114 protein-coding genes, 2 pseudogenes and 1 riboswitch (1 of these 117 running past the window's edge) are annotated in these 110,311 nt (G+C 73.4%); of the genes and pseudogenes, 47 read left to right on the forward strand and 69 right to left on the reverse strand.

The window, feature by feature from the left end:
- Positions 1 to 348, forward strand: the 3' portion of a protein-coding gene (locus O7619_RS00525) for an NAD(P)H-dependent oxidoreductase (protein ID WP_282284981.1). The gene continues 243 nt to the left of window position 1, outside the view; only the last 348 of its 591 coding nucleotides appear in the window; the start codon falls outside the window, past its left edge; the stop codon is at positions 346 to 348.
- On the opposite strand, the gene hemB is transcribed toward O7619_RS00525, so the two are convergent.
- The 5 genes from hemB to O7619_RS00550 are packed head-to-tail and all read right to left on the reverse strand — an operon-like array spanning position 342 to position 6,007.
- Entirely contained in the window at positions 342 to 1,325 is a 984-nt protein-coding gene (gene hemB / locus O7619_RS00530; protein ID WP_282284984.1) for a porphobilinogen synthase, read from the reverse strand. The genes O7619_RS00525 and hemB overlap by 7 nt on opposite strands.
- 14 nt (positions 1,326 to 1,339) lie before the next feature.
- Entirely contained in the window at positions 1,340 to 2,920 is a 1,581-nt protein-coding gene (locus tag O7619_RS00535) for a uroporphyrinogen-III synthase (RefSeq protein ID WP_282284985.1), read from the reverse strand.
- Complete coding sequence (gene hemC, locus O7619_RS00540) at positions 2,917 to 3,885, reverse strand: hydroxymethylbilane synthase (protein ID WP_282284986.1); 969 nt, start codon at positions 3,883 to 3,885, stop codon at positions 2,917 to 2,919. Before hemC ends, O7619_RS00535 begins: the two co-directional genes overlap by 4 nt.
- A complete protein-coding gene (locus tag O7619_RS00545) occupies positions 3,882 to 5,255 on the reverse strand; it encodes a glutamyl-tRNA reductase (protein WP_282284987.1) in 1,374 nt (457 codons plus the stop codon). The genes hemC and O7619_RS00545 overlap by 4 nt, the downstream gene beginning before the upstream one ends.
- Positions 5,252 to 6,007 carry a redox-sensing transcriptional repressor Rex gene (locus O7619_RS00550; RefSeq protein WP_282284988.1) on the reverse strand — a complete coding sequence of 252 codons (756 nt, stop codon included), beginning with the start codon at positions 6,005 to 6,007 and terminating at the stop codon, positions 5,252 to 5,254. The genes O7619_RS00545 and O7619_RS00550 overlap by 4 nt, the downstream gene beginning before the upstream one ends.
- 390 nt (positions 6,008 to 6,397) lie before the next feature.
- Between O7619_RS00550 and O7619_RS00555 the strand changes: the two genes are divergently transcribed.
- Positions 6,398 to 7,702 carry a sensor histidine kinase gene (locus O7619_RS00555; RefSeq protein WP_282284989.1) on the forward strand — a complete coding sequence of 435 codons (1,305 nt, stop codon included), beginning with the start codon at positions 6,398 to 6,400 and terminating at the stop codon, positions 7,700 to 7,702.
- A gap of 50 nt (positions 7,703 to 7,752) precedes the next feature.
- The gene (locus O7619_RS00560) at positions 7,753 to 8,409 is read left to right on the forward strand and encodes a response regulator transcription factor (protein WP_282284990.1); all 657 of its coding nucleotides are present in this window, start codon (positions 7,753 to 7,755) and stop codon (positions 8,407 to 8,409) included.
- 6 nt (positions 8,410 to 8,415) lie between these two features.
- Here the strand turns inward: O7619_RS00560 and O7619_RS00565 are convergent, their stop codons facing one another.
- Positions 8,416 to 9,066, reverse strand: coding sequence for an HAD hydrolase-like protein (locus O7619_RS00565; protein ID WP_282284991.1), 651 nt, complete (start codon positions 9,064 to 9,066; stop codon positions 8,416 to 8,418).
- Between the two features lie 14 nt (positions 9,067 to 9,080).
- The gene (locus O7619_RS00570; protein WP_282284992.1) at positions 9,081 to 9,335 is read right to left on the reverse strand and encodes a glutaredoxin family protein; all 255 of its coding nucleotides are present in this window, start codon (positions 9,333 to 9,335) and stop codon (positions 9,081 to 9,083) included.
- 587 nt (positions 9,336 to 9,922) lie between these two features.
- Here O7619_RS00570 and O7619_RS00575 point away from each other — a divergent pair.
- The 3 genes from O7619_RS00575 to O7619_RS00585 all read left to right on the forward strand — a co-directional run bounded on the left by O7619_RS00575 (position 9,923) and on the right by O7619_RS00585 (position 13,011).
- Entirely contained in the window at positions 9,923 to 10,891 is a 969-nt protein-coding gene (locus tag O7619_RS00575) for an ECF subfamily RNA polymerase sigma factor, BldN family (RefSeq protein ID WP_282284993.1), read from the forward strand.
- Between the two features lie 291 nt (positions 10,892 to 11,182).
- Entirely contained in the window at positions 11,183 to 12,037 is an 855-nt protein-coding gene (locus O7619_RS00580) for a DUF5667 domain-containing protein (protein ID WP_282284994.1), read from the forward strand.
- A 98-nt stretch (positions 12,038 to 12,135) separates the two neighbouring features.
- The gene (locus O7619_RS00585; RefSeq protein WP_282284996.1) at positions 12,136 to 13,011 is read left to right on the forward strand and encodes an HAD-IB family hydrolase; all 876 of its coding nucleotides are present in this window, start codon (positions 12,136 to 12,138) and stop codon (positions 13,009 to 13,011) included.
- Between the two features lie 26 nt (positions 13,012 to 13,037).
- On the opposite strand, the gene O7619_RS00590 is transcribed toward O7619_RS00585, so the two are convergent.
- From O7619_RS00590 to O7619_RS00640, 11 genes are all read right to left on the reverse strand, one after another.
- Positions 13,038 to 13,895, reverse strand: a complete 858-nt coding sequence (locus O7619_RS00590; RefSeq protein WP_282288997.1) for a lysophospholipid acyltransferase family protein — start codon at positions 13,893 to 13,895, stop codon at positions 13,038 to 13,040.
- Between the two features lie 131 nt (positions 13,896 to 14,026).
- Positions 14,027 to 15,100, reverse strand: coding sequence for an NAD-dependent epimerase/dehydratase family protein (locus O7619_RS00595; RefSeq protein ID WP_282284997.1), 1,074 nt, complete (start codon positions 15,098 to 15,100; stop codon positions 14,027 to 14,029).
- A gap of 119 nt (positions 15,101 to 15,219) precedes the next feature.
- Positions 15,220 to 15,321, reverse strand: coding sequence for an AURKAIP1/COX24 domain-containing protein (locus tag O7619_RS00600; RefSeq protein WP_007465623.1), 102 nt, complete (start codon positions 15,319 to 15,321; stop codon positions 15,220 to 15,222).
- A 219-nt stretch (positions 15,322 to 15,540) separates the two neighbouring features.
- Positions 15,541 to 15,750 carry a helix-turn-helix domain-containing protein gene (locus O7619_RS00605; protein ID WP_013288759.1) on the reverse strand — a complete coding sequence of 70 codons (210 nt, stop codon included), beginning with the start codon at positions 15,748 to 15,750 and terminating at the stop codon, positions 15,541 to 15,543.
- A 192-nt stretch (positions 15,751 to 15,942) separates the two neighbouring features.
- Positions 15,943 to 17,127, reverse strand: a complete 1,185-nt coding sequence (locus tag O7619_RS00610; RefSeq protein WP_282284999.1) for an ABC transporter permease — start codon at positions 17,125 to 17,127, stop codon at positions 15,943 to 15,945.
- Positions 17,124 to 17,978 carry an ABC transporter ATP-binding protein gene (locus O7619_RS00615; protein ID WP_282285001.1) on the reverse strand — a complete coding sequence of 285 codons (855 nt, stop codon included), beginning with the start codon at positions 17,976 to 17,978 and terminating at the stop codon, positions 17,124 to 17,126. Before O7619_RS00615 ends, O7619_RS00610 begins: the two co-directional genes overlap by 4 nt.
- Entirely contained in the window at positions 17,975 to 19,372 is a 1,398-nt protein-coding gene (locus tag O7619_RS00620) for an efflux RND transporter periplasmic adaptor subunit (RefSeq protein WP_282285002.1), read from the reverse strand. Before O7619_RS00620 ends, O7619_RS00615 begins: the two co-directional genes overlap by 4 nt.
- A 24-nt stretch (positions 19,373 to 19,396) precedes the next feature.
- Positions 19,397 to 20,782 (reverse strand): hypothetical protein, encoded by a 1,386-nt coding sequence (locus O7619_RS00625; RefSeq protein WP_282285004.1) that lies wholly within the window; start codon positions 20,780 to 20,782, stop codon positions 19,397 to 19,399.
- A 1,037-nt stretch (positions 20,783 to 21,819) separates the two neighbouring features.
- Positions 21,820 to 22,140 carry a YrdB family protein gene (locus O7619_RS00630; protein ID WP_282285005.1) on the reverse strand — a complete coding sequence of 107 codons (321 nt, stop codon included), beginning with the start codon at positions 22,138 to 22,140 and terminating at the stop codon, positions 21,820 to 21,822.
- Between the two features lie 44 nt (positions 22,141 to 22,184).
- Positions 22,185 to 22,730 carry a TetR/AcrR family transcriptional regulator gene (locus tag O7619_RS00635; RefSeq protein ID WP_282285006.1) on the reverse strand — a complete coding sequence of 182 codons (546 nt, stop codon included), beginning with the start codon at positions 22,728 to 22,730 and terminating at the stop codon, positions 22,185 to 22,187.
- Positions 22,731 to 22,746: 16 nt separating this feature from the next.
- On the reverse strand, positions 22,747 to 23,541 hold the full coding sequence (locus tag O7619_RS00640) for an alpha/beta hydrolase (protein ID WP_282285008.1): 795 nt from the start codon (positions 23,539 to 23,541) through the stop codon (positions 22,747 to 22,749).
- Between the two features lie 50 nt (positions 23,542 to 23,591).
- Between O7619_RS00640 and O7619_RS00645 the strand changes: the two are divergent.
- A pseudogene (locus tag O7619_RS00645) lies at positions 23,592 to 23,773 on the forward strand (VOC family protein); the annotation flags it as partial.
- Position 23,774: 1 nt separating this feature from the next.
- Here the strand turns inward: O7619_RS00645 and O7619_RS00650 are convergent.
- A complete protein-coding gene (locus tag O7619_RS00650) occupies positions 23,775 to 24,695 on the reverse strand; it encodes a proline dehydrogenase family protein (protein ID WP_282285009.1) in 921 nt (306 codons plus the stop codon).
- Between the two features lie 105 nt (positions 24,696 to 24,800).
- Here O7619_RS00650 and O7619_RS00655 point away from each other — a divergent pair, with 105 nt between their 5' ends.
- Positions 24,801 to 25,367 carry a CGNR zinc finger domain-containing protein gene (locus O7619_RS00655; RefSeq protein WP_282285011.1) on the forward strand — a complete coding sequence of 189 codons (567 nt, stop codon included), beginning with the start codon at positions 24,801 to 24,803 and terminating at the stop codon, positions 25,365 to 25,367.
- A gap of 35 nt (positions 25,368 to 25,402) precedes the next feature.
- Here O7619_RS00655 and O7619_RS00660 read toward each other — a convergent pair whose 3' ends face one another.
- Positions 25,403 to 26,209, reverse strand: coding sequence for a sugar phosphate isomerase/epimerase (locus O7619_RS00660; RefSeq protein ID WP_282285013.1), 807 nt, complete (start codon positions 26,207 to 26,209; stop codon positions 25,403 to 25,405).
- 76 nt (positions 26,210 to 26,285) lie between these two features.
- Entirely contained in the window at positions 26,286 to 27,230 is a 945-nt protein-coding gene (locus O7619_RS00665; protein WP_282285015.1) for a Ppx/GppA phosphatase family protein, read from the reverse strand.
- Positions 27,231 to 27,302: 72 nt separating this feature from the next.
- Between O7619_RS00665 and O7619_RS00670 the strand changes: the two genes are divergently transcribed.
- Positions 27,303 to 28,109 (forward strand): hypothetical protein, encoded by an 807-nt coding sequence (locus O7619_RS00670; RefSeq protein ID WP_282285017.1) that lies wholly within the window; start codon positions 27,303 to 27,305, stop codon positions 28,107 to 28,109.
- A gap of 45 nt (positions 28,110 to 28,154) precedes the next feature.
- Here O7619_RS00670 and O7619_RS00675 read toward each other — a convergent pair whose 3' ends face one another.
- Positions 28,155 to 28,733: a TetR/AcrR family transcriptional regulator gene (locus tag O7619_RS00675; RefSeq protein ID WP_282285019.1), complete on the reverse strand. Its 579-nt coding sequence runs from the start codon at positions 28,731 to 28,733 to the stop codon at positions 28,155 to 28,157.
- Between the two features lie 126 nt (positions 28,734 to 28,859).
- On the opposite strand from O7619_RS00675, the gene O7619_RS00680 reads away from it, so the two are divergent.
- Positions 28,860 to 29,513, forward strand: a complete 654-nt coding sequence (locus tag O7619_RS00680) for an NAD(P)-binding domain-containing protein (protein ID WP_282285020.1) — start codon at positions 28,860 to 28,862, stop codon at positions 29,511 to 29,513.
- Between the two features lie 48 nt (positions 29,514 to 29,561).
- On the opposite strand, the pseudogene O7619_RS00685 reads toward O7619_RS00680, so the two are convergent.
- The 3 genes and pseudogenes from O7619_RS00685 to O7619_RS00695 all read right to left on the reverse strand — a co-directional run bounded on the left by O7619_RS00685 (position 29,562) and on the right by O7619_RS00695 (position 32,740).
- A pseudogene (locus tag O7619_RS00685) lies at positions 29,562 to 30,112 on the reverse strand (hypothetical protein).
- A 709-nt stretch (positions 30,113 to 30,821) separates the two neighbouring features.
- Positions 30,822 to 31,505 carry a response regulator transcription factor gene (locus O7619_RS00690; protein ID WP_282285021.1) on the reverse strand — a complete coding sequence of 228 codons (684 nt, stop codon included), beginning with the start codon at positions 31,503 to 31,505 and terminating at the stop codon, positions 30,822 to 30,824.
- A gap of 20 nt (positions 31,506 to 31,525) precedes the next feature.
- Complete coding sequence (locus O7619_RS00695; RefSeq protein WP_282288998.1) at positions 31,526 to 32,740, reverse strand: ATP-binding protein; 1,215 nt, start codon at positions 32,738 to 32,740, stop codon at positions 31,526 to 31,528.
- A gap of 279 nt (positions 32,741 to 33,019) precedes the next feature.
- On the opposite strand from O7619_RS00695, the gene phoU reads away from it, so the two are divergent.
- Positions 33,020 to 33,664 carry a phosphate signaling complex protein PhoU gene (gene phoU, locus O7619_RS00700; RefSeq protein ID WP_282285023.1) on the forward strand — a complete coding sequence of 215 codons (645 nt, stop codon included), beginning with the start codon at positions 33,020 to 33,022 and terminating at the stop codon, positions 33,662 to 33,664.
- A gap of 96 nt (positions 33,665 to 33,760) precedes the next feature.
- On the opposite strand, the gene O7619_RS00705 is transcribed toward phoU, so the two are convergent.
- On the reverse strand, positions 33,761 to 34,528 hold the full coding sequence (locus tag O7619_RS00705) for a phosphoglyceromutase (protein WP_282285025.1): 768 nt from the start codon (positions 34,526 to 34,528) through the stop codon (positions 33,761 to 33,763).
- Between the two features lie 150 nt (positions 34,529 to 34,678).
- Here O7619_RS00705 and O7619_RS00710 point away from each other — a divergent pair, with 150 nt between their 5' ends.
- Both O7619_RS00710 and O7619_RS00715 read left to right on the forward strand, forming a co-directional pair.
- Entirely contained in the window at positions 34,679 to 36,004 is a 1,326-nt protein-coding gene (locus O7619_RS00710; protein WP_348774346.1) for an MFS transporter, read from the forward strand.
- Positions 36,005 to 36,062: 58 nt separating this feature from the next.
- Complete coding sequence (locus tag O7619_RS00715) at positions 36,063 to 37,307, forward strand: MFS transporter (RefSeq protein ID WP_282285027.1); 1,245 nt, start codon at positions 36,063 to 36,065, stop codon at positions 37,305 to 37,307.
- Positions 37,308 to 37,678: 371 nt separating this feature from the next.
- Here the strand turns inward: O7619_RS00715 and O7619_RS30115 are convergent, their stop codons facing one another.
- From O7619_RS30115 to mshA, 3 genes are all read right to left on the reverse strand, one after another.
- On the reverse strand, positions 37,679 to 38,725 hold the full coding sequence (locus O7619_RS30115; protein WP_348774347.1) for a hypothetical protein: 1,047 nt from the start codon (positions 38,723 to 38,725) through the stop codon (positions 37,679 to 37,681).
- Positions 38,726 to 38,802: 77 nt separating this feature from the next.
- Complete coding sequence (locus tag O7619_RS00730; protein WP_281586463.1) at positions 38,803 to 39,336, reverse strand: YbjN domain-containing protein; 534 nt, start codon at positions 39,334 to 39,336, stop codon at positions 38,803 to 38,805.
- Positions 39,337 to 39,385: 49 nt separating this feature from the next.
- Positions 39,386 to 40,747, reverse strand: coding sequence for a D-inositol-3-phosphate glycosyltransferase (mshA, locus tag O7619_RS00735; protein WP_282285031.1), 1,362 nt, complete (start codon positions 40,745 to 40,747; stop codon positions 39,386 to 39,388).
- A gap of 171 nt (positions 40,748 to 40,918) precedes the next feature.
- Here mshA and O7619_RS00740 point away from each other — a divergent pair, with 171 nt between their 5' ends.
- On the forward strand, positions 40,919 to 41,683 hold the full coding sequence (locus O7619_RS00740) for an SDR family oxidoreductase (protein WP_282285032.1): 765 nt from the start codon (positions 40,919 to 40,921) through the stop codon (positions 41,681 to 41,683).
- Positions 41,683 to 42,465 carry a class I SAM-dependent methyltransferase gene (locus O7619_RS00745; RefSeq protein WP_282285033.1) on the forward strand — a complete coding sequence of 261 codons (783 nt, stop codon included), beginning with the start codon at positions 41,683 to 41,685 and terminating at the stop codon, positions 42,463 to 42,465. The genes O7619_RS00740 and O7619_RS00745 overlap by 1 nt, the downstream gene beginning before the upstream one ends.
- Positions 42,466 to 42,610: 145 nt before the next feature.
- Here the strand turns inward: O7619_RS00745 and O7619_RS00750 are convergent, their stop codons facing one another.
- Positions 42,611 to 43,645 carry a UDP-N-acetylmuramate dehydrogenase gene (locus O7619_RS00750; protein WP_282289000.1) on the reverse strand — a complete coding sequence of 345 codons (1,035 nt, stop codon included), beginning with the start codon at positions 43,643 to 43,645 and terminating at the stop codon, positions 42,611 to 42,613.
- Between the two features lie 127 nt (positions 43,646 to 43,772).
- Between O7619_RS00750 and O7619_RS00755 the strand changes: the two genes are divergently transcribed.
- The 7 genes from O7619_RS00755 (at position 43,773) to O7619_RS00785 (ending at position 51,291) form a co-directional block, all read left to right on the forward strand.
- Positions 43,773 to 44,528 carry a maleylpyruvate isomerase family mycothiol-dependent enzyme gene (locus O7619_RS00755; RefSeq protein WP_282285034.1) on the forward strand — a complete coding sequence of 252 codons (756 nt, stop codon included), beginning with the start codon at positions 43,773 to 43,775 and terminating at the stop codon, positions 44,526 to 44,528.
- Positions 44,529 to 44,704: 176 nt separating this feature from the next.
- The gene (locus tag O7619_RS00760; RefSeq protein WP_282285035.1) at positions 44,705 to 46,012 is read left to right on the forward strand and encodes an extracellular solute-binding protein; all 1,308 of its coding nucleotides are present in this window, start codon (positions 44,705 to 44,707) and stop codon (positions 46,010 to 46,012) included.
- Between the two features lie 69 nt (positions 46,013 to 46,081).
- Positions 46,082 to 47,071 (forward strand): sugar ABC transporter permease, encoded by a 990-nt coding sequence (locus O7619_RS00765; protein WP_282285037.1) that lies wholly within the window; start codon positions 46,082 to 46,084, stop codon positions 47,069 to 47,071.
- Complete coding sequence (locus O7619_RS00770; RefSeq protein WP_282285038.1) at positions 47,068 to 47,901, forward strand: carbohydrate ABC transporter permease; 834 nt, start codon at positions 47,068 to 47,070, stop codon at positions 47,899 to 47,901. Before O7619_RS00765 ends, O7619_RS00770 begins: the two co-directional genes overlap by 4 nt.
- Complete coding sequence (locus O7619_RS00775; protein WP_282285039.1) at positions 47,898 to 49,265, forward strand: GH1 family beta-glucosidase; 1,368 nt, start codon at positions 47,898 to 47,900, stop codon at positions 49,263 to 49,265. Before O7619_RS00770 ends, O7619_RS00775 begins: the two co-directional genes overlap by 4 nt.
- Positions 49,266 to 49,284: 19 nt before the next feature.
- Positions 49,285 to 50,292: a LacI family DNA-binding transcriptional regulator gene (locus O7619_RS00780; RefSeq protein WP_282285040.1), complete on the forward strand. Its 1,008-nt coding sequence runs from the start codon at positions 49,285 to 49,287 to the stop codon at positions 50,290 to 50,292.
- Positions 50,293 to 50,385: 93 nt separating this feature from the next.
- Positions 50,386 to 51,291, forward strand: coding sequence for a GNAT family N-acetyltransferase (locus tag O7619_RS00785; RefSeq protein ID WP_282285041.1), 906 nt, complete (start codon positions 50,386 to 50,388; stop codon positions 51,289 to 51,291).
- Here O7619_RS00785 and O7619_RS00790 read toward each other — a convergent pair.
- On the reverse strand, positions 51,284 to 51,802 hold the full coding sequence (locus O7619_RS00790; protein ID WP_282285042.1) for an O-acetyl-ADP-ribose deacetylase: 519 nt from the start codon (positions 51,800 to 51,802) through the stop codon (positions 51,284 to 51,286). The two genes, O7619_RS00785 and O7619_RS00790, sit on opposite strands and share 8 nt — an antisense overlap.
- 1 nt (position 51,803) lies before the next feature.
- Positions 51,804 to 52,595 (reverse strand): EI24 domain-containing protein, encoded by a 792-nt coding sequence (locus tag O7619_RS00795; protein ID WP_282285043.1) that lies wholly within the window; start codon positions 52,593 to 52,595, stop codon positions 51,804 to 51,806.
- 108 nt (positions 52,596 to 52,703) lie between these two features.
- On the opposite strand from O7619_RS00795, the gene O7619_RS00800 reads away from it, so the two are divergent.
- Positions 52,704 to 53,699, forward strand: coding sequence for a WYL domain-containing protein (locus tag O7619_RS00800; protein WP_282285044.1), 996 nt, complete (start codon positions 52,704 to 52,706; stop codon positions 53,697 to 53,699).
- Here the strand turns inward: O7619_RS00800 and O7619_RS00805 are convergent.
- The 6 genes from O7619_RS00805 to O7619_RS00830 form a co-directional block, all read right to left on the reverse strand.
- The gene (locus O7619_RS00805) at positions 53,690 to 54,604 is read right to left on the reverse strand and encodes an SDR family oxidoreductase (protein ID WP_282285046.1); all 915 of its coding nucleotides are present in this window, start codon (positions 54,602 to 54,604) and stop codon (positions 53,690 to 53,692) included. The two genes, O7619_RS00800 and O7619_RS00805, sit on opposite strands and share 10 nt — an antisense overlap.
- A gap of 58 nt (positions 54,605 to 54,662) precedes the next feature.
- Positions 54,663 to 55,400: an alanyl-tRNA editing protein gene (locus O7619_RS00810; RefSeq protein ID WP_282285047.1), complete on the reverse strand. Its 738-nt coding sequence runs from the start codon at positions 55,398 to 55,400 to the stop codon at positions 54,663 to 54,665.
- Positions 55,401 to 55,411: 11 nt separating this feature from the next.
- Positions 55,412 to 56,299, reverse strand: coding sequence for an alpha/beta hydrolase (locus tag O7619_RS00815; RefSeq protein ID WP_282285048.1), 888 nt, complete (start codon positions 56,297 to 56,299; stop codon positions 55,412 to 55,414).
- Positions 56,296 to 56,610, reverse strand: coding sequence for a DUF2516 family protein (locus tag O7619_RS00820; protein ID WP_282285049.1), 315 nt, complete (start codon positions 56,608 to 56,610; stop codon positions 56,296 to 56,298). The genes O7619_RS00815 and O7619_RS00820 overlap by 4 nt, the downstream gene beginning before the upstream one ends.
- 72 nt (positions 56,611 to 56,682) lie before the next feature.
- Positions 56,683 to 57,327: a hypothetical protein gene (locus tag O7619_RS00825; RefSeq protein ID WP_282285050.1), complete on the reverse strand. Its 645-nt coding sequence runs from the start codon at positions 57,325 to 57,327 to the stop codon at positions 56,683 to 56,685.
- Positions 57,324 to 57,923 carry a helix-turn-helix transcriptional regulator gene (locus tag O7619_RS00830; protein WP_282285051.1) on the reverse strand — a complete coding sequence of 200 codons (600 nt, stop codon included), beginning with the start codon at positions 57,921 to 57,923 and terminating at the stop codon, positions 57,324 to 57,326. The genes O7619_RS00825 and O7619_RS00830 overlap by 4 nt, the downstream gene beginning before the upstream one ends.
- Before the next feature lie 113 nt (positions 57,924 to 58,036).
- Here O7619_RS00830 and O7619_RS00835 point away from each other — a divergent pair, with 113 nt between their 5' ends.
- Entirely contained in the window at positions 58,037 to 58,834 is a 798-nt protein-coding gene (locus tag O7619_RS00835; protein ID WP_282285052.1) for an alpha/beta hydrolase, read from the forward strand.
- Between the two features lie 51 nt (positions 58,835 to 58,885).
- Here the strand turns inward: O7619_RS00835 and O7619_RS00840 are convergent, their stop codons facing one another.
- The 6 genes from O7619_RS00840 to mtfM form a co-directional block, all read right to left on the reverse strand.
- Positions 58,886 to 59,845 (reverse strand): asparaginase, encoded by a 960-nt coding sequence (locus O7619_RS00840; protein WP_282285053.1) that lies wholly within the window; start codon positions 59,843 to 59,845, stop codon positions 58,886 to 58,888.
- Positions 59,846 to 59,939: 94 nt separating this feature from the next.
- The gene (locus O7619_RS00845) at positions 59,940 to 60,767 is read right to left on the reverse strand and encodes a 3-keto-5-aminohexanoate cleavage protein (RefSeq protein ID WP_282285054.1); all 828 of its coding nucleotides are present in this window, start codon (positions 60,765 to 60,767) and stop codon (positions 59,940 to 59,942) included.
- A gap of 92 nt (positions 60,768 to 60,859) precedes the next feature.
- The gene (locus tag O7619_RS00850; protein ID WP_282285055.1) at positions 60,860 to 61,969 is read right to left on the reverse strand and encodes a folate-binding protein; all 1,110 of its coding nucleotides are present in this window, start codon (positions 61,967 to 61,969) and stop codon (positions 60,860 to 60,862) included.
- Positions 61,966 to 62,397, reverse strand: a complete 432-nt coding sequence (locus O7619_RS00855) for a Fur family transcriptional regulator (protein WP_282285056.1) — start codon at positions 62,395 to 62,397, stop codon at positions 61,966 to 61,968. Before O7619_RS00855 ends, O7619_RS00850 begins: the two co-directional genes overlap by 4 nt.
- 72 nt (positions 62,398 to 62,469) lie before the next feature.
- Positions 62,470 to 63,057 (reverse strand): FABP family protein, encoded by a 588-nt coding sequence (locus tag O7619_RS00860; protein ID WP_282285057.1) that lies wholly within the window; start codon positions 63,055 to 63,057, stop codon positions 62,470 to 62,472.
- A 3-nt stretch (positions 63,058 to 63,060) separates the two neighbouring features.
- Complete coding sequence (gene mtfM / locus O7619_RS00865; RefSeq protein ID WP_281586437.1) at positions 63,061 to 63,165, reverse strand: small membrane protein MtfM; 105 nt, start codon at positions 63,163 to 63,165, stop codon at positions 63,061 to 63,063.
- A gap of 12 nt (positions 63,166 to 63,177) precedes the next feature.
- Between mtfM and O7619_RS00870 the strand changes: the two genes are divergently transcribed.
- The 3 genes from O7619_RS00870 to O7619_RS00880 all read left to right on the forward strand — a co-directional run bounded on the left by O7619_RS00870 (position 63,178) and on the right by O7619_RS00880 (position 66,063).
- Entirely contained in the window at positions 63,178 to 63,552 is a 375-nt protein-coding gene (locus O7619_RS00870) for a DsrE family protein (RefSeq protein ID WP_282285058.1), read from the forward strand.
- 76 nt (positions 63,553 to 63,628) lie between these two features.
- Complete coding sequence (locus O7619_RS00875) at positions 63,629 to 64,012, forward strand: SCP2 sterol-binding domain-containing protein (RefSeq protein WP_282285060.1); 384 nt, start codon at positions 63,629 to 63,631, stop codon at positions 64,010 to 64,012.
- A complete protein-coding gene (locus tag O7619_RS00880; protein ID WP_282285061.1) occupies positions 64,009 to 66,063 on the forward strand; it encodes a glycogen debranching N-terminal domain-containing protein in 2,055 nt (684 codons plus the stop codon). Before O7619_RS00875 ends, O7619_RS00880 begins: the two co-directional genes overlap by 4 nt.
- Positions 66,064 to 66,073: 10 nt before the next feature.
- On the opposite strand, the gene O7619_RS00885 is transcribed toward O7619_RS00880, so the two are convergent.
- From O7619_RS00885 to O7619_RS00905, 6 genes are all read right to left on the reverse strand, one after another.
- The gene (locus tag O7619_RS00885; protein ID WP_282285062.1) at positions 66,074 to 66,925 is read right to left on the reverse strand and encodes a hypothetical protein; all 852 of its coding nucleotides are present in this window, start codon (positions 66,923 to 66,925) and stop codon (positions 66,074 to 66,076) included.
- A gap of 330 nt (positions 66,926 to 67,255) precedes the next feature.
- Complete coding sequence (locus O7619_RS00890) at positions 67,256 to 67,591, reverse strand: DUF1416 domain-containing protein (RefSeq protein ID WP_282285063.1); 336 nt, start codon at positions 67,589 to 67,591, stop codon at positions 67,256 to 67,258.
- A gap of 2 nt (positions 67,592 to 67,593) precedes the next feature.
- Complete coding sequence (locus O7619_RS00895; protein WP_282285064.1) at positions 67,594 to 68,442, reverse strand: sulfurtransferase; 849 nt, start codon at positions 68,440 to 68,442, stop codon at positions 67,594 to 67,596.
- A gap of 194 nt (positions 68,443 to 68,636) precedes the next feature.
- A complete protein-coding gene (locus tag O7619_RS30120) occupies positions 68,637 to 68,714 on the reverse strand; it encodes an Ms5788A family Cys-rich leader peptide (RefSeq protein ID WP_348774384.1) in 78 nt (25 codons plus the stop codon).
- A 103-nt stretch (positions 68,715 to 68,817) separates the two neighbouring features.
- Positions 68,818 to 69,600, reverse strand: a complete 783-nt coding sequence (locus tag O7619_RS00900; protein WP_282285065.1) for a DUF2993 domain-containing protein — start codon at positions 69,598 to 69,600, stop codon at positions 68,818 to 68,820.
- 83 nt (positions 69,601 to 69,683) lie between these two features.
- A complete protein-coding gene (locus tag O7619_RS00905) occupies positions 69,684 to 70,733 on the reverse strand; it encodes a hypothetical protein (RefSeq protein WP_282285066.1) in 1,050 nt (349 codons plus the stop codon).
- A 245-nt stretch (positions 70,734 to 70,978) separates the two neighbouring features.
- Between O7619_RS00905 and O7619_RS00910 the strand changes: the two genes are divergently transcribed.
- The 7 genes from O7619_RS00910 to pstB all read left to right on the forward strand — a co-directional run bounded on the left by O7619_RS00910 (position 70,979) and on the right by pstB (position 78,135).
- Entirely contained in the window at positions 70,979 to 71,698 is a 720-nt protein-coding gene (locus O7619_RS00910; protein ID WP_281586426.1) for a response regulator transcription factor, read from the forward strand.
- Positions 71,699 to 71,851: 153 nt separating this feature from the next.
- Positions 71,852 to 72,706, forward strand: a complete 855-nt coding sequence (locus O7619_RS00915; RefSeq protein WP_282285067.1) for a polysaccharide deacetylase family protein — start codon at positions 71,852 to 71,854, stop codon at positions 72,704 to 72,706.
- Between the two features lie 67 nt (positions 72,707 to 72,773).
- On the forward strand, positions 72,774 to 73,730 hold the full coding sequence (gene mshD / locus O7619_RS00920; protein ID WP_282285068.1) for a mycothiol synthase: 957 nt from the start codon (positions 72,774 to 72,776) through the stop codon (positions 73,728 to 73,730).
- 247 nt (positions 73,731 to 73,977) lie between these two features.
- Positions 73,978 to 75,075 carry a phosphate ABC transporter substrate-binding protein PstS gene (pstS, locus tag O7619_RS00925; protein ID WP_282285069.1) on the forward strand — a complete coding sequence of 366 codons (1,098 nt, stop codon included), beginning with the start codon at positions 73,978 to 73,980 and terminating at the stop codon, positions 75,073 to 75,075.
- Positions 75,076 to 75,116: 41 nt separating this feature from the next.
- Positions 75,117 to 76,253, forward strand: a complete 1,137-nt coding sequence (pstC, locus tag O7619_RS00930) for a phosphate ABC transporter permease subunit PstC (RefSeq protein WP_282285070.1) — start codon at positions 75,117 to 75,119, stop codon at positions 76,251 to 76,253.
- A complete protein-coding gene (gene pstA, locus O7619_RS00935) occupies positions 76,250 to 77,338 on the forward strand; it encodes a phosphate ABC transporter permease PstA (RefSeq protein WP_282285071.1) in 1,089 nt (362 codons plus the stop codon). Before pstC ends, pstA begins: the two co-directional genes overlap by 4 nt.
- 20 nt (positions 77,339 to 77,358) lie before the next feature.
- On the forward strand, positions 77,359 to 78,135 hold the full coding sequence (gene pstB / locus O7619_RS00940) for a phosphate ABC transporter ATP-binding protein PstB (RefSeq protein WP_107160589.1): 777 nt from the start codon (positions 77,359 to 77,361) through the stop codon (positions 78,133 to 78,135).
- A 111-nt stretch (positions 78,136 to 78,246) separates the two neighbouring features.
- Here pstB and O7619_RS00945 read toward each other — a convergent pair whose 3' ends face one another.
- From O7619_RS00945 to O7619_RS00955, 3 genes are read right to left on the reverse strand one after another with little or no spacing between them, the layout of a single operon-like run.
- A complete protein-coding gene (locus O7619_RS00945; RefSeq protein ID WP_282285072.1) occupies positions 78,247 to 79,074 on the reverse strand; it encodes an NUDIX domain-containing protein in 828 nt (275 codons plus the stop codon).
- Positions 79,071 to 79,322 carry a flavin reductase gene (locus tag O7619_RS00950; protein ID WP_282285073.1) on the reverse strand — a complete coding sequence of 84 codons (252 nt, stop codon included), beginning with the start codon at positions 79,320 to 79,322 and terminating at the stop codon, positions 79,071 to 79,073. The genes O7619_RS00945 and O7619_RS00950 overlap by 4 nt, the downstream gene beginning before the upstream one ends.
- Complete coding sequence (locus O7619_RS00955; protein WP_282285075.1) at positions 79,319 to 79,708, reverse strand: hypothetical protein; 390 nt, start codon at positions 79,706 to 79,708, stop codon at positions 79,319 to 79,321. The genes O7619_RS00950 and O7619_RS00955 overlap by 4 nt, the downstream gene beginning before the upstream one ends.
- Positions 79,709 to 79,946: 238 nt before the next feature.
- Between O7619_RS00955 and O7619_RS00960 the strand changes: the two genes are divergently transcribed.
- Genes O7619_RS00960 through O7619_RS00975 form a run of 4 tightly spaced genes read left to right on the forward strand, consistent with a single transcriptional unit; the run spans position 79,947 to position 82,164 of the window.
- Positions 79,947 to 80,753, forward strand: coding sequence for a helix-turn-helix transcriptional regulator (locus tag O7619_RS00960; RefSeq protein ID WP_282285076.1), 807 nt, complete (start codon positions 79,947 to 79,949; stop codon positions 80,751 to 80,753).
- Positions 80,740 to 80,931: a DUF397 domain-containing protein gene (locus tag O7619_RS00965; RefSeq protein WP_282285077.1), complete on the forward strand. Its 192-nt coding sequence runs from the start codon at positions 80,740 to 80,742 to the stop codon at positions 80,929 to 80,931. Before O7619_RS00960 ends, O7619_RS00965 begins: the two co-directional genes overlap by 14 nt.
- Positions 80,932 to 80,945: 14 nt before the next feature.
- Positions 80,946 to 81,137 carry a DUF397 domain-containing protein gene (locus tag O7619_RS00970; RefSeq protein ID WP_282285078.1) on the forward strand — a complete coding sequence of 64 codons (192 nt, stop codon included), beginning with the start codon at positions 80,946 to 80,948 and terminating at the stop codon, positions 81,135 to 81,137.
- Between the two features lie 58 nt (positions 81,138 to 81,195).
- Positions 81,196 to 82,164, forward strand: a complete 969-nt coding sequence (locus O7619_RS00975) for a Gfo/Idh/MocA family oxidoreductase (RefSeq protein WP_282285079.1) — start codon at positions 81,196 to 81,198, stop codon at positions 82,162 to 82,164.
- A 78-nt stretch (positions 82,165 to 82,242) separates the two neighbouring features.
- Here O7619_RS00975 and O7619_RS00980 read toward each other — a convergent pair whose 3' ends face one another.
- From O7619_RS00980 to O7619_RS00990, 3 genes are all read right to left on the reverse strand, one after another.
- On the reverse strand, positions 82,243 to 83,247 hold the full coding sequence (locus O7619_RS00980) for an inorganic phosphate transporter (protein ID WP_282285081.1): 1,005 nt from the start codon (positions 83,245 to 83,247) through the stop codon (positions 82,243 to 82,245).
- Between the two features lie 4 nt (positions 83,248 to 83,251).
- Complete coding sequence (locus tag O7619_RS00985; RefSeq protein WP_282285082.1) at positions 83,252 to 83,878, reverse strand: DUF47 family protein; 627 nt, start codon at positions 83,876 to 83,878, stop codon at positions 83,252 to 83,254.
- Between the two features lie 121 nt (positions 83,879 to 83,999).
- A complete protein-coding gene (locus tag O7619_RS00990) occupies positions 84,000 to 84,980 on the reverse strand; it encodes a PPK2 family polyphosphate kinase (RefSeq protein ID WP_282285083.1) in 981 nt (326 codons plus the stop codon).
- 154 nt (positions 84,981 to 85,134) lie between these two features.
- On the opposite strand from O7619_RS00990, the gene sigJ reads away from it, so the two are divergent.
- Positions 85,135 to 86,088, forward strand: coding sequence for an RNA polymerase sigma factor SigJ (sigJ, locus tag O7619_RS00995; RefSeq protein ID WP_282285085.1), 954 nt, complete (start codon positions 85,135 to 85,137; stop codon positions 86,086 to 86,088).
- 8 nt (positions 86,089 to 86,096) lie between these two features.
- Here sigJ and O7619_RS01000 read toward each other — a convergent pair whose 3' ends face one another.
- Positions 86,097 to 86,603 carry a DUF402 domain-containing protein gene (locus O7619_RS01000; RefSeq protein ID WP_282285087.1) on the reverse strand — a complete coding sequence of 169 codons (507 nt, stop codon included), beginning with the start codon at positions 86,601 to 86,603 and terminating at the stop codon, positions 86,097 to 86,099.
- A gap of 123 nt (positions 86,604 to 86,726) precedes the next feature.
- On the opposite strand from O7619_RS01000, the gene O7619_RS01005 reads away from it, so the two are divergent.
- On the forward strand, positions 86,727 to 88,868 hold the full coding sequence (locus tag O7619_RS01005) for an ATP-dependent DNA helicase (RefSeq protein WP_282285088.1): 2,142 nt from the start codon (positions 86,727 to 86,729) through the stop codon (positions 88,866 to 88,868).
- A 53-nt stretch (positions 88,869 to 88,921) separates the two neighbouring features.
- Here O7619_RS01005 and O7619_RS01010 read toward each other — a convergent pair whose 3' ends face one another.
- A complete protein-coding gene (locus O7619_RS01010; RefSeq protein WP_348774386.1) occupies positions 88,922 to 90,199 on the reverse strand; it encodes an AI-2E family transporter in 1,278 nt (425 codons plus the stop codon).
- A gap of 172 nt (positions 90,200 to 90,371) precedes the next feature.
- Between O7619_RS01010 and O7619_RS01015 the strand changes: the two genes are divergently transcribed.
- Positions 90,372 to 90,719, forward strand: a complete 348-nt coding sequence (locus O7619_RS01015) for a co-chaperone GroES (RefSeq protein ID WP_282285090.1) — start codon at positions 90,372 to 90,374, stop codon at positions 90,717 to 90,719.
- 67 nt (positions 90,720 to 90,786) lie between these two features.
- Entirely contained in the window at positions 90,787 to 90,951 is a 165-nt protein-coding gene (locus O7619_RS01020; RefSeq protein ID WP_282285091.1) for a hypothetical protein, read from the forward strand.
- Between the two features lie 2 nt (positions 90,952 to 90,953).
- Here the strand turns inward: O7619_RS01020 and O7619_RS01025 are convergent, their stop codons facing one another.
- Together O7619_RS01025 and O7619_RS01030 are read right to left on the reverse strand one after the other, a co-directional pair.
- Positions 90,954 to 92,402 (reverse strand): PrsW family intramembrane metalloprotease, encoded by a 1,449-nt coding sequence (locus O7619_RS01025; RefSeq protein WP_282285092.1) that lies wholly within the window; start codon positions 92,400 to 92,402, stop codon positions 90,954 to 90,956.
- A gap of 130 nt (positions 92,403 to 92,532) precedes the next feature.
- Positions 92,533 to 93,765: an FUSC family protein gene (locus tag O7619_RS01030; RefSeq protein WP_282285093.1), complete on the reverse strand. Its 1,233-nt coding sequence runs from the start codon at positions 93,763 to 93,765 to the stop codon at positions 92,533 to 92,535.
- Between the two features lie 102 nt (positions 93,766 to 93,867).
- Between O7619_RS01030 and O7619_RS01035 the strand changes: the two genes are divergently transcribed.
- Positions 93,868 to 94,503 (forward strand): metal-dependent phosphohydrolase, encoded by a 636-nt coding sequence (locus tag O7619_RS01035; protein ID WP_282285094.1) that lies wholly within the window; start codon positions 93,868 to 93,870, stop codon positions 94,501 to 94,503.
- On the opposite strand, the gene O7619_RS01040 is transcribed toward O7619_RS01035, so the two are convergent.
- Complete coding sequence (locus O7619_RS01040; RefSeq protein ID WP_282289001.1) at positions 94,429 to 94,761, reverse strand: DUF4031 domain-containing protein; 333 nt, start codon at positions 94,759 to 94,761, stop codon at positions 94,429 to 94,431. The genes O7619_RS01035 and O7619_RS01040 overlap by 75 nt on opposite strands.
- A gap of 34 nt (positions 94,762 to 94,795) precedes the next feature.
- Here O7619_RS01040 and O7619_RS01045 point away from each other — a divergent pair, with 34 nt between their 5' ends.
- Positions 94,796 to 96,196, forward strand: a complete 1,401-nt coding sequence (locus O7619_RS01045) for an FAD-linked oxidase C-terminal domain-containing protein (RefSeq protein WP_282285095.1) — start codon at positions 94,796 to 94,798, stop codon at positions 96,194 to 96,196.
- A gap of 1 nt (position 96,197) precedes the next feature.
- On the opposite strand, the gene O7619_RS01050 is transcribed toward O7619_RS01045, so the two are convergent.
- Together O7619_RS01050 and O7619_RS01055 are read right to left on the reverse strand one after the other, a co-directional pair.
- Positions 96,198 to 96,707 (reverse strand): hypothetical protein, encoded by a 510-nt coding sequence (locus O7619_RS01050; protein ID WP_282285096.1) that lies wholly within the window; start codon positions 96,705 to 96,707, stop codon positions 96,198 to 96,200.
- Positions 96,708 to 96,776: 69 nt separating this feature from the next.
- Positions 96,777 to 98,582, reverse strand: coding sequence for a glycerol-3-phosphate dehydrogenase/oxidase (locus O7619_RS01055; RefSeq protein ID WP_282285097.1), 1,806 nt, complete (start codon positions 98,580 to 98,582; stop codon positions 96,777 to 96,779).
- 53 nt (positions 98,583 to 98,635) lie between these two features.
- Here O7619_RS01055 and O7619_RS01060 point away from each other — a divergent pair, with 53 nt between their 5' ends.
- A complete protein-coding gene (locus tag O7619_RS01060) occupies positions 98,636 to 101,041 on the forward strand; it encodes a S8 family serine peptidase (RefSeq protein WP_282285098.1) in 2,406 nt (801 codons plus the stop codon).
- An 81-nt stretch (positions 101,042 to 101,122) separates the two neighbouring features.
- Entirely contained in the window at positions 101,123 to 101,329 is a 207-nt protein-coding gene (locus O7619_RS01065) for a hypothetical protein (RefSeq protein WP_282285099.1), read from the forward strand.
- Between the two features lie 69 nt (positions 101,330 to 101,398).
- Here the strand turns inward: O7619_RS01065 and groL are convergent, their stop codons facing one another.
- The 3 genes from groL to O7619_RS01080 all read right to left on the reverse strand — a co-directional run bounded on the left by groL (position 101,399) and on the right by O7619_RS01080 (position 104,949).
- Positions 101,399 to 103,021: a chaperonin GroEL gene (groL, locus tag O7619_RS01070; RefSeq protein WP_282285100.1), complete on the reverse strand. Its 1,623-nt coding sequence runs from the start codon at positions 103,019 to 103,021 to the stop codon at positions 101,399 to 101,401.
- Between the two features lie 274 nt (positions 103,022 to 103,295).
- Positions 103,296 to 104,636, reverse strand: coding sequence for a hypothetical protein (locus O7619_RS01075; RefSeq protein ID WP_282285102.1), 1,341 nt, complete (start codon positions 104,634 to 104,636; stop codon positions 103,296 to 103,298).
- A 112-nt stretch (positions 104,637 to 104,748) separates the two neighbouring features.
- Positions 104,749 to 104,949, reverse strand: coding sequence for a cold-shock protein (locus O7619_RS01080; RefSeq protein ID WP_281586395.1), 201 nt, complete (start codon positions 104,947 to 104,949; stop codon positions 104,749 to 104,751).
- 222 nt (positions 104,950 to 105,171) lie between these two features.
- Here O7619_RS01080 and O7619_RS01085 point away from each other — a divergent pair, with 222 nt between their 5' ends.
- A complete protein-coding gene (locus tag O7619_RS01085; RefSeq protein WP_282285104.1) occupies positions 105,172 to 105,687 on the forward strand; it encodes a GNAT family N-acetyltransferase in 516 nt (171 codons plus the stop codon).
- Positions 105,688 to 105,750: 63 nt separating this feature from the next.
- Here the strand turns inward: O7619_RS01085 and paaN are convergent, their stop codons facing one another.
- From paaN to thrC, 3 genes are all read right to left on the reverse strand, one after another.
- Complete coding sequence (gene paaN / locus O7619_RS01090; RefSeq protein WP_282285106.1) at positions 105,751 to 107,424, reverse strand: phenylacetic acid degradation protein PaaN; 1,674 nt, start codon at positions 107,422 to 107,424, stop codon at positions 105,751 to 105,753.
- A 52-nt stretch (positions 107,425 to 107,476) separates the two neighbouring features.
- Complete coding sequence (locus tag O7619_RS01095) at positions 107,477 to 108,496, reverse strand: GNAT family N-acetyltransferase (protein ID WP_282285108.1); 1,020 nt, start codon at positions 108,494 to 108,496, stop codon at positions 107,477 to 107,479.
- A gap of 369 nt (positions 108,497 to 108,865) precedes the next feature.
- Complete coding sequence (gene thrC / locus O7619_RS01100; RefSeq protein ID WP_282285109.1) at positions 108,866 to 110,155, reverse strand: threonine synthase; 1,290 nt, start codon at positions 110,153 to 110,155, stop codon at positions 108,866 to 108,868.
- An 11-nt stretch (positions 110,156 to 110,166) separates the two neighbouring features.
- A riboswitch (SAM riboswitch) is annotated at positions 110,167 to 110,300 on the reverse strand.
- Between the last annotated feature and the right edge of the window lie 11 nt (positions 110,301 to 110,311).

Genomic DNA, 110,311 nt, shown 5'->3' on the forward strand with positions numbered 1-110,311 from the left:
GTCGTGGTCACGCCCGAATACAACCACAGCTTCCCGGCGGCCCTGAAGAACGCCATCGACTGGCATCACCGGGAGTGGGTGGCCAAGCCGGTCGGGTTCGTCTCGTACGGCGCCGGCTCGGGCGGGATCCGCGCGGTCGAGCAGCTCCGGCTGGTCTTCGCCGAGCTGCACGCCACCACCACCCGCAGCGGCGTGGTGCTCACCGCGCCGTGGGAGCGCCTCGACCGGCAGGGGCGGCTGGTCGCCGACGGGCCGCTGCAGCGGGCCGCCGACGCGACGCTCGGCGAGCTGACCTGGTGGGGCGAGGCGCTCCGGGCCGCCCGCCGGCGCCGGCCGTACGGTCAGTAACGCTGGCGGAGGAGCTGGGCCGCCTCGACCGCCCAGTAGGTGAGGATGATCTGCGCCCCGGCCCGGCGGATCGAGGTGAGCGTCTCCAGCATGACCCGCTCCCGGTCGACCCAGCCGTTGGCGGCGGCGGCCTCGACCGTCGCGTACTCGCCGGAGACCTGGTAGGCGGCGACCGGGACGTCCACCGCGGCCCGGACCGCCGCCACCACGTCGAGGTAGGGCAGCGCCGGCTTGACCATCACCATGTCGGCGCCCTCGGCGACGTCCAGCTCGACCTCGCGCAGCGACTCCCGCAGGTTCGCCGGGTCCTGCTGGTAGGTGCGCCGGTCGCCGTCCAGCGCCGACTCCACCGCGTCGCGGAACGGGCCGTAGAAGGCCGAGGCGTACTTCACCGCGTACGCCAGCACCGAGACGTCCCGGTGACCGGCGGCGTCCAGGGCCTTGCGGACCACGCCGACCTGGCCGTCCATCATCCCGGACGGCCCGACGACGTGGACCCCGGCGTCGGCCTGGGCGACCGCCATCTCGGCGTACGCGGCGAGCGTCGCGTCGTTGTCCACGCCGCCGTCCGGGGTGAGCAGGCCGCAGTGCCCGTGCGAGGTGAACTCGTCCAGGCAGAGGTCGCTCATCACCACGGTGGCGTCACCGACCTCGGCGATCACGTCCCGGATGGCCACGTTGAGGATGCCGTCCGGGTCGAGGCCGCCGGAGCCGGTCTCGTCCCGCGTCGCCGGCACCCCGAACAGCATGATCCCGCCGACCCCGGCCTGGACCGCCTCGACGGCCGCCTTGCGCAGCGAGTCCCGGGAGTGCTGAAGCACCCCCGGCAGCGACGCGACGGCCCGCGGCTCGGTCAGCCCCTCCTTGACGAACATCGGCATGACCAGTTCGGCCGGGGCGACGCGGGTCTCGGAGACCAGCCGCCGCACGGCCGCGTTGCGGCGCAGCCGGCGGGGCCGGATCTCGGGGTACGGCATGAGGGGTCCTCCTGTCAGCGGAACCTCAGGGCGGTCGGCCCCTGCACCTTCGAGCCGCGGCGCTGCTTCGCCGGCATGGCGGCGAGCTTCTCGCGCAGCTCGACGGCGTAGGCGGCGAGCGCCTCCACCAGGTCGGGCACCGAGGCGTGCGGCGGCTGCACGTCGACCCGCAGGCCGAACTCCGTCGCGGTCTCCGCCGTCTTGGGCCCGATGACGGCAACAACGGTACGCGCGTGCGGCTTCCCGGCGATGCCGACCAGGTTCCGGACGGTGGAGGACGAGGTGAACAGCACCGCGTCGAACCCGCCCGACTTGATCGCGTCGCGGATCTCGGCCGGCGGCGGTGCCGCCCGGACGGTCCGGTACGCGGTCACGTCGTCGACCTCCCAGCCCCGCTCGGTGAGGCCGGCGGCGAGCGTCTCGGTGGCGATGTCGGCGCGGGGCAGCAGCACCCGGCCGACCGGGTCGAGGATCTCGTCGTGCGGGGAGAACTCGGCCAGCAGCCCCTCCGAGGACTGCTCCCCCGCCGGGACCAGCTCCGGCTGGATGCCGAACGCGCGGACCGCGTCGGCGGTCGCCTCACCGATACAGGCGATCTTGACGCCGCCGAAGTGCCGGGCGTCCAGCCCGTGCTCGGCGAACTTCTCCCAGACCGCCCGGACCGCGTTCACCGACGTGAAGATCACCCAGGCGTACCGGCCGTCGACCAGACCCTTGACCGCCCGCTCCATCTGGGCCGGGGTGCGCGGCGGCTCGACCGCGATGGTCGGCACCTCGCAGGGGATCGCCCCGTACGCGCGCAGCCGCGCGCTCATCGCGCCGGCCTGCTCCTTGGTGCGGGGCACCAACACCTTCCAGCCGTACAGCGGGCGGTTCTCCCACCAGCTCAGCTTGTCGCGGTCGGTGACGCCCGTGCCGACGGTGAGCACGACGCGGCCGGTGAAGCCGAGTGCCGCCGCGACGAAGGAGTCCACGCTCGACGTGGTGGTGTACTGCGTCTCGCCGGTGCCGTCGCCGGTCACCCCGACCGCGGTGGCGCCGTCGACCCCGGCGGCCAGCAGCCCGTCCCGGACGGCGGCCAGGTCACCGGCGTCCACCGCGAGCGCCAGCGAGCCCCGGCCCACGGCCGCGGCGAGCGCGTCGAAGTCCAGCGCGGCGACGTCCTCGACGTCGGCGGCGGTGCGCACGCCCGGCAGCGGGACGCCCGCGTACGTGGCGACGCCCTCCGCCTGGCCGACGCCCGGCACCACCTCGAAGTGGGCGGCGGTGCGCGCCACCGCCTGCACCTCCTTGACCACCGAGTCGTGGCCGAACGGGTCGCCGGCCACCAGGTGCACGGCGTTCTGGCCGGAGCGGGCCGCGGAGATCAGCACCTTCGCCACGTCCCCCGGCACGCCCTCGGCGGGGCTGAACTCGGCGTCGGACCGGGCCTGGGCGCGGACGTGGGTCAGCAGCGACTCGGGGACTCCCCGGTCGTACACCACGTGGTCGGCCTCGACCAGGGCGTCGAGCGCCCGGCGGGTCAGCAGGCCCGGGTCGCCGGGGCCGGCCCCGACGAAAGCGATCCGGCCTACGGGCTTACGGGTGCGGGTCATTCTGTGCTCCCAAGTTGCTGGGTCCCCGGGCCGGCGTGTCCTTCTTGGCCGAGGATCGAGTCGGCGCCGAGTTCGAGGAGTTCGGCGGCGAGTGCCTTGCCGATCTCCGCCGCGTCGGCGGGCGTTCCGGTGCGGGACAGCCGGAGGTCACGGGAACCGTCCGGGCTGATCACCGCACCGCGCAGGTAGATCTCCTCACCGGTCTCACCCTCGGCGAGCTCGCCGTAGGCGGCCACGGGTGCGCTGCACCCGGCCTCCAGGGTGGCCAGCAGTGCCCGTTCCGCGGTGACCGCGGCGCGGGACGGCGCATGATCGAGCCGCGCCAGCAGCTCGATCAGGTCCTGGTCGTCGGCCCGGCACTCGACCGCGAGCGCGCCCTGTGCGGGCGCCGGCAGCATGAGCATCGGGTCGAGCGTCTCGGTGATGACGTCGGCGCGGCCGATCCGGGCGAGCCCGGCCCGGGCCAGCACGACGGCGTCGAAGTCGGCGTCCGGGCCGAGCACCCGGCCCACCCGGGAGTCGACGTTGCCCCGGATCGGGGTGACCTCGAACTGCATGCCCAGCGCGTGTAGCTGGGCGATCCGGCGCAGGGCGCCGGTGCCGATCCGCGCGCCGGGCGGCAGCTCGGCGAGGGTACGGCCGCCGGTGGCGACAAGCGCGTCCCGTGGGTCCTGCCGGGGCGGCACGGCCGCGATGTGCAGGCCGGGCGCCGCCGCGGTGGGCAGGTCCTTGTACGAGTGCACGGCGAAGTCGATCTCGCCGGCGGTCAGCGCGTCCCGCAGGGCGGACACGAAGACGCCGACACCGAGCCGCTGCACCGGGGCGGTGGAGCGGTCCCCGGCGGTCACCACCTCGACCAGCTCGACCGGGCGGCCGGTGGCCGCGGTGAGGGCGTCGGCGACGTGGCCGGACTGGGCCATCGCCAGGACGCTGCCCCGGGTGCCGAGGCGCAGGGGGGCGGTCATCGCGCACCTCCGGAGGTCGGGACGTCGGCCGCGTCGAACGACGACCGGCCGTCGAGGTCGGTGGCGACCACGTCGGGGACGGTGTCGACCGGTGACGTCTGTGGCACTTCCAGGTCGAACAGCTCGCGCAGCAGGGCCGCGTACTGGTCGCCGCCGGGTTCGGCGGCGAGCTGGCGGACCCGCACGGTCGGCTGGTGCAACAGCCGCTGCACCACCCGGTGCACGGTGCGGGCGACCTCGGCGCGCTGGTCGTCGCTGAGGTCGGGCCGGCGCTGACCGAGCCGGCGCAGCTCGGCGGTGACCACGTCGTCGGCCCGGCCGCGCAGGGCGGCCACGGTGGGTGCCACGTCGGCCCCGCGCAACCAGCTCAGGAACGCCTCGACCTCACCGGCCACGATCCGGCCGACCTCGGCCGCGTCGGCGGCGGCCGGCCCGTCCGCGAGCACCGCGGCCATCCGGTCGATGTCGATCACCTCGACGCCGGGCAGCTCGGCGACGCCCGCCTCGACGTCGCGCGGGACGGCGAGGTCGAGCAGGACCAGCGGGGGCCGGTCGGCGTCCCGGCGGGCGAGCGCCCGGCTCACCACGTCCCGGGTGAGCACCGGCTCGGTGGCGGCGGTCGCGGCGACCACGATGTCCACCGTGGGCAGTGCCTCGACCAGCTCGGCGATCGGCACGGCGGTCGCGCCGTAGGACTCGGCGAGGCGGACGGCGCGGGCGGCGCCCCGGTTGGTGACGGCGACCGGACCGGCGCCGAGCCGGGACAGGGTGGCCACGCCCAGCGAGCCCATCGCCCCGGCGCCGACCACCATGGCGGGTCGCCCGCTCAGGTCACCGTCGAGCAGGTCGGCGGCGAGGCCGAGGGCGGCGGTGACGACGCTCTGCCCGGCCCGGTCGATGTTCGTCTCGGTGTGCGCGCGCTTGCCGACCCGCAGAGCCTGCTGCATCAGCTCGTGCAGCAGCCGACCGGCGGAGTCGGCGCCGCCGGCGCAGTGGTAGGCGTCGCGGAGCTGGCCGAGGATCTGCGCCTCGCCGACCACCATGGAGTCCAGCCCGGCGGCGACCCGGAAGACGTGGTCGACGGCGGCGGCGTCGTAGTGCACGTAGAGGTGCGGGGCGAGCGCCGACGGCGGGCAGTCGGCCTGTTCGGCCAGGACGGCGCAGATGTCACCGAGCCCACCGTGGAACCCGGAGACGGTGGCGTAGACCTCCACCCGGTTGCAGGTGGAGACGAGGACGGCCTCGGCGACGTACGGCTGGGCGACGAGGCGGTCCAGCGTGCGGGTGAGGTCCGCGGGCGGGACGGCCAGTTGCTCAAGCGTGGCGACCGGGGCGGTGCGGTAGGACGCGCCGACGACGAGCAGTTTCACGTGCCGATCGCCTCCTGGGTGTCGGTGGCGGCGAGCCCGCCGGGCAGGGCGGTGAGGGCGGTCCCGCCGGTCAGCGACGCCTTGCGGTGCTCGTGGAAGGACAGGATCTGCAACTCGATCGCGAGGTCGACCTTGCGCACGTCGACCCCGTCCGGCACCGAGAGTACGCACGGCGCGAAGTTGAGGATGCTCGTCACGCCGACGGCGACGAGTTGGTCGGCGACGGCCTGGGCGGCGGGCGCCGGGGTGGCGATCACGCCGATCGAGATCGACTCCTCGGCGACGACCTGGGGCAGCTCGTCGGCGTGCCGCACGACCAGCCCGTTTATCTGTTCGCCGACGCGGGACGGGTCGGCGTCGAGGAGCGCGGCGATCCGGAACCCGCGGCTGGCGAAGCCGTCGTAGCCGGCCAGGGCGTGACCGAGATTACCCACCCCGACCAGGGCCACCGCCCGGCACTGGGTGAGCCCGAGCACCGAGGAGATCTGATCGATCAGCAGCGCGACGTCGTAGCCGACGCCTCTGGTGCCGTACGAGCCGAGGTGGGACAGGTCCTTGCGGAGTTTCGCCGAGTTGACGCCGACCGCGCTGGCCAGGCTCTCACTCGACACGGTCTCGTGACCGGCGTCGGCGAGCGCGTGCAACGCGCGCAGGTATTCCGGGAGCCGGGACACGGTCGCCTCGGGCAGCTCCGGAAGCGCCGGTACGGCACCGGTGCGGCCGGGCGCGCCGGGTGGACGGTGCTGACTCATGAGACTCCGTGCGGTGCGATCCTCGACCAGCGTCGGAGGCCGGTCGTTTCGGGACTCCCGCTGGCGACCGTTGTTGCCGGCTGTGCTAGCAGGGCGCGTCGGAACTACAGAGTAGGCGCTTGTGAAGAGGTGCACAAATCGCGATCTTGATGACTCGCGACGCCACTCCACCTGCCCCTCCATTCTCACAAGATCGATCAACCGCGCTCCCCTGGTGGCGCGCGGCAATTATTGCTCAATCCAGACTTCTCTGACCAATCGCGCGCGCCCGGTAGCGCTCAGTCACCGGCACGGCGAGGCGCTTCTCACGTTCCCGGTAGGGAGAACCCCACCCCGGATGCACCGGCGCGCGGGATGGGCCGGCCGGGTCCGCGCTCCTAGCCTCGAACCATGACCGCCATGCCGTCGGCCGCCGCGCCCGCCCCCTCGTCGCCCGTCCGGGGCCTGCTCCGCCAGCTCGGGAACGACACCGGGTACGTGATCTTCAGCCTTCCGTTCGCGATTGTCGGATTCGTGCTCGTCATCGCGGGGATCGCACTCACCGCCGGGCTGCTGGTCACCACGCTCGGCCTGCCGGTCCTCGCGGGCCTGCTGTACGCGGCCCGCGGGCTGGCCGACCTGGAACGGCTCCGGCTCCCCGGCGTGCTCGGCCGACCCCGGGTCCGCCCGGTCTACCTGACGCCCCGCCGTGGCGCCCGGTTCTGGCGGCGGGTGTTCACCCCGATGCGGGACCCGCAGTCCTGGCTCGACCTGCTGCACGCGTTCCTCCGGTTCCCGGTGGCCCTGCCCACATTCGTGATCATGGTGGTGTGGTGGGCGGTGGCGCTGGCCGGCCCGTTCTACGGCCTGTACGACTGGTCCATCCCGCGCGGGCCGGACGACCAGCACCTGAGCTATTTCCTCGGGATGGGTGACGGGGCCGGCGCGCGGATCGCGCTGAACACCGCGATCGGGCTGTTCGCGCTCTTCACCCTCCCCCTGGTCGCCCGCGGGCTGGCCCGGATCCAGGCCGGCCTGGCGTACTCCCTGCTCACCGGCGTGGCCGAGATGCGGCAGCGGATCATCACGCTGGAGGAGCAGAAGCGGGCCGCCGCCTCGGCCGAGGCGGTCGCCCTGCGCCGGTTGGAGCGGGACATCCACGACGGGCCGCAGCAGCGCCTGGTCCGACTCGCCATGGACCTGGGCCGGGCCCGCCACCAGCTCGCCGCCGACCCGGAGGCGGCCCGGCGCACCCTGGACGAGGCGGTCACCCAGACCCGGGAGACCCTCGACGAGCTGCGCGCCCTCTCCCGGGGCATCGCGCCACCGATCCTGGTCGACCGGGGGCTACCCAGCGCGCTCGCCGCGCTCGCCGCCCGCGCCCTGGTGCCGACCGAACTGCTCGTCGACGACGAGCTGGGCCGGGCCGGCGGCCGGCTCGACCCGGGCCTGGAGAGCACCGCGTACTTCGTGGTGGCCGAGGCGCTGACGAACGTCGCGAAGCACAGCCGGGCCAACGCCTGCCGGGTGGAGGTGACCCGGAAGGTGGGCCGGCTGGAGATCACCGTCACCGACGACGGGATCGGCGGCGCCCACCTGGCCAAGGGGCACGGGCTCAGCGGCATCGACGACCGGGTGCGGGCCGCCGGCGGCACCCTGGAGGTGGCCAGTCCGGCCGGCGGGCCGACCCGGATCCACGCCGAGCTGCCCCGGTGACGCCGGCCGGAGGCAGCGCGGTGGAACCGGACGTGATAGACACCGGACCCATGCGGGTGGTGATCGCGGACGACGCCGTGCTGCTCCGGGAGGGGCTGGTCCGGCTGCTCACCGAGTTCGGGCACGAGGTGGTGGCCGCCGTCGGCGACGGGGACGCCCTGGTCGAGGCCGTGGTCACGCACCGGCCGGACATCTCGGTGGTGGACGTGCGGATGCCGCCGTCGCACACCGACGAGGGGCTGCGCGCGGCGGTGGAGGCCCGCCGCCGGGTGCCGGGCACGCCGGTGTTGGTGCTGTCGCAGTACGTCGAGGTGTCGTACGCCGACGACCTGCTGGACACCGCGGGCCGCGCCGGGGGCGGGATCGGCTACCTGTTGAAGGACCGGGTGGCCGCGATCGACGAGTTTCTGGACGGGCTGGCCCGGGTGGCCGGCGGGGGCACGGTGCTCGACCCGGAGGTGATCAGTCAGCTCCTGGTGCGGCGCCGGCGCAACGACCCGCTGGCGGCGCTGACCCCGCGCGAGCGCGAGGTGCTGGCGCTGATGGCCGAGGGCCGTTCCAACACCGCCGTCGCCCGCGCCCTGGTGATCAGCGACGGCGCGGTCGAGAAGCACGTGCGCAACATCTTCACCAAGCTCGACCTGCCGCCGGACGCCACCACCCACCACCGCCGGGTGCTCGCGGTCCTGGCCCACCTGCGCGCCTGACCCCGGTCAGGGCAGGGTGCGTGCCATCCGTACCGCCGCGGTGAGGGTGTCGGCCACCGGGTGACCGCTGGCGCGCAGCGTGGCCGGGTCGGAGATGCCACCGGTGTAGAGGACGCAGGCGCCGCCGACCGAGGTCGCCGCGTCCGCGTCGTCGAGTGAGTCACCGATCAGCACCACGTCCGGACCGTCGAGCCCCAGCTCCGCGAGGTGCTTCTCCAGCCACTGCGCCTTGTGCCCGCCGCCGACCGCGGCGCGCAGACCGTCCACGCGGCGGAAGTGCGGGGTCAGCCCGTACGTGTGCACGGTGGGCACCAGCTCGTCGTGGAACCACATGGACAGCAGCGACTGGCCGCCCGGCCAGGCGGCGATCGCGGCGGTGGCGTCGGCGGCCAGCGCGCAGCTTGTCAGCCCGGCCCGGTAGGCGTCGTGGAAGATCCGGTCGAGCGCGCCGAACGCCTCGTCGTCGACCGCCCGGCCGAGCATCTCGGCGTAGTAGTCGGCGATCGGCCGGCGGAACCGCACCCGGTGCTCGTCGGCGCTGACCGCCCGGCCGCCAGCGCTGGCGAACGCCACGTTCGTGGCCCGCACCACCAGGTCGAGGTCGTCGAGCAGGGTGCCGTTCCAGTCCCACACCAGGTGGCGGCGCGTCCTCGTCACCCCAGCACCATAGTTCAGAGCTGCGGGGTGGTCAGATCCCGCAGCAGCCGGTCCTCCTCGACCCGCCAGTATCCGTGCTCCTTGCCGTCGAGCAGCACCACCGGCAGCCGGTCGCCGTAGTCGCGCTCCATCTCGACGTCACCTGTCACGTCCTTCTCCACCCAGCGGTCGCCGGTGACCGCCACCACCCGGTCGAGTGCGGCCTTGGCGTCCTCGCAGAGGTGACAGCCGGGCCGGGTGATCAGGATGAGCCGCGGGTCGCTGGACATCGGGTGCCTCCTGCGGTGCTCGGTCGGCGTCGACGGCGGGTCGGGCGTGAACCGGCTCAGATTACGCGCCGGCACCGACGGGCCGGCGGCCCGCGCCACATACGCAACTAACAGTGGATGGGAATCCCGAAAGTGGGAGCTGGATCTTCGCGAGCCACCGGGGCGCGTTCCGGACCGACCGGCCGAGCCACCGCCACGACACGCCGAGCGGAAAGAAAATTGGGTCCGACCTGGACTTCCCTCGAAACCAGGCTCGGACGCGGAAGTCAACCACGGGCGACGGACAACCGGTCCGCCGGCAGTGCCACCGGGCGGGAAATACTTCCGCTCTGTGTAACGGACTTGCCACGCGCGGGTGACGTTGGGCCTATCATCACTCGGGTCGGCGCACCCCATTTGCCGTGAGTCGACACCCCTCAGCCCGAGGAGGCCCCCGTGCCCGTGAGCGCATTGGACCAGCACCTCAAGGGGATCTGCCGCCCGTCGGCACGTCCCGGACCGGCCGCGCCCCACCGGGTCGTACCCGACCCCGCGGCGACGCCGGGGCGCCCGGCGCGGTCGCTGCCCACCTGGACCGGGGAGGCACGGTGACCACGTTCGGTTACGCGGAACGGCCGGCCGGAGTGGTCGGCCCGAGCCAGCGGAACCCGCTCAACGAGCGCGCCGATCCCGCCCCACGCCCCGACGGCCTGCTCGCCGTGCGCGGCGAGGGACGGCGGACGCGCAGCCGCGCGCACCACGGCAACGAGGCGCCCGTGCGCCCGGCGCTGCCCGGCGGCAACGCGAAGCCCGCCGCCGGCCGCCTCGGCGCGCCGGCCCGCCCCGTCCCGCCGACCCAGGCCCGGCGCGGCGACGCGGCGACGAGCGCCGAACCCTCGGCAGCCGAGACCGCCGTGTTCCCCACGGTGGCCGCCGGCGACACCGCGGTGCTGCCGGCCGTCCCGACCGCCACGCCGGCCACCGGCTTCCCGAGCCGCCCCGACCCGTCCGACCCGGCCACCGAGGTGTGGACACTCGTGGAACGGGCGCAGGCCGGCGAGGCCGAGGCGTTCGGCCTGCTCTACGACAGGTACGTCGACACCGTCTTCCGGTTCGTCTACTTCCGGGTCGGCAACCGCCAACTCGCCGAGGACCTCACCTCCGACACGTTCCTGCGGGCGCTCAAGCGGATCGGCAGCTTCACCTGGCAGGGTCGCGACCTGGGCGCCTGGCTGGTCACCATCGCCCGCAACCTGGTCGCCGACCACTTCAAGTCCGGGCGCTACCGGCTGGAGGTGACCACCGGTGACGTCCTCGACGCCGACCGGGAGGACCGCGGCCCGGAGGGCAGCCCGGAGGCGGCGGTGGTCGAGCACATCACGAACGTCGCCCTGCTCACCGCCGTCAAGCAGCTCAACCCGGAGCAGCAGGAGTGCATCGTGCTCCGGTTCCTGCAGGGCTTCTCGGTGGCCGAGACGGCCCGTGCCATGGGCAAGAACGAGGGCGCCATCAAGGCCCTGCAATACCGGGCGGTGCGGGCCCTGGCCCGGCTGCTGCCCGACGGCTTCCAGGGCTGACCAACGGCAGATCCCCTCACCCACCGGCGCGGGCGCCGGTGGGTGGCGTGTGCCCGACACGCTCCGCGTTCGCCATCACACCCGGTGATTTCGCCCCCGAACCGGCCGTAACCGGCGACCGCCGCGAACCGTTTCTCCGGGTGCGACCAGTGGTTGTCCCGGCGTCCCCCGGGCCACCCGGTCCGGCGGGTCAGGTCGGCCGTTCCGGTCGGCGCTGTGCCACACGCTGCCACGGGTCGCTGGTGACGACGACGGCCGCCCGGCCGTGACCAGCGGAAGGGGGTGCCCGCGGTGGACAGTGACCTCTTCTCCGGTCGGCGAGCCGAGCGCTTCGCGCAACTCCTCGACGAGGCCAACGGCGGACGCCGACACCACGTCCGGTCCCGAGCCGACGGCGAGCTCACCGCGCTCGTCGCGGTGGGCCGGCGGCTCACCGTCGAGCGGCCCACCGTCCAGGTCGGCTCCGAGTTCCGCACCAGCCTACGGGCGATGCTGGTGGCCACCGCCGAACGTGACGGCGTCACCGCCACCGCGGGCGCCACCGCCGGCCCGCGTGGCGCGTTGCTGCCGGCCATCACCGGTCGCCGCGCCCGTGCCCGGGGCGCGATCCTGGTCGGTGTGGCCGCCGGCGCGATCGCGCTCTCCGGCATCTCCGCCGCCAGCGAGAACGCGCTCCCCGGTGACGCCCTCTACGGCATGAAGCGGTCCACCGAACGGGCCCAGCTCGCGCTCGCCAAGTCGGACATCAGCCGCGGGCAGCTCTTCCTCGACTTCGCCCGGACCCGGCTCGACGAGGCCGCCTCGGTCCGCGAGGACCGGCTCGGCTTCAGCGCCGTCCTCGACGACATGGACGCGGACACCCGTCAGGGCGTACGCCTGCTGACCACGGTGGCCGCGCAGCGCTCCGACCCGACGGCGCTGGACGCCGTGGACACCTTCGTCGCCGGCCAGCGCCGGATGGTCAGCGGCCTGCTCGACCGGCCTGACCACGCCGACCGGGACCGGACCCGTCGCTCGCTCGCCCTGCTCGACGCGGCCGGCCGGCGCGCCGACGCGCTGCGCGAGGCGATCGCCTGCGGGCTGCCCGCGCCGGCGACCGGCGACACGCTCGGGCCCGCGCCCACCATCTGTCCCGGCGAACGCTGAGCGCGCGGCCACACTTCCACTCACGGCCACCCGACAGTCACGACGCGCCGGATACGCTCGACCCGGAAGGCTCGCGCGCTCGTCGAGGGGGAGGTGCCGTGACCGAATCCCGCAAGGTGACGGTCAGCACCGACGTCCACGGTCACACCGCCGGCTGGGCGGCGACCCCGGCGGCATCGGTGACCCCGGTCGCGCCGGACCCGACGGCCGCCGCGTTCTTCGACGTCGACAACACCATGATGCAGGGCGCGTCGATCTACTGGTTGGCCCGCGGGTTGGCCAGCCGGAACTATTTCACCACCGGGGATCTGGCCCGGTTCGCCTGGCAGCAGGCCCGGTTCCGGCTGCTCGCCACCGAGCACGCCGGCGCCATGTCGCAGGCCAAGGAGGCCGCGCTCGCGTTCGTGCGGGGCTGGCGGGTCGACGACGTGGAACGCCTCACCGAGGAGATCTTCGACGAGCTGATGGCACCCCGCATCTGGACCGGCACCCGCGGGCTGGCCCAGCGACACCTCGACGCGGGCGAGCGGGTGTGGCTGGTCAGCGCCGCCCCGGTGGAGATCGGCCGGGTGATCGCGGCCCGGCTCGGCCTGACCGGCGCGATCGGCACGGTGGCCGAGGTGGTCGACGGCGCGTACACCGGCCGGCTGGTCGGCGACCTGATGCACGGGCCGGCGAAGGCCGAGGCGGTCACCCAGTTGGCCGCGGTGGAAGGGCTGGACCTGGCCCGCTGCGCGGCCTACAGCGACTCCGCGAACGACCTGCCGATGCTCTCCGCGGTGGGCCGCGCGGTGGCGGTGAACCCCGATCCGGCGCTGCTGCGGCAGGCCCGTGAGCGGGGTTGGGACGTCCGCGACTTCCGCACCGGGCGCCGGGCCGCGCGCATCGCCGTACCCTCGACCGCCGCGGCCGGGCTGCTGGCCGGCGCGGTCACCGCCGGGCTGGCGCTGCACCGCCGCCGCCAGCGCGCCTGAGCACCGGCCGGCGCCGGCCCCGCCGGTCAGGGGCCGAACGGGTCCGGGCGGCATTCGAGCAGCTTGTGCAACGTCTGCTGGATGGTTTCCCGCACCTGGTCGGCGAGGTTGAACACGACGAGCGGGTCGTCCGCCGAGTCACGCAGGTGCGCGGTGGGGATCGGCGGGCAGAACTCGATCAGCCACTTGCTCGGCAGCGGCACCATGCCCAGCGGCCCCAGCCAGGGGAAGGTCGGCGTCACCGGAAAATATGGCAACTTGAGCAGCCGGGCGAGCGGCTTGATGTCGGCGAGCATCGGATAGATCTCCTCGCCGCCGACGATCGCCACCGGCACGATCGGCGTGCCGGTGCGCAACGCGGCGGAGACGAAACCGCCGCGGCCGAACCGCTGGAGTTTGTAGCGGTCGGAGTAGAGCTTCCCGATCCCCTTGAAGCCCTCCGGGAACACCCCGACCAGCTCGCCGTTGCCGAGCAGCCGTTCGGCGTCCGGGTTGCAGGCGACCGTGCCGCCGGTCTTGCGGGCCAGCTCGGAGACGACAGGCATGCGGAAGACCAGGTCGGCGCCGAGCAGGCGCAGGTAGCGGTGCGCCGGGTGCCGGTCGTGCAGCGCGGCGGAGAGGATCAGCGCGTCCAGCGCCACGGTGCCGGAGTGGTTGCCCACCACCAGGCCGGCGCCGTCGGCCGGCACGTGTTCCAGGCCGCCGACCTCGGTGCGGAACCAGTCCCGGTAGAGCAGCCGCACCAGCGGGTGGAAGACCGCGTCGGTGAGGTCGGGGTCGAAGCCGAACTCGTCCACCTCGTAGTCACCGGAGAGCCGGCGCCGCAGGAACGCGAGCCCCCGCGCGACCCGGCGGTCCCACTGGTCCCCCGGCCGGTCGGTCACCGCCGGCCCGGGCGGGCGGGCGGTCGGCGCGGTCGCCGGCCGGTGCCCGTTGCGCCGCGCCGGCTCCGCGTCCGGCCCGGGCCCGACCGGTGGTACGACGAATCGAGCGTCCCGCCGCTCCTGCGGCCCGCTCACGTGCGCTCCCGGACGGTCGAGCGGACCTGGCGGATGCTCTCCAGCACCAGGTGCTCGGCGGCGGCGAGCTGATCCCGCGTCACCACCACCCCGCCGAGGTGGGCGCGGATGAAGTCGTCGAAGGCGGCGGCGGTCGAGCGGGGAGTGAAGCCGAACTCCTGCTCCAGTCGGGTGGTGTCCACCACCCGACCGTGCACGAAGAGGTCGACCTGATCCAAACCGTAGCGGCCGAAGCCCAGGGTGCGGGCGACCGCGGCCACCCCGGCCAGGCCCGGCTCCAGCACCGGCACGGCCACCCGGCCGGCCCGGCGGATGGCCTGCGACAGCGACAGCACCCCCGGCCCGGCGACGTTGTACGTCCCCGGGTGCTCCTCGGCGACCGACCGGTGCAGCACCGACAGCGCGTCGTCGATGTGCAGGAACTGCAGGCGCGGATCGCGCCCGAAGATGGTGGGCACCACCGGCTGCGCGAAGTAGCGGGTGAGCGTGGTGTCGGCCGTGTAGCCGATGAACGGCGCGAAGCGCAGCACGGTCGCGGTGACGTCCGGCCGGCGGCGGCGGAACCCGCGTACGTATCCCTCGATGTCGAGGATGTCCCGGCCGAACCCGCCCCGCGGCACCTCACGCGGCTCGGTGTCCTCGGTGAAGACGGCCGGGTCGCGGAACGACACCCCGTACGCGGCGGTCGACGAACGGACCACCAGCCGGCGCAGCCGGGGTGCCCGCTGACAGGCGGCGAGCAGTTGCATGGTGCCGATGACGTTCTGTTCCTTCATCGCCGCCCGGCCGCCGTGCTGCCCGTCGGGGGCGGTGACGAGCGCCAGGTGCGCCACGGCGTCGACGTCGAGGTCGGTCAGGAGACCGCCGAGCGAGTCGAGGTCGAGGCGGACCAACTCGACGTCGGAGAGCAGATCGGCCAACTCGGGGTTGGGCGGGGCCGGGTCGACCCCGATGACCCGCTCGATGCGCGGATCGGCGGCGAGCCGGGCGGCGACATTCGCGCCGAGGAAGCGACCGACCCCGGTGACGACGACGACCCCCGGGGCACCTGAGGTGCCGCCGAGGGTCATGTCGTGCGCCTTACGCGGCCGGCAGGATCGAGCCGGGACGTCCGCGGCCTGATCACCTGAGCCTCCGAGGGTCGACAGTTGGCAAGTGGTGCCGGTGCCGGGTCAACGCCCGGCGCCGGTCACTTGCCGAGACGGCGACGCTGGACGCGGGTCTTGCGCAGCAGCTTGCGGTGCTTCTTCTTAGCCATGCGCTTGCGGCGCTTCTTGACCACCGAGCCCATACGAAAGCCTTTCGATGCAACGTGCGGGGCGGACCGGGAGGCGCCACCGCCGGTGGCGCCGTGCCCGCTTGCGGACAACGGACCGGACCAGCGAGGTGGGCAGGGCACACCAGGGTGCGATCTCGGTCGGGCTCCAGGGTAGCCGCAGCGCGTCGGCCGGACCAACGCGCCCCCGTCGCTGCCCCTTTTCGTCACACTCGGCGGGCGTCGCCGGCTGCGTCAGGCGGACTCCTGGAAGGCGCCCCGGAGGTATTCGTGCACGGCGTGCTCGGGCACCCGGAACGAACGGCCGACCCGCACCGCGGTCAACTCACCGCTGTGCACGAGACGGTAGACCGTCATCTTGGAGACCCGCATGACCGTCGCCACCTCGGCGACGGTCAGGAACCTGACATCCGACAGCCGTGCGTCGGACTGCGACCCGGCCATGGCTCACCGACCCATTCCCGTGCCCGGCGCGTGCCACCGGGCAGGTGTTCCCGCCCCGACGAGCGACGCGCGTGTAACCAGTACGGTAGCGGGACGGCTGTGACCCGCGCGATCCCTTCCCACCTTTGACCACCGTGGGACGAGCGTTCACCAGGGCTTTTTCGCCCGGACGGGTGGCTCGTCCGAATCCACCTACTCGGCGCGCAGGGCCACCACCGGATCGAGCCGCCCGGCCCGCTGCGCCGGCACCACGCCGAAGACGATGCCCACCGCCGCCGAGACGCCGAAGGCGAGCGCCAGCGACCACCAGGTGATCGCGGCCGGGATCGGCGAGAACACGTCGACGAGCAGCGCGGTGCCCACCCCGAGCGCCATTCCGGTCAGGCCGCCGATCGAGGTGAGCAGCACCGCCTCCAGCAGGAACTGCACGCCGATGTCCCGGGGACGGGCGCCGACCGCCTTGCGCAGGCCGATCTCGCGGGTCCGCTCGCGCACCGAGACCAGCATGATGTTGGAGACGCCCACACCGCCGACGAGCAACGAGATGCCGGCGATGGCGGCCAGCACGCCGGTGAGCACGCCCAGGATGTCGCCGAGGACGCCGAGGATCTGCTGCTGGGTGACGGCGCTGAACTCGGTGTCCGGATGCCGGCGGGACAGCTCCGCGACGATCCGCTCGCCGAGCTGGTCGATCCGCTCCCGGTCGGGCGCCTTCACCGCGATGCCGTCGATCCGCTGGGTGCCCCACAGCCGCTGCGCGGCGGTGACCGGGATGTGCACCTCGTCGTCCCGGTCCACGCCGAGGCTCTGCCCGAGCGGCGCGAAGACGCCGATCACCCGGAACCGCACGCCGGCAAGCGTCACCTGCTGGCCGAGCGGGTCACGGTCGGGGAAGAGCGCCCGGGCCACCGAGGCCCCGAGCACCGCCACCCGGCGGCTGGTGTCCACGTCGGCCCCGGTCAGGTAGCGGCCCCGCTGGAGCGACCGGGTGAACACCGACGGGGTGGTCTCCAGCACGCCCTGCACGGTGGTGAAGTCGGACCGGTTGCCGGCGCGCGCGGTCGCGCCGGAGGCCACCGTGACGGCCACCCGGCCGGGGTCGCCGACCACCCGGGACACGGCGTCGACGTCCCTGAGGTCCAGCGGGGACACCACCGGCGCGGTGCCCACCTCGATCTTCCCCGGCACCACCAGGAGCAGGTTCGAGCCGAGCCCCTCCACCTGCTGCTCGACCTGCTGCTTGGTGCCGGTGCCGATGGCCACCAGGATCACCACCGAGGCGACCCCGATGATCACGCCGAGCATGGTCAGCGCGCTGCGCATCCGGTTGGCCCGCAGCGCGTCAAGCGCCACCCGCCAGGCCTCGGCCAGCCTCATCCGGCGTCCTCGACGTCGCAGGGAAGGCGTCCGGTGGCCCCGGCGGCGCCACCGGGGCCACCGGACGGGTGCCCCGGACCGCTTCCGGACGCGGACCGGGGCTCCACGCTGGGAGCGCGACCAAGTGTCGCAGGTCCCCCGGCATCGTCCGACGCCGGTCGATCATGACCGGTGTCCGACCTGATCAGCCCGTCCCGGACGGCGATCCGGCGACGCGCGCGGGCCGCCACCTCCTGGTCGTGGGTCACCATCACCAGGGCCACCCCGGACTCGGCGTTCAGCCGCTCCAGCAGCTCAAGCACCGCCTCGCCGGTGGCGCTGTCCAGATTGCCGGTGGGTTCGTCGGCAAGCAGCACCGCCGGCTCGGTGACAAGCGCACGGGCGATCGCCACCCGCTGCTGCTCGCCGCCGGAGAGCTGGTTGGGACGGTGGTGCAGGCGGTGCCCCAACCCGACCCGCCCGAGCATCGCCGCCGCCCGCTCCCGCCGCTGCCGCGCCCCGACGCCCCGGTAGACGAGCGGCAGCGCGACGTTGTCCACCGCGGACGTCCGGGCCAGCAGGTGGAACGCCTGGAAGACGAAACCGATCGTCGCGTTGCGCAGCGTCGCCAGCTCCGGCGCGGTCAGCGTCGCCACGTCCCGACCACCGATCACCAGCCTGCCGCCGGTGGGCCGGTCCAGCCCGCCCAGCAGGTGCATGAGCGTGGACTTGCCCGAACCGGAGGGGCCAATCACCGCCACGTACTCGCCCTGGTCGATGGTGAGCGACACGCCGCGCAACGCGGACACCGACACCCCGTCCAACTCGTACGTGCGCGACACGTCGACCGCCTCGATCGCGGCGACGGTCACGGCAGTTCCTGGCCGTCGCGGACCTGGTCGGCGCCGCGCACCACCACCCGGTCGCCGGCCCGCACCCCGTCCACGATCTGCACCAGGTCCTGCCCCTGCACGCCGACGGTCACCGGGACCCGGTCCGCCCGGCCGTCCCGCAGCACCCAGACCGCGTCCCGCCCGTCCGCGGAGAAGACCGCCGAGGCCGGCACCGCCACCGCGTCGGCCGCCTCCCGCACCCGCAGCCGCACCACCGCGTTCATGCCGGGGCGGGGCACCGGTGCGGCCTCCGCCTCGCCGAGCCGGCCCGCGCCCAGGTCGAGCCGGACCCGGTAGGTGACCCCGCCCCGGGCCGAGCTGGTGGGGAGCACGTCCACCGAACGCACGGTCGCGTCGTACGTCGCGCCGGTCACCGCGTCCAGCTCGACCGAGGCGGGCACCCCGGCGCGGACCAGCAGCACGTCGGTCTCGTCCACCTCGGCGAGCAGACCCAGCCGACCGGTGTCCACCACGGTGAGCACAGGCGTGCCGGCGGTGACCCGGCCACCGGCCGGCACCGCGTCGTCGACGCCGGCCGGCGGGCCGCCCGACCCGGCCCCGCCCAACGCCGACGGGTCGAGGCCGGGCACCGACGCGCCGCCGGCCGCGCCGAACAGCCCGGCCAGGTCGGTCGGCGTCGCCGCCCGGGTGCCACCCGGCTGCACCACACCGGCGATCGGGGCCCGCAGCGTCAGCGCGTCGACGGTCGCCTTCGCCAGGTCGTACGCCTGCTGGGCCTGAAGCCGTTGCGCGGCCGACAACGCGCCGACGGCGCTGTTCAGGCCCGCCACGCCGCGCTGCACGGCGGCGACCGCGCGGTCGGCGGCGCGGGCGGCCGAGACGTACTGCCGCTGCGCCGACTCGACCTGGAGCAGCAACGCGGCGCGTACCCGCGGGTCGCCGACCTTGCCGGCGGCGGCGCGGGCGGCGGCGAACGCCTCGTCGGCGGCCCGGTCGGTGCCGCGCCGGTTGCCGCTCAGGTCGCCGGCGCCGACACCCCGGCCGGCGCGCTTCGCCGCGCGTAGCGCGTCGCGCGCCTGGGCCAGGCGGTCCCGCGCGGCCGGCGAGTCGACCACGGCGAGCACCTGCCCCTTGGTGACCCGCTGGCCGGGTTGGACGCGCAGGGCGGCGAGAGTGCCGTCGGCGGGGGCGGTGAGCGTCGCGGCGGCCCGCGCGGTCACCGTGGCGGGCGCGTCGATGACCTCGGTGACCGGCGCGCGGCCCACCGGGGCGACGGTGACCGCCGGGTCGTCGTCGCCGCAACTGGCGGCCGTGGTGCCGGTCAGCGCGACGACGGCGAGGAGTGCGGTGACGAGACGGGGGCGGCGGGCCGCGGGCAGCCGCGGCGAGAGGGTGCGGGCCACCCGGCCCATGCTACGACCCGTCGGCGGCGGTGCTCAGCCGGCGACCGCCCGGGCGTACGCGACGCAGTCGTCGTGCAACTCCGGCCACGGGTCGCCGAAGACCTCGTCGGCGGCCTGCGCCGGGGAGCGGCGCTTGTGCACCACCGCCCGGAAGAAGTCCAGCACCCGCGGCTCGCCGTACCTGTCGACCAGGTGGCGGACGGCCAGGTAGCCGATGCCGTACGCGCCGCCGACCCGGTCGTCGGTCGCGTCGTCGTCCGGGGCCACCGCGTCGAGCCGGCCGGACCACCCGCCGCGGATCAGCTTGCGCACCTCGGCCAGCCCCTCGTAGCGGTCGACCGGCTGCCCGTCGGCGCCGGCGTACTCCGCCAGCCCCTCCACCAGCCACCAGTCCGCGTGGTCCGCGTAGCCCTGCTCGGGCAGCGAGGCGGCGTGGGTCAGTTCGTGCCGGAGCAGGTCGTCGACGCCGGCCGGGGAAAGGCTCTGCGCGTTGAGCACCACGTCGTGCCGTCCACCCCCGACACCGATCGCGTAACCGGCGGTCCACTTCGGCCGGCCACCGCCGTACCACCGCTGCCACTCGGCCTTGCCGGCGTAGTAGACCAGGTAGCGGTCCGGTGGCGGACCGACCGCGTACCGGTCGGCGGTCCGGGCGGCGGCCTCGGCCTGGCCGAGCAGCTTGGGCAGCTTCGCCCGCTGGGCCGGCGTGGTGGCCACCAGCGCCCGCTTCCCGACCGCGACGGCCAGGTCGCTCACCTCCCAGGGGCGCACGCCCGCCGGGTCCGTCCGGGACGGCTCCACCGCGAGCAGCCGCGGCTGCTCGCCCACCAGCCGCCACCGGGTGCCCAGCCCCGCCGTGCTCGGCGCGCAGCCGGGCTGCACGAAGCAGTAGCCCACCGTCACCGCGAGCCGCCACTCCCCGGGCCGCCCGTCGACCGCCACCGGCACCCCGTCCGCCGCCGGACGCCACACCGTGACCCGCAGCGCGCGCAACGCCGCGTACCGCCGGCCCAGCGCCGGCCGGGCGGCCGGCTCCGCCACCGCCAGGAAGCCGGCCCGGTCACCGCCGAGCAGCGCCCCGGCCTGCCGGTCGAGCTGCCCGACCATCCGCTCGGCGAGCTGCCGCTGCGCCGCCGTCCCCGGTTCGGCCGCGCCCGCCGCCGGCCGCCCGGCCGCGTCCGGCTCCCGCAGGAGTACGCCGGGCACCGCGCCCGCGACCAGCCCGAGCACCAGCCCGAGCACGGTCCACAGCGGCCACCGCCGCCGCTTACCCGCCGCCGGGGTCGGCGCGGGCGCGGCAGGTACGACTGCCTGTGGCACCCAGGCGGGCGGAGTCGACGTCGAAGGTGGCACGGCGAACACGACCGTGTCCGGCTCGGACGCGGACGGCGGGGTTGGCGCGGTCGGTGGGGTCGGCACGGTCGGAACGGTCGGTGGGGTCGGCGCGGACGGCTCCGGTTCGGATGCGACCGGCTCGGGCGCGACGGGCTCCGGTGTGACGGGCTCCGGTGTGACAGGTCTGGTTGCGGCCGGCTCGGGTCCGGCCGGCACCGGCGCCGCGTCCACAGCCGATTCGCCGACCGACCGTAGGGCGGAACCACCTTCCGGCGCGGAGACGGACTCGGCCGCCGGCATCGGGACGCAAGCGCCCTCAGTCGGACGTGCGGTGCTGTCCGCGGGTGTGGGAGCAGAGCGGCTGGTCGGACCGGTGGTCGCCGCGACATCTTCCACCGGAGCGTCCGCACCCGGGTGCCGAGCGTCGCCCGGACCCGAGCCGAGGCCCGGTTCCTCACCGTCAGCCGCTCGGTCGGGGCGCGATCGGTCGTCGGTCGCCCGGTCGGGGCGCGAACCGTCGCCGTCAGCCACCCGGTCGGGGCGCGATCCGTCGTCGTCGGCTGCCCGGTCGGGAGGCTGCTCGTCGCCGTCGGTCACGGGCGAAGGGTACGACCAATCGGGCGTTCCGGGAAAGTGCCCGGCGAGTAGTCCCTGCCCCAGGCCCTGCCGGCAGATCTTGGAAGGGAACGGCCCTCAGAGGGGCCCTCCGCTTCCAAGATCTGCCGACGACGGTGAGACGTTGGTACGGCGCGCCCCTTCAGGGAGGGATTCGTATCAAGTCACCTGGTCTCTTCCGGACGCCGCGCAGGCGTGGAAGCGGCAACCGGCCGCACGGTGGTCTGCTCTCCGGTCGGGTCTCGTGCGCGGAGGGGCGGGCGGCGATCGTTTGGCCAGTGATCGACACCAGTTCGGTGGAGTGGTGGCATCGTCGGTGGTCGGATACCGCCACGTCACCGAACTGGCGTCCGGCCTACCGAGCCTCCCGAGCACTGCGGGCATCGAGAGGTGCAAGGTGGATCTGAGATCTTGGTACGGGGGCGCCCCTCCGGGGACGGATTCGTACCAAGATCTGCCGCCAACGCTCGCGAAGCAGCCGGCGGGAGCGGGGCGGCGGGGGCGCGTCAGACGGGGGCTCCGGCGTGGGTCAGGAGGGCCTTGTCCACGGCCCAGAGGAGCACCAGCACCGCGCCGGGGACGGGGTGGCCGGCAAGGGCGAGCAGCAGGCCGCCGGTGAGGAAGCAGGCGGCCTGGACACCGAGCTTGACCGGGCCGGGCAGCGGCACGGCGGCCCGGGGCGAGCAGAACACTCCCCAGGTCACGGCGAGTGCCAGCGGCGCGCCCAGGCCGGCGAGCAGCCGGACCGGCCAGCCGGCGTCGAGCGTGGAGCCCCAGAACCCGGCGGCGGCCAGCAGCGCCAACTCCAGCAGGAAGATGAGCGCCATCAGCGCGCCCCTCGTCGCACCCCCGGGAGACGACGGCCCGGCGTTCAACGGGACCGCCAGCCACGGTATGCGACGTCGAGTCCGTCGATCATCTGCTCGAAGGAGCGGTCGACGTCGCGGGGCAGCCCGAACCCGCCGGCCGCCTCCAGGGTGACGAAGCCGTGCACGGTGGACCGGAACATCCGGGTCGCGTCGACGGCCGCGTCGCCGTCGATGCCGTACCCGTGCAGGATCGCGAAGATCGCGCCGACCGCGCGCTCGGCGGCGGCCAGGTGCTCCGGGTCGGTCGGGTCGGGCGCCCGTTGGGAGGCCGGGTAACGGCCGGGGTGCCGGTGCGCGTACGCCCGGTAGGCGGAGGCGACGGCGCGCAACGCGTCGCCTCCGGCCCGGCCCGCGGCGGCACCGGTCAGCACGTCGGCCATCTCGGTGGCGGCCAGCACGGCGAGCTTCTGACGCAGGGCGTCCACACCCCGCACGTGTTTGTAGAGGCTGGGCAGCGCGACGCCGAGCCGGCCGGCCAGCGCGGCCAGGGTCAGCCGGTCGTGTCCGACCTCGTCGGCGAGCACGGCCGCTTCCCGGACCACCGTCACCGGAGTCAGACCGGCCCTAGGCACGCGCGGTCACTCGCAGGAACCCGACCAGGTCGGCGGCGGTGGCGTCGGGCTGGTCGGCGTGCGGATAGTGGCCGGAGTCGGTGATCATGCGCGCTTCGGCGACGGCGAACTGCCGGCGGGCGGCCCGCGCCTCGGCGCCCGGGTCGGGGAAGTCCGGGTCCTTCGTACCCATCAGGATCAGCACCGGCTGCCGTACCTCGCGTGCCCGTGCGGTCCAGTGCGGCTCCACCGGCGCGACCACGCCGCGCACCGCGGCCATCCGGCCGCGCAGCTTGGCGACCATCTCCTTGCGGTACGCGGCGTCGTCGGCCGGCCGCCCGCATGGGAAGAGCGTGCGGTGGAACAGCCCGAACAGCCGCGGGCTGCGTAGCACGGCGGCCTGGGCGGCCCGCATCAGCGGTTTCGGCTCCGGCCTGCCGACGAACGGGCTGACCTGCACGATGCCGCTGACCAGCGCCGGATCCTCGGCGGCGGCGAAGACCACGGCCGCACCGCTGGAGGAGCTGCCGACGAGCGTGGCCGGCCCGCCGCCCAGCGCCTGCGCCACGGCCAGCAGGTCGCCGCCGACCGCCGCCGGGGCGTACGTGGGCCAGCGCGGGCTGGAGTCGCCGTGGCCGCGTACGTCGACGGAGGCGACCCGGTAGCCGGCCGCCACCAGCAACGGCACCAGGTGCCGGAAGGCCGCCCGGTTCTCCCCCATGCCGTGCGACAGCACCACGAGCGGCCCTGCGCCGTGCACCTCGTAGGCGATCGTCCCACCGTCCCGCGACACCTGGCTAACCGTCATAGCTAAAAAGCTAACCGCATTAGCTTTCACCGTCAAGTGTTGACCTCGACGCGGCGCTGACCGTCGACCCGCGCCCCACCGAGGAGGACCTGCTCGCGCTCTACCTGGACGGGAAGGGGCCGGCGGGACCAGGGTCACCGCCGGCCCGTACTGGGACAGGTGGGGGATCACGTTCGCCGACCCGGACGGCTACCGCCTCGTGCTGTGCACCCGGACCTGGTCGAACGGCTGACTCACGTCGTCGACATCACCGCGCGGCCGAAGAACGCCAGATTGGCCGGGCGCTCGGCAAGCCGGCGCATCAGGTAGCCGTACCACTGGTCACCGTAGGGAACGTAGGTGCGCACCGTGTAGCCCTCGCCGACCAGACGCTTCTGCTCGTCCGGGCGGATGCCGTAGAGCATCTGGAACTCGAACCGGCCCGGGCCGCGGTCGAACCAGCGCGCCCGGTCCTCGCCGATCGCGATCAGGCGCGGGTCGTGGGTGGCGAGCATCGGGTAACCGTCACCTGCCATCAGCACGTTCATGCAGCGCACATACGACTTGTCCACCTCGCGGGCGGACTGGTAGGCCACCGACTCCGGCTCCCGGTAGGCCCCCTTGCACAGCCGCACCCGGGACCCGGCGGAGGCCAGCTCGCGGCAGTCCGACTCGGTCCGCCGCAGGTACGCCTGGAGCACCGCGCCTGTCGACGGGTGGTCCTTGCGCAGCTTGGTCAGGACGTCGAGCGTCGAGTCGGTGGTGGTGTGATCCTCCATGTCCAGCGTGACAGTGGTGCCCACCGCGTCGGCCGCCGCGCAGATCGCCCGCACGTTCTCGTACGCGAGCTGCTCGTCGAACATCTGACCGAGCGCGGAGAGCTTCACGCTGACCTCGGCGGCCGGGGTGAGCCCGGCGGCACCGAGCAGGCGCAGCAGTTTCACGTATTCGTCCCGGGTGGCGTTCGCCTGCTCACCGGTGGTGGTGTCCTCGCCCAGGTAGTCGAGGGTGACCGCTTGACCGTCGGCGACGAGCGCGCGGGTCGCGCGCAGCGCGTCGTCGGTGCCGGCGCCGGCGACGAACCGGCGGACGACGTCCCGGGTGAACGGGGCCGTCGCGACGAGCCGCTCCACCTGGGATGACCGGGAGGCGGCGAGGATGACGGAACGGAGCATGGGCCGAGCCTAACGCCCACCCCCGCACCCGCGCCGGGCACGTGTGAGGCGGCCCCGCCAAACGCATCGCGCCATGTGCGCGCCGAGTCGTCTACCGTTGGTGTCGTGAACTTCGACGCGTACGCCCGGACCGGGGTCGAGCTCGTCAACGCCCGGCTGGACGACCTCGACGGCCTGCGGGCCCTCTTTCCGGACGAGAACGCCTGGATGCGCGACGAGGTCGCGGAGCGGGACCTCGCCGTCTTCCGGCGGGCGCAGAAGCGCCTGCGGGACGTCTTCGAGTACGGCACGTCGGGCCGGGACGCCGACGCCGTGACGGAGCTGAACACGCTGCTGGAGGCGTTCCCGGTGCAGCCCCGCATCTCCGGCCACGACTCCTCGGACTGGCACATGCACGTGACCAGCCGGGGCGCCTCGGTCTCCTCGGAATACCTGGCCGGGGCGGTCTGGGGGCTGTCGGTCTGGCTCTGCGAGTACGGCAGCGCCCGGTTCGGCGTCTGCGCGGACGAGCGCTGCGGCAACGTCTACCTGGACACCTCGTCCAACTGCTGCCGGCGGTTCTGCTCGGAGCGCTGCGCCACCCGCTCGCACGTGGCCGCGCACCGCGCCCGCAAGCGTGCCGCGGTCGGCGAGCAGGCGGTGCCGGCCCAGCCGCTCGCCCCGGTCAGCTAAACCGCCGCCGGTCACCAGGTCCGCTGGCCCCCCGGTCAGGCGTCGACGGGTGAGGGCGCGGTCAGGTTGGCCCGGGCGAACTCCAGCGACTCGCGCAGGTCCGCCTCCCGGACCGCGCGGCTCTTCGCGCCCCGGGTGGTCACCTCCACCGCCACCGAGCCGGTGAAGCCCCGCCCGGCCAGCGAGCGGAGCAGCTCCGCGCAGGGCTGACCGCCCCGGCCCGGCACCAGGTGCTCGTCCCGCCCCTCGCCGGTGCCGTCGCCCAGGTGCACGTGCGCGAGCCGGCCGCCCATCCGGTCGGCCATCGCCAGCGCGTCCGTGTGCGAGGCCGCGCAGTGCGACAGGTCGAGCGTGTAGGAGGCGTAACCGGCGTCGGTCGGGTCCCAGCCCGGGACGTACGGGACGAACTGCCGACCCGCCATCCGCACCGGGAACATGTTCTCCACCGCGAAGCGGAGCCCACCGAACTGCCCGGCGATCGCGTCGAGGCCGTCGGTGAAGGTGCGCGCGTAGTCGCGCTGCCAGGTGAACGGCGGATGCACCACCACGGTCGGCGACTCCAGCGTCTCGGCCAGCTCAGCCGCCCGGCGCAGCCGCTCCCACGGGTCGGGGCTCCACACCCGCTGGGTGACCAGCAGACAGGGCGCGTGCACCGACAGCACCGGAATGTCGTAGTGCTCGGACAGGCCACGCAGCGCGCCCGCGTCCTGGCTCACCGGGTCGGTCCAGACCATCACCTCGACGCCGTCGTAGCCGAGCGCGGAGGCGAGCTGGAACGCCGCCGCGGTCCGTTCGGGAAAGACCGAGGACGTGGACAGGAGCACCGGGACGCGGGAAGTCACACCCCTCAGGGTAGCCGCACCCGCCAGGAGGCATCGGGACGAGCAGCCGCAAAATCACCCAGAGCGACCGCTCGGATCACATCGGTGCAAGCTGATCCAGCCGGCGCAGGATGACCCCCTCGCGCAACGCCCACGGGCAGATGTCCACGCTGTCGACGTCGAGCCGGCGCATCACCGCCTCGGCCACCACCGCGCCGGCCAGGAGCTGGTGCGCCCGCTGCGCGCTGACGCCCTCCAGCTCGGGCAGGTGAGCCGGCGGGATGTGCCGGACGAACCCGAGCACCTGCCGCAACCCGGTGCGGGTCAGGCTGCGCCGCGCCCAGAGACCGGCGCCGGACGGCGCGGCGCCGGCCAACCGGGCCAGCGAGCGGAACGTCTTGGAGGTGGCCACCGGACGCTCCCAGCCCACCTCGGTCAACTGCTTCACCACGGGGTCGAGCTGCGCGTCCACGTACTCCCGGAGGTCCTCCACGGCCTGGGCCGGCGGCGGCGTCAGCCCGGCCGGGTCGATCGCCAGCCGCTCCCGGCTGAGCCGGCCCGCGCCGAGCGGCAGCGAGACCGCGACGTCCGGATGCTCGTCGATGCCGGCGGCCAGCTCCAGCGAGCCACCGCCGATGTCGAGCGCCAGCAACCGCCCCGCGGACCAACCGAACCACCGCCGCACCGCGAGGAACGTCATCCGCGCCTCGTCCGCGCCGGAGAGCACCCCCAGGCGTACGCCGGTCTCGTCGCGGACCCGGGCCAGCACCTCGCCGGCGTTCGTGGCGTCGCGGACCGCGCTCGTGGCGAACGCCAACAGGTCCTCGGCGCCCAACCCGTCGGCCGCCGCCCGCGCCATGCCGACGGCCTTGACCAACCCGTCCGCGCCGGCGTCGGTCAACGCGCCGTCCGGGCCGATCTGCTCGGCCAGCCGCAGCACCACCTTCTCCGAGTGGGCCGGCCAGGGGTGTGCGCCGTGGTGGGCGTCGACCACCAGCAGGTGCACCGTGTTGGAACCGACGTCGAGGACACCCAGTCGCATGGGAGCACCCTAGGGCCAACACGTTTCGTCGGCTCGCCAGCCGGTCGAGGTGACCGCGCGTACGCTGGTCGGGTGACAGGGCAGATCGAGCTTCACGTGCTGGTGGACGACCCGGACGACCCGCGTAGCCGCGAGGTCGGGCTGGACTTTCCGCGGGAGTGGATCGAGTTCGCCGACCCGGCCGACCCGAAGCACGTCGTCCGGGCCGACCTGACCTGGCTGCTCTCCCGCTGGACGTGCATCTTCGGCCGGGGCTGCCACGGCATCGTGGCCGGGCGGGCGGCCGACGGGTGCTGCTCGCACGGCGCGTTCTTCACCGACTCCGACGACGAGAAGCGGGTCCGGGCGGCGGTCAAGCGGCTCACGCCGGAAACCTGGCAGCACTTCCGCCGCGGCTTCAAGAACTGGACCGAGAACGACACGATCGACGGCAAGACGCCGGCCCGGCGCACCGCCACCCGGGCCGTGGACGCGCCGTGCGTGTTCCTCAACGACGCCGACTTCCCCGCCGGGGGCGGCTGCGCCCTGCACGCCCAGGCGCTGCGCGACGGCGTGCACCCGCTGGAATACAAGCCGGACGTCTGCTGGCAACTGCCGGTCCGCCGCGACCAGGAGTGGCACAAGCGACCGGACAACACCAAGGTGCTGATCTCCACGCTGGCCGAGTTCGACCGGCGCGGCTGGGGCGCCGGCGGCCACGACCTGGACTGGTGGTGCACCTCCTCCACCGACGCGCACGTCGGCACCGAGCCGATGTACGTCTCCTACGGCCCGGAGCTGACCGCGCTGATCGGTGCGCCCGCGTACGCGAAGCTGGCCGAACTCTGCGCCGCCCGCCACCGCCAGGGCCAGATCGCCCCCCACCCCGCCAGCGAGTAAGGAGGGGCCCCCTTTTAACGCCTCCGGTAGAGGAAGGGGCCCCGCTTAACACGTCGGGAGCGCCGCGTCGACGAGTGCCTGGGCACTACGCCGGGCCGCCTCGGCGACCGCCGGGTCGGCGTCGAGCACACCGCCGGCAAGACCGCCGTCGAGCACCAGGGTGAGCTGCCGGGCCAGCAGCTCCGGCTCGGCCGCCCCGGCCTGCCGGGCCAGGTCGGTCACCCAGGCCCGCACCGCGTTCTTGTGCTCGACCGTACGGGCGTGCACCGGACCCCCGGCGGGCGACTCGGCCGCGGTGTTGATGAACGCGCAGCCGTGGTAACCCTCCCGACGGCAGGCCCCGGTGAGCGCGTCGAACATCCCGACGAGCTGGGCCCGGGGATCGTCGCCGGCCGCCCGGGCCGCCTCCCGCAACGCGCCGGACCAGGCCCGGTCGACCTTTTCCAGGTACGCCAGGACGAGGTCGTCCTTGCTCGGGAAGTGCTTGTAGAGCGTGGCCTTCGCGACGCCGGACTCGGCGATCACCGTGTCCACCCCGACGCCACGCGGCCCGTACGTGTAGAACAGCCGGAACGCGGTCGCCAGGATGCGCTCCCGGGCGGCGCCGGCGGGAGTGCGGGCCATGGGTCCTCCTCGGTGTCGGTCGAAGCCTATCTGTTCACCCCTTCTAAGTAGACAGACCTGTCTGTTAGTCTCGGTCGCACCGAGCGCACGCATCGGCGTCGCGCAATACCGGAGGACGGATTCCACATGCGTATCGCAGTGCTGGGCACCGGCATGGTCGGGCGGGCGATCGCCGCTCGCGCGACCGAACTGGGCCACGAAGTCGTCGTCGGCACCCGTGACGTCGCCGCCACCCGGGACGGGGACTGGGGCGACTGGGCCGCCGGCCACCCCGGAGTCGCCCTCGCCGTCCACGCCGACGCCACCGTCGGCGCCGACCTGGTGGTGAACGCGACAAGCGGCGACGGCTCCCTCCCCACGCTCCACGCGGCGGGCGCGGAGAACCTGGCCGGCAAGGTTCTGCTCGACATCGCCAATCCGCTCGACGGCAGCCGGGGCTTTCCGCCCACCCTGTCGGTGCTCAACGACGACTCACTCGGCGAACTGATCCAGCGGACGTTTCCCCGTACCCGGGTGGTGAAGGCGCTCAACACGCTCACCGCCGACCTGATGACACACCCTCGGCAACTCGGCGGCGGGGACCACAGCGTCTTCGTGTCCGGCGACGACGCCGAGGCCAAGAAGACGGTCGCCGAGCTGCTCATCAGCTTCGGTCACACCGACGTGATCGACCTGGGCGACATCACCACGGCGCGTGGCACCGAGATGCTGATGCCGATCTGGCTGCGCCTCTACGGCCGACTGGGCACGCCGCTGTTCAACGTCAAGGTCGTACGCTGAAGGCCGGCACCTCCGTGGTTCGGGGTGCCGGCCTTCAGCGTTGTTTCGTCAGCTGTTCCAGTACTTGGCGACGAGGTCGGTGGCCTGGTTCTCCACTGCGCGTAGGCGTCGGGGTACGCGGACACCTGCACGGTCTGCGCGGCCTTCGTCAGCGGCATGTCCTGCCAGCCGTCGACCTGCTTCAACCCCTTGAGGAACGCCAGGGTGGAGTATTCGGGGTCGGTGATCTGCTCCGGGCTACCCCAGCCGGAGGAGGGACGCTGCTGGAACAGACCCAGGGAGTCGTGGTCGTTGGAGTCACCCAGGTGACCCAGGTTCTCCAGCTTCGACTCCTGCAAGCTCGTCGCGATGGAGATGACCGCGGCCCGCTCGGGCAGGCCGGCCTTCTTCGTCGCGGCGACGATCGCCTTGACGTTAGCCGTCTGCTCACCGTTGAGCGTGATGCTCGACTGCTTACCTTCGGCCTGCACGGCGACCGGCTTACCCGCCGTGGCGGCGTGGGCGGTGTCGGCGTGAGCGGCGATCGGACCGGCGAACACACCACCGGTGAACGCCAGACCAGCGATACCCAGGACGCCCTTACGCAGGATCGTGTTCATCAGGGGGCTCCATTCCGGGGGTCGACACACACACCACACGGGGGGTCGGGCGCGTGTGCAAGCACCGTCAGGCGCTCAAAGCTTTACGGGGGGGGTCCGGCGGCTTCGCGGGGCGGGGCCTCAACGCGGATGGGCCGGAGTGACTGTGTAACGACCGGCTGCCCACCGCCATTCCCAGGGGGCAGGTCGGGCCGCGCCGCATGTCGGCGCTGGCCTTCCTCGGTCGTTCACCGGGTTACAACGCCCCCACCCCCGCGACGATTCCACCGACGGAGTGCCACCCACCACCCCCGAACCGGACACCGCAGACACCCGCCACACCACGCTCGGGTAGACACCCCTGGCGTTCCACCCGTGCGCCGCACAGCCCCACGAGTGGAACGCCGGGGGTGTCTCCGGACACCGCAGACACCCACACCGTTCCACCCGTCCCCCGCTCAGGGCGCGACTGGAACGCCACGGGTGTATCAGTGCGGCAGACACGCACGCATGACGCTCCATCCGCGCTGCACCCAGCCCTGACGGGAACGCTGAAGGTGTCTCCACGCACCGCAGACGCCCGTCACGGTCCACGCGCGCACCGTCAAGGCCCCGAGTGGATGGCCTCGACCCCGGCCCCTTCTAGTTGATCATGAAGTTGACCGCCGGGAGAGCGCTCCCCACTCCCGCCAATCACGCGCCGGGGCCGACCCACGCCCGGCCGGGGCGGTCACGGCTCGAACTTGTAGCCCAGACCTCGCACCGTGACGATGTAGCGCGGTGTGGACGGCTCCGGCTCGATCTTCGACCGCAACCGCTTCACGTGCACGTCAAGCGTCTTGGTGTCCCCCACGTAGTCGGCGCCCCAGACGCGGTCGATGAGCTGCCCCCGGGTGAGCACCCGGCCGGCGTTGCGCAGCAGCAGCTCCAGCAGCTCGAATTCCTTGAGCGGCAGTTGCACGCCAGCACCGTCGACGGTCACCACGTGCCGCTCGATGTCCATCCGGACCGGACCGGCGGAGAGCGTCGGCGCTCCCGTCTCGTTCGCCTCGGTGGTCTGCCGGCGCAGCACCGCCCGGATCCGGGCGACCAGCTCACGCGGCGAGTAGGGCTTCGTCACGTAGTCGTCGGCGCCGATCTCCAGGCCGACCACCTTGTCGATCTCGCTGTCCCGGGCGGTGACCATGATGATCGGTACGTGCGACCGCTGGCGGAGCTGACGGCAGACCTCCGTGCCCGACATCTCCGGCAGCATCAGGTCGAGCAGCACGATGTCGGCGCCGGTCCGGTCGAACTCGGTGAGGGCGGAGGTGCCCGTGGCGGCGACGGAGACCTCGAACCCCTCCTTGCGGAGCATGTAGGACAGGGCGTCGGAGAACGATTCTTCGTCCTCGACCACCAGTACGCGGCTCAACGGGTGTTCCTTTCCTGTGGTCAGACCTGCCGGAGCTCGGCCGGGCCGGCCTCGATCCCAGCGGAGGCGAGTGTCGCCTCCAGGTCGTCCGGGGGGCGGGCAGGCAGCCGGAGGGTGAACGTCGAACCCCCACCAAGGGTGCTCGACACATCCACCCGGCCGCCATGGTTGCTGGTGATGTGTTTGACGATGGCCAGCCCCAGGCCGGTGCCGCCGGTCGAGCGCGAACGAGCCTGGTCGGCGCGGTAGAAGCGCTCGAAGATTCGGTCGACCTCGCTCGGGGCGATGCCGATGCCCTGGTCGGCGACCGCGATCTCGACGTGCTCGTCGGTGCCCCGCACGGTCACCCGGACGGTGGTGTCCTCGGCCGAGTAGTTGATCGCGTTCTCCACCAGGTTCGCCACCGCGGTGGCGAGTTGGCTGTCGCTCCCGTACACGGTCAGGCCCCGCTGCCCGCCCACGACGATCTCCACCCGGCGGGCGGTGGCCGGCGTGCGGGTCCGGTCGACCACCTCGGCGAGCACCCAGTCCACGGAGACCGGTTCGGGTGCCGGCTGCGGCTCGGCGCCCTGGAGCCGGGTGAGTTCCAGCAGTTCCTGCACCAACCGGCCGAGTCGGGTCGACTCGTGCTGGATCCGTTCGGCGAACCGCCGCGCGGCGACCAGGTCCTCGGACAGGTCGGGCGCGTCGTCGCCGGCCGGCTCGGTGGCGTCGACGAGCGCCTCGGCGAGCAGTTGGAGGGCGCCGATCGGGGTCTTCAGCTCGTGGCTCACGTTCGCCACGAAGTCCCGACGCACCCGGGCCAGGCGGTGCGACTCGGTGACGTCGACCGCCTCGATCGAGATGTAGCCGGCACCCAGCCCCATGGCCCGCAGGTGCACGCCGAGCGGGTTGTCGCCGGCGCTGTCGCGGCCACGCGGCAGGTCGAGCTCGATCTCGCGCCGCACGCCCGTGCGGCGGACCTGCCCGGCGAGGGTACGGATCAACGGGTGCGCCGCGATCGAACCCGGTGTCGCCCCGGCCCGGAGCAGGCCCATCGCCCGGGCCGCCGGGTTCACCAGCACCGGCGTGTCGTTCGCGTCGAGCACCACCACGCCGGCCCGGAGCGAGTCGATCGTCTTGCGGCCGAGCCCGGAGAGGCCCCCCTGCGCTTCGTCCGGAATCGTCGGCCTCCCTGCGTCACGGCGGGAGGTCCCGCCGCCCCGCGACGCCCACCGGCGCCGCCATTCCGTCACGGAACCGGACAGCGTCGATCCGGCGACCAGTCCGGCCACCAGCGCCACGGCCACCGCGATGGCCACTGCCCATTCCACCCGGCGATCGTAGGGTCATTGTTAACCCAAGGAACGGTCACAAGAGGACGAATCACTCTCGCTTCCGAGAATGTTCACCCATGGGTCCCGCGTCGTTCATCCGCGTTCACCCTGGTGCCGGCCGTCCGGCCTACCGTGGGGCGCGCACCTGCTCACGCCGTACCCGCTTCGGGTCGCGGCCCCCGACCCCAGGAAGTGACGATGCGCGACGAGTTCCGGGCCGACCTGCAGATTGTCAGCCAACTGCTGGTGGACATGGCCGAGGCGGTGCGCGCGGCCATGCGGCAGGCCACCAAGGCGCTCCTCACCGCCGACCGCGGCGCGGCCGAGACGGTGATCGCGCGGGACGCCGAGATCGACGAGCTCTACCGGCACGTGGAGGAGCGGGTCTGCGACCTGCTGGCCCGGCAGGCCCCGGTCGCCTCCGACCTGCGGGCCATGATCACGGCCCTGCACGTGGCCGCCGACCTGGAGCGGATGGGCGATCTGGCCGACCACGTGGCCAAGACCGCGCTGCGCCGGCACCCCTCCCCGGCGGTGCCGGCCGAGCTGCGGCCGGTCTTCACCGACATGGCCGGCATCGCCGACCGGATGGCCGAGAAGATCGGCGCGGTGCTGGCCAAGCCCGACGCCGACGTCGCCGCCGAACTCGACCGGGACGACGACGCCATGGACGACCTGCACAAGAGTCTCTTCGGCGTGCTGCTCGGCGACGACTGGCCGTACGGGGTGGAGACGGCGATCGACGCGACCCTGCTGGGCCGCTTCTACGAGCGCTTCGCCGACCACGCGGTGAACGCCGGCGAACACGTGGTCTACCTGATCACCGGATCGCCGTCCGCCTGACCCACCGGGAGCAAGGAAGGGGCCCTTCTTAACAGGGGAGTGTTAAGAAGGGCCCCTTCCTCTACCAGAAGCGTTAAAAGGGGGCCCCGCCTTACATCAGCGGCCCTGGTTGGCCACCGCGGCGGCAGCCGCCTTGGCGGCCTCGGGGTCGAGGTAGGTGCCGCCGAGCACCTGCGGACGCAGGTCGCCGTCCAGGTCGTAGCGCAGCGGGATGCCGGTGGGGATGTTCAGCTTGGCGATCGCCTCGTCGGAGATCTGGTCGAGGTGCTTGACCAACGCGCGCAGCGAGTTGCCGTGCGCGGCCACCAGCACGGTCCGGCCGGCCAGGATGTCCGGCACGATCGAGTCGTACCAGTAGGGCAGCATCCGCTCGACGACGTCCTTGAGGCACTCGGTGCGCGGCATCAGCTCGGTCGGCAGCAGCGCGTACCGAGGGTCGCCGACCTGCGACCACTCGTCGTTGTCGTCGATCGGCGGCGGTGGCGTGTCGTACGACCGGCGCCAGAGCATGAACTGCTCCTCGCCGTACTCGTCCAGGGTCTGCTTCTTGTTCTTGCCCTGGAGGGCGCCGTAGTGGCGCTCGTTGAGCCGCCACGACCGGCGTACCGCGATCCAGTGCCGGTCGGCGGCGTTCAGCGCCAGCTCGGCGGTGCGGATCGCCCGGCGCATCACGCTCGTGTGCACCACGTCCGGCAGCAGGTCGTGCTCGCGGAGCAGCTCGCCGCCACGCCGCGCCTCGGTCTCACCCTTGGCGGTCAGGTCCACGTCGACCCACCCGGTGAAGAGGTTCTTGGCGTTCCAGTCGCTCTCGCCGTGCCGCAGCAGGACCAGCGTCCCGACGGTCGGTCCTTCGCTCGCAGTCATGCGGATCATCCTGCCGTACCGGCCGGGCGGACACGCGGGGACCTGTGGTGACGACCACCACGTGGAAATGCGGATGACCGGCGTTCCGGCGCAGGACTAGGTTGTAAGGCATCCGAGATATATCGGTCATTACCACACGGGGGCACGGGGATGCGGACGGTGCAGGGTTGGTTCCGGGACACGGCGGGCGGGTTACCGCGTTCCTTCTGGTATCTCTGGACCGGCACGCTGATCAACCGGCTCGGCTCGTTCGTCCTGATCTTCCTCGCCATCTACCTGACCCAGCAGCGGCATTTCTCGGCCGCGCAGGCCGGTCTGGTGATCGGGCTGTGGGGCGCCGGCGGCGCGGTCGGCACCACCGTCGGCGGCACCCTGACCGACCGCTGGGGCCGGCGGCCCACGCTGCTCACCGCGCACCTCGGCGCCGCCACCATGATGGTCGCGCTCGGCCTGGCCCGGCCGCTCTGGGCGGTGGCGGCGGGCGCGCTGCTGCTGGGCGTGTTCGCCGAGGCGGCCCGCCCGGCCTTCGGCGCGATGATGATCGACGTGGTGCCGGAGAAGGACCGGCTCCGCGCGTTCTCGCTCAACTACTGGGCGATCAACCTCGGCTTCGCCTGCGCGGCCGTCCTGGCCGGGCTCGCCGCCGAGGCCGGCTACCTGCTGCTCTTCCTGGTGGACGCGACCACCACGCTCGTCACCGCACTGATCATCTTCACCCGGGTGGGCGAGACCCGGACCGCGCCGGCCGGCCCGGTCGGAAAGAGCCTGCCGGCCCCGGCGGGCGCGCTGCGCACCATCCTGCGCGACCGGGTCTTCCTCGGCTTCGTGGCGCTCAACCTGCTCGGCGCGCTCGTCTTCCTCCAGCACATCTCGATGCTGCCGATCGCCATGGCCGACGCCGGGCTCAGCCCCGCCACCTACGGCTCGGTGATCGCGCTCAACGGCGTCCTCATCGTGATCGGGCAGCTCTTCGTGCCCCGGCTCATCTCCGGCCGGAGCCGGTCGCACGTGCTGGCGCTCGCCGCAATCATCATGGGGGTCGGGTTCGGGCTCACCGCGTTCGCCGACACGATCTGGCTCTACGGGCTCACGGTGCTGATCTGGACGCTCGGCGAGATGCTCAACTCGCCCTCCAACGCCACCCTGATCGCGGAGTTGTCGCCGGCCGCGCTGCGCGGTCGCTACCAGGGCGCCTTCTCGCTCTCCTGGCAGCTCGCCGGCGCCAGCGCGCCGATCCTCGGCGGCCTGCTCCGGGAGCAGGCCGGCAACACCGCGCTCTGGCTGGCCTGCGCCGGGGTCGGCGCCGTGGCGGCGGTCGCGCACCTGGTCTCCGGCCCGGCGCGGGAGCGTCGCGCCACCCGGCTCCGCGCCGCCGGGACGGCGGTCGCGCCGGTCACCCTGGCCCGCACCCCGGCGCCCGAGGCGGCCGAGGCCGCGGCCACGTCACCCGCCGCGCCGGTCCAGGTCGGTTCCTGAGTACGCCGCTGGGTACGGTACCTGGGCGTATCGGTAAGGAAACCTTCCTGGAGGACGGGTGCACGGCCTGCGGCGCTTGTGGGACGACACGGCCGGCGGACTGCCCGCCACCTTCTGGTACCTCTGGACCGGGCTGCTGATCAACCGGGCCGGCGCGTTCGCGCTGCTGTTCCTGTCGCTCTACCTCACCTCCGCGCGGGACGCCTCGCCCTCGCTGGCCGGGCTCGTCGTCGGCGCGTACGGCATCGGCGGCGCGGCCGGCACGCTGCTCGGCGGCGTCCTGGCCGACCGGTGGGGCCGCCGGTCCACGCTGCTCGCCGCCCACCTGACCGCGGCCGGGTTGATGGCGGCGCTGGCGTTCAGCCGGCACCTGGCGGTGATCGCCGTACTGGCCACGCTCGTCGGGGTGGCGCACTCGATGCCGGGTCCCGCGTTCGTGGCGGCCATCGTGGACGTGGTGCCGCAGGCGGCCCGGTCCCGGGCGTTCAACCTCCAGTTCTGGGCGTTCAACCTGGGCATGGCGGTGGCGTCGCTGCTGGCCGGCGTGCTCGCCGAGGCGAGCTTCCTGGCGCTGTTCCTGGTCGACGCCGGGGCCACGCTGGCCGCGGCCGTGGTCATCGCGCTCACGGTGCCCGAGACGTTGGCCCGCCAGGCGGTGACCCCGCGGGCCGTGCCGGGCCGGCGGCCCGGGCTGCACACCGCGCTCACCGACCGCACCTTCCTCGCGTTCGTCGGGCTGACCTTCCTGCTGGCCGTGCTGACCATGCAGACGTCGACGATCATGCCGCTGGCGATGCGCGCGGACGGACTGCGCCCCACCGCGTACGGGCTGGTGGTGGCGCTCGGCGGGGCGCTCATCGTGGTCGGGCAGTTGTTCGTGCCCCGGCTGATCGGGGCGTACCGCTCCTCCACCGTGCTGGCCGTCTCCACCGGGCTGATGGCGCTCGGGTTCGGCACGTTGACCGTCGCCGACGGGCTGCCGCTGTATCTCGGCGCGGCGGTGGTCTGGACGGTCGGGCAGATGCTCGCCGCCCCGCCGAACGCCCAGATCAACGCCGACCTGGCCCCGCCCCGGCTGCGGGCCCGCTACCAGTCGGTCTTCTACCTGACGTTCCCGGCGGCGTCCTTCGTGGCGCCCGCGCTCGGCGGGCTCAGCCTGGAGCATCTCGGCGAGCGGCACTGGCTGGTGGTGGGCGGGCTGGGCCTGTGCGCCGCGGCCGGTCACCTGCTCGCCGGTGGCCCTCGGGAACGCCGGATCGCCGCGTTGCGGGCCGCCGTCCGGGAGCCGGAGAAGGTCCGCTGAACAACGGCAGAGCGCCCACCCCGACCCCCGTCGAGATGGGCGCTCTGACCGTACGCCCGGCGGCGGCGGGCGACACTCACCCCCGTAAGCGTCGCCCGCTCGCGCCGCCGGTTTCCACGGGCGGCACCGTCCCCCAACGGTGTGCTCCACCCGATCATCGCGCATCGCTTGCGCGGATCTGATCGATCCGCCGCTCCCCCGAACGAAAACAAGCGCAACGCGGTGCAATAAAGCTAGTTCGCGCAGATTCTGGATTCAACCCGCATCGCTGTCTTACCGGTCACAGCACCGATGTCGGAAATCCGCCCGTCCCTGCTCCCGCCTCCGACCATCGCCAACACGGAGTTCCCGGCAACCATTCCCGTAAACCCTCAGCCGTCCTCGCGATTCGGGTTCTCCGTGCGGAAGAAGTTGCTCTGCCGGCCGTCCCGCATCTGCTCCTGATAGATCAGATTCAGCCGCCGCGAGTCGAATGTCCGGAACCAGTCGTCCCAGGGGATCTCCCGAATCCGGCTGCTCTCCCGGTAGCCCGGAATGTTGAAGGTCAGCACCCCGGGCCGGTCGCCCCGCTCGGTGCCGGCGATGGTGGCCGGCTTCGCCCCCCGGGCCCGGGCCCAACGCTGGATCACCTCGTGATTACGGGTCACCAGACTGCGCCCCGGACGCTCCGGACGATCCGCGAGCGACATGATGAGCTGCGAGGACCCGATCGACCGGCTGGACGCCGGCCCCCGCGTCGGCGCGGCCTGCGCACGAGCCGGCGCCGCCTTCGCCCGCGACGGGGCGGCCTTGGCGCGAGACGGGGCGGCCTTCGCCCGGGACGGCGCGGCCTTGGCCCGGGACGGCGTCGCCTTCGCCCGCGCCGACGCGGCCGTCGCGCGCGCCGGAGCCGCCTTCGCCCGCGACCCGGTGGCCTTCGCCCGGGACGGGGCTGCTGCCTTCGCCCGGGAGGGGGCCGCCTTCGCCCGGGACGGGGTCGCCTTCGCCCGAGCGGGCGCCGCCTTGCGCGTACCCGTCGCCTTGGCCCTGGCCCCGGTCGCCCGGGCGGCCGGGGCGGACTTGGCCGGCGTCGCCGCGCGACGCGAGGCCATGGTGCTCTTCCTCGCCGCGGTGGTCTTCTTCGCGGCCCCTGCCCTGCGGGTGCCCGAGGGCCGGCCGGCCGGGCCGGTGCTCCGCCGGGCCGCGCCGCCACGCCCCTCCGCGCGCATGGTCCGCGCGAGTGTCTTCACCAGCTCCGGCTTGCGCAGCGTGGAGGTCCCGGAGACCCCACGACGGCGGAGCTGGCCCCGGATGTCGTCCACCTTCATCCGGGAGATCTCGGACTCCGACACCATCGGGGTGTTCGGGGTCCGGTTACCGGTTTGCCGCTTGGTGCGGGTCGCAGTCGCGCCGCGACCTGAGCTGTTGCGCTGAGCCATGGGACACGCTCCTCGACAGTCCGTCCTCGGCCCGCGGTGGGTCCCAGTGCTCCGCACCGCGCGGTGCGGCATACCCGTCAGGAGGGCTCCGAACCTCCGGCGGCCGAGCCGGCCGGGGCCGAGGGCTCGAAGAGGTGGGCGAACGCGGCCAGGTTGGCGGTCGACTCGCCCCGCTTGACCCGCCACTCCCACTCCCGGCGGATGGCGGTGCCGAACCCGATCTCCAGCATGCTGTCGAACGACTCGTCGGCGTAGGTGAGCACGGAGCCGAACAGGCGGTCCAGCTCGTCCGCGTCGACGCCGGCCAGGTTGACCCGGCCGGTCAGGTAGACGTCGCCGACCGCGTCGATGGAGAACGAGACGCCGTACATCCGCGCGTTGCGTTGGAGCAGCCAGGCCCACAGCTCCTCGCGGCGCTCGTCGGGCTGGCGCATCACGAACGCCTCGATCCGCAGCGCGTGCTCGCCGACGATCAGGTTGCAGATCGTCTTGAGCTTGTGCGTGCCCGGCAGGGTCACCGCGTACGACGTCTCGCCGGTCGACTCCCACTCCAGCTCGCGCTCCGCGCAGACGGCCTCGATCAGGGCGGCGACCTCACTCGTGCGGCTCATCGCACCCACTCTACGGTCGCCGGGCTGTGGTCGCCGGGCGGCGGCGCGGTCACCAGGAGCAGGCGAGGGCCGGGTCGCCGAGCCGGCCGGCCAGCCGGGCCCGGTGTTCGGTGATCGCCTCCCCGTAGACCGTGAGCAGGCCGGAGACGGTCCGGTCCCAGGAGAAGTCGCGGGCGTGCCGCTCCGCCCCGCGCGCCAGCGCGGCCCGACGCCTCCGCTCGGGCAGCAGGCGGGCCAGGGCGCGCGCCCAGTCGACCGGGTCGTGTCCGTCGATGAGCATCCCGCTGACGCCGTCGCGTACCGCGGTGACCAGGCCGCCCACGGCGGCGGCCAGCACCGGCGTGCCACATGCCTGGGCCTCCAGCGCGACCAACCCGAACGACTCGTTGTGCGACGGTACGGCGACCAGGTCGGCGGCCCGGTAGAGGGCGGGCAGGTCCTCGCCGATCCGCGGCGGCAGGAAACGCACCCGGTCGGCCACGCCGAGCGAGTGGGACAGCTCGATCAGCGCGGTGGGTCGGTCCAGCCCACTGCCACTCGGACCGCCGCAGATCACCACGGTCAGCTCGCGGGCGAGCGCCGGCTCCCGTTCCCGCAGCGCGGCGATGGCGCGGATCAGCACGTCCGGCGCCTTGAGCGGCTGGATCCGGCCGACGAACGCGACCACGTACCCGTCGACCGGCAGGCCGAGACGGCGGCGGGCGGCGCGGGCCGCGGCCTCCCGGTCGCCCGGGGCGGGGCGGAACCGGTCCAGGTCCACGCCCGGCTCCACCACGGCCACCCGACCGGGGTCGGCCGCGTACCGGTCGAGCAGGTCGCGGGCCTCCACCCGGGTGTTGGCGATCAGGCGCTCCGCCTCGGCGACCACCTGCTCCTCGCCGATCACCCGGGCCTTCGGCTCGGGCCGGTCCCCGGCGGCGAGCCGGGCGTTCTTGACCTTGGCGAGGGTGTGCGCGGTGTGCGCCAGCGGGACGCCCCACCGCTCCTTGGCCAGCCAACCGACCTGCCCGGAGAGCCAGTAGTGCGAGTGGATCAGGTCGTAGTGGCCCGGCGGGCGAGCCGCCTCGGCGCGCAGCACGCCGGCGGTGAAGGCGCAGAGCTGGCCTGGCAGTTCCTCCTTGGTCAGCCCCTCCAGCGGCCCGGCGGTGACGTGCCGGACGGTCACCCCGGGGGCCATCTCCACCACCGGGGGCAGGTCGCCGGAGGTGGCCCGGGTGAAGATCTCCACCTCGACGTCGGCCGCGGCCAGCCGGCGGGCGACCTCCAGGATGTAGACGTTCATGCCGCCCGCGTCACCGGTGCCGGGTTGGTGCAGCGGCGAGGTGTGCACCGAGAGGGTGGCGATGCGGCGGGGCCGGGGCCACGGCAGGGCACCACGCTGACGACCGACACCGGTGTGCAACTCCGCCACGTCCGCTCCCTCTGTCACGGTTGATGCCGTCCCGCACGACCGGCGCTTCTCGGTCAACCCGTACGCCGGATGTCATCTTCCCCATCGGGGTTCGGAAATGCCTGACGCGGGTTCCCGGGCGTGACGGACCTCATCACGGCGCGGGGCGGGGCGGCGGGAGAGAATGTCCGGATGACCTCTGTCGCCATCGTCACCGGAGCGTCCAGCGGGATCGGCGCGGCCACCGCCCGCCGGCTGGCCGCCGAGGGTTTCCACGTGCTCGCCGCCGCGCGGCGTACCGACCGGTTGGCCGCGCTGGTCGCGGAGATCGAGGCGGCCGGCGGCGCGGCCACCGCGGTGGCCTGCGACGTGACCTCGGACGGGTCCGTCGCCGACCTGGCCGCCGCGGCGGACGCCGCGCCCGGCCCGGTCACCCTGCTGGTGAACAACGCCGGCGGGGCCCGCGGCCTGGACCCGGTGGAGACCGCCGACGTGGGCGACTGGCAGTGGATGTACGACGTCAACGTGCTCGGCACGCTGCGGGTCACCAAGGCGCTGCTCCCCGCGCTGGAGCGCTCCGGCGCGGGCACCGTGGTGATCGTCGGCTCGACCGCCGGGCACGTCGTCTACGAGGGTGGCGGCGGCTACACGGCGGCCAAGCACGCGCAGACCGCGATCGCCGGCACGCTGCGGCTGGAACTGTCCGGCCGGCCGGTCCGGGTGGTCGAGATCGACCCCGGCATGGTGCGGACCGAGGAGTTCGGCCTGGTCCGCTTCGGCGGTGACGCCGACCGCGCCGAGGCGGTCTACGCCGGGGTGGCCGAGCCGCTGGTCGCCGACGACGTCGCCGACTGCGTCGCCTGGTGCGCCACCCGCCCGCACCATGTCAACGTCGACCAGCTCGTGGTCCGCCCGCTGGCCCAGGCCGCCCAGCACAAGGTGCACCGGAAGTTCTGATGGAACGGCCGCTCGGCGTCGTCACCCGGGGCACGACGAATCCGAACCGGCTCCGGCGGGTGGACAACTGGATCGTCGGGGCCTGCGGCGACGCGCTCCGCGCCGCCGCCGACCCGCTGGTGGTGGACCTGGGCTACGGCGCCACCCCGGTCACCCCGTGGGAACTGCGGGCCCGGCTCGCCGCCCGGGTCCGCGCGGACGTGCGGGTGGTCGGGCTGGAGATCGATCCGGTACGGGTGGCCGCCGCCGAGCCGACCGCCGACCCGCCCGGTCTCACGTTCGCCCGGGGCGGCTTCGAGCTGGCCGGGCTGCGTCCCGCCCTGGTGCGGGCGTTCAACGTGCTGCGCCAGTACGACGAGGGCGAGGTGGCCGACGCCTGGCGCACGGTCACCGACCGGCTGGCGCCCGGCGGGCTGCTGGTCGAGGGGACCTGCGACGAGCTGGGGCGGCTGGGCGCCTGGGTGCTGCTCGACGGCGCCGGCCCGCGCACGCTCACCCTGGCCGCGAAGCTGACCACGCTGGAGAGCCCGGCGTCGTTCGCCGAGCGATTGCCGAAGGCGCTGATCCACCGCAACGTGCCCGGTGAGCGCGTGCACGACCTGCTCGACGCGCTGGAGCACGCCTGGCGCTCCGCCGCCGGCTACGCCCCGTTCGGCCCACGCCAGCGCTGGCTGCGGACCGTGGCAACGGTGAAAGAGTCAGGGTGGCCCGTCCAGGACGGCCCGAGCGCGTGGCGCCACGGCTACGTGACCCTCCCCTGGCCCGCCACAGCCCCCACCTGACCCCACCCCACCCTCCCGAAACCCCGGACGTTCCGTCGATCATGGACTTGTGGTGCCAATAAATGTCGGTTTCGGCCCGATATCAGAGGTGCCACAAGTCCAAGATCAACGCGACCAGTTGGCGTTCCAGGGACGGGGGCGGGGGTCAGATGGTGCAGTTGATCAGGACGGGCTCGGGGTGGAGGGGGACGCCGAAGCGGGCGTGCACGCCGTCGCGGATCTCCCGGGCCAGGGCCACCAGGGCGGCGGTGCTCGCCGCGCCGGACCTGTTGGTGAGCGCCAGCGTGTGCTTGGTCGAGATGGCGACGCCCTCCGGGCCGGCGTAGCCCTTGCCGAAGCCGGCCTTGTCGATCAGCCAGGCCGCGCTGACCTTCACCACGTCGCCGGGGCCCGGCCAGTGCGGCGGCTCGCCCACGTCGACCGCCCGCTCCCGGAGCAGCTCGTATGCCTCGCGGTCCAGCACCGGGTTGGTGAAGAACGAACCCACCGACCGGGTGTCCGGGTCGGCCGGGTCGAGCACCATGCCCTTGCCGGCGCGCAGCCGGCGCACGGTGGCCCGGGCGTCGGCAAGCGGCACCCGGTCGCCCACCTCGACGCCGAGCGCGCGGGCGAGTTCGGCGTAGCGGACCGGGCCGGAGAGCGGCGAGCGGGTGAGTTGGAAGTCGACCGAGAGCACCACCCAGCGGTCGCTGTACTTGAAGACGCTGCCCCGGTAGGCGAATCCGCAGTCCGCCGCCGCGAGCCGGACCACCTCGCGATGCGTGCGGTCGTACGCCTCGACGGCGACGATCGTCTCGGCCACCTCCTGGCCGTACGCGCCGACGTTCTGGATCGGGGTCGCGCCGGCCGAGCCGGGGATGCCGGAGAGGCATTCCAGTCCCGCCCAGCCGCGTTCGACGGTGGCGGCGACCAGGTCGTCCCACGGCTCGCCGGCGGCCACCCGTACGGTGACGGTGTCGGCGTCGGTGGCGACGACCTGGAAGCCCCGGGAGCGGACGAGCACGACGGTGCCGGGGAAGCCCTGGTCGCCGATCACCACGTTGCTGCCACCGGCCAGGAGCAGCACGGCCTCGTCGCGGGCCTCCGCCTCGCGCACCCGGCGGACGATCTCGATGGCGTCGGTGGCGATCTCCAGTCGTCCGGCGGGGCCGCCGAGGCGTAGGGTGGTGTAGCGCGCCAGGGTGCCCGGTCCGGTCGGTCCGGTGGCGGTCGTCGGTTCGGCGTAGACGTCTGACACGCCTTTCACCCTAGGCTGAGGGAGAGCCGCGGCACCCACTGGTGGCCCGGTCACCCCCGGGAGGATGGCGATGAGCAGACTGCACCACACGAAGGACTTCTGGATCGGCGCGTTGCGGACGGAGGGTCCCGCGTTCGCCGCGGCGGTGGCGGAGGCGCCTGCCGAGACACCGGTGCTGTCCTGTCCCGGCTGGACGGTCACCGATCTCGCCCACCACCTGACCCGGGTCTACGTGTGGGCGGGCACGGTGTTGGCGGCCGGCTCGACCAGCCGGCCGGAGCGGCACGAGCCGGAGCCGCCGGCCGGTCTCACCCCGGCCCAGTGGTATGTCCAGGAATACGAGCGCCTGACCGGGATCTTCGACGGGTTGGACCCGGAGGCCCCGGCGTGGAACTTCGCGCCGCAGCCGAAGAAGGCGGGTTTCTGGCCGCGCCGGATGGCGCACGAGACGGCGGTGCACCGCTGGGACGCCCAGCTCGCCATCGGCGCGGGTGACCCGATCGAGTCCAAGCTCGCCGCCGACGGGGTGAGCGAGGTGTTGGACACCTGGCTGCCGGCGGGCCGGCGGCGCGGCTCGGGTCCGTGGCACGGGGTGGTCCAGTTGACCGCGACGGACGCCGCCCAGGAGTGGTATCTGCGCCTGCGCGGCGAGGGGGTCGCGTTGCTGGACACCGCGACGATTCTGGATCACGACGACCACCGGGCCCGGGCGCAGGTGACCGGCACGGCGAGCGACCTGCTGCTGGCGTTGATGGGCCGGATCAGCTTCGACACGCTCGGGGTGGCCGGCGACCGCGGTCTGTTGGACGGCCTGCGCGCGGGCTGACCGCGTCGAATCTGGGCGGAGAGGGGCGATGACCGCCCCTCTCCGCTTTTTTCGGACGCTCTGAGAGCGCTCTCTTGACACGGTCGCGGGCCACCCACCAGGCTGTCGAGAGAGCGCTCTCTTAGTACCGGAACCGCCTTCCACCACCCGTTACGACCCCGAGAGGTCAGGACAGCATGCTCACCTTCACGCGCCGTCGACTGGCGGCGGTGGCCCTGGTCGCCGCCACCGCACTGCTCGGCACCACCGGCTGCGGCGGCGACGACGAGGCCGCCGCCGACGGGCCGGTCACGCTCACCGTCGACGTCTTCGGCCAGTTCGGCTACGCGGATCTCTACCAGGAGTACATGGCCAGCCACCCCGGCGTGAAGATCGTCGAGCGGGGCACCGGCAGCAACCTCGACGAATACTCGCCGAAGCTCACCCAGTGGCTCGCCGCCGGCAAGGGCGCCGGCGACATCGTCGCCATCGAGGAAGGGCTGCTCGTCGAGTACAAGGCCAACCCGCAGAACTTCGTCAACCTGCTCGACCACGGCGCGGCCGACCTGAAGGGCAACTTCCTCGACTGGAAGTGGAACCAGGGGCTCACCGCCGACGGCAAGCAGCTCATCGGCCTCGGCACCGACGTCGGCGGCATGGCCATGTGCTACCGCACGGACCTGTTCGCCTCCGCCGGCCTGCCCACCGACCGGGAGGCCGTGTCGAAGCTCTGGCCCACCTGGTCGGACTACGTCAAGGTCGGCGAGCAGTTCACCGCGAAGAAGACCGGCGCCGCGTTCCTGGACGCCGCGACCAACACGTTCAACACCATCCTGCTCCAGACCGCCGGCAACACCAGCGGCTACAGCTACTACGACACGAGCAACAACCTCGTCGTGGGCAGCAACCCGGCGGTACGGCAGGCGTACGACACCACGATGGACATCATCGACTCCGGCCTCTCCGGGAAGTACGGCTCCTGGTCGGAGGAGTGGGTGTCGGCGTTCAAGCAGTCGAAGTTCGCCACCATCGCCTGCCCGGCCTGGATGACCGGCGTGATCGAGGGCAACGCCGGCCCCGGCGCCAAGGGCAAGTGGGACATCGCCCAGATCCCCGGCGACGGCGGCAACTGGGGTGGTTCCTTCCTCGCCGTTCCGAAGCAGAGCAAGCACCAGGCCGAGGCGATCGAGCTGGCCAAGTTCCTGACCAGCGCCAAGGGCCAGATCGGCGCGTTCAAGGCGAAGGGCCCGCTGCCGTCGTCGCCGCAGGCGCTGGCGGACCCGGCGATCCTCGAGTCGACGAACGCCTACTTCTCCGAGGCCCCGGTCGGCAAGATCTTCGCCGAGGGCGCCAAGAACCTGAAGCCGGTCTACATGGGCCCGAAGAACCAGGCCGTCCGCACCGAGGTGGAGAACGCCGTACGCACCGTGGAGTTGGGCAAGCGCACCCCGGAGCAGGGCTGGACCGACGCCGTGTCGAACGCCGAGAAGGCCGCCGCCAAGTAACCCGAGCAGCGCGTGCGGGCGGCCCCGGCGACGGGTGCCGCCCGCACGGCGGAAAGGAGTTCTCAGGTCATGGCCGTCCAGCTCGACGCCCGCCCGCCGGTCGCACCGGCCCCCCGCGCCCCCCGCGCCGACCGGGCCCTGCGGCTCAGCCGGCTCGACACCAGATACTCGCCCTACCTCTTCGTCGCCCCGTTCTTCCTGCTCTTCGGCGTCTTCGGGGCCTACCCGCTGGCGTACACGTTCTGGGTCTCGCTGCACGACTGGGACCTGCTCGGCGCCGAGCACCCGTTCATCGGGTTCGACAACTACAGCCAGTTGCTGGCCGACCCGGACTTCTGGCACTCCGTGGTCAACACGCTCGGCATCTTCGTCATCTCCACCGTCCCGCAACTGCTGGCCGCGCTCTGGCTGGCCAACCTGCTCAACCGCCAGCTCCGCGCCCGCACCACCTGGCGGATGGCGGTGCTGGTCCCGAACGTCACCTCGACCGCCGCGGTGGCGATCGTGTTCGCGGTGCTGTTCGGCCGCGACTTCGGGATGATCAACTGGGTGCTCGACCACGTCGGGGTGAACGCGATCGACTGGAAGGCCAACAGGTTCGCCGCCTGGGTCGCCATCTCCACCATGGTCGACTGGCGGTGGACCGGCTACAACGCGCTGATCTTCCTGGCCGCCATGCAGGCCATCCCGCGCGACCTGTACGAGTCGGCGGCGATCGACGGCGCCGGCCGGGCCCGGCAGTTCTGGTCCATCACCGTGCCGCTGCTCAAGCCGACGATCGTCTTCGCGGTCATCATCTCCACCATCGGCGGCCTCCAGCTCTTCACCGAGCCGCGGATGTTCAACTCCGGCACCAACGCCATCCGCGGTGGGCCGCTGCGCGAGTCGCAGACGGTGACCATGTACATGTTCGAGAACGCCTTCGCGCCGCACTACAACTTCGGCTACGGCTCGGCCGTCGCCTGGCTGCTCTTCGCGCTGATCGCGGTGGTCGCGGCGATAAACGTCCTGCTCCTGCGCCGGCTCGGCGGCGGCACCCGCAAGGAGGTCTCCCGATGACCCGCCTCTGGTCGGCCAGCCGGCTCACCTACCTGGCGCTGGCGCTCTCGGCCGCGCTGTCGGTCTTCCCGATCTACTGGATGTTCGTGGTCGCCAGCCGCACCAGCGACGCGATGGGCCAGGTCCCGCCGCCGCTCACGCCCGGCGGCAACCTCGGCGCCAACATCGCGCGGCTGTTCGACAACACCGACGCCTACTTCCTCACCGGTCTGATCAACTCGGCGATCGTGGCCACCACCGTGACGATCTCGGTGGTGTTCTTCTCCACGCTGGCCGGGTTCGCCTTCGCCAAGCTGCGCTTCCGCGGGCGCAACGCGCTGCTGCTGACCATCGTCGCCACCATGATGGTCCCCACCCAGCTCGGCGTGATCCCGCTCTACCTGCTGATGACGAAGCTGAACTGGAACGACCGGCTGCCCGCCGTCATCGTGCCGGCGCTCGTCACCGGCTTCGGCGTGTTCATGATGCGCCAGTACGCCGGCCAGGCGGTCAGCACCGAACTGATCGAGGCGGCCCGGATGGACGGGTGCAACACCGCCCGGATCTACTGGAACGTGGTGCTGCCCGCGCTGCGCCCGGCCGCCGCCGTGCTCGGCCTGCTCACGTTCATGACCACCTGGAACGACTTCCTCTGGCCGTACGCGGTGCTCAACGACCCGGAGAACCCGACCGTGCAGTTGTCGCTGCGGGCCCTCTCCGACGGGTACTACCAGGACATGTCGCAGGTGTTCACCGGCACGGCCATCGCCACGCTGCCCCTGCTGCTGGTCTTCGTCCTGTTCGGCCGCCAGATCATCGGCGGGATCATGGAAGGTGCGGTGAAGGCATGAGTGAGCGGCGATTCCCCGAGGGCTTCGTCTGGGGGGCGGCCACCGCCGCGTACCAGATCGAGGGCGCCGCCCGCGAGGACGGTCGCGGCCCGTCGATCTGGGACACCTTCAGCCGTACGCCGGGCGCGGTGTCCCAGGGCCACACCGGCGACGTGGCCTGCGACCACTACCACCGGTACGCGCAGGACGTGGCGCTGATGGCCGAGCTGGGGCTGCGGGCGTACCGGTTCTCGGTGTCCTGGCCCCGGGTCCGGCCGGACGGCGCCGGCCCGGTCGAACCGCGCGGGCTGGACTTCTACGACCGGCTGACCGACGCGCTGCTGGCCCGGGGCATCGACCCGATCGCCACGCTCTACCACTGGGATCTGCCGCAGGCGCTCGAGGACCGGGGCGGCTGGGCCGTCCGGGAGACCGCCGAGCACTTCGCCGAGTACGCCGTCGCCGTGCACCGCCGCCTCGGCGACCGGGTCCACACCTGGACCACGCTCAACGAGCCGTGGTGCTCGGCGTACCTCGGGTACGGCGCCGGGGTGCACGCGCCGGGCCGACGCGACCCGGGGGACGCCTTCCGGGCCGTACACCATCTGTTGCTCGGCCACGGACTGGCCGCGCGGGCGTTGCGCGCGGCCGGCGCGGAGACGCTCGGGATCACGCTCAACCTGGCCGACGTGCAGCCGGCGGACGCCGGCAGCGCGGCGGACGCCGAGGCGGTGCGGCTCGTCGACGGCCTGCACAACCGGATCTTCCTGGACCCGCTGACCGGCGCCGGCTACCCGGCGGACGTGCTGGCGCACGTCAACCGGATCGTGCCGACGGACTTCGTCCGGGACGGCGACGAGAAGATCATCGCTGCGCCGCTGGACCTGCTCGGCCTGAACTACTACTCGCCCACCTACGTGGCCGGGCGGCCGGACGGCGGGGGCAGCGACGCCTACCCGGGCACCGCCGGCGCGGTCGAGTTCCAGCCGGCGACCGGTTCGCTCACCGACATGGGCTGGTCGATCGAGCCGGCCGGGCTGACCCGGCTGCTGGAGCGGGTGGCCGCCGACCACCCCGGGCTGCCGCTGCTGATCACCGAGAACGGCGGCGCGTTCCCGGACGCCACCCGGGACTCCTCGGGCCGGGTGGCCGACGCCGACCGGATCGCCTACCTCGACGGGCACCTGCGCGCCGCGCACGAGGCCATCGCCCGCGGGGTCGACCTGCGCGGCTATCTCGTATGGTCGTTGCTGGACAACTTCGAATGGGCCGAGGGATACCGGAAGCGGTTCGGGATCGTCCACGTCGACTACCTGACCCAGCGGCGCACGCCCAAGCAGAGCGCCCGCTGGTACCAGGAGGTGATCGCCCGGAACGGGCTGTGACGAGGTGGTGGTTACGGGGATGACGACGGCACAGCGGCCGACCCTGGAGGCGGTGGCCCGGCGGGCCGGCGTGTCCCGAGCCACGGTCTCCCGGGTGGTGAACGGCTCGACCACGGTCGCCGAGCCGATCCAGCAGGCGGTCCGGCGGGCGGTCGAGGAACTCGGGTACGTCCCGAACCTCGCCGCCCGCAGCCTGGTCACCCAGCGCACCGACTCGGTCGCGCTGGTGCTGCCCGAGGCGGCCACCCGGGTCTTCTCCGACGACCAGGTCTTCCCCGGCATCATCCGGGGCGCGGCCCAGGAGTTGGAGGCGGCGGACAAACAGCTCGTGCTGATGCTCGCCGGCTCACCGGCCGGGCACGAACGGGTCGAGCGGTACACCACCGGACGGCACGTCGACGGCGTGCTCTTCGCCTCGCTGCACGGGGAGGACCCGCTGCCCGGCAGGCTGGCCCGGCTCGGCATCCCGGTGGTGTGCAGCGGCCGGCCGCTGGACGGCGCCGACGTGCCCTACGTCGACGTGGACCACACCGGCGGCGTGACCACGGCGGTGGAGCACCTGATCGCCGCCGGACGGCGGCGCGTCGCCACCATCGCCGGCCCGCAGGACATGGTCGCCGGCATCGAGCGGCTGATCGGCTACCAGAGCGCGGTCACCGCTGCCGGGCTGCCGGAGCTGGTCGCGTACGGCGACTTCACCCGGGAGTCCGGCACCGCCGCGATGCGCGAGCTGCTCGCCGCCGACCCGGAGCTGGACGCCGTGTTCGCCGCCTCCGACCTGATGGCGCACGCGGCCCTGCGCACGCTGCGCGAGGCGGGCCGGCGGGTGCCCGACGACGTCGCGGTGATCGGGTTCGACGACATCGAGACGGCCGCGTACACCGAGCCGCCGCTGACCACCGTGCGGCAGCCGATAGTGGAGCTGGGCCGGGCGATGACCCGCCAGCTCCTGCGCATCGCCGCCGGCAAGCAGGTGGAGCAGGCGCTGCTGCTCCCCACGCAGCTCATCCTCCGCGACTCGGCGTAAGGCGGGGGCCCCGCTTAACGCATTCGGTAGAGGAAGGGGCCCCGCTTAACAAACCGCTCGCGGCGCGCGGGCGGGGTGGCTAGCGTCGCGCGGATGAGTGAAGCCCTGATCCGTCCCGCCCGGGCCGACGACGCCGACGGCGTGGTGGCGCTGCGCAAGCTGGTCTTTCCCTACCTGGTGCGGGGCGTCGAGTCGACCCGCCGGATGATCAGCGAGCCGCCGCCGGGCGAGGACTGGGCGGCCTGGGTCGCCGAGGCGGACGGGCAGGTCGTCGGCTGGGTGTCCGCGTACCGCAACACGCAGACCTCGACGCCCGGGGTGGGCGAGATCGCCACCCTGCACGTCCACCCGGAGCATCGCCGCCAGGGCCTCGGCACCGCGCTGTTCGACCACGCCGTCGACCACGTCCGGGCGCTCGGATCGACCCAGGTCCGCGCCCACACCCGCGCCGATTCGCTGCCGTTCGCACGGCGGCGCGGCTTCGAGCCCAGCCGCGAGCTGCACTACGCCGCGCTCGACCTGCGGCCCGCCCCGCCGATGCCGGAGCCGCCGCCGGGCGTACGGCTGCTGCCGACCGCCGGGCTCGACCCGCGGCGGGTCCACCGCGTCGACGCCGAGGCGTCCCGGGACGAGCCGAGCGACGTGCCGGTCGACGCGCTCGACTACGACCTCTGGCGACACGAGTGCTGGGAGAACCTCGGGCTTGACCGGGAGGCCAGCACGGTCGCCGAGGTGGACGGCGAGCTGGTCGCGTTGAGCCTGGTCAAGCGCGACGGCGACCGGATGTGGTCGGACTTCACCGGCACGCTGCCCGCGTACCGGGGCCGGGGGTTGGCCCGGCTGACCAAACAGGCCGCGCTGCACGTCGCCGCGGCGCGCGGGGTGCGGACCGCGTACACCTCGAACGACGAGGCGAACGCGCCGATGCTGGCGATCAACGCGCGGCTCGGCTACCGGCGGGTGGAGAGCCTGTGGGCGTGCCGCCGCACGCTCAGCTGAGCCCGGCGGCGACCTGCGACGCCGTCGCGTACGTGTCCGTCCCGAACAGCACCAGTCGCGCCTCGACCAGGTGCGCCGGGGTGGCCGCGTGCAGCGCGGTCAACGCCTGGGTGACCGCGTCCTCGACCGGCCAGCCGTAGATCCCGGCGGAGATCAGCGGAAAGGCCACGGACAGCGCGCCCAGCTCGTCGGCGACGCGCAGGCTGTTGGCGTAGCAGTCGCGCAGCAGCGCCGACCGGTCCTCGCGCGGCGCGTACACCGGTCCGACCGTGTGCACGACCCAGCGCGCGGGCAGGTCGCCGGCGGTGGTGGCGACCGCCTGCCCGGTCGGCAGCCCCCGCCCGTAGCGGGCGGCGCGCAACGCCCGGCACTCCGCCAGGATCGCCGGGCCGCCGCGCCGGTGGATCGCGCCGTCCACTCCCCCGCCGCCGAGCAGCGACGAGTTCGCCGCGTTGACGATCACGTCGACCTGCTGGGCGGTGATGTCGCCCTGGATCAGCACGGTGTCCATCTCAACGCTCCTCGGTGTGTTGACCGAGCGACCGGCGGGCCAGCAGGGCCGCCCCGGCGACGGCGGCCGGCATGACCAGCACCGCGCCGAGCGGGATCAGGAAACACAGGAAGACCGCCACCCCGAAGCCGAGCGCGGTCGGCCGGTCGGCCCGCAGCCGCGCCCGCCGGTCCGGCAGCCGCATCCCACGCCGGTAGAACGGCGCGCCGACCAGCTCCAGCGCCAGGAACCAACCACCCACTCCGGCGCCGACCACCGGCACCACCGTCTGACCCACCACCGGGATGAAACCGGCCGCGAAGAGGGGTACGCCGATCAGCGCGGACAGCGCCACCAGGCGCAACGAGTCGGCGACGCTGCGCCGCAGCGAGGCCCAGAACGGCACGTCCACCTTGCCCGGGGTGCCGCCGAGGCGGTCCTCGACCCGCTCCGAGATGGCCTCGTAGAACGGGTCGCCGACGGCGAGTGTGACCGCGGTGAAGGTGAGCACCCCGAGCAGCGCGGCCACCCCGACGACGGCCAGCCCGGCGGCGACCCGCAGCAGCCCACGAGCGGTCGACGACCAGTCGTCGGCGAACGGGGTGAGCCAGGCCGCCAGGTCGTCCACGAAGTAGAGCAGGGTGGCGAAGACGGCCAGGTAGAGCACGCCGGAGATCAGCGCCGGCACGATCCCGAGCACCATCAGCCGGGGGCTGCGGACGTACATGCCGAGCCCGCGCAGCAGCAGGCCGGCGCCGCCGAGGAAGCGGGTGACCGCGCCGGTGACGGGCGCGACGGTACGGGAGGCGTTCACAACGGCACAGCCTAGTGGGCTCGCGCACGTCGCCGCCGGAGGTGTTAGGCGGGGCCCCTTCCTATACCGAATGCGTTAAGCGGGGCCCCCGCCTTACACAATGGGTGGGTGCGTGCGTCGCGGCTGATCTCGTTGGTGCTGCTGCTCCAGTCCCGGGAGACGATGACGGCGGCCGAGCTGGCGCACGAGTTGGAGGTCTCCGAACGCACCGTCTACCGGGACGTGCTGGCGCTCTCCGCCGCCGGCGTGCCGGTCTACGCGGACCGGGGACGGGCCGGCGGTTACCGCCTGCTCGGTGGCTACCGGACCCGCCTGACCGGGCTGAGCCGGGACGAGGCGGAGGTGCTGTTCCTGGCCGGGCTGCCGGGGCCGGCCGGCGACATGGGGCTGGCCGACGCGGTGGCCGCCGCCGAGCTGAAGGTGCTGGCCGCGTTGCCGCCGAGCCTGCGGGACGCGCCGGCGCGCACCGGGCAGCGGTTCCACCTGGACGTGCCGGGCTGGTTCCGGGAGTCCGCCGCACCGCCCCGGCTGGCCGAGCTGGCCGGGGCGGTCTGGGGGGACCGGATGGTCGAGTTGCGTTACCGGCGCGGCGACCGGGAGGTGACCCGCGAGCTCGCCCCGTACGGGCTGGTGCTGAAGAACGGGGTCTGGTATCTGGTCGGCCGGGTCGGTGAGGCGTGGCGGACATACCGGGTGGACCGGGTGGTCGACGTCGAGGTGGGTGCGGCCGGCTTCGACCGGGACGAGCGGTTCGACCTCGGGGCGTACTGGCGGGAGCAGGCCGGCGCGTTCCTGCGCGACCTGCTGCGGGAGCGGGTGACGGTCCGGCTCGGACCGGCGGGCCTGCGGGCGCTGCGGCACCTCGTGGACGCGCCGTTCGTCTACGAGGAGGCGGTCGCCGCGGCCGACCGGCCCGACGGGCAGGGCCGGCTGGTGCTCCGGCTGCCCGTCGAGTCGGTCGATGTCGCGTACGGCCAACTGCTGGCGCTCGGCCCCGAGGTGGAGGTGCTGGCGCCGCCGGAGCTGCGGGACCGGTTCGCCGAGGCGGCCCGCCGCGCGGCGGCGCTCTACGCCGGCCCGCCGGAGGACACCGGTCAGCGGTAACCGGTGTCGTCGGCCGGCTTGCCGGTGGCGACCACCTCGTCGTGGTAGCGGGCCCAGTGCGGGCGGGTGCCGTCCAGGTCGGTGAAGCCGTACACCTGGGCCAGGCCGCCGCTGTCCAGCGACCGGCCGTTCCAGCGGGCCCGGTCCGGGTCGGCGGCCAGCGCGGCCACCGCACGCCCGACGAACGCCGGCGTCTCGGACATCACGAAGTGCGGGTCGGTCTTCGCGCCGTCGCGCCAGGTGGCCTCCGTGACGCCGAAGTGCTCAAGCATCGCCTCGGAGCGCAGCCAGCCGGGGGTGAGCGCGACCGCGGTGCAGCCGTGCGGGGCCAACTCGTGCGCCTGGCTGAAGCCGAGCCGGTTCACCGACACCTTCGCCAGGTCGTAGAAGACCGACAGGCGGTAGGTGGTGTCGTTGTACGCCTTCGTGCCGTCGCCGATCTCGACGACCAGCCCGCCCGGCTTGCGGATCAGCAGCGGCAGCGCGAAGTGGCTGGTGATGATGTGGGTGTCGACGGCCAGCCGGAGCGTGTGGAAGCCGGCGTCGAGCGGCTGCTCCCAGACCGGCTTCTCCCAGGTGATCAGCGGGTCGGCGCCCCAGATGTCGTTGACCAGCACGTCGAGGCGGCCCTGCTCGGCGTCGATCCGCTCGACCAGCCCGCGTACCTGCTCGGGGTCGAGGTGGTCGACCGCGACGGCGACGCCGGTGCCCCCGGCGTCGGTGACCAGCTCGGCGGTCTCCTCGATGGTCTCCGGCCGGTCCATCTCGGAGCGGCGCTCCCGGGTGGTGCGACCGGTGGCGTAGACGGTGGCTCCGGCGGCGCCGAGCTGGACGGCGATCTGCCGACCGGCGCCCCGGGTCGCGCCCGCCACGAGCGCGACCTTGCCGGTGAGTGGTGAGTTCATGGGTTCACCGTGTCACCGATACCTGACACCCGACGTCCGGTTTTCCGGACGGTCCGGGTCAGTCCGCCAGGCGTACGCGGACCCGGCGGTTGGCCCGGCCCTTGCTCTCCACCTTGACCACCTGGATCTTGCCGATCTGCGCGGTGGAGGCGACGTGGGTGCCGCCGTCGGCCTGCACGTCGAGCCCGACGATGTCGACGATCCGCACCTCCTGCTCGGTCGGCGGGATCAGGTTGGACTGGGTGCGGATGATGTCCGGCAGGGCGAGCGCGTCGGCGCGCGGCAGCACCCGGACGGCGACCGACCGGTCGGCGGCCACCTCGGCGTTGACCAGCTCCTCGATGCGGGCCTTGAAGTCCGGCGGCACCTCGGGGAGGTTGAAGTCCATCCGGGCCTCGCCGGGTTCCATGTTGCCGCCGGTGACGAGCGCGCCGAAGTCGCGGAACACCACGCCGCACAGCACGTGCAGCCCGGAGTGGGTGCGCATCAGCATGGTCCGCCGGCCGTCCTCCACCGCTCCTGTGACGTCGGTGCCGACCGGCGGCAGCGGGTCACCCTCGGCCGGGATGAGCCAGAGGTCGTCGCCCTTGCGGGTGCCGACGACGCGGGTCTGCACGCCCTGCCAGAGCAGCACGCCGTGGTCCGGCGGTTGGCCGCCGCCGCCCGGGTAGAACGCGGACCGGTCCAGCACGATGCCCTGCTCGGGATCGGCCGCGAGCACCCGGCACGTCCACTCGCGCAGCGTGGGGTCGGCGAGGTCGAGTCGGTGCGTACGGCCGTGGTGTGTGACGCCCATGGGCGGTGACGTTACTCGTTGAGGAACGACGAGATGCGCCCGCGCAGGTCGGCGCGTTCGGTCCAGAGCACGCCGGGCCGGTCGTACACGTGCAGGGTGGCCGCCGGCAGCGCGGCGGCCAGCCGCTCGGCGACGGAGACCGGATGCAGGTCGTCGTCCGCGCACGCGATCACCAGGGCCGGCGCGGTGACCGCGGCGAGCGCGCCGGCGTCGTCGAGCGCGGCCTGCTCGGGCAGGCCGGCCAGGCCGGGCGCGAGCCCGTCGCGCAGCAGTTGGTCGAGTCGTTGCCGCAGGTAGGACCAGCCGGCCGGGGTGTTGCGGACCGACGGCGGCAGCTCCAACGACACCACCTCGGCGAGCGCGTGCGCGTCGCCGTCGGCCACCGCGTCGAGCAGGCCGGTGAGGCGGGTGCGGGCCGGCTCGCCGCGCGGCGTGTCCAGCACGGCGGGGAGGAAGAAGACGAGCTTCTCGAAGCGTTCGGGGCTCTCGGCGAGCACCCGGCACAGCGCGCCCGCGCCGAGGCTGGCGCCGAACGCGCGGGTGGCGCCGCCGAGGTCGGCGACGGACCGCAGGTCACGGGCGAGGTCCAGGTAGGTCCACGGCCCGGGCGGGGAGTCGGAACGGCCGTGCCCCCGGAACTGGAAGAAGATCCGCCGCCCGGTGACGCCGCTGCCGAAGGGCCGGGTGGTGGCGATGCCGTTGCCCAGCCCGTGCGCGAACACGGTGACCGGGTCACCGACGCCGGTGACCAGGCGTTCCAGGCGTACCCCGTGCGGGGTGGCGACCAGTTCCGTCTCCGGCTCGGGCAGCGCCGGGCGGCCGGTGCGCGGCCCGCCCGGGCCGGGTCCCCAGGTGCGGGGGCCGCCGTCCGGCGGCGGGGGCCAGCGGAAACCTCTCACCAGGACCCTCGGCCGTCGTGCAGGTCCCGCAGGCCGGGCCGCACGTCGAGCAGGTAGATCAGACCGGCCGCGATGCCGACCAGTCCGAAGAGGCTGATCGGGCCGAAGCCCAGCAGGGTCAGCAGCAGGCAGACCGCCAGGATGGCGATCCAGCCGCCCTTGGGCAGCGTCCCGATGGCGGCGAAGCCGTCGCCGCGCTGGGTGAGTGCGTGCACCAGTGCCACGCCCTGGATGACCAGGGCGAAGACGAGCAGAATCAGCTCGACCACGGTGCGGACTTCGAACGCGAAGATCGGCGCGGCGTAGACCATGTCGGCAAGCTTAGGCCGAGACCCCGGAAAGGTCCGACAGGACGCCGTCCGGGGTCTCGGTGTGCGGTCGGGTCACTCGGCGGCCGGGCGGGTCCGCTTCGTGGCCTTCGGGGTGGCCGGCTTGGCGGCGGCGGCCCCGGTGGTGGTCGCCTTGGTGGCCCGGGTGCGCTTCACGGCGGCCGGCTTGGCGGCCACCGCCTCGGCGACCTCGGTCGGGCTGGGCACCTCGGTCGACGGGGCGTCGACCGGGGCCACGGCGGCGGGCGCGGTCTCCTCGGTCGCCTCGATGTCGGCGTTGACCGTGTCGGCGGCCTCCAGCACGCCGGCGCCGACGACCCGCTCACCGCGGGCGACCAGCTCGGCGTACGCGGCCAGGGCGCGCTGCTGCGCGACGTACGCGCCGGACACCACGGCGGCGGCGTTGCGGGTGGCGGCCTCGCGGAGCTTGTCCAGGTTGGCGGCCTCGCGGAGCTTCTCCAGGTTGGCGGCCTCGCGGAGCTTCTCCAGGTTGGCGGCCTCACGGAGCTGGTCGAGGTCGGCCTTCTGGCGCAGCTCGTAGCCGGTGCCGACGGCCTTGCCGCCGAGGTCGGTGACGACCCGGGTGCCGAGGCCGCTGACCACGGTGGGCAGCTTGCGGAGCTGCTCCAGGGCCAGCTCGCCGGCGCCGGCGGCGGCGTAGAGGGGGGCGGGGATGCGGTTGGTCTTCGGCTGGGTCATGACTGCTCCTCTTCGGCCGCTCCGGCGGCCTTCCGGGCCGCCCGGCGGGCGGTCGTGCGTTCGCGGGCGGCGGTGGTCGGCGCGGGCGCGGGGCCCGCCTCGGTGACGGCCACCGATTCGAGGACCGCCTCGGTCGGGGTGCCGTCGGGCGTCACGGGGCCGGTCGCGGCCGGCGCGACGGTGGCCGGGGCCGACGGCGCGGTGGCCGGCTCGGCGGCTTCGGTCGGGCCGGTCGTGCCGGTCGCCTCGGCCAGGCGTGCGTTCTCCCGGCGGAACGTCTCGTAGATCTGGGTGAGCGACTGCTTCTGCGCCATGGTCAGCTCGGGGTCGACCGCGATGGCCGCGAGCACACCCTGGCCCTCCTTGTCGTCGAGCAGCCCGGCCCGCAGGTACATGGCCGGGGTGGAGACGCGCAGCGCGCTGGCGAGCTGCTGGAGCACCTCGGCGCTCGGCTTGCGCAGCCCGCGTTCGATCTGGCTCAGGTAGGGATTGCTGACGCCCGCCTGCTCGGCGAGCTGGCGCAGCGAGATCTTCGCGTTGCGCCGCAGGTCGCGAATGAACCCGCCGACATCGGGAAGGTCCTTGCTGGTGGCCATAACTCCACCGTAACGCGCCCTGCTAGCTGCTGCAAGCAAAGTGCTAGCCACAGTTAGCGAGGTCACTCGAAGCCGGTTGCGGGCCCGATGGGCGGTCCGTACCGTTCCACCCTGTGACCAAGATCGAGATCAACGGCGCACGGCTCACGTACGACGAGGTCGGCAGCGGCAGCGTCGTGGTGCTGTTGCACGCCGGCATCGCGGACCGGCGAATGTGGCGGGAGCAGGTGCCGGCGCTCGCCGCCCGGCACCGGGTGATCGTCCCCGACCTGCGCGGCTACGGCGAGTCCGAGCTGCCGCCCACCCCGTTCGCCCACCACGACGACGTGATCGGGCTGCTCGACGCGCTCGGCGTCGAGCGGGCCGCGCTCGCCGGCTGCTCGTTCGGCGGCCGGGTAGCGGTGGACACCGCGCTGGCCCACCCGGAGCGGATCTCGGCGCTCGCGCTGTTCGGGGCCCCGGTCTCCGGCCACGAGTGGTCCGAGGAGACCGAACAGCTCTGGGAGGAGTTGGTCGGCGACGTGGACCCGGAGGACGTCACCGCCACCGCCGCCGGGGAGGTGCGGTTCTGGGTGGTCGGCCCGACCCGCCAGCCGGCGGACGTCGACCCCGGGCTGATCCGGTTCGCCGAGGAGATGGACCGCTGGGCGCTCGCCGCCGAGCAGGCGCTCAGCGCGATCGAGGTGGGCGAACTGGACCCGCCGGCCGTCGACCGGCTGGGCGAGCTGCGGATGCCGGTGCTGGCCGCCGCCGGCGCCCACGACCTACCCGACGTCCACCGCCTGGCCGACCGGATCGCCGCCGAGGCCCCGCACGGCACCCGCCTGCCGGACATCCCCGACGCGGCCCATCTGGTCCCCCTGGAACGCCCCGGGCCGGTCAACGCCGCCCTGCTCGACTTCCTGCCCTGATCGCCGTCGCGGTCGCGCGCTCGTCGCCCCGACGGGCGCGCGGCCGGCCGGCTACCAGACCGGGCGGACCGCGCCGACCGGGAGACCGCCGCCCAACAGGGGGAACTCGGCATACTCGGTGAGGATGGGCGCGCGCAGCCCGAGCCGCGTCAGGGCCGAGGTCAGCACCGGCATCCGGGGGCGCGCCGCGCCGTCGTCGATCTTCAGGGCGACCGCGCCGACCCCCGGGACCGCCGCCGCCAGCACACCCTCCGCGCCGATCTTGGCCAGCAGTCCGGGTACGCCGAGCATCAGCCGGGTGTCGTCGGCCACGGTGCCGCCGACCATCTCCGGGTACGCCCGCATCGCGTCCGCCACGCCCCGCTCGACCGTGCCCGGCTCGGCGGTCACCAGCCGCAGAAAGGCGCGTGCCAGCCCGGTCAGTGACACCGCGTGCACCGGCGCGCCACAGCCGTCCACCCCGACCGCCGCCACCGGCTCGCCGGTGAGCTCCTCGACGGTCGCGGTCACCCGCTGCTGGAGCGGATGCTCCGGCCGCCAGTAGCCGTCCAGCGGCCAACCGGCGGCCAGGCAGGTGAGCAGCATGCCGGCGTGCTTGCCCGAGCAGTTCATCAGCACCCGGGACGGACCGCCGCCGGCCCGCAGCACCGCCTCCCGGGCGGCCTCGCCGAACGGCAGGTCCGCCGGGCAGCGCAGCGCGTCCTCGTCCAGCCCGGCGCCCCGGAGCAACGCGACGACCCGCTCGACGTGGAACTCCTCGCCCGCGTGGCTCGCCGCGACGAGCGCCACGTCGGCTGGGTCGGTCAACGGCAGCCCGGCCCGGAGCATGCCGACCGCCTGCATCGGCTTGTTGGACGAGCGGGGGAAGATCGGCGAGGTGACGTCACCCGCCCCGGCGGCCGGCGAGCCGGCGGCGTCGAGCGCCACCACGGAACCCCGGTGGACGCCCTCCACGAACCCGGACCGGACCACCTCGGCGAGCGGCACGCCGCCCTCGTACGTCTTTCCCACGGGATGGACGGTACCGACGGGGCGCGGCGGGCCCGCGGCGGGGTGACCTGCGACGTCGACCCTGGCCGTACAGGGGTGTGCGCTCGCGTGCCGCTTACACGCCGAGCAGCGTGCGCGCCTCGGCGGTGGTGAGCGGCGGGCGCTGGGCGAGCTGCGCGAAGCCGACCGCCCGGGCGACGAGTTGCATGTTGGACTCCACCGGGCGGCCCTTCGCGTAGGTGACCGTGTCCTCCATGCCGACCCGCAGGTGACCGCCGGTCGAGAGCGAGGCGAGCATCACCGGGATGGTGCTGCGTCCGATGCCGGTGGCCGAGAACGTGGTGCCCGCGGGCAGGTCGCGGAGCATCTGCTCGGCGGCGACCAGGGTGGCCGTGGTGCCCGGCATCCCACCCGGCACACCCATCACGAAGTCGACGTGGACGTGCCCGCCGTGCGGCAGGCCGTACCTGCCGAGCAGCCGCTGCAACGCGGTGAGGTGCCCCAGCTCGAAGATTTCGTACTCGGGGACGACGCCCCGCTCCTGCATCCGGGTGTGCAGGTCGACGATGAACTCCCAGCGGTTGAGGAACACGTCGTCCCCGAAGTTGACCGTGCCCATGGTGCAGGAGGCCATGTCCGGCGCGGCGTCGAGCACGGCGAGCCGGTGGGCCTCCGGGTCGGTCACCGCGCCGCCGGAGGAGAGCTGCACGATCAGGTCGGTGCTCTCCCGCAACGCGGCCACGGTCTCCCGCAGCCGGCCCTGGTCGAGCGTCGGCCGCGCCTCGTCGTCGCGGATGTGGACGTGGATCACGGCCGCGCCGAGCGCCTCGCACTCCTTGGCGGTCAGCAGCAGCTCGTCGAGCGTCACCGGCAGCGCCGGCACCTCCGCCTTGGCCGACTCCGCGCCGGTGGGGGCAACCGTGATCAACGTCCCTGTCGTCATGCCCCGGATCCTAGACGGCCGCCGTCGCACCGCTGCGCAGGCGTTAAGCGGGGCCCCCGCCTCTACCGGAGGCGTTAAGCGGGGGCCCCTCCTTACACATCGAGGGCGGCGGCGGAGTCGCCCACCATCAGGCGGGCGTCGTCGGGGGTGTTGCGCTTGAGCACGGCGAGCGCGATCTGACCCAGCTCGTAGTGGTGCACGGCGGTGCCGACGAAACCGACGGTACGACCGTCGAGCGTCACCGGCGTGCCGGCGGCCGGCGGCTTGTCGCTCGTCACGCCGTCCAGGTGCAGCAACGCGAGCCGGCGCGGAGGCTTGCCCAGGTTGTGCACCCGGGCCACCGTCTCCTGCCCCCGATAGCAGCCCTTGTCCAGGTGGACGGCCGGTGCGATCAGATCCACCTCGGCGGGGATGGTGCGGTGGTCGGTGTCCACCCCGGCCCGGGCCCGCCGGGCGGCCACCCGGACCGCCTCGTACGCCCACAGCCCGGCCACCGGCACGCCGGCGTCCCGCAGCTCGGCCACCACCCGGGCCATGGCCGGGCGGGGCACCAGCAGGTCGACACCGAGCGCCACCCGCCGGGCCCAGCCGCCGGCCGGCAGCGGCTTGACGTCGTACACCACCGAGGGGCGTGCGGGCAGCTCGCCGGAGCGGAACTTCGGACCCGGCACCCCGACCAGGTCGGGCGCGGCCAGCCCGGTGACGCCCAGGGTGTCGAGCGCGCCGGCGGCCTCCGGCCCGACCAGCGAGAGCAGCGCATGGTCGGCGGTGACGTCGCGCGGGTCGACCTTGCTGAAGAAGCGCATCTTCTCCAGGTACGACAGCAGCCCGCCGGTCATCCCCGGCTCGGTGTCCAGCCAGGTGGTCTCGCCGTCCTCGGTGACGAGCGCGTGCTGCTCGACGTGCCCGTTCGGGGAGAGCACCAGCAGCTCGGTGCCCTGCCAGGGGGTCAGCGCGGCCAGGTGCTGGCTGGTCAGCGTGTGCAGCCAGGAGATCCGTTCCTCGCCGGGGACCGCGAGCACGCCCCGGTGCGACCGGTCGACCAGGCCCACGCCGGTGGCGAGCGTCCGCTGTTCGCGCATCGGGTCGCCGTAGTGCGCGGCCACCGGGGCGACCCCGGCCGCCCGGTGGGCCGGCTCGGGCTGGTCCCGGGTCTGCTCGTCGATGGCGTCGGCGGCGACCGCGCCCGCGATGTCGATCATCTCTGTTCCCCGTCCTGTGCGCACCTGCCGCAGACCCCGAAGAGCGCGACGTGCCCGATGTCGACCTGGAATCCGCGCTGCCCGGCCAGTTGGTCGGCGAGCGGCCGGAGCATCTCCGGGGAGATCTCGTCGATCGCCCCGCACTCCCGGCACACCAGGTGCACGTGTTGGTGCTCGCCGGCCGCGTGGTAGGTCGGCGAGCCGTGCGACAGGTGGGTGTGTGTCACCAGGCCGAGCCGCTCCAGCAGCTCCAGTGTGCGGTAGATGGTGGTGATGTTGACGCCGGCCGCCACCTCACGGACCGCCGTGTGCACCTGTTCCGGGGTGGCGTGCCCGAGATCCAGGACAGCCTGGAGGACAAGCTGCCGCTGCGCCGTCAGCCGCAGCCCGCGCGAGCGGAGCAGTTCCGCGAGGGAGGATTCGGACACCCTCCGATCATAGTTCGGCCGCCGCGCCGGCCGGCACTCATGATCGACGGGCCGGGGCGCACCGGAGTCGGGTCAGCCGGCGACCCGGGTCAGGCGGGCGGACAGGTGTGGGCTCAGGGGGTGGCCCATCGCGGCCATCTCCTGGGCGTACAGCAGGGCGCCCTCGACGATGCCGAACAGGCGGGCGCCGGCCGTGACCTCCTTCGCCGTGGCGGTACGGACGACCGCGTCGGTGGCGAACTCGATCTGCGTGCCCCGGCGCTTGCCGATGTGCAGCTCCATCACGCCCGTCGGCACGCTCATCAGCGCCTCGATCTCGTCGGTGACCCGATCGCCGTCGAGCACCGGACGCCACCAGCCCACCTCGCGACCGGCCGGACGGACCGGGCGGCTCTGCTCGTCCAGGATCCACGCCCGGGACTCGTAGAGCAGGAACGGGCGGCCGTCGTGGCTGATCCGGATCTCCTGGGCGAAGTCGAAGTCCTCGATCGTCGGGAACCCGCCGCGACCCCGACCGCGCCACACCCCGATGTAGGGCAGCAGACCATCCAGGCTCGGGTGCAGCTTCGGGCCGACACGCAGGTCGTGGCTCTCCTCGTAGGGGTACGGGTCGACCGGCGGCGCGTTCAGCCACGGCGGCTGAAGCGGATTCTCACTCATGGGTCACCATTTACCTCTTGCGATTCGCACAGCGACATAGACCAGGCCACCGGCGAACGCGCCCAGGCCGGCGACCAGCAGGCTGACGAACCCGATCTCGGTAACCATCCGGGCCATCCTATGCTGGGCGGCATGACGCGCACTCTCGTCGTCAAGGCCACCGCCGGAGCGGACGCCCCGGAGCGGTGCGCCCAGGCGTTCACCGTCGCCGCCACCGCAGCCGCGGCCGGGGTGGACGTGTCGCTCTGGCTGACCGGCGAGTCGACCTGGTTCGCGCTGCCCGGGCGCGCGGAGTCGTTCGAGCTGCCGCACTCGGCGCCGCTGGGCGAGCTGCTGCACGTGATCCTGACCACGGGCCGGGTGACCGCCTGCACGCAGTGCGCGGCCCGGCGGGACATCGGCCCGGGCGACGTGCTGCCGGGCATCCGGATCGCCGGGGCGGCGGTCTTCGTCGAGGAGGCGATGACCGAGGGCGCGCAGGCCCTGGTCTACTGAGCCTCCGCCGGTTGTCCATTCTGACCGGTCCGTCGATCCTGACCCGACATGTCGGATATACGCATACCATTCTGATGTGAGTGAGGCGATCGAACAGTTCTTCGCGTCGTTGCCGGCGCGCGCCCCCGCCGTGTTGCGCAGCCCGATCGGCGGCACCCTCCAGATCGACCTGACCGACGGCAACCGCACCGAGCACTGGTACGTGACGCTGGCCCCCGGGTCGGCGCGGGTCAGCCGGCAGGAGGAGCGCCCGCCGGATGCCATCCTGACCGCCGCCACCCAACTCTTCGAAGGGCTGGTCACCGGCCGGGAGGCCGGCATGGCAACGGTGCTGCGCAACGAGGCCACGTTCGGCGGGCAGGTCGTGCTGTTCCTGGCACTACGCCGCTTCCTGCCCAACCCGCCCGGCGTGCGGGACCCGAGGGACGCCGCCCGCGAACACGTGCGGCGGTCGACGTGAAGGAACGGGTGAGCATCCTCGACGGCAACACGTTCCTGGTCAGCGACCGGCGCGGCAACATCGAGCCGTCGTACGAATTCCCCACCGGGCTGTTCTCCTACGACACCAGGTTCCTCTCCACCTGGGTCCTCTCGCTCGACGGCCAACCGCTGCACGCGCTCTCGATCGACGACTCGCTGTCGTACAAGACCCGGTTCTTCATGGTCCCCGGCGATCCGACGCACGACCTGGACGCGGATGTCTCGGTGATCCGCAGCCACTCGATCGGCAGCAGCTTCGACGAGGACCTGACCCTGCTCAACCACTCGGTGCAGGACAGGGAGTTCCGTCTCCGGCTCGACATCGCCTCCGACTTCGCCGACCTCTTCGAGGTCAAGCAACGGTTGGCGAAGAAGGGCAGCACCAGCCCCACGGTGGAGGAGGACGGGCTGCGGCTCACCTACCGCCGGCAGGGTTTCCACCGGGAAACGAAGATCAGCAGCAGCGCACCGGTCGAGGTCGACCAGGGCGGGATGACGTTCCGGATCCGCGTCGCGCCACACGGCGCGTGGACCGCACGCCTGCACGTCTCCACCACGGTCTACGGGGCCCGCGGCGAGGACGCGCGGGCCACCCTGCCGCTCGGCGGGCAGCGCACGGTGGCGGACATCGAGGCCGAGCAGAACGCGCTGATCGAACGCGCGCCGACGCTCTCCTGCGACTGTCAGCCGCTGGCCGGGGCCTACCGCCGCAGCCTCACCGACCTGGCCGCCCTCCGGTACGAGTCGATCACCCTGGGCGTCCGGCTGGTCGCCGCCGGCCTGCCCTGGTTCATGACCCTGTTCGGCCGGGACAGCATGTTCACCTCGCTCCAGATACTGCCGTTCCTCCCCGAGCTGATCCAGCCGACCATCCTCATGCTGGCCGGGCTCCAGGGCACCCGGATCGACGACTTCCGGGACGAGGAGCCCGGCAAGATCCTGCACGAGTTGCGCTACGGCGAGACCGCCGGCTTCGAGGAGCAGCCGCACTCCCCCTACTACGGCGCCGCCGACACCACGGCGCTCTTCGTCATCCTGCTCGACGAGTACGAGCGGTGGACCGGAGACGGGACGCTCGTGCGCCAACTGGAGCAGGAGACCCGGGCGGCGCTGGCCTGGCTCGACACGTACGGGGACCTGCTCGGCACGGGCTACATCTGGTACATGACACGCAACCCGGAGACCGGGCTGGCGAACCAGTGCTGGAAGGACTCCCCCGACGCCATCTCCTACGCCGACGGCCGGCTGCCGCCGTTCCCCCGGGCCACCTGCGAACTACAGGGGTACGCCTACGACGCCAAGCTGCGCGGCGCCCGGATGGCCCGCACCCACTGGCACGACCCGGCGTACGCGGACCGGCTGGAACGCGAGGCGGCGGCGCTGAAGGAACGGTTCAACCGCGACTTCTGGATCCCGGAGCGGGAGTATTACGCGCTGGCCCTGGACCCGCGGGGGCGGCAGGTGGACGCGCTCACCTCGAACATCGGCCACCTGCTGTGGAGCGGCATCGTCGACGAGTCCCGGGCCCCGGCGGTCGTCGCCCACCTGCTCGGGCCGCGCCTCTTCTCCGGCTGGGGCGTACGCACGCTCGCCGACGACCAGGGCCGCTACAACCCGATCGGCTACCACGTCGGCACGGTGTGGCCGTTCGACAACTCGATCATCGCCTGGGGCCTGTGGAAATACGGCTTCCGCGACGAGGCCGGCCAGATCTGCGAGGCGATCGTGAGCGCGTCCAACTACTTCAACGGGCGGCTGCCCGAGGCGTTCGCCGGCTACGAGCGCGGCCTCACCGACTATCCGGTGCGCTATCCGACCGCGGGCAGCCCGCAGGCCTGGTCCGCCGGTACGCCGCTGCTGCTGCTCCGGGTGATGCTGGGGCTGGAGCCGCAGGGCGAGCATCTGATCATCGACCCGGCCGTGCCGTCGGGAATGGGCCGGGTGGAGCTGCTCGACATCCCGGGACGGTGGGGGCAGGTGGACGCCCTGGGCCGCAGTCGCACCCCGCACGACGCCACCCGAGGGCACTGAGCCGGCCGGATCAGGCCGGGCAGGGGCTGGTGACCGCCACCCGTACCCGCTCGTCGACCCGCTCGGCGAGCACCGCCGGGTCGCCCGGGCGGGCGTACCGGTCGGCGGAGTCCACCACCGGCGCGGCGCCGGCGCCGAACGCGGCGGCCAGCGGCTGGTCCGCCGCCACGGCGGCCTCGCCCCGGGCGGTCCGGGCGGTCCCGCCGCCGGGGCAGGGCGCGGCCAGCACCTGGACCGCGCCGGTCGCGCCGCCCCAGCGGCCCAGCACGCGGGCCAAGGCGGCGGACTCGCCGGCGGCGTCGGCGGCCGGTGCCCGGTAGCCGTCACCGACCGGCCGGCATCCGGTGGCGGCGGTGAGCAGGATCCGCCCGGGCCCGCCGGACCGGCCCTCGACCGCGACGAAGTCGCCGGCGTCGGCGCGCAGCAGCGGCTCGCCGTCGAACGACGAGACGCCGGCCCGCCACCGCGACGGCAGCCGGTCGGCCACCTGGCGCAGCACGTCGCGGGTGTCCGCGTCGGCGGTGGCCACCTCGATGCCGCGTTCCAGGCTCGCACCGGCGTCCAGCGGGGTCACCCGGCAGCCGCGGTCCAGCCGGTCCGGCAGGAGCGCCGGCACGCCGGCCGCCCCGACCGCGGCGCTCAGCTCACCGATCGCCCGGTCCACCACCGGACCGGCCTGGTCCAGCGAGCGCTGCTCCTTGACGGTGGGCGGATCGGTGCGCACCGACCACCAGGCCAGCCCGGCGAGCAGCACGGCCCACACCACCGTGGCAACCACCAGCCAGCGCTGCATGCGCCGGCCGGATCCGGGCTGCTCGGGACGGGTCGGCGGGGCGTACCCAGGGTGGACGGCACCGGTCACGCGATCCATCGTGTCACCCCTCCGCGACCCGCCTCGCTCCGGCTCTAAGATCTTGGTACGAAACGGCCCCCACAGGGGCACTTTGCTACCAGGATTCACCCGCATCCCAAAATCCGAGAGCCCTCGCGAGAAGGTGGCCCCTCGGTGGACGACGCCGCTGCGTGCGGCGGGTGGACCATCCGGGCGGCTGCACGTCCTGAGCCGGCGGCCCACGACGGCTCGGGCCGGCCACCCCGGTCCAGGGGCGGCCGGCCCGAGCCGACGCACGCGATGCGGAGGTGTTAAGCGGGGGCCCCGCCTATACCGCAGGCGTTAACAGGGGCCCCCGCCTTACGCCTTGACGGTGACGGTGACCTCGTTGATGCCACGGGCGGCGGTCACCGCGGTGTCGCCGTTGCCGTGCCGGGAGAGCGCCCGCAGCGTCCACGAACCCGGCGCGGCGAAGAACCGGAACTGCCCGGCCCCCGACGTCACCACCTCGGCGGTGAACTCGCCGGTCGAGTCGAGCAGCCGGACGTACGCGCCCGGCACGGCCTCACCGGACTCGGCGAGCACCTGCCCGGTGATGACGGTTTCCTTCTCCAGGTCCAGGCTGGCCGGGAGCGGGGCGGCCTGGTCCGGCGCGGCGCAGCCGGCAGCGGTCGGAGCGATCGGAGCGGTCGCCATGGTCACGCCTCCCCCGGCTCGTCGCCGAGCGCCACCGGCACGCCGACGAGCGAGCCGTACTCGGTCCACGATCCGTCGTAGTTCTTCACGTTCTGGTGCCCGAGCAGCTCCTGGAGCACGAACCAGGTGTGCGAGGAACGCTCGCCGATCCGGCAGTAGGCGATGGTCTCCCGGCCGTCGTCCAACCCGGCGTCGGCGTAGATCTTGCGCAGCTCGTCGTCGGACTTGAACGTGCCGTCCTCGTTCGCCGCCTTGGACCACGGCACGCTGATCGCGGTCGGCACGTGGCCGGCCCGCTGCGCCTGCTCCTGCGGGAGGTGGGCCGGGGCGAGCAGCCGGCCGGCGTACTCGTCGGGGCTGCGCACGTCGACCAGGTTCTTGGTGCCGATGGCGTCGACCACCTCGTCGCGGAACGCGCGGATCGAGGTGTCCGGCGCCTGCGCGACGTACTGCGTCGCCGGCCGCTGGACCGCGTCGGTGACGAGCGGACGGGCGTCCAGCTCCCACTTCTTGCGACCGCCGTCGAGCAGCTTGACGTCGCGGTGGCCGTAGAGCTTGAAGTACCAGTACGCGTACGCGGCGAACCAGTTGTTGTTGCCGCCGTAGAGGACGACGGTGTCGTCGTTGCCGATGCCCCGCTCGGAGAGCAGCGCCGCGAACTGTTCCTGGTTGACGAAGTCGCGGCGGACCTGGTCCTGGAGGTCGGTCTTCCAGTCGAGCTTGATCGCTCCGGCGATGTGGCCGGTGTCGTAGGCCGACGTGTCCTCGTCGACCTCGACGAAGACGACGCCCGGGGCGTCGAGGTTCTTCTCGGCCCACTCGGCCGAGACGAGTGCGGTGTCGCGACTCATCAGATCACTCCCTGGTGAGGATGGGTGGTGAGCCTGCGCGCGGAGATCGAAGTCGGTGGTTGTCGCACCACGCGCGGGACCCAGGCTGGAAACGGATCACGGGTACGTGCGACGGCGCCGCTGCCGGGCGTTCGGGGGGATGCTGCGAACCCTTGGTGCCGGTGGCCGCTAGGCGGCCGAAGACAGCCCCGCCGTCAGAGGACGGGGCGACACAGGCAGGTGGCCACGCGACACAGGTCGACCGCGCGCCGTTTGGTGAGGAGGGTCCCCATGGGCAGCGACACTACCAGCCGGACCCGCAAGCGCCACCGGTCCGACCAGCATGCGAGATGTGCGGACCGGTCCGCCGGCGGAGTTGATCAGACGGGTCGGCTCTCAGCCGGCCGAGTTGATCGGCACGTTCGTGGCGTCCGCTTCGATCACCAGGCCCTCCGGCGTCGGCTCCACCTTGCGCAGGTTGAGCTGGAACGGCAGCTCCGGCAGCGGCACGTCGATCGAGATGCTCTTGGCGTAGTTGGACAGCAGCGTCCGCGCCGGCGCCACGTTCGGCAGCCCCTCGGCGGTGAGGTCGTTGAAGCGCAGGGCCACCTTGCCGTCGTTCACGGTCAGGTCGGCGGTGCCGTTGACGGTCAGCTTGACGCCGAGGATGTCCACCGGGGCGGTGACGGCCAGGTTGCCGTCCCGCTCGGCCAGCTTCAGGCCGGGCCGGTTCAGCAGCTTCGCCAGGCTGTCGTAGGTGACGGTGCCCCGCCCGTCGACGCTCTCGGCCACCACGTCGCCCCGGCCGGAGCGGATGGTGTCCAGCGACGCGGTCACGTCGCGGGCGTCCACGTCCAGGCGCGGCACGTCGACCACGCCGCCCTGCACGTTGCCCCGCACGTCGGTCAACCGGATCGAGATCCGCTCGTACTTCCCGGCCAGCACCTGGTCGAGGAACGGGAAGCCGCCGATCTCGACCTTGGGCGCGCCGGACTGCGCGTCCTGCTTGGCGAGTTCCTGCCGCACCTGGTCGGCGATCGCCCGCTCGGCCACCCCGGCGGCCACCCGGTCGGCGACGACGAGCAGCCCGGCCAGCACCAGCAGCAGGACGACAAAACCGACAAGCAGCTTGCGGCCCCGGCGACGGGGCCGGCCCTCCGCGGGGTACGCCTCTGCCACGCCGCCTCCAGTCCTCGCCACGGTCACCGCGTCTCGCGGCGCAACCGTACTTACCCGAGGCGCGGTTTCCCCAACCGGGCGCGTCAGAGGAAGAGCACGCACATGGCGTACGCGGCCGGCGCGGCGAGCGCGAAGCCACCGAGCGGCCCCTGCATGTGCCGGGCCACCCACATGGTCGGCAGCTCGCCGGCCATCAGCCGGCCCGCCTCGGCGTATCCCACGGCCAGGTCGGCGAGCACGGCGGTGGCCGCGGCGACCACGCCGACCAGGGCGGCGCTGGTCGGGGTGAAGCCGACCAGGTAGCTGCCGAGCACGGCGCTGGTGAGCGTGCCGATCATGGCGCCCGCCACCACTCCGGCGGCGCCCCGGGGCACTTGCGGGGCGAGCCGCGGCCACGGCGCGATCGCGTCGGTCAACCGCGCCACCAGCAGGGCCACCCCGGCGGCGGTGAGGCAGACCGTGATCGCCTGGGTGCCCTTGGGGATCCGGCTGAGCACGATCAGCGAGGCGAACGCGACCACCCCGATCACGATGAGCAGGGTGCCGCCGAGCGAGTCGGTCACTCGGACCCGGTCCACCCGGCGGACGAGCTGGCCCAGCACGCCGAGCACGAGGCCGGCGACCGCGGCGTACCCGAGGGGGGCCAGGCCGGCGACGTCGGACTGCACGGCGGCGACGTCGGCGATCGCCGCCGTGCCGGCGCTGACAAGCGCCACGACGAGCAGCGCGGGCGGTCGCATGGCCATGGTCCAGGCGAGCACGTAGAGGAGTTGCACGCCGAAGACGATGGCCGCGAAGGGCAGCCGGTGCCCCGGGCCGGCGGTCTGCGCCCCGAGCACCAACCCCACGCCGAGCAGCGCGGCGAAGCCGGCCACGGTCAGCGCCAGCGGACGCCGGAAGGGGACCGGTGGGATGTCCTCCTCGGACGCCTCCTCCGACCCGGGGTCGGGACGCCGGCCCTGGCCGCCCTTGCGGAGCCGACGTGGCCCCTTACGCTCGGGCTGTTCCTCCTCCGCCTCGGCCGGCCCGGTGCGCGGGGCGGGCGGGTAGCCACGGGCGGGGCCGGACGGCCCGGCGGACGGGTCGTCGGCCCACGGGTCGCGAGCGGCGTCGCGTGAGGTGGAGGGAAACACGTCCCGATGGTGCCAGACCCGGGCGGTCCGGCGGGGGTCACGGTTTCGGCAACGTTAAAACCTTGGCCGCGATCGAGGGCAGAAAGGGCAAACAGGAAAAGCCGCGAAGGTGACGGCCGGAGCATCGGTTACGCTCAAGCCGTTACCCCGCCCGTCAGCGACGCCGGGACCCACGCAAGTTCACAGCGCCGCCCCACCCGGGCGTGCCGCTGGTCGCGCGCGGCCGTAGGGCCGCCGGGACGGAGGTGATCGTGGAGCTCCTGCTGCTCGTGACCGCACGAGCGGGTGAGCCGTCGGCGGTGCTGCCGGCGCTCGACCTGCTGCCGCACTCGGTGCGCACCGCACCCCGCGACGTCCGCACGCTGGTCTCCGGGCCGACGCCGGACGCCGTGCTGGTGGACGCCCGCTCCGAGTTGAGCGAGGCGCGTGCCACCTGCCGGATGCTGCATGCCACCGGGCTCGGCGTGCCACTGGTCGCGGTGGTGACCGAGGCCGGCCTGATCGCGCTGAACGCCGACTGGGGCGTGGACGACGTGATCCTCGCCGGTGCCGGCCCGGCCGAGGTGGAGGCCCGGCTGCGCCTCGCCGTCGGCCGGCTGAGCAACGCGGTCGCCGGCGCCGGCGGCTCGATCCGGGCCGGCGAGCTGAACATCGACCCGGACACCTACGCCGCCAAGCTGAAGGGCCGGCCGCTCGACCTCACCTACAAGGAGTTCGAGCTGCTGAAGTTCCTCGCCCAGCACCCGGGGCGGGTGTTCACCCGGGACCAGTTGCTGCGCGAGGTCTGGGGCTACGACTACTTCGGCGGCACCCGCACGGTCGACGTGCACGTCCGACGGCTACGCGCCAAGCTCGGCTCGGAGTACGAGTCGATGATCGGCACGGTCCGTCAGGTCGGCTACAAGTTCGTCGTGCCGCCGTCGCGTTCGCTGCCGGAGACGGAGCCCGCCCCGCTGCCGGTCTGACCGGTTCCGCACCACCCCCCCCCGGGGGCACTTTCCCCATATGTCCTATTTGACACAGAAATCCGCCTTATCCTGACTGCCTAATTTGTCAGGATCAAGGGGGACGCACGTGCGCGCGCTGACCACGGGGACGGCGAACGGCCGGTACCGCCTATGACCGGCTCGACGCCGCGGGTGCTGGTGGTCGTGACCGCGGTGCTCATCGGGCTGCTGGCCTCGGCGTACGCGCTGGGCCGCAGCCTGGTGCCCGAGCAGCACCCGACGACCGCCGGCACGGCCGCCTTCGGCGACACCACGCGCTACGCCGACCAGCCGCCGGACGCCGGCGCGCCGGAGGCCGCCCGGCCGAGCCCGGACGCGGCGCCGGACGCCGCCCCCGGCATGTCCGACGCCGGTGACGGCACCGGCCCCTTCGGCGCCCACCTCACCACCGGCTCGTCCCGGGTCGCGCTGACCTTCGACGACGGCCCCGACCCCCGGTGGACGCCACAGGTGCTCGCCCTGCTCGCCCAGTACGGCGTGAAGGCCACGTTCTGCGTCGTCGGCGAGAACGCCGAGAACTACCCGGACCTGGTCCGGTCGATCGAGGCCGAGGGGCACACCCTGTGCAACCACTCCTGGAAGCACGACGTCAACCTCGGCAAACGCACCACGGCGACGATCCGGGCGGACCTGCAACGCACCAACGACGCGATCCTGGCCGCCGCGCCGAACGCCCGGATCGCGTACTACCGCCAGCCCGGCGGCGCCTGGACCGCCCCGGTGGTGTCGGCCTGCACCGACCTGGGTCTCACGCCACTGCACTGGAGCGTCGACCCGTCCGACTGGAAGGCGCCGGGCGCGACCGTCATCGAGACGGCGGTCCGCACCCAGACCGGACCGGGCGCGATCGTGCTCATGCACGACGCGGGCGGGGACCGCTCCGGCACCGTCGCCGCGTTGCAGAAGCTGCTGCCCGAGCTGCTCGACCGCTTCGTGCTGGAGCCGCTGCCCACCGGCATCCAGTGACGAGTGCCACCGGCCGCCGTCGCGCTCCGGCGGGAACGGCGGCCCGCCGGCCGCTACCGTGACTCGGATGAGCAGCACCGAACCGACGAGTGGTCCCGGACCCGACGCGGCGGTCCCGGGCGACCGGGTCGCATCCGCCGAACGGCTGACGACGGCCGAGGTCACCGACGTGCTGGCGCTGGCGCGCGCGGCCGGCGACGCCGACGGCGCCGATCCGCTCGACGAGCACGTGCTGCTGCGGCTGCGCGACCCCGGAGCGCCGGCGGTGCACCTCACCGCCCGGGCCGCCGACGGCGCCCTGACCGGGTACGCGCACCTCGACACCACCGCGCCCGCCGACGGCGTCGGGGTGGAGCTGGTGGTGCACCCGGCGCACCGGCGGCGGGGCACCGGCCGGGCGCTGGCCCGGGGCGTGCTGGCCGCCGCGTCCGGCCCGCTGCGCGCCTGGGCGCACGGCGACCACCCGTCGGCCGCCGCGCTCGCGGTCGACCTGGGCTTCAGCCGGGCGCGGGTGCTCTGGCAGCTTCGCCGGCCGCTGACCGCCGCGCTGCCCGAGCCGGGCCTGCCCGAGGGCGTCGAGCTGCGGGCGTTCCGACCCGGCGACGACGACGAGTCCTGGCTGGCGGTCAACAACGCCGCGTTCGCCGAGCACCCCGAGCAGGGCCGGTGGACCGTCGACGACCTGCGCGTCCGGATGGCCGAGCCGTGGTTCGATCCGGCCGGTTTCCTGCTGGCGGTGGAGTCGGCCACCGGCCGGCTGCTCGGCTTCCACTGGACCAAGGTGCACGAGCGGCCCGGGTCGGCCCGGATCGGCGAGGTCTACGTGCTCGGCGTCGACCCGTCCGCGCACCGGGGCGGGCTCGGCCGGGCGCTCACCGCCGCCGGCCTGGCCCACCTGCGCGACGGGCGCGGGCTGGACCGGGTGATGCTCTACGTCGACGAGAGCAACACCCGGGCGGTCGCCCTCTACGAGCGGCTCGGCTTCGCCAGGTGGTCCGCGCACGTCAACTACCAGCTCGGCTGAGCGCCGGCGCGGGGGCGCCCCGTCGCCCGGGAAAATCGCCCTAAAGGCGATGCCCGGCGGCGAGTTCACGAAATGGACAGAACCGCCTCAGCGTACGGCCACCTCACCGGCCGGACGTGTTCATCCCGCGTTCACTTCCGACCGGCGAACCGTCCATCTGGCACTTCTAGCTTTCACGTCAGCCGGTCAGTGCCGGCCCCCCGGCACCCCGGGCGACCTGACCAAAGACGTGAAGGGAAACCTTTCAGTGAAGCTCCAGCGGCACGGCGCCATCGCCTGTCTCGCTCTTACCGCGGTCCTCGGCCTCAGCGCCTGCGGCTCGGACAACAACGAGCCGGCCGCCGGCGCCACCGGCTCCGCCGCGGCGGACTGCGCCACCGGCACGCTGAACGCCCAGGGCTCCTCCGCGCAGAAGAACGCCATGGCCGAGTGGATCAAGGCATACCAGCAGAAGTGCGCGGGCACCACGATCAACTACGAGCCGAGCGGCTCCGGCGCCGGCATCCAGGCGTTCATCGCCGGCACCGCCGACTTCGCCGGCTCCGACTCCGCCCTCAAGGAGGACGAGCAGCCGAAGGCGGACGCCCGGTGCAACGGGGGCCAGGCCCTCAACCTGCCGATGGTGATCGGCCCGGTCGCGGTCGTCTACAACGTCAGCGGCGCGGACAACCTCCAGTTCAGCCCGGCCACGCTGGCGAAGATCTTCGCCGGCAAGGTCACCAAGTGGGATGACGCGGCGATCAAGGCCGACAACCCGGACGCCACGCTGCCGTCGGCCGCGATCCAGGCGGTGCACCGCTCCGACGAGTCGGGCACCACCGACAACTTCACCAAGTACCTCTCCAAGACCGCCGAGTCGGACTGGACCTTCAGCAACTCCAAGGCGTGGAAGGCTCCGGGCGGCGTCGGCGCGGCGAAGTCCGACGGCGTGGCCAGCAAGGTCAAGAGCACTGACGGCACCATCAGCTACGTCGAGCTCTCGTACGCCGAGAACTCGGACCTGAAGATGGCCAAGATCAAGAACGGCGCCGGCGAGTACGTCGAGCTGACCGGCGAGTCGGCCGGCAAGACCATCGCCGGGGCCACGTTCGAGGGCCAGGGCAACGACCTGAAGATGTCGATCGACTACAACACCAAGGAGGCCGGGGCGTACCCGATCGTCCTGGCGACCTACGAGATCGTCTGCAGCAAGGGCATCGCCGCCGACAAGCTGCCGCTGATCAAGGGGCTGCTCGGTCACGCCGCCAGCGCCGAGGGCCAGCAGGAGCTGGTCGAGCTGGGCTACGCCCCGCTCCCCGACGAGGTTCGCACCAAGGTCGAGGCCGCGGTCGAAAGCCTCTCCTGACGCCCGGAACGACACCTTCTCAACGCAAAGCGAGCGAGCAGATGGGTGACACCCCTCACCGCTCGGCGCACGCCGGCACCGGCGGGACCCCCGTGGCCATGAGCCACGAGCGGCCCGCCGGTGCCTCGGCGCGTGTGGCCGAGCCCACCGGTAACCCGGGCCGCTCCGGCGGCGACCTCGGCGGAGGCGGCAACCTCGGCGGAGGCGGCGACCTCGACGGCGGCAGCCTCGGTGGTGGCGGCGGCCTGCCCCGGGCCCGCGCGTTCGGCGCGGAACGCGCGTTCCGCGCCCTGACCCTGGCCGCCGGCGCCACCGTGCTGGTGATCATCGCGGCCATCGCGATCTTCCTGATCGCCAAGGCCGTGCCGGCGCTACGGGCCAACAGCGAGTCGTTCTGGACCTTCGAGGGCTGGTTCCCCAACGACAACCCGCCGAAGTTCGGCATCGGCGCGCTCGCCTTCGGCACGGTCCTGAGTTCGCTGCTGGCGCTGCTCCTGGCGGTGCCTGTCGCGCTCGGCATCGCCCTCTACCTGTCCCACTACGCCCCGCGCCGCCTCGGCAACAGCCTCGGCTTCCTGATCGACCTGCTGGCCGCCGTGCCGAGCGTGGTCTTCGGCCTCTGGGGCCGCGACTACTTCGCCGGACCGGTCGCCGATCTCTCCGCCTGGCTGCACAAGTACTTCGGCTGGATCCCGATCTTCGGCGAGGGGCCGTACGGCAGCTCGATCCTCCTGGGCTCGGTGGTGTTGGCGATCATGGTGCTGCCGATCGTCACCTCGCTCTCCCGCGAGGTGTTCCGGCAGACCCCGATCGCCAACGAGGAGGCCGCGCTCGCGCTCGGCGCCACCCGGTGGGAGATGATCCGCACCGCCGTCCTGCCCTACGGACGGCCGGGCGTCATCGCCGCGGTCATGCTGGGCCTGGGCCGGGCGCTCGGCGAGACCATCGCGCTCGCGCTGACGCTCGGCTCGACGTACGCCATCTCGTTCAACATCCTCGAAGCCGGCGGCAACTCGATCGCCGCCAACATCGCCAACCGGTTCGCCGAGGCGAACGACACCGGCCGCGGCGCGCTCATCGCCTCCGGCCTGGTGCTCTTCGCGATCACCCTGATCGTCAACATCACCGCGCGGGCGATCATCTACCGGCGGCGCGAGTTCACGGAGTCCGCGGCATGACCTCCACCCTCACCTCCCACCGTCCCCGCCCGCCGGCCCAGCCGGCCACGCTGCGGGCCCGGCGACTCCCCGCGTACGCCGCGCCCGCCATCGCCGTCGCGGCGCTGCTGCTCGCCGCGGGCCTCGTGTACGGCGCGGGCATCGGCGGCCCGGTCCTGGTCGTGGTCCTCGGCGTGCTGCTCTACCTGGCCGGTCTCTTCGCCGCGGCGAACGCGGTGGAGGGCCGACGCTCGGCCCGCAACCGGATCTGGAGCGCGCTGATCCACTCCGCCTTCGTGCTGGCCGTGCTGCCGCTGGCCTCGGTGGTCTGGACGCTCGTCAGCAAGGGCTCCGAGCGGCTGGACGCGGACTTCTTCGGCACCTCGATGAACAACATCGGGGCGCGGGACGCCAACGGCGGCGCCTACCACGCGATCGTCGGCACGCTGGAGCAGGTCGGCATCGCCACGCTGATCACCGTCCCGCTCGGCGTGCTCTGCGCGATCTACATCGTCGAGTACGGCCGGGGCCGGTTCGCGTTCACCGTCCGCTTCTTCGTGGACGTGATGACCGGCATCCCGTCCATCGTCACCGGCCTGTTCGTGCTCGCCTTCTGGGTCCTGATCGTCTCGCCGGTGTTCAACGACGGCCGCCCCGGTTTCTCCGGCTTCGCCGCCGCGCTCGCGTTGAGCGTGCTCATGCTGCCCACCGTGGTCCGCTCCACCGAGGAGATGCTCCGGCTCGTGCCGGCGCCGCTGCGCGAGGGCGCGTACGCGCTCGGCGTACCGAAGTGGAAGACCATCCTGCGGGTCGTGCTGCCGACCGCGCTGCCCGGCATCGTCACCGGCATCATGCTCGCCGTCGCGCGGGCCGCCGGCGAGACCGCGCCGGTGCTGCTCGTCGCCGGCGGCGGCGCGGCGATCAACTTCAACCCGTTCGAGAACAACCAGTCGTCGCTCGCCCTCTTCGTCTACCAGCAGGCCGGCGAGGCGTCGAAGTACTCGCCGGCACGGGCGTGGACCGCGGCGCTGACCCTCGTCGCCCTCGTCCTCATCCTGACCGTCGCGGCGAAGTTGCTGGCCCGTCGAAACCAGCTCGGCCGATGAACACCGGAGGTACCGCCACCATGGCCAAGCGCGTCGAAGCCGCCAACGTCACCGCCTACTACGGCGGTTTCAAGGCGATTGAGAACATCAACCTGACCGTCGAGCCGAAGACCGTGACCGCCCTGATCGGCCCGTCCGGCTGCGGCAAGTCGACCTTCCTGCGGTCGATCAACCGGATGCACGAGGTGCTGCCCGGCGCCCGGGTCGAGGGCAACCTCACCATCGACGGGCAGGACGTCTACGACCGTGACGTGGACGTCACCGCGGTCCGCCGGATGATCGGCATGGTCTTCCAGCGGCCGAACCCGTTCCCCACCATGAGCATCTTCGACAACGTGGTGGCCGGGCTGCGGCTCAACGGCGTCCGGCGCAAGTCGATCCTGGAGGAGGCGGCCGAGAAGGCGCTGCGCTCGGCGAACCTCTGGGACGAGGTGAAGGACCGGCTCGGCAAGCCCGGCGCGGGCCTCTCCGGCGGTCAGCAGCAGCGGCTCTGCATCGCCCGCACCATCGCGGTCGAGCCGCAGGTGGTGCTGATGGACGAGCCGTGCTCGGCGCTGGACCCGATCTCCACGCTGGCCATCGAGGACCTGATGTTCCAGCTCAAGGACAAGTTCACCATCATCATCGTCACGCACAACATGCAGCAGGCCGCGCGGGTGTCCGACCGCACCGCGTTCTTCTCGATCGAGAAGACCGGCGACCCGGGCCGCCTGATCGAGTACGACAACACCCAGAAGATCTTCAGCAACCCCACCCAGAAGAAGACCGAGGACTACATCACCGGCCGCTTCGGCTGAGGTGTTAGGAGGGGGCCCCTATTAACGCATTCTGCATAGGAAGGGGCCCCGCTTAACAACGCCGCCCGGCGCAACGCCGCCGCGCGCAACCCCGCCCGCGCGCAACGCTGCTCAGCGGAGCACGAAGCGCGGCGACGCCCCCTCCAGGTCCTCGATGCGGGGCACGATCGGCGTACCCGGGTCTCGGTCCGCCGCCGCACGGGCCACGGCCGCGAGGTCGCCGGCGGCGGCGACCTCGGCGAGCGTGACCATGGTCGGCGGCAGCATGGTCAGCTCCCCCGCCCTCGCCCGGGCCAGGGCGTCCGCCGGGCGCAACCACAGCGTGAGGTCGGCCTCGCCGGACACGTCCCGGGTCCGCTGCCCCTCGGGCAGCAGGGCGACGAAGAAGTACGTGTCGAAGCGGCGCGGCTCGAACTCCGGCGTGATCCACCGGGTCCACGGCAGCAGCAGGTCGGACCGGAGCGTGAGGCCGCGCCCGGCCAGCAGGTCGGCGAAGCCGGTACGCCGGCCGACCAGGTCCTGCCGGGCCGCCTCCCAGTCGTCGCCGCTCACGTCGCCGACCACGGTCGCGGGGTCCGGGCCGGCCAGCAGCACGCCCGCCTCCTCGAAGACCTCGCGGGCGGCGGCGCAGACCACGGCCTGCGCGTCCGCCGGGTCGAGCCGGAACCGCTCGCCCCAGGCCGCCGGCTCCGGTCCGGCCCACCCGAGGTGCGCCTCCGAGTCGGACCGGTCCACCCCGCCGCCGGGAAAGGCGTACATGCCGCCGAACGTCATCGCGGCCACCCGCCGGATCAGATAGACCTCGAAGCCGTCGCCGGCCGGGCGGAGCAGCAGCACGGTGGCGGCGACCCGGGGCACCGCGGGCACGCCACCCTCGGCGTGGAACCGGCGGGCGTGCTCCACCAGGGCGGGGGGCGCGGCGAAGCCGTCGATCGTCATGGCCCGAGCCTAGTTCCCGGCCGGGCGACCCGGCCGGGCCGGATCCAGCCGAGGAACCGGTCCCAACGGGCCGCGTCGGTGAGGTGCCCGGTGGCCTCGACCAGGAGGGTGGCCAGGTAGATCGCGAGCGCCGCCCGGTCGTCGCAATACTCGACAAGCAGCGCCCGGCGGGCGGCCTCGCAGGGCCACGGACGGTCGCAGGCGTCGCAGCGCCAGGTCGGACGCCCGGCGACGTGCGGCCGGCTCACCGCAGCCGCAACGCGACGGCCCGGGCCTCGTCGTCGCTCAACGACATGAACCACAGGAAGCGCTTGACGATCTCGGGCGGCGTCGGGCCGTCGGCCCGGCCACGCAGGTCGCGGATGGCCCGCCGGGTGAGACGCGCAAACTCCGGGATCAAGGTCGCCCGGCGGGCGACGTCCGTCGGCGCGGCCCGCAGCGTCGGGCACGGCCAGTCGTGGCCGCATCGCGCGCAGATCCACGCCGGACCGTCCGCCACGTGCGCCGAAGGCCACCCCGAGGGGGTACGCGGAGACCAGCGCGATTCCGGCGCGACGTTGGTCCGGCGATCCGGGTCGAGGTGGTGCACCGCCTTCGCAGCGCTGGTCGGCGGTGTGGGCTTCTCGTCGGGCATGGCACTCCCCTCGTTGAGCGACCAGGAAGGGGCCGCCACCGGCGCTCGACCATGGCGGCGGCCCCCGCGTGCGACGCGACCGCCGGGCTCCGCCTCCACCAGCCACGCCACCTGGTGACACTCTGCTGCTGTCGCCGTTACTCTCGGAAGGCCGTTCGGGCTGCTGGGCTGGCCTGGCCGAGCCGGAACCGTGGTCGCGGGACGGTGAGTAGTCGATCTCCACGTTGGGAGGGTCTGAATGAGTGGCGTGCCAAGTCCCCTCGCCGACTTCATCGTGAGCGAGATCCGCCGAGCCCGAGGCATGTCAGGAATGACCCAGGAGACCTTCGGCCGTTCGGCGGGATTCAGCGCCTCGCATGTGAGTGCGGTCGAGAGCGGCTCACGGGCCCTCACCATGGACTTCGTCAAGGGCACTGACCGGGCACTCCGCAACGGAGGATTCTTCGAGCGGCTGGTGGCGAAGCTGGGCGCGCCGTCGTGGTTCCTGCCCTGGCTCGACGCCGAGCGCGGCGCTCGGCAGCTCCGTCTCTTCGAGCCGTTGCTGATCCCGGGTCTGCTCCAGACGGAGAACTACGCCCGCGTGGTGATGCGACTCAACGACCTCATGTCGACCGAGGAGGTCGACCAACGGGTGAGTGGGCGCATGAGCCGCCATCGGATCCTGACCAGCGAGACTCCACCGCAGGTCGTGGTGGTGCTCGATGAGTCCGCGCTGCACCGTGCCGGGGAGGAGTTTTCGGTCGTCATCGCGGAGCAGGTGGCTCACCTGATCGTCGTGGCCGAACTTCCGCACGTGCACATACACGTGATCCCGGCGACCGCCGGCCTCCACATCGGTCTGTCCGGTCCCTTCGCACTGGCTCGCGGCGAGGACGGCCGCTGGGTCGGGCACCTTGAGAATCAACTGGGCGGCATCGTCGTCGACGGCCAGGATGAACTTCATATCCTTGAGGCGCGATGGGAGAACGTCCGCACCGAAGCCCTCCCGCGTCGGCAGTCCCTCGACCTGTTGAAGGAAGTGCAGAACCATCATGGATCTCAATGACGCCACCTGGCGGAAGTCCCGGCGCAGCGGATCGAGCGGCGGGAACTGTGTGGAGGTTGCCGACGGTCTGGGAGATGTCGTCGCCGTCCGGGACTCCAAGGATCGGGTCGGGTCGGTGCTGCTTTTCACGCCGACCGCCTGGCGTGCGTTCGTCGCTGATGTCGCCGCTCAGCACTAGGGATGGGTGAGGACATGGACCTGAGTGGCGCGCGGTGGCGCAAGAGCAGCCGCAGCAGCGGCAACGGTGGGGCCTGCGTCGAGGTGGCCGACAACCTTGCCGGCGTCGTCGGCGTACGCGATTCGAAGGATCCGACCGGGCCGGCGCTTGCCTTCCGGACGGCGTCGTGGCGCGCGTTCGTCGCGGAGGTCGCCGGCCGGGTCTGACATCCCGACGGGTGGATCACCCTGCCGGCGGCCGAGCCGGCCGGGATAACGTGCCGGAATGACGCGTTGGGGAATTCTGGCCACCGGACACATCGCCGCCTGCTTCGCCGCCGACCTGCGGCTGGTGCCGGACGCCGAGCTGGTGGCGGTCGGGTCGCGTACCCGGGAGAGCGCCGAGGCGTTCGCGCGGCAGCACGACGTGCCGCGGGCGTACGCCTCCTGGGCCGAACTGGCCGCGGACCCGGACCTGGACGCGATCTACGTGGCCACGCCGCACGCCGCGCACCACGAGGCGGCGATGGCCTGCCTGGCCGGCGGCAAGGCCGTGCTCGTGGAGAAGCCGTGCACGCTCGACCTGCCGACCACCACCGACCTGGTGGAGACGGCGCGCGCCCGTGGGCTCTTCCTCATGGAGGCCATGTGGATGCGGACGAACCCGCTGATCCTGCGGGTAATGGAGCTGATCGCCGACGGCGCGATCGGCGAAGTCACCCACGTACGGGCGGACTTCGGGGCGGCCGGGCCGTTCCCGCCCGAGCACCGGATGCGCAATCCTGCGCTCGGCGGCGGCGCGCTGCTCGACCTCGGGGTCTACCCGTTGAGCCTGGCCCACCTGGTGCTCGGCGCGCCGCAGCACGTGCGGGCGTGGGCGAAGTTGAGCCCGGAGGCGGTGGACGAGAACACCGGCATGGTCCTGGGCTGGGACTCCGGCGCGGTGGCGACGCTCAGTTGCGGCATGGTCGGCCCCACCGCGATCACCGCGTCGATCACCGGCACCACCGGTCGGATCGACCTGCCGGAGCTGTTCTTCCGGCCCGGGTCGGTGGTGCTGCACCGGGCCGGCGCCGAGCCGGAGACGATCCCGGCGGACATGACCGGGGGCGGCTACCAGTACGAGGCGATCGAGGTGCAGCGCTGCCTGGCGGCGGGGCTGACCGAGAGCCCCCTGGTGCCGCACGCCGCCACGCTGGAGATCATGACGCTGATCGACGACATCAAGGCCCAGATCGGCGTCTCCTACGTGTAAGGCGGGGGCCCTTCTTAACACCCGGGTGTTAAGAAGGGCCCCCGCCTATACCGAAAGCGTTAAGCGGGGCCCCCGCCTTCAGAACAGGGGGCGGACCAGGAGGTATGCGAGGCAGGCGATGGCCGCCGCGGCCGGGAACGTGATGATCCAGGCGATCACGATGTTGCCGGCCACGTTCCAGCGGACCGCGGAGAGGCGCTTGGTCGCACCGACACCCATGATCGCTGAGGTGATCGTGTGCGTGGTGGAGATCGGGGCCTTCAGCACCAGCGCGTTGAAGTAGAGCACCGCGCTGGCCACGGTCTCGGCCGCGAAGCCCTCCGCCGGACCAAGATCGATGATCTTCCGGCCCAGCGTCCGGATGATCCGCCAGCCACCCGCGTACGTGCCGAGCGCCAGCATCGTCGCGGAGGTCCAGAACACCCAGCCCGGGATGTGCGTCTTGCTCTCCTGGAAACCGCCGGTGTAGAGCGCCAGCACGATGATGCCCATGGTCTTGGCGGCGTCCTGCATGCCGTGGCCGACGGACATGGCGGCGGCGGACACGGTCTGCGCCATCCGGAAGCCCCGGTTCAGCTTGCCCGGCTGCCCCTTCCGGAACAGCCACATGATCGCCAGCATCACCAGGAAGCCGAGGATCAGGCCGACCACCGGGGAGAGCACCATCGGGATGATGACCTTCTCCAGGATGTTGCCCCACTGGACGATGCCGTCGGCGGCGAACAGGGTCGCGCCGACCAGGCCGCCGAACAGGGCGTGCGAGGAGGACGACGGCAGGCCGAAGTACCAGGTGATCAGGTTCCAGGCGATCGCGCCGAGCACCCCGGCGAAGACCACGCCGAGGCTCTCCACCCCGGTCGGAAGCGTGACCAGCCCGTCACCGACGGTCTTGGCGACCCCGGCGCCGAAGTGCGCGCCGACGAAGTTGCCGACGGCGGCCAGGGCGAGCGCGATGCGGGGCGTCAGCGCCCGGGTCGAGATGCTGGTGGCGATCGCGTTGGCCGCGTCATGGAAGCCGTTCGTGTAGTCGAACGCCATGGCGACCGCGATCACCGCCAGCACGGCGATGAGTTCGGGGCTCACAGGATCAGGACTCCTTGACCGCGATGGTCTCGACTGTGTTGGCGACGTGCTCGAAGGCGTCGCAGGCGGCCTCCAACTCGTCGGCCACCTCCTTCATCTTCAGCACCGTGAGCGCGTCGTACTCACCGGAGAAGAGGCGGACGAGCAGCATCCGGTACGCCTGGTCGCCGTCGTTCTCGAGCCGGTTGCACTCGATCCAGTAGTCCTCGAGATCCTTCATCGACTTCAGCCGGGGCATCGCCTCGGCGGTGAGCTTGGCCTGCTGGTCGAGCACGTTGACCAGCTCGTGCAGCTCGCGCGGGAGCGACGGGAGCTTGGTCAGGCCGTACAGGTAGAGCAGGTTGCCGACCGCCTCCAGGTGGTCCATCACGTCGTCGAGCAGCGAGCCCAGCCGGTAGATGTCCTCCCGGTCGAACGGCGTGATGAAGGTGGAGTTGATCTTCTTGTAGAGGTCGTGGGTGATCTGGTCGCTGTCGTGCTCGATGTCGGTCAGCCGCTCGCTGATCGACTGCACGTCCGCGCCGGGCAGGCCCAGCTCGTTGAGCAGGTCGGTCCCCTTCACCAGGTTCTGCGCGGCCCTGGTGAAGAGCTCGTAGAAGGCGCCCTCGGTGGGACGGAAGGAAAACTTCACAGCACGGACCTCGTCGTGTCGGTGGAAGGGTGGCCGTCGCCTGAAGCAGGCGCCTGCTCTGGGCATGCTAGGGACACGGTGGAACCGGGCATCGACCGGCCCACCCCTGGTCAGGCCCGATTCACCGCTCGTTCACCTGCTGTTCACCTGAGTGCTTCGCGCCCTGGTCGCGTAACCGGTCACGCTCCCGTTCCACGTCGAAATCGGCAGCCGGATACCCCAGATCCAGGTCGTCGAACGTCTCCCTCAGCAGGTGGGCCAGCGCCCAGTCGCGGTACCACTTGCGGTCCGCCGGCACCACGAACCAGGGCGCGACGTCCGTGCCGCACCGCTCCAGCGCCTCGGCGTACGCGGCCTGGTATTCGCCCCACCGGGCCCGGGTGTCCAGATCGCTCGGGTTGTACTTCCAGTGTTTCGTCGGGTCGGTGAGCCGTTTCATCAGCCGCTCGCCCTGCTCGGCGTACGAGATGTGCAGCATGACCTTCACCACGGTCACCGCCGCCTCGGCCAGCTCCCGCTCGAAGTCGTTGATGATCTCGTAGCGGGACCGCCAGGTGGCCTCGTCGACCAGCCCCTCCACCCGGGCGATCAGCACGTCCTCGTAGTGCGAGCGGTTGAACACGCCCACGTACCCGGGTGGCGGCAGCGCCCGCCGGATCCGCCACAGGAAGTCGTGCCGCAGTTCCTCCTTCGTCGGCGGGCCGAACGAGCGGATGTGCAGACCGAGCGGGTTCATCGCGCCGGCCACCCGCTTGACCGCGCCGTCCTTGCCGCCGCAGTCCATCGCCTGGAGGACCAGCAGCACCCGGCGTGGCCGCCCCCCGGCCAGCCGCGCGCCGGACTGCGCGGGGGCGCTCGTGGCGCCACCCGGCCCGGCGGCGACCTGCGCGGCGGCGTACAGCATCTCCTGCTGCCCGCCCAGCTCCGCGCCGATCAGCTTGACCTGGCTCCGGGCCCACTCCTTGCGGGCCGACCCGCGTCCGGCCGACTTCGGCAGCCCCGGCATCGAGCGCGGGTCCACCGCATCGAGGTCCACCGTCCCCGGCCCCACCCGCAGCAACTCCCGCATCGACCCGTCCTCGGGCCGCACCACGCCACTCATCCCCCGATCCTCACCCGACAAGCCCGATCATGGGTACCGAGCGCCCGCTACACCCGATACGTACGCTTTACTCCGCCATCATCCACCGTCGCCGAAACGGCGGCGATCATGCCCGGGCCGACGGGCGGTGGGCGGCGGACGGGAGAATGGAGCGGTGGACGAACTGGCGGGAGAGTTCGAGGCGGAACGGGGGCATCTCCTGGCGGTCGCGCAACGGATGCTCGGCAGCCGGAGCGAGGCCGAGGACGCCGTGCAGGAGACCTGGCTGCGATACTCCGGCGCGCTCGCCGACCCGGCCGCCCGCGCCCGCGTCCGGGACCTGCGCGGCTGGCTGACCACCACCTGCTCGCGCCTCTGCCTGGACGTGCTCCGCTCGGCGCGGGTGCGCCGCGAGGCGTACCCGGGTCAGTGGTTGCCGGAGCCGGTGGTGACCGGCCTGCCGGCGACGGACGGGTTCGCGCCGGACCCGGCCGAGCGGGCGGTCCGGGCCGACCAGCTCGGCACCGCCCTGCTCGTGGTGCTGGAGCGGTTGACGCCCGAGCAGCGGGTGGCGTTCGTGCTGCACGACGTGTTCGCGGTGCCGTTCGGCGACGTCGCCGAGGTGCTCGCCGTGACGCCGGAGGCGGCCCGGCAGCTCGCCTCCCGGGGCCGCCGGGCGGTGCACGGGCCGGACGCGCCGCGACACACCGCCGACCTGGCCGAGCAGCGGCGCGTGCTGACCGCGTTCGTGGCCGCGGTGGAATCCGGCGAGCTGGACCAACTGGTCCGGGTGCTCGCGCCGGACGTGGTGTCGATCGGTGACGCCGGCGGCCACTTCCCGGCGGCCCGCCGGCCGGTGGTCGGCGCCGAGGCCGCCGGCCGCCTGCTCCTGGGCCTGTTCGACCAGGCCCGGCGGCGGGGCGGGTTGCGGGCCCGGCCGGTGCTCGTCGACGGCGTGCTGGGCTGGCAGGCGGAACTCCCCCGGCCCGACGGGCGGACCATGCGGATGGTCACCTCGTTCGCGGTGCACGAGGGGCGGATCACCGGCGTGTTCAACCAACTCAACCCGGAGAAGGTGGGCGAGCTGCCGCCGCTGGGCCCGGAGGCCGGCTGGCCGCCGCGCCTGTGAACGCGGTCTCAGACCACCAGGGCCAACCACTTCCGGTACGCCGTGGCGAACGGCTCGCTGCCGTCACCGAGCGCGCCGAGCAGCCAGCGGGCGGCGGCCTCGGCCTCGGCGACCAGGTCGTCCGGGTAGCTCCACCGGGCCCGGTGCTCGGCGAACTCGTCCTCGTCGCGCAGCTCGACGAGGCCGGTCTCGCGGCGGCGCACCACGTCCAGGTCGAGGTCGACCAGGTGCACCGTCTCGTCGCCGTCCCAACGGGCCGGCGTGGCGATGTCGCAGTAGACCTCGCTGGTGCGCGGCGGCGGGTTGAACATGCCCGTCCACCAGGCGTGCCGGGGCACCAGCAGGACGAACGGGATCTGCTCGACCGAGGGTCGGCCGTGGTAGACCGACGCGGTGCCGGCCGGCACACCGAGCCAGACGCCGAGGTCGTCCTCGGCGAGCCGGCGGGCCGGGTAGTCGCGGTGGGCGCTGCCGTCGTACTTGCGGTAGATCACGCGGACCACATCGCTCGGCATGCCTGGCACCCTAACCGATTCCGGCCACGCCACGCGATCGGCGAGTAACCGGACGCGACCCGCCGTCCGCCACGCCGCCGGAGCGGCCGGACCGGCGTCGGTGCCGACGGGTACGGTCGCACGGTGAGCCCGTCCCGCACCGTCACCGGCCCCGCCGTCCCGAAGAAGCGCCGGCACGGCCGACCGAGCGGTGGCGAGCTGCTGGCCGCCGCGGTGGGCGCGGTGCCGGGCGGCGCGACCCGGCCCGGCCAGCAGCAGATGGCCGACGCGATCGCGCACAGCATCGCCTCCGGCGAGCACCTGCTGGTGCAGGCCGGCACCGGCACCGGCAAGTCCCTGGCCTACCTCGCCCCCGCGCTGACCGTGGACGGCCCGGTGGTGGTCTCCACCGCCACCCTGGCGTTGCAGTCCCAGCTCGTCGACCACGACCTGCCCCGGCTGGCCGACGCGGTCGAGCCGGTCCTCGGCCGCCGGCCCACCTTCGCCGTGCTCAAGGGCCGCCACCACTATCTGTGCCTGGCCCGGTTGGACAGCTCCGTCGAGGACGAGCCGGACGACGCGCTCTTCGACGCGCCCCGGCCCGGCGGCGGCACGAAGTGGCTCGGCGAGGCGGGCCGGCTGGGCAAGCAGGTGCAGCGGCTGCGCGACTGGGCGGAGGAGACCGCCACCGGCGACCGCGACGAGTTGGATCCGGGCGTCGACGACCAGGTGTGGCGCAGCGTCTCGGTGCCGGCCCGGGAGTGTGTCGGCGCCAGCCGCTGCCCGTTCGGGCAGGAGTGCTTCGCGGAGGCGTCCCGGGCCCGCGCCCGGGAGGCCGACATCGTGGTGACCAACCACAGCCTGCTCGCCGTGGACATGCTCGCCGGCCGGCACATCGTGCCGCCGCACCGGCTGCTCGTCGTGGACGAGGCGCACGAGCTGGCCGACCGGGTCTCCTCGGCGGCCCAGGCCGAGCTGGTGCCCGAGCTGATCGACAGGTCCACCCGGCGGGCCCGGCCGCTGCTCCGCCCCGACCTGGCCGACCGGCTCACCGAGGCCGGCGACGCGCTGGCGGTGGGGCTGGCGGAGGCGCCGGCCGGCCGGCTCACCGCCGGGCTGCCGCCCGCGCTGCGCGAGGCGTGCACGCTGCTCGACTCGGCGACCCGGGCCGCGCTCGAGGCGATCGGCGACGTGAAGGCCGACGACCCGGACCCGGTCCGCAAGCAGCAGGCCAAGGCCGTGCTGGACGAGCTGTCCGCCACCGCCCAGCGGCTGCTCGAAGAGGGCGACCACGACGTGGCCTGGGTGGAAAAGCCGGAGAACGGCAGCCGCCGGGCCCTCGTGGTGGCGCCGCTGTCGGTGGCGGGCACGCTCGCCACCCACCTCTACGACGAGCGCACCGTGGTCGCCACCTCGGCCACGCTGGCGCTGGGCGGGCGCTTCGACACGGTGGCCCGGGCGCTCGGGCTGGAGGCGCCGCCGCCCGCCCCACCGTCGCCGGCCGCCGCCGCGATGGCCACCGCGGCCGCCGCCGGCCGTGGCAGCGAGCCGGTCCCGGTGGCGAGCACCGAGGGCAGCCGGGCGGCGATCGGCACGGTGCCGGCCACCGAGGGCCCCGGCTGGCGGTCGCTCGACGTCGGCTCGCCGTTCGACTACGCCCGGCAGGGCATCCTCTACGTCGCCGCGCACCTGCCCCGCCCCAGCGTCTCCGGGCTGCCCACGGCGGCCGGCGAGGAGTTGTTGGCGCTCGTCGGCGCGCTCGGTGGGCGTACCCTCGGGCTCTTCTCGTCACGACGGGCCGCGCAGCAGGCCGCGGAGCTGGTCCGCGCGCGGACCGACCTGCCCGTGCTGCTCCAGGGCGAGGAGGCGCTGCCGCTGCTGGTCCGCCGCTTCCGCGCCGAGCGGGAGAGCTGCCTGTTCGGGGTGATGTCGCTCTGGCAGGGGGTGGACGTGCCGGGCGACGCCTGCCAGCTCGTGGTGATCGACCGGCTGCCGTTCCCCCGGCCCGACGAGCCGCTCGCCGCCGCGCGGGCGGCGGCGGTGGACGCGGGCGGCGGCTCCGGGTTCGCGGCGGTCAGCGTGCCGATCGCGGCGGTACGGCTGGCGCAGGGCGTCGGCCGGTTGATCCGGGCCACCGGCGACCGGGGTGTGGTGGCGGTGCTCGACTCGCGCCTGGAGACGGCGCGCGGCTACGGCGCGTTCCTGCGTCGCTCGCTGCCCCCGTTCTGGTACACGACCCGGGCCGAGGTGGCCCGGGGCGCGCTGGAACGGCTCGCCAAGAGCTGACGCCCGCGCCGCCCCGGGCGGGGTGACGCGGGCGTCGGCGGGATCGGGCCGGGTCAGGGCGCCTGGGAGGCGACCACCACCGCGTCCGGCGGGGTGTCCGGCACGGTACGCGCGGCGAGCCGCCGGATGGCGGTGTTGAGCACGGCGATCAGCGGCACCGCGACAAGCGCGCCGGCGATGCCGGCGAGCACCACGCCGGCGGCGATGCCGATGATCACGGCGAGCGGGTGGATGGCCACCGCCCGGCCCATGATCAGCGGCTGGAGCACGTGCCCCTCGACCTGCTGCACGCCGACCACCGCGCCGAGGATCACCAGGGCGATTCCCGGGCCGCTGTCGACGAGCGCCACGAGCACGGCCACCACGCCGGACAGGAACGCGCCGACGATCGGGATGAACGCGCCCAGGAAGACCAACGCGGCCAGCGGGAACGCGAACGGGATGTCGAAGATGACCAGGAAGATGCCGATGCCCACGGCGTCGATGAAGGCGACGAGCACGGTGGCGCGGACGTACGCGCCGAGCGTCGCCCAGGACGCGCGGCCGGCGTCGTCGACCTTCCAGCGCGCCGCCACCGGCAGCAGCCGGACCAGGAACCGCCAGATGTTGTTGCCGTCGCGGAGGAAGAAGAACGTCGCGAACAGCACCAGCACGGTGCCGGTGAGCACCTCGGCGAGCGTGGCGGCGGTGCTGAGCGCGCCGCTCGTGAACCGCTCGGTGTTGCCGTTGATCCAGTTCTGCGCCTCGTCGATGTAGCGGGTGAGCTGACTGTCGGACAGGTGCAGCGGGCCGGTCTTCAGCCAGTCCTGGATCTGCCGGACGCCCTGGGAGGACTTCTCGCTCAGCTCCGGCACGCCCTGGATGAACTCGTTGACCACGAGCGTCAGCGTGCCGACCACCGCGGCCAGGCCGCCGACAAGCACCACGCCGGTCGCCAGCGAACGGGGGAACCGGGCCTTGAGCAGCCAGCCGACCGCCGGGGCGAGCAACGCCGACAGCAGCAGCGCCACGGTCAACGGGATGATCACGATGCTGATCGTGCCGACGATCCGCAGTAGGGCCCAGGTGACGATCCCGATCACGATCAGCCGCCAGCACCAGGCGGCGGCGATCCGCAGCGCGTGCGGCACCTCGGTGTCGTCGCGGCTGACGGTCGAGTTGTGCATCGCGGCCGGCGGCTCGGCGCCCACCACGGTCGCGGCCGGCGACGCCGCCGGGCCCGGCGAGGAAGGCGACGCCACCCCCGCGTCCTCCGGCATCGGGTCCGGATCGGCCCCGCGGGCCCGGGCCGCACGACCCGACTCGTACGCGCGGCGGAGCCGTCCGCGCATCCGCTCGAAGCGGCTCAAGCGCACCTCCCGCACAATTGGTCGACCCACGTCACAGGGCAGACAGGATACGTCGGACCGCCCCACCGTAGGGCCGTCCCGCCACACATTGCCCCGCCGTCCCGCCCGGCAACCACGGCGGGACCGCCCGTGTGGCACGCGGTAGCGTCTTCGCGTGACCGCCGACCAGAGTCTCGACACCGGGCTGCCCATCCGCCTGCTGCACGATCGCGTGCTGGTGCGTACCGAGGGCGGTGAGGGGGAACGCCGCTCCACCGCCGGCATCGTCATCCCGGCGACCGCGGCGGTCGGCAAGCGGCTGGCCTGGGCCACCGCGGTCGGCGTCGGGCCGCACGTGCGCTCGATCGTCGCCGGGGACCGGGTGCTGTTCGACCCGGACGACCGCTCCGAGGTCGAGCTGCACGGCCGGGCGTACGTGCTGCTGCGCGAACGCGACGTGCACGCGGTGGCGGCGGAGCGGGTGGAGACCACCGCGACCGGCTCCACCGGGCTCTACCTCTAGCGCCCGGCTGTTTGCGGCGCGTCCCGGCGGGAAGCCCAGGCACCTCAGCGTGCCCTGGGGAGGGACAATGGTCGTCGTCAAGCGGATTCTCGCCTGGGGATTGCTCGCATTCCTGATCTTCTTCATGGCCTTCCGGCCGGATGGCGCGGCGCAGTTGTTCCGGGGCATCGGCGCCGCGCTGATGGCCATCGCCCAGGGGCTCAGCGACTTCCTCAGCGGCCTGATGGCCTGACCTCAGCCGTGCGGGTGCCACGGGTGCGGGCCGTAGACCGCGGGTGGCGGCGGGGCCAGCACCACCGGGATCGGCACCACCGGCTCGTCCGGCGCCTCGACCGCGCGCCGGGACCCGTCCGGGAACCGCAGGTGGTAGCGCTGCCCGTCCCAGACCCCGACCGGCGCCTGCGGGTCGCGACCCACGAAGAACGACCGGTACGCGGCGATCGCGTCCAGCAGCTCCCGTTCCTCCCGCGCCGTCCGGTCCCGCTCGGCGGGCTTGCGGTCCAGGCCCCGGCGCATGCCGTCGCGCAGCAGCGCCAACCGGGTCGCGGCGAACTGGTAGCCGCGCATCGCCTTCACCCCGCCGTCGCCGGCCACCCGCCGGGCCCAGGCGCGGGCCGCGTGCCGCCGGCCCAGGCTGCCCAGCGCCGCCACCTCGGGCGGGGTGAGCCAGCCGGCCCGCACGTAGTCGGGCAGCGTGCGCTCGGTGAGCCGCCCCTCCCAGGCCCGCAGCCACACCGCCAGGCCGACCATGCCGAAGAAGATCGGCACCATCACGCCGATGTAGCCGTAGAGCACGATCACCGGCTGCCCGGTGACCTGGGCCAGTGACGGCAGCAGGTTCCACGTGCCGTGCAGCATCATCGCCACCAGCAGCCCGGCGAGCGGGGCGAGGATCCGCACCCGCCGGTCGGCGGTACGCGCGGCGACGCCCAGGCCGACACCGGTCATCGACGTGAACAGCGGGTGGGCGAACCCGAACAGCAGGATCCGCACGATGAAGATCGCGATCACCTGCTGCGCCCCGGTCGCCGGCCCGTATTCCTCGACACCCGTGCGGTAGCCGTATCCGCCTAGGTAGAGGATGTTCTCGACCATGGCGAAGCCGACCGCGGAGAGCCCGCAGTAGACCAGGCCGTCGGTCACCCCGGAGAACTCCCGCCGCCGGAAGATCAGCAGCAGGATCGGGCCGGCCGCCTTGGTCAGCTCCTCGATGAACGGCGCGACGAGCACGGCGGTCAACGCGGTGGGCAGCCCCCAGTCGTCGAACAGCCTCGCGCCGGTCTCGTTGACCAGCAGCGAGATGGCGGTGGAGACGAACGCGCCCCAGGCGAAGCAGAAGACCAGGTATTTCAGCGGCTCGGGTTCGTAGCGGTCGAGCCAGAGGAAGCAGGACACCAGCACCGGCACCGGCAGGATCGCCGCGATCACGCCGACCAGCAGCGCCTGGGCGCCCAGGCTCTCGCCGAGCGTGAAGACCATGAACAGCGCGCCGGCCGCGATCAACAGCACCACCCCGGCCAGCACCAGGAAACGCCGCCAGCCGAGCCGGCGCAGGGGCATCCGCGGCGTCGGCGCCCCGGGCGGCGGGGCGGCGGGCGCGGACGGCGGCGGCAGTGCTCCGCCGGGCGGGGTGACGGCCATGCGGTCAGCGTAGCCACCCACGCCCCGCTGGTCCGCCCGCATCACGACCGCTGTGTTCCCGAACAGTTCACAAGCGCCCCGGCTTGCTGTCCGCACCCCTGCCCCCACGCCGAGCGCGCTGATTCACCGAAACAGTGGCTACCCGGCCGCGAATAAGGCCGCTTTCCGTGAATCAGCGCGGAGGGGCGGTGGGGGTGGGGGTGGGGGTGGGGGTCTGGGTCGTGCCGCCGAAGGACTGACGGACCAGGCGGTTCGCCTCCTCCTGGTCGACGCCGGAGGCCACCATCAGGTCGCTGGCGGCGGTACGCACCTGGGCGATCACCACGCTGCCGGAGAAGCCCACCCCCTGGGTGTACGCCCGACCGGCCTCGCTCACCGCGCGCAGCGCCTGCTCCCGCGCCCGCTGCGGCTCCTCCCCCATGGCGAACTCGTGCCGGAGCAGGCGTACCGACTCGGCGAGGTGGGCGACGGCGTCCGGCATCGGCTCCGGGATCGGCTCCTCGTCCTCGATCATGGTCACCGAGCGGCGGATCAACGTGCCGCTGTTGCGCATCGCCCGGTCGATCGGCTCGGCCGCCTCCGCGTAGTGGGTCAGCTCGCTGCGCCGGTGCCAGCGGGCCGGCGAGATGGTGATGGTCTCCTTGGCGCCCTCGATCGCCTCGCTGAGCGCGGCCAGCTCCTCCTTGTTCTCCCGGAGCCGGAACAACGCCTGCTGGGCCGCGCCCCGGTCCCGGTTGCGCAGTGCCTGGGCGCACACGTCGAGCTGCTCGGCGAGCAGGTCCAGTGCCGGCCGGGCCGCCCGGTTGATCACCCGGAGCGGGTTCAGCGGAAGCAGGACGGCGGTGACCACGAGCGCGATGCTGCCGCCGACGAGGGCGTCGACGAAGCGCGGGAACTCCAGGTTCTCGGTGGACGGGGTGAGCGTCACGATCAGCACCGCGGTGGCCGCCGCCTGGATCACGATGGCCACGCTTCCCCCGGCGAAGATGGTCAGCAGGATCGCGGAGGTCACCACCAGCGCGAGCTGCCACGCGCCGGTGCCGAGGAGATAGATCAGCACGTCGCCGACGAGCACGCCGACCGCCACCCCGACGATCAACTCGACGGTACGCCGGAACCGTTGGCCCACCGAGGCGGCCAGCGTGCCCACCGCGGAGATGGGTGCGAAGACCGGTTGCGGGTTGCCCAGCAACCGGTGCGCCACCAGGTACGCCAACCCGGCCGCGAGCCCGGCCTGCAACGCCAGGCCGAACGCGGTCCGGACCCGGTGCAGCCGGTCGTGCAGCGTGGCCTTGCTCCTGCTCCGCAGTTCGTCCATCGCGGCGGCGATCCGTGGCCCGTCGAGGTCACCGCCCTCGTCGCGCGTCACGCGCCGCAGGAACGGCAGTCGTCGGTCCCGGGCCATGGCGGGTACTACCCGTCCCGCCCCCGGTGAATCCTCGCCCCGACGTCCGAGTGGGCCGAGAGGCGAAGCCGGGCCGGGACGACGTCGGGCAGACTGCACCCGGTGGACGAGATGACGGCGCGGTGGCGGGAGACGGCACGGGCGGCCGGGGCCACCGACCCGGCCGGGGTGGATCGGGCCGGGGCGCGGCTGCTCGCCGGCTGGCGGGAGCCGCACCGGCACCACCACACGGTGGCGCACCTGCGGACGGTGCTCGACGTGGTCGACGCGTACGCCGACCGGGCCCGCCACCCCGACCAGGTCCGGCTCGCGGCGTGGGGTCACGACGCGGTCTACGACCCGCGCGCGGGCGGCGACGCCAACGAGCGGGCCAGCGCCGATCTCACCGGATCGTTGCTCACCGCCGCCGGGGTGCCGGCCGCGACGGTGACCGGGGTACGCCGCCTGGTGCTGCTCACCGCCGGCCACGAGGTCGGGCCGGACGACCCGGACGGGGCCCTGCTCTGCGACGCCGACCTGGCGGTGCTGGCCGCCGCGCCGGCCGACTACGACAGGTACGCCGCGGCGATCCGCCGCGAGTACGCCCACGTGCCGGAGCCGGACTTCCGGGCCGGCCGGGCCGACGTGCTGCGGCACCTGCTCGCCCTGCCGGCGCTCTACCGCCTACCCGAGACGCACGCCCGCTGGGAGGGCCCCGCCCGCGCGAACCTGCGCCGGGAGCTGACCACGCTGTCCTGAGACACGGGGCTTCGGGCAGCGCAGGCCCCCGGCGCGCAGCAGCCGGACGATCTCCCGCGAGGGGACCACGCTCGCGCCCAGCCAGATCGCCGTCCGGAACCGCTCGGCGGGCAGGTCGTAGTGGTCCCGGTCGAAGCCACGCCGGGGTGCGCCGAGCATCTCGGCGAAGGCGTGCAGCTCCGCGTAGGAGACGTCGCTGATCAGGTGCGACCAGAGCCGGCCGCGCCACGGCACCGCGGGCGGGTCCAGGTAGAGCACGACGCCACGGTACGCCGCCGGTAGCCTTCCCGGCATGGTCGCCCACCCCCTCCTCGACGAACTACGGGCCGCGCTCGGCGCGTCCGCCGTGCTCACCGACCCGGACCTGCTGGCCGTCCACGAGCGGGACGAGGCCGACCTGTGCGCCTCGGGCACCCCGCTCGTGGTGGTCCGCCCCCGGGACACCGGGCAGGTGGTGGCGGCGGTACGCGCGGCCGGCCGGCACGGCGTACCCGTGGTGCCGCAGGGCGCGCGGACCGGGCTGGCCGGCGCGGCGAACGCGGTGGCCGGCGCGATGGTGCTGAGCACCGTGGCGATGGACCGGATCCGGGAGGTCGACCCGGTCGGCCGGATCGCCGTGGTGCAGCCCGGCGTGGTCAACGCGACGCTGGCCGGGGCGCTGCGGGAGCACGGGTTGTGGTATCCGCCGGACCCCGGCTCGTGGGAGTCGTCCACGGTCGGCGGCAACGTGGCCACCAACGCCGGCGGCATGTGCTGCGTGAAGTACGGCGTGACCGGCGAGTACGTCCTCGGCCTGGAGGTGGTGCTCGCCTCCGGCGAGGTGCTGCGCACCGGCCGGCGCACCGCCAAGGGCGTCGCCGGGTACGACCTGACCCGGCTCTTCGTCGGCTCGGAGGGCACGCTCGGCGTGATCACCGAGGTGACCGTGGCGCTGCGCCCGGCGCCGGAGGCGTCGCTGACCCTGGTGGCGGTCTTCCCGACCACGGCGGCGGCGGGCGGCGCGGTGGCCGGGATCGCCGAACGGGGGCTCACCCCGAGCCTGCTGGAGCTGCTGGACCGGACCCACCTGAGGGCCATCGAGGCGTACCGGCCGATGGGGTTGCGCACCGACGCGGAGGCGCTGCTGCTGGCGGCGGTGGACACCGGCGACCGGGCGGCCGGCGACCTGGACCGGATCGCCGAGGTGTGCCGGGCGGCCGGCGCCGACGAGGTCTACGTGGCCACCGACGCGACGGAGGCCGCCGCCCTGCTCCAGGCCCGCCGGCTGGCCCACCCGGCGATGGAACGGTTCGCCGCGGAGGCCTTCCCCGGCGGCAACGGCGGCCTGGTCATCGACGACGTGGCGGTGCCGCGCGGCCGGCTGGCCGAGCTGCTGGACGGGGTGGCCCGGATCGCCGCGGAGTGCGACGTGCCGATCGGCGTGGTCGGGCACGCCGGCGACGGCAACATGCACCCCAACATCGTGGTCGACCGGGCCGACCCGGCGAGCGTGGACCGGGGCCGGCGGGCCTTCGACGAGATTATGCGGCTCGGCCTGGAGTTGGGCGGCACGTGCACCGGGGAACACGGCGTCGGGCTGCTCAAGCGGGACTGGCTGGCCCGGGAGATCGGCCCGGTGGGCGTCCGGGTGCATCAGGCGATCAAGGCGGCGCTGGACCCGGCCGGGCTGCTCAACCCCGGCAAGGTGGTCTGACTCAGCCCTTGTCCTGCGCCGGCGTGGCCTGGGTGAGCAGCAGCAGCACCTCGTACGCCACCGGTGGCTCCGGCTCGCCGGGGCAGTCCTGGATGGTGATGGTCAGCCCCGGCGGGATGAGCAGCGTCGAGGTCAGCGCGCCGATGCAGAGCTGCCGGTAACGCCGGGCCTCGTCGGTCTCCCCGGCCAGCGCCGGGTCGTCGAGCATCCGTTGCAGCCGGGACGTCTGCTCGGGGTTCAGCGCGCCTGTCGCGTCGACGCCGTCGCCGGCGCAGTCGCGGCACTGCCACCGGCCGGTCGGCTCCACGTCGAGCGTGCGGAGCGGGCCGTCACCGCCGAGCCGCTGCACCAGGCTGACGCGCTTCCCGACCGGTGTCGGTGTGGCCGCGCCCTGCTGATCGGGGCCGCTGGCGCTCCCCGACCGGCCGAGGAGCGAGCAGCCGGTCAGGACGGTCACCAGCAGCACGCCAACGGACAGGGCGGAGACGCGCGTCCAGGATGGGCGAACCACGCGGGAAACCTACACTTCCGTAGGTAGGGCGCACTACCCTACTGATCAGTCCGTGTGGCTCCAGTTTGCTCAGCGGGGCGAGCTGGCCCGGTCGGCGGCGAAGCCGCGCACGTCGGGCGCGCCGAGCCGCGCCGCGTCGGCCGCGATGTCGTCCGGCATGAGCTGCGACTCCCGCTCGGCCTCCACCCGCGCCCGGTAGTGGGCGACCTCCCGGGCCCGGGTCGCCGCGTCCCAGCCGAGCACCGCGCCCATCAGCTCCGCGGCGTGCTCCGCCGACTCCAGGCCGCGGTGGCTGGTCTCGATGGAGATCCGGGTACGCCGGGTGAGCACGTCCTCCACGTGCAACGCGCCTTCGGCCCGGGCCGCGTACGTCACCTCGGCGGCGAGGTATTCCGGCGCGCCGGCCAGCGGCGAGCCGAGCAGCGGGTCCGCGTCGACCAGGGCGAGCACGTCGAGGGTGAGGTTGCCGTAGCGCTCCAGCAGGTGCTCGACCACCCCGACCGGCACCCCGTGCCGGCGGGCCAGGTCGGCCCGGTCCCGCCACATGGCGGCGTAGCCGTCCGCGCCGAGCAGCGGCAGGTCGGCGGTGCGCGACGGGCGGGTCCGGCCGAGGCGGTGCACCGCGTGGTCGACCACGTCGGAGGCCATCACCCGGTATGTCGTGTACTTCCCGCCGGCCACCAGCAGCAGGCCGAGCATCGGCTCGACCACGGCGTGCTCCCGGGAGAGCTTGGAGGTGGAGTCCGCCTCGCCGGAGAGCAGCGGGCGCAGCCCGGCGTAGACGCCCTCGATGTCGGCGGTGGTGAGCGGCCGGTCCAGCACGATGTTGACCTGCTCCAACAGGTAGTCGATGTCGCGGGCGGTGGCGGCCGGGTGGGAGCGGTCGAGCTGCCAGTCGGTGTCCGTGGTGCCGATGATCCAGTGGCCGCCCCACGGGATGACGAAGAGGACGCTCGTCGGGGTGCGCAGGATCAGCCCGGTCTCGCCGACGATCGCCGACCGGGGCACCACGAGGTGCACGCCCTTCGAGGCCCGCACCCGCAGGCCGGGGCGCAGCCCGACGTCGTTGAGCATTCGCGACATGTCGTCGCTCCACACGCCGGTCGCGGCGATCACGGTGCGCGCGCGTACCTCGAACTCGGCGTCCGGCGAGCCGGCCGGCGCCTCCAGGTCGCGCACCCGCACGCCGGTCACCTCGCGGGCCTGGCGGATCAGGCCGACCGCCCGGGCGCTGTTGACCACTGTCGCGCCGAGGCTGGCCGCGGTGCGGGCCAGCGTCACCACCAGGCGGGCGTCGTCGACCTGGCCGTCGTAGTAGCGGATTGCCCCGGCCAGCGCGTCCGGCCGCAGGCTCGGGAAGACCCGGCGCGCGCCCTCGCGGGTCAGGTGCCGGTGCATCGGCATGCCGCGCCCGCCGCCGAACACCCCGGCGAACGCGTCGTACGCGGCCACGCCGAGGCCGTAGTAGGAGCGGCGGAGGACACGTCGGGGCAGGTCACGGACGCCGCCGGAGGTGGGCAGCGGCACCAGGATCGGCACCGGGCGGACCAGGTGCGGTGCGAGCCGGGTGGCGAGCAGGCCGCGTTCGGTGAGCGCCTCGTGGACCAGGTGGAACTCCAACTGCTCCAGGTAGCGCAGGCCACCGTGGATCAGCTTGCTGGATCGGCTGGAGGTGCCGGCGGCGTAGTCGCGCGCCTCCACCAGGGCGACCTTCAGCCCCCGGGACGCGGCGTCGAGCGCGGCGCCCGCCCCGGTCACCCCACCACCGATGATCAGCACGTCGAACCGCTCGGCGCGCAGCCGGCGCAGGTCGTCGGCGCGGCGCTCGGCGGAGAGCTGGCCGGCCACGGATCGGGAGACGTTGGGGTCACGCACCCGTCCACGGTAGCCGTCCCCGCGCCACGACGACACGTCCCGGCCGTACCGTGATGACCATGCTGACCGGCCCGCCCGCTGCTCCCGTACCCCCGCCACCGCCGCGCGAGACCGGGCCGTGGCCGGTCGTGGCGGCGGTGGCGACCGGTGTCTGGGCCGTGCTTGTCACCGTGCCCGGCCAGCTCACCGGCTGGCTTGTCGACCAGGTGCTGCTGGCCCTCGGGCGGGACCGGGCGGTGGCGGCCTGGCCGGTGGTGGCGGTGGTCACCATGCTGCTCGTCGGCGGGCCCGCGCTGGCGCTGGCCCTGGCGCCCCGTTCCCGGGCGGTGCGGGCGACCGGGCGGGCGTGGACCGGCGGCGCGGTCGCGCTCGGCGCGGCGACGCTGCTGCGGGCGCTGCCGCCGGTGCACCACGAGGCGTACCTGGCCGCGCTGGCGGTGACCGCCGCGCTGCTCGCGCTCGCGGTCGACCGGCTCGCCCGCCGCCGCCCGGCCGTCCCGGCGGTTCCGCCGGGCGGTGACGCCGCCGTGACGCTGCTGGCGATCGCCGCCGGGCTGGCGGCGCTGCTGCCCTGGACCTGGGTGGGCGCGCTGGGCGGGGCGTTGGAGACGCTGCTCGCCGCGCTGGCCGCCGCCGCGTTCGGCGTGCTGGCCGGGGTGCTGCTCGGCCCCCGGTTCTGGGCCGGGCTCGCCGCCGGGACCACGGTCCGGCCGGCCCGGCTGACGCTCGTCGGCGGCCTGGTCGCCGGGGTGACGTTGACGCTGCTGGCGGCCGGCGCCGGGCAGTCCGGCGCCCAGTTGCCGGGCCTGGTCCTGCTGCCGCCGCTCGGCTTCGTGCTCGGGGCGCTGGAGGCCGCGGCCCGGCACGGCGGCCGGTCCGCCGGCCCGGCCCCGGTGCGGTGGCTGGTCGGCCTGGCGCTGGCCGGTCCGCTGGCGTTCACCGACCCGGAGGAGATCAGCCTGCTGCTGGCCACCGGTCGCGACGTGCCGTTCTGGGTCGCGGTCGGCACCGGCGCCGCGTTCGCCGTCGCGGTCCTGCTCGCCGTCGGGTACGGCGTGCTGCTCGCCCGCCCCCGCGCCCGCGCTCCCCGCCGGGGCGTGGCCGGGCTGGCCGCCGGGGCCCTGCTGGCCGCCGTGGCGGTGGTGTACGTGGTGCCCGGCCAGCCGGGGCTGCACGGCGAGCGGCTGTTCGTGGTGCTGCGCGAGCAGGCCGACCTGAGCGGCCTGCCGGCCGGCGGGCCCGGTCGGGCCGGCCGGGACGCCCGGGCCGCCGAGGTCTACCGGCGGTTGGTGGCGACCGCCGAGCGCACCCAGGGCGACCTGCGCCGCACGCTGACCCGGCTCCGCCTCGACCCGACGCCCTACTACCTGGTCAACGCGATCGAGACGGACGGCGGTCCGGCGGTGCGGGCCTGGCTCTCCGGCCGCCCCGAGGTGGCCCGGGTCCTCGTCGACCAGCGTCTGCGCCCGCTGCCCGCGGCGGCGCCGCCGGCCCGCGGGGACTCTCCGGCGCCGACCGGCCCGACCTGGAACGTGTCGCTGATCGGCGCGGACCGGGTCTGGTCGGAGCTGGGCGTCACCGGCGCCGGCGTGGTGGTGGGCAGCTCGGACTCCGGCGTGGACGGGGGGCACCCGGCGCTGGCCGCCGGTTTCCGGGGCGGCGACGACTCCTGGTACGACCCGTGGGAGCACCGCCGCGCGCCCGCCGACCGGGGCGGCCACGGCACCCACACGCTCGGCAGCGCGGTGGGTCGCGGCGGGATCGGGGTGGCTCCGGGGGCGAGTTGGGTCGGCTGCGTCAACCTGGACCGCAATCTCGGTAACCCGGCCCGCTATCTCGACTGCCTCCAGTTCATGCTGGCCCCGTTCCCGCCCGGCGGTGACCCGTTCACCGACGGTCGGCCGCAGCGCGCGCCGGACGTGCTCACCAACTCGTGGGGCTGCCCACCGCTTGAGGGGTGCGACGCGGGTGCGCTGCGTCCGGCGACCGCCGCGCTGGCCGCCGCCGGCATCCTGGTGGTGGCCGCCGCCGGCAACGAGGGGCCGGCCTGCGGTTCGCTCAACGACCCGCCGGCGCCGTACCCGGACGTGCTCACGGTCGGCGCGGTCGACCGGGCCCGCCGGCTCACCGAGTTCTCCAGCCGGGGCCCGACCGGGGGCGTCGCGAAACCCGACCTGGTGGCGCCCGGCGCGGCCGTGCCGTCGGCGTTCCCCGGTGGCGGCTACGCCACCCTCGACGGCACTTCCATGGCGACCCCGCAGGTGGCGGGCGTGGTGGCGCTGATGTGGTCGGCCAATCCGGCGCTGATCGGAGACCTGGACCGGACCCGGCGGATCCTCACCGAGACCGCCACCCCGGCCACGGTGCCGCCCGGCGCGACGTGCGGCGGCACCCGGGACACGGTCGGCGCGGGCCTGGTCGACGCCTACGCGGCGGTGCGGGCCGCCCGCAGCGGTTGATCGCACCAAATGGGGCATAACGCCGTTCGGCCGCTCTGGTGACCGATCGGCCCTACGGTCGGGAAGCAGAGGAGGCGGCGCATGACCACGGATGACGAACGGACCGACGACCCCGCACCGACCGGGGAGCGGGTCGCCGATCGGCTCGACCTCGGCGACGCCGAGCAGGCCGCCGCCGACCAGCCCGCCGAGGAGGAGTCACGGCAGCCGGTGGACGAGCCGAGGCGGCTGCTGCCGCCCTACGACCGGGCACACAAACGACGCAACCATCGCCCACTGCCCACCTGAGCGCGTACGCGGAAGGGGCGGACCGCTGACGCGGCCCGCCCCTTCTCGGCGTAACTGGTGGAGCTGGGCTCAGAAGTCCATCTCCCCGCCACCCGGGCCAGCCGGGGCGGCCGGGGTCTTCTCCGGCTTGTCCGCCACGACGGCCTCGGTGGTGAGGAACAGCGCGGCGATCGAGGCGGCGTTCTGCAGCGCGGAACGGGTCACCTTGGCCGGGTCGATGATGCCGGCGGCCAGCAGGTCCACGTACTCGCCGGACGCGGCGTTGAGGCCGTGACCCGGGTCGAGGTTGCGCACCCGCTCGACGACGACGCCACCCTCGAGGCCGGCGTTGACGGCGATCTGCCGCAGCGGGGCGTCCAGCGCGATCTTGACGATCTGCGCGCCGGTCGCCTCGTCGCCGGCCAGGTCCAGCTTGTCGAAGGCGGTCTTGCCGGCCTGCACCAGCGCGACGCCACCACCCGGGACGATGCCCTCCTCGACGGCGGCCTTCGCGTTGCGGACGGCGTCCTCGATGCGGTGCTTGCGCTCCTTCAGCTCGACCTCGGTGGCCGCGCCGACCTTGATCACCGCAACACCGCCGGCCAGCTTGGCCAGGCGCTCCTGCAGCTTCTCCCGGTCGTAGTCGGAGTCGCTCTTGTCGATCTCGGCCCGGATCTGGTTGACCCGACCCTGGATCTGGTCGGCGTCGCCGGCGCCGTCGACGATGGTGGTCTCGTCCTTGGTCACCACGACCTTGCGGGCGTGGCCCAGCATGTCGAGGTTGACGGCGTCCAGCTTGAGGCCGACCTCCTCGCTGATGACCTGGCCACCGGTGAGGATGGCGATGTCGGTCAGCATGGCCTTGCGGCGGTCACCGAAGCCCGGCGCCTTGACGGCGACCGACTTGAAGGTGCCCCGGACCTTGTTGACCACCAGGGTGGCCAGGGCCTCGCCCTCCAGGTCCTCGGCGATGATCAGCAGCGGCTTGCCCGACTGCATGACCTTCTCCAGGATCGGGAGCAGGTCCTTCACCGACGAGATCTTGCTGTTGACGATCAGGATGTACGGGTCGTCGAAGACGGCCTCCATACGCTCCGGGTCGGTCATGAAGTAGGCGGAGATGTAGCCCTTGTCGAAGCGCATGCCCTCGGTGAGCTCAAGCTCCAGGCCGAAGGTGTTGCTCTCCTCGACGGTGATGACGCCTTCCTTGCCCACCTTGTCCATCGCCTCGGCGATGATCTCACCGACGCTGGGGTCAGCGGCGGAGATGGAGGCGGTGGAGGCGATCTGCTCCTTGGTCTCCACGTCCTTGGCGAGCTTGAGCAGCTCCTCCGAGACGTTGGCCACGGCGGCCTCGATGCCCCGCTTCAGGGCCATCGGGTTGGCGCCGGCGGCCACGTTGCGCAGGCCCTCACGGACGAGGGCCTGGGCCAGGACGGTCGCCGTCGTCGTGCCGTCACCGGCAACGTCGTCGGTCTTCTTCGCGACCTCCTTGACCAGCTCGGCGCCGATCTTCTCGTACGGGTCCTCGAGCTCGATCTCCTTGGCGATGCTCACACCATCGTTGGTGATGGTGGGGGCACCCCACTTCTTCTCGAGCACGACGTTGCGGCCCCTCGGGCCGAGCGTCACCTTCACGGCGTCGGCGAGCTGGTTCATGCCCCGCTCGAGGCCGCGGCGCGCCTCTTCGTCGAACGCGATCATCTTGGCCATACGGCGTTGTCCTCCTGGACACTCACGGGCCACCCGGATGCCCGGATGGGCCGTCTGGTGTACGCACCTTGGGGACGTCGCCACCTGGCGACGACGACGTCCTCCTCGGTCGGGCCGGACAGCCCGCGACGACCGGCCCCGTGCCACTCCGGCGCCCCTGCGGACACCGGTGCGGCCGTGGCCCTACCGCCCCGACCATTGGCACTCACCGTACGCGAGTGCCAATGACTTGTTTAGCACTCTCCCTAGCCGAGTGCAAGCACGACAGCGCCGGTCAGCCGAGTTCCGCCGCCAGCCGGGCCGCGTTCACCGGGCCTTCCTGCGCCCGCTGCTCGGCGTACGCGACGACCAGCCCGACGAGCTGTGCCAGGTAGGCCGGCGCGGCGAGCGCGGCACCCACCACGGCCAGCGCCGCCGCCCCGACCGTGGTGCCCGGCGCGGTCGTCGGATCGGCCCCGAACACCGCGCCGCTCACCGCGCCCACCACGACGTCCAGCACTGTCGCCGCGAGCAGCGCGCACGCCACGAGCGCCACCCGGCCCAGCACCATGCCGAAGCTCCGGTGGAACAACCGCCACGACCGCCCGATCGGATCCTGCCGCTCGAACAGGTAGACCGGCCCGAACAGCGCGACCGCGAACCCGGCGTAGACGCCCGGCAGCAGGCAGAAGCAGAGGCCGAACGTGATCAGCAACGAGGCGACGATCGTCCAGCCCCAGAGACCGAGCGCGCGGCGCACCCCGTACCGGAGCGCGTCGCCCAGACCCGCCGGCGCGCCGGCCGCCTGCCGGGCGACCACCCACGTGCCGGCGGCCCAGCCGACGGCCTGGAGCGGGCCGAAGACCAGGGCGGCCAGCAGCACCACGCCGTAGAACGCGAGCGTCTGCTCCAGGTAGCCGTCCGGCAGCACCGGCGCGCCGTCCGGCCCGGTCGCCATCTCGTCGGTGGGGACGAGGAACAGCGAGACGACGGAGATCACCGCAGCCGGTACGGCCTGGGTGAGCAACATGATCGGCACCAGGTGCCGCCAGCCCCGCCGGACCGCGCCGGCACACCGCGCGAACCAACCCCCCACGCCCGCGTGCGGCGGGGTGACAAGCGGGTCCTGCGGGTCGAGACCCGGATACCAGCCGGGATGACCGCCGGGCATCGGCAACGCGGGGTACGCCGCCCCGGGCATCGGATGGCCGGGGTACGCCGACCCGGGCGCGCCGGTCGCCGGCCAGTGCCACCCGGGCGGCGCGGACCAGCCCGGTGAAGCGCCCTGCGGCGCGGGCCACCCGGGCGGGGTGCCGTCCGGCGCGAAGCCCGAGGGCGGGGTGCCTTGCGGCGCGGGCCACCCGGGCGGGGTGCCCTGCGGCCCGGAGCCCGAGGGCGGGCCGCCTTGCGGCGCGGGCCACCCGGCCGGGGTGCCTTGCGGCGCGGAGCCCGGGGGCGGGCCGTACCCGGGCTGGGGTGGATCGGCCGGGTACGAGCCGGGCCGGTCGGTGGGGGCCGGACCGGCCCAGGGGTCGGTGGGGGCCGGGCCGGCCCACGGGTCGGCGGGCGGCGACGGGGGCCGGGTCGGGTCGACCGGGGGCACCGGTTCGGCACCCGACGGGGGCAGCTCGGACATGGGCCCTCCTCAGCGACGACGGCTGGAACGGCTCATGATCTTCCACGGTGCGGGGCCGCACCGCAGCCCCGGTCGGGGGATGGTTCGGCCGCGCGAGGGCGACCGCCGATGATCAGATGACGTGGACGCGCTCGGCCTGCGGACCCTTCTGGCCCTGGGCGATCTCGAACTCGACCCGCTGGCCGTCCTCAAGCGCCTTGTAGCCGTCCATCTCGATCGCGGAGAAGTGGACGAAGACGTCCTGCCCGCCGTCGACGGCGATGAAGCCGTAGCCCTTTTCGGCGTTGAACCACTTCACGGTGCCCTGTGCCACGGTGCACTTCCTCACTCTGCGCGGCGTCCCAAGACCCGGAGACCGGCGGACCGGAACCGGCGGCGCACCGTTTCGGCGATCGGCGACGGCCGCTGAATCGGTGACCGAAATCGCACGCTACACGAGGCGTGACGACCGCGCACGACCACAAATCGGGCGTATTCCGGACCGCGCCGGGCACCCGGCGGCGCCGTCACCGGACCGGTCCGGTATGTATGCGGCATGACCAGCGCGCCCGCACCGACCACGGTCCGCCGGATCCGCCCGGAGGACGCCGCCCGGATGCGGGCGCTCCGGCTGGAGATGCTTGCCGACGCCCCGCTGGCCTTCCTGGAGACCGTCGCCGAGGCCGCCGCCCGGCCGCACGCGGACTTCGCGGCCCGGGTCGCGGCCGTCTCCCGGGGCGACCACACCGCCCAGTTCGTCGCCGACCCGGGTGGCCGCCTGGTCGGCCACGCCGGCGGCACGGCCGCGCCGGACGAGCCGGGCCTGACGCTCGTCTACGCGGTCTACGTGACCCCGGCCCGGCGGGGCACCGGGCTGCTCGCCGCGCTCGTGGACGAGGTGGCGGCCTGGTCCCGGGCGTGCGGGCGGCCCGAACTGATGATGGAGGTGGTGGTCGGCAACGACCGCGCCTGCCGGGCCTACCAGAAGCTGGGCTTCACCGACACCGGCGTACGCGTCCGGCACCCGCGCATCCCCGCCCTGCGCGAACTCCAGATGCGCCGCCCGGCCTGACCCGGCGGAGTGTTAAAAGGGGGCCCCTCCTCTACCGAATACGTTAAGAAGGGGCCCCTCCTTTCATGCGTGGCGGCGGGACTGGACCACGCGGAAGCGGTTTGCCACGTATGCGCCGTCGGTCAGGGCGGAGTTGGCCGCCGGGTTGGCGCCCGAGCCGTGGAAATCGGAGAACGCCGCCGACTGGTTGACGAAGACGCCGCCGGTCAGGTTGCAGGACAGGTGCACCCCGGCGTCGACCGCCGCCGCCTCGGCCGCGTCCAGCACCGCCTCGTCGGTGGAGTAGACGGCCGCGGTCAACGCGCCCTTCTCCCCCACCGTCTCGCGCAGGATGCGCAGGCTGTGCTCGGTCGAGTCGGTCGCGATGGCGAACGAGATCGGCCCGAACCACTCCCGCCCGTAGGTCGCGGTGTCGCCGGCGTCCAGCTTGACCACGGTCGGCGTACGCACCACGGCGCCCGGGAAGGACGGGTGCTCGACGGTGCGGGACTCCAGCACCGGCTCGCCCACCTTGGCGATCTCGTCGAGGCGCTCCAACACGCCGTCGTTGACGATCGCGCCGGTCAACTCGACGCCCCGGGCCGGGTCGGCGGTCAGCTTGGCGACCGCGCCGGCGATGCCGGCGGCCACCTCGTCGAAGCTCTTGTGCCCCTGGTCGGTGTCGATGCCGTCGCGCGGGATCAGCAGGTTCTGCGAGGTGGTGCACATCTGACCGCTGTAGAGCGTGAGCGTGAAGCCGAGGTTGCGGCAGAGCCCGGCGAAGTCGTCGGTGGAGTCGATCACCACCGTGTTCAGGCCGGCCTTCTCGGTGTAGACGGCGGCCTGCCGGGCGTTCGCCTCCAGCCAGTCGCCGTACTCGGTGGAGCCGGTGAAGTCGACGATCTTGACAGCCGGGTGCAGGGCCAGCGTCGAGGCGAGCTTCTCGCCTGCGGCCTCGGGGGCGAGTTGCACCAGGTTCGGGTCGAAGCCGGCCTCGGCGAGCACCTGGCGGGCGTACCGCACGGTGATCGCCAGCGGCAGCACGGCGCGCGGGTGCGGCTTCACCAGCACCGGGTTGCCGGTGACGAGCGAGGCGAACAAACCGGGGTACGAGTTCCAGGTCGGGAACGTGTTGCAGCCGATGACCAGCGCCACCCCGCGCGGCACCACGTGGAACGTCTTGGTCATCCGCAGCGGGTCGCCCTTGCCGGCGGCCTTCTCCCAGCCGGCCGTCCCCGGGTGGCGGGTCATCTCCGCGTACGCGTAGGCGACCGCCTCCAGGGCGCGGTCGAGCGCGTGCGCGCCGCCGGCCTGGAACGCCATCACGAACGCCTGGCCGCTGGTGAACTGCACCGCGTTGGCCAGCTCGAAGATGTTCCGGTGGAGCCGGTCGAGGATCTCCAGGCAGACCCCGGCCCGGGCCTTCGGGCCGGCGTCGCGCCAGGCCGGCAGCCCGGCGGTGGCGGCGGACACCAGCTCGTCGGCGCCGGCGTGCGGGTAGCGCACGTCCAGCGCCACCCCGAACGGGCTGGCCTCGGTGGCGACGGTGGTGCCGTCACCGGCCTGGTCGAGCGGGAAATCGCCACCCAGGTACGCCTCGAAGGCGGCCTTGCCGTCGGCGGCGGCGGTCTCGCCGTACACCCGCGGGCTGGGCGACTCGGGGTAGGCGGACCAGTACCCGCGTTCCGTGATCGCGGTCAGCGCCCGGTCGAGGGTTTCGGCGTGCCTGTCGTACAGGGGGTGCGGGGTCTCCGTCATGCCCGCCATCATGCAACAGAAAGGCACCAGATCAGTAGGGGCGTGTCACAACTCAGATGGTCAACTGCCAGTCGACCGACCCGGCGGCCAGCCGGAAGCCGAGCTGTTCGTTGATCGCGATCATGTGGGCGTTGGCGGCGGCGTTCCAGGTGTCGACGGTCCGCAGCGCCGGCTCGTGGCCCAGCGCGTACGCCAGGTTGGCGGCCTTGCAGAGCAGGCCGAGCCGGTGGCCGCGGTGGCCGGGGTCGACGATGGTGATCTGCTGCCAGGCGTGCTCGGTGCTGCTGGCGTCGAGGCTGAGTTGGCTCCAGCCGACGAGCCGGCCGGACGCCTCGTGCACCGCGCCGGTGTTGTAGCGGCGCACGCCCCGGGCGTCGAGCGCCCGTTCCACGGCCCGCTTCCGCTGCGCGTCCATCTTCTGCTGCTCCCACTCCAGCTCGCCCATGGGTGCGTCGAGCAGCAGCCGGCCCTCCAGGTGGGCCACGTCCGAGGCGTAGCCGTCGGGCACGTGGTCGCGCCAGTGCACCGTCCGGTAGCCGGTGGCAGCCGTGCGGGCGTCGGCCGACAGCGCGGCCAGCCGGTGCCGGCCGAGCGCGGTCACGTCGAGCCGGCGGCGGACGTCGACGTTCGCCGCCTTCGCGCCCATGGCGGCGGCGAACGCGGCGCCGGGGAACTCCCGGCCCTCCTCGCCGGGCAACGCGGCGGCGGTGGAGCCGACCAGCCGCTTGCCGCCGCTCTCCCGCAACAGCCGCACGCCGTGCTCGTGTAGCGCGCGCCCGATCCCGCGCCGCCGGTGGGCCGGGTGCACCACAAGCTCGACGCTGGCGTTGTCGGTGTTCTCAAGCGTGTGCAGGTGCAGCCGGAGCCAGCCGACGGGCGCCCCGTCGAGGCGGGCGACGACCCACCGCCCCTCGATGCCAGGCATCGGGTGCCGCAGCAGCGCCTCGAACCGCCGCCGGCAGGTCGGCGGCAGGTCCGGCTCGTCGACGGTCCGGGCCGCCTCCGCGATCCGGTACGCCGCGTCGAGCGTGGGTCGGTCGGCGGGATCGAACGGGGTGACGGTCAGGCCCATGACGGTGATGCTGGGCCGGAAACGGCGACGGGGCCAGCGGTTTTCCGCTGGCCCCGGCCGAGGTTGGTCGGGAGGGGTGTCCGCACAACGCCTCCGGCGTTGGGTCGCAAAACTTCGAAAAGTCTCCGGCGGATGCCCTCCCGCACCGAGCATCTTGCGCCGTCCGGTTCCTGCCGTCAAGTCCTCGGGGACGGTTTTCCGCAACTCCTCGCACATCCCCCGTCACCGCTGGTCGCCCCCGATCCCCCACCCGGGCGAGCCCGCCGCCGGCCGGGATCGCCCACCGCCGCACGTCGACCGAGGAGTTGGCGTCCGGATCGGTCGTTGTCGCTGACGCGGAAGTCCTTGATCAACGCCTTGCCGGGTGGGTCAGGAGAGGAGACCGGCGTCACGGGCGGCGCGGAGGCTGGGCTTGATCCGGTGCGTCGGCCCGGCGGCGGCAGCCACGGCGTCGAGCGTCTTCAGGCCCTCGCCGGTGTTGAAGACCACCGTCTCGGCGGTCGGGTCGAGCTTGCCGGACTCCACCAGCTTGCGCAGCACCGCCACCGTCACGCCGCCCGCGGTCTCGGCGAACACGCCCGTGGTCCGGGCCAGCAGCGTGATCCCGGCGCGGATCTCGTCGTCGTCGGCGTACTCCATCCAGCCGCCGGTGCGGCGGACCGCCTCCAGCGCGTACACCCCGGCGGCCGGGTCGCCGATGTTCAGCGACTTGGCGATGCCGGTCGGCTTGACCGGGACGATGGTGTCGCGGTCGTCGTGCAGCGCGGCGGCGATCGGGTTGCAACCGGCGGACTGGGCGCCGAACACCCTCCAGCCGCCGGCCGGCGCCTCCACCAGCCCGATCTCGACCAGCTCGGCGAACGCCTTGTCGATCTTGGTGAGCAGCTCACCGCTGGCCATCGGGATGACCACCTGCGCCGGGATGCGCCAGCCGAGTTGCTCGGCCACCTCGTACCCGAGCGTCTTGGAGCCCTCGGCGTAGAACGGCCGGACGTTCACGTTGACGAACGCGGTGTCCTCGAACTCGTCGGTCTCCACCAGCTCGCCGCAGAGCCGGTTCACGTCGTCGTACGAGCCGTCGATCGCGACCAGGTCACCGCCGTAGACCGCGGTGGTGACGACCTTGCCCTGCTCCAGGTCACTGGGGATGAAGACCACCGACGGCACGCCGGCCCGGGCCGCGTGCGCGGCGACCGAGTTGGCCAGGTTGCCGGTGGACGCGCAGGCGTAGCGGGTGAAGCCGAGCGCGCGGGCGGCGGTGAGCGCCACCGACACCACGCGGTCCTTGAACGAGTGGGTGGGGTTGGCGCTGTCGTCCTTGACCCAGAGCGGGCCGGTGATACCCAGCTCGGCGGCGAGGTTGCCGGCGGCCACGAGCGGGGTCAGGCCCGGGTCGAGGGTGACCCGGGTGGCCGGGTCCTGGCCGGCCGGCAGCAGGGCGGCGTAGCGCCAGATGCTGTTCGGGCCGGCCTCGATCTGCGCACGGGTGACGGTGGCCAGGGCGGCGGTGTCGTAGTCGACCTCGAGCGGGCCGAAACACTCGTAGCAGGCGTGCTGCGCGGCCAACGGGTAGCGCGCGGAACAGGCGCGACAGACCAGGGCCCGGGCCGGGCTGCGGGTGGTGTCGATGCCGGAGACGGCGGGAAGCGTCGACGTCATGTCGAGAGTTCCTCTCATCTTTCCCCGCATCGCCGGGTGCGGCGGGGACGGAATTGGCACCTGCCCGCGGTCGCTCGTCGTCGAGCGTGGCGGGTGGTTGCCGGGGCGTCGTCGGGCCGTATCCCTCAGCCCCTCTGGATGAGGTATGTAGTTGTG

This window comes from Micromonospora sp. WMMD998 (assembly GCF_029581235.1).
Classification (GTDB): Bacteria; Actinomycetota; Actinomycetes; order Mycobacteriales; family Micromonosporaceae; genus Micromonospora.

What these genes read in the sequence shown, in the direction of transcription:
- O7619_RS00830 (WP_282285051.1), bottom strand. Translation starts at nt 57,923, where the DNA reads ATGGCCACCAGCAAGGACCTTCCCGATGTCGGCGGGTTCATTCGCGAC.
- O7619_RS01085 (WP_282285104.1), top strand. Translation starts at nt 105,172, where the DNA reads ATGACCAGCGCGCCCGCACCGACCACGGTCCGCCGGATCCGCCCGGAG.
- O7619_RS00975 (WP_282285079.1), top strand. Translation starts at nt 81,196, where the DNA reads ATGACGCGTTGGGGAATTCTGGCCACCGGACACATCGCCGCCTGCTTC.
- O7619_RS00960 (WP_282285076.1), top strand. Translation starts at nt 79,947, where the DNA reads ATGAGTGGCGTGCCAAGTCCCCTCGCCGACTTCATCGTGAGCGAGATC.
- O7619_RS00890 (WP_282285063.1), bottom strand. Translation starts at nt 67,591, where the DNA reads ATGGCGACCGCTCCGATCGCTCCGACCGCTGCCGGCTGCGCCGCGCCG.
- pstC (WP_282285070.1), top strand. Translation starts at nt 75,117, where the DNA reads ATGGGTGACACCCCTCACCGCTCGGCGCACGCCGGCACCGGCGGGACC.
- O7619_RS00990 (WP_282285083.1), bottom strand. Translation starts at nt 84,980, where the DNA reads ATGAGTGGCGTGGTGCGGCCCGAGGACGGGTCGATGCGGGAGTTGCTG.
- O7619_RS00650 (WP_282285009.1), bottom strand. Translation starts at nt 24,695, where the DNA reads ATGCTCCGTTCCGTCATCCTCGCCGCCTCCCGGTCATCCCAGGTGGAG.
- O7619_RS00555 (WP_282284989.1), top strand. Translation starts at nt 6,398, where the DNA reads ATGACCGCCATGCCGTCGGCCGCCGCGCCCGCCCCCTCGTCGCCCGTC.
- O7619_RS00895 (WP_282285064.1), bottom strand. Translation starts at nt 68,442, where the DNA reads ATGAGTCGCGACACCGCACTCGTCTCGGCCGAGTGGGCCGAGAAGAAC.
- O7619_RS01025 (WP_282285092.1), bottom strand. Translation starts at nt 92,402, where the DNA reads ATGCGGGCGGACCAGCGGGGCGTGGGTGGCTACGCTGACCGCATGGCC.
- O7619_RS00745 (WP_282285033.1), top strand. Translation starts at nt 41,683, where the DNA reads ATGGAACGGCCGCTCGGCGTCGTCACCCGGGGCACGACGAATCCGAAC.
- mshD (WP_282285068.1), top strand. Translation starts at nt 72,774, where the DNA reads ATGAGCAGCACCGAACCGACGAGTGGTCCCGGACCCGACGCGGCGGTC.
- hemC (WP_282284986.1), bottom strand. Translation starts at nt 3,885, where the DNA reads ATGACCGCCCCCCTGCGCCTCGGCACCCGGGGCAGCGTCCTGGCGATG.
- O7619_RS01045 (WP_282285095.1), top strand. Translation starts at nt 94,796, where the DNA reads ATGGTCGCCCACCCCCTCCTCGACGAACTACGGGCCGCGCTCGGCGCG.
- O7619_RS00710 (WP_348774346.1), top strand. Translation starts at nt 34,679, where the DNA reads ATGCGGACGGTGCAGGGTTGGTTCCGGGACACGGCGGGCGGGTTACCG.
- O7619_RS00535 (WP_282284985.1), bottom strand. Translation starts at nt 2,920, where the DNA reads ATGACCCGCACCCGTAAGCCCGTAGGCCGGATCGCTTTCGTCGGGGCC.
- O7619_RS00560 (WP_282284990.1), top strand. Translation starts at nt 7,753, where the DNA reads ATGCGGGTGGTGATCGCGGACGACGCCGTGCTGCTCCGGGAGGGGCTG.
- O7619_RS01060 (WP_282285098.1), top strand. Translation starts at nt 98,636, where the DNA reads ATGACCATGCTGACCGGCCCGCCCGCTGCTCCCGTACCCCCGCCACCG.
- O7619_RS00810 (WP_282285047.1), bottom strand. Translation starts at nt 55,400, where the DNA reads ATGGGCGTCACACACCACGGCCGTACGCACCGACTCGACCTCGCCGAC.
- O7619_RS00825 (WP_282285050.1), bottom strand. Translation starts at nt 57,327, where the DNA reads ATGACCCAGCCGAAGACCAACCGCATCCCCGCCCCCCTCTACGCCGCC.
- O7619_RS00955 (WP_282285075.1), bottom strand. Translation starts at nt 79,708, where the DNA reads ATGCCCGACGAGAAGCCCACACCGCCGACCAGCGCTGCGAAGGCGGTG.
- thrC (WP_282285109.1), bottom strand. Translation starts at nt 110,155, where the DNA reads ATGACGTCGACGCTTCCCGCCGTCTCCGGCATCGACACCACCCGCAGC.
- O7619_RS00820 (WP_282285049.1), bottom strand. Translation starts at nt 56,610, where the DNA reads ATGGTCTACGCCGCGCCGATCTTCGCGTTCGAAGTCCGCACCGTGGTC.
- groL (WP_282285100.1), bottom strand. Translation starts at nt 103,021, where the DNA reads ATGGCCAAGATGATCGCGTTCGACGAAGAGGCGCGCCGCGGCCTCGAG.
- pstB (WP_107160589.1), top strand. Translation starts at nt 77,359, where the DNA reads ATGGCCAAGCGCGTCGAAGCCGCCAACGTCACCGCCTACTACGGCGGT.
- O7619_RS00965 (WP_282285077.1), top strand. Translation starts at nt 80,740, where the DNA reads ATGGATCTCAATGACGCCACCTGGCGGAAGTCCCGGCGCAGCGGATCG.
- phoU (WP_282285023.1), top strand. Translation starts at nt 33,020, where the DNA reads ATGCGCGACGAGTTCCGGGCCGACCTGCAGATTGTCAGCCAACTGCTG.
- O7619_RS00705 (WP_282285025.1), bottom strand. Translation starts at nt 34,528, where the DNA reads ATGACTGCGAGCGAAGGACCGACCGTCGGGACGCTGGTCCTGCTGCGG.
- pstA (WP_282285071.1), top strand. Translation starts at nt 76,250, where the DNA reads ATGACCTCCACCCTCACCTCCCACCGTCCCCGCCCGCCGGCCCAGCCG.
- O7619_RS00755 (WP_282285034.1), top strand. Translation starts at nt 43,773, where the DNA reads ATGAGCAGACTGCACCACACGAAGGACTTCTGGATCGGCGCGTTGCGG.
- hemB (WP_282284984.1), bottom strand. Translation starts at nt 1,325, where the DNA reads ATGCCGTACCCCGAGATCCGGCCCCGCCGGCTGCGCCGCAACGCGGCC.
- O7619_RS00570 (WP_282284992.1), bottom strand. Translation starts at nt 9,335, where the DNA reads ATGTCCAGCGACCCGCGGCTCATCCTGATCACCCGGCCCGGCTGTCAC.
- O7619_RS00600 (WP_007465623.1), bottom strand. Translation starts at nt 15,321, where the DNA reads ATGGGCTCGGTGGTCAAGAAGCGCCGCAAGCGCATGGCTAAGAAGAAG.
- O7619_RS00790 (WP_282285042.1), bottom strand. Translation starts at nt 51,802, where the DNA reads ATGGACACCGTGCTGATCCAGGGCGACATCACCGCCCAGCAGGTCGAC.
- O7619_RS01020 (WP_282285091.1), top strand. Translation starts at nt 90,787, where the DNA reads ATGGTCGTCGTCAAGCGGATTCTCGCCTGGGGATTGCTCGCATTCCTG.
- O7619_RS00805 (WP_282285046.1), bottom strand. Translation starts at nt 54,604, where the DNA reads ATGAACTCACCACTCACCGGCAAGGTCGCGCTCGTGGCGGGCGCGACC.
- O7619_RS00770 (WP_282285038.1), top strand. Translation starts at nt 47,068, where the DNA reads ATGACCCGCCTCTGGTCGGCCAGCCGGCTCACCTACCTGGCGCTGGCG.
- O7619_RS00785 (WP_282285041.1), top strand. Translation starts at nt 50,386, where the DNA reads ATGAGTGAAGCCCTGATCCGTCCCGCCCGGGCCGACGACGCCGACGGC.
- O7619_RS00640 (WP_282285008.1), bottom strand. Translation starts at nt 23,541, where the DNA reads ATGACGGTTAGCCAGGTGTCGCGGGACGGTGGGACGATCGCCTACGAG.
- O7619_RS30120 (WP_348774384.1), bottom strand. Translation starts at nt 68,714, where the DNA reads ATGGGGACCCTCCTCACCAAACGGCGCGCGGTCGACCTGTGTCGCGTG.
- O7619_RS00675 (WP_282285019.1), bottom strand. Translation starts at nt 28,733, where the DNA reads ATGGCCCGCACTCCCGCCGGCGCCGCCCGGGAGCGCATCCTGGCGACC.
- paaN (WP_282285106.1), bottom strand. Translation starts at nt 107,424, where the DNA reads ATGACGGAGACCCCGCACCCCCTGTACGACAGGCACGCCGAAACCCTC.
- O7619_RS00870 (WP_282285058.1), top strand. Translation starts at nt 63,178, where the DNA reads ATGCTGGGCGGCATGACGCGCACTCTCGTCGTCAAGGCCACCGCCGGA.
- O7619_RS00915 (WP_282285067.1), top strand. Translation starts at nt 71,852, where the DNA reads ATGACCGGCTCGACGCCGCGGGTGCTGGTGGTCGTGACCGCGGTGCTC.
- O7619_RS00860 (WP_282285057.1), bottom strand. Translation starts at nt 63,057, where the DNA reads ATGAGTGAGAATCCGCTTCAGCCGCCGTGGCTGAACGCGCCGCCGGTC.
- O7619_RS00620 (WP_282285002.1), bottom strand. Translation starts at nt 19,372, where the DNA reads ATGGGCCGGGTGGCCCGCACCCTCTCGCCGCGGCTGCCCGCGGCCCGC.
- O7619_RS00605 (WP_013288759.1), bottom strand. Translation starts at nt 15,750, where the DNA reads ATGGCCGGGTCGCAGTCCGACGCACGGCTGTCGGATGTCAGGTTCCTG.
- mtfM (WP_281586437.1), bottom strand. Translation starts at nt 63,165, where the DNA reads ATGGTTACCGAGATCGGGTTCGTCAGCCTGCTGGTCGCCGGCCTGGGC.
- O7619_RS00740 (WP_282285032.1), top strand. Translation starts at nt 40,919, where the DNA reads ATGACCTCTGTCGCCATCGTCACCGGAGCGTCCAGCGGGATCGGCGCG.
- O7619_RS00595 (WP_282284997.1), bottom strand. Translation starts at nt 15,100, where the DNA reads ATGACCCTCGGCGGCACCTCAGGTGCCCCGGGGGTCGTCGTCGTCACC.
- O7619_RS01065 (WP_282285099.1), top strand. Translation starts at nt 101,123, where the DNA reads ATGACCACGGATGACGAACGGACCGACGACCCCGCACCGACCGGGGAG.
- O7619_RS01000 (WP_282285087.1), bottom strand. Translation starts at nt 86,603, where the DNA reads ATGCCGAGCGATGTGGTCCGCGTGATCTACCGCAAGTACGACGGCAGC.
- O7619_RS00665 (WP_282285015.1), bottom strand. Translation starts at nt 27,230, where the DNA reads ATGCGACTGGGTGTCCTCGACGTCGGTTCCAACACGGTGCACCTGCTG.
- O7619_RS00850 (WP_282285055.1), bottom strand. Translation starts at nt 61,969, where the DNA reads ATGATCGACATCGCGGGCGCGGTCGCCGCCGACGCCATCGACGAGCAG.
- O7619_RS01030 (WP_282285093.1), bottom strand. Translation starts at nt 93,765, where the DNA reads ATGGCCCGGGACCGACGACTGCCGTTCCTGCGGCGCGTGACGCGCGAC.
- O7619_RS00760 (WP_282285035.1), top strand. Translation starts at nt 44,705, where the DNA reads ATGCTCACCTTCACGCGCCGTCGACTGGCGGCGGTGGCCCTGGTCGCC.
- O7619_RS00775 (WP_282285039.1), top strand. Translation starts at nt 47,898, where the DNA reads ATGAGTGAGCGGCGATTCCCCGAGGGCTTCGTCTGGGGGGCGGCCACC.
- O7619_RS00630 (WP_282285005.1), bottom strand. Translation starts at nt 22,140, where the DNA reads ATGGCGCTCATCTTCCTGCTGGAGTTGGCGCTGCTGGCCGCCGCCGGG.
- O7619_RS00845 (WP_282285054.1), bottom strand. Translation starts at nt 60,767, where the DNA reads ATGACGACAGGGACGTTGATCACGGTTGCCCCCACCGGCGCGGAGTCG.
- O7619_RS00945 (WP_282285072.1), bottom strand. Translation starts at nt 79,074, where the DNA reads ATGACGATCGACGGCTTCGCCGCGCCCCCCGCCCTGGTGGAGCACGCC.
- O7619_RS00680 (WP_282285020.1), top strand. Translation starts at nt 28,860, where the DNA reads ATGCGTATCGCAGTGCTGGGCACCGGCATGGTCGGGCGGGCGATCGCC.
- O7619_RS00970 (WP_282285078.1), top strand. Translation starts at nt 80,946, where the DNA reads ATGGACCTGAGTGGCGCGCGGTGGCGCAAGAGCAGCCGCAGCAGCGGC.
- O7619_RS00550 (WP_282284988.1), bottom strand. Translation starts at nt 6,007, where the DNA reads ATGAGTCAGCACCGTCCACCCGGCGCGCCCGGCCGCACCGGTGCCGTA.
- O7619_RS01075 (WP_282285102.1), bottom strand. Translation starts at nt 104,636, where the DNA reads ATGTCCGAGCTGCCCCCGTCGGGTGCCGAACCGGTGCCCCCGGTCGAC.
- O7619_RS01010 (WP_348774386.1), bottom strand. Translation starts at nt 90,199, where the DNA reads ATGCGCGGACGGCTCCGCCGCGCGTACGAGTCGGGTCGTGCGGCCCGG.
- O7619_RS30115 (WP_348774347.1), bottom strand. Translation starts at nt 38,725, where the DNA reads ATGGCTCAGCGCAACAGCTCAGGTCGCGGCGCGACTGCGACCCGCACC.
- O7619_RS00765 (WP_282285037.1), top strand. Translation starts at nt 46,082, where the DNA reads ATGGCCGTCCAGCTCGACGCCCGCCCGCCGGTCGCACCGGCCCCCCGC.
- O7619_RS00780 (WP_282285040.1), top strand. Translation starts at nt 49,285, where the DNA reads ATGACGACGGCACAGCGGCCGACCCTGGAGGCGGTGGCCCGGCGGGCC.
- O7619_RS00730 (WP_281586463.1), bottom strand. Translation starts at nt 39,336, where the DNA reads ATGAGCCGCACGAGTGAGGTCGCCGCCCTGATCGAGGCCGTCTGCGCG.
- O7619_RS01095 (WP_282285108.1), bottom strand. Translation starts at nt 108,496, where the DNA reads ATGGGCCTGACCGTCACCCCGTTCGATCCCGCCGACCGACCCACGCTC.
- O7619_RS00610 (WP_282284999.1), bottom strand. Translation starts at nt 17,127, where the DNA reads ATGAGGCTGGCCGAGGCCTGGCGGGTGGCGCTTGACGCGCTGCGGGCC.